The 115,343-nt window shown below is 48.5% G+C and carries 114 protein-coding genes, 1 tRNA gene, 1 other RNA gene and 1 pseudogene (2 of these 117 running past the window's edge); 57 read left to right on the top strand and 60 right to left on the bottom strand.

Going from position 1 to position 115,343, the window contains the following annotated elements:
• On the bottom strand, positions 1-648 hold the 5' portion of the coding sequence (gene lgt, locus WJT86_RS09285; RefSeq protein ID WP_346337288.1) for a prolipoprotein diacylglyceryl transferase. 228 nt of this gene lie to the left of the window's left edge; the window shows 648 of its 876 coding nt (coding positions 1-648); it begins with the start codon at positions 646-648; its stop codon lies beyond the left edge, outside the window.
• A gap of 169 nt (positions 649-817) precedes the next feature.
• On the opposite strand from lgt, the gene WJT86_RS09280 reads away from it, so the two are divergent.
• From WJT86_RS09280 to WJT86_RS09265, 4 genes are all read left to right on the top strand, one after another.
• Complete coding sequence (locus tag WJT86_RS09280; protein WP_346337287.1) at positions 818-1,096, top strand: accessory factor UbiK family protein; 279 nt, start codon at positions 818-820, stop codon at positions 1,094-1,096.
• Between the two features lie 360 nt (positions 1,097-1,456).
• The gene (locus WJT86_RS09275) at positions 1,457-1,957 is read left to right on the top strand and encodes a type III secretion system chaperone family protein (protein ID WP_407066937.1); all 501 of its coding nucleotides are present in this window, start codon (positions 1,457-1,459) and stop codon (positions 1,955-1,957) included.
• A gap of 153 nt (positions 1,958-2,110) precedes the next feature.
• Positions 2,111-2,938: a pyrroline-5-carboxylate reductase gene (proC, locus tag WJT86_RS09270; protein WP_346337285.1), complete on the top strand. Its 828-nt coding sequence runs from the start codon at positions 2,111-2,113 to the stop codon at positions 2,936-2,938.
• Between the two features lie 4 nt (positions 2,939-2,942).
• On the top strand, positions 2,943-3,311 hold the full coding sequence (locus WJT86_RS09265; protein WP_346337284.1) for a tRNA-binding protein: 369 nt from the start codon (positions 2,943-2,945) through the stop codon (positions 3,309-3,311).
• Here WJT86_RS09265 and WJT86_RS09260 read toward each other — a convergent pair.
• The 7 genes from WJT86_RS09260 to pgsA form a co-directional block, all read right to left on the bottom strand.
• Entirely contained in the window at positions 3,305-4,153 is an 849-nt protein-coding gene (locus WJT86_RS09260) for a 23S rRNA (adenine(2030)-N(6))-methyltransferase RlmJ (RefSeq protein WP_346337283.1), read from the bottom strand. The two genes, WJT86_RS09265 and WJT86_RS09260, sit on opposite strands and share 7 nt — an antisense overlap.
• 33 nt (positions 4,154-4,186) lie before the next feature.
• Positions 4,187-4,870, bottom strand: coding sequence for a ribonuclease T2 (locus tag WJT86_RS09255; RefSeq protein WP_346337282.1), 684 nt, complete (start codon positions 4,868-4,870; stop codon positions 4,187-4,189).
• Positions 4,867-5,304, bottom strand: a complete 438-nt coding sequence (locus WJT86_RS09250) for a hypothetical protein (protein ID WP_346337281.1) — start codon at positions 5,302-5,304, stop codon at positions 4,867-4,869. Before WJT86_RS09250 ends, WJT86_RS09255 begins: the two co-directional genes overlap by 4 nt.
• A gap of 231 nt (positions 5,305-5,535) precedes the next feature.
• Positions 5,536-6,372, bottom strand: coding sequence for an extensin-like domain-containing protein (locus WJT86_RS09245; RefSeq protein ID WP_346337280.1), 837 nt, complete (start codon positions 6,370-6,372; stop codon positions 5,536-5,538).
• A 56-nt stretch (positions 6,373-6,428) separates the two neighbouring features.
• The gene (locus WJT86_RS09240) at positions 6,429-6,917 is read right to left on the bottom strand and encodes a molybdenum cofactor biosynthesis protein MoaE (protein ID WP_346337279.1); all 489 of its coding nucleotides are present in this window, start codon (positions 6,915-6,917) and stop codon (positions 6,429-6,431) included.
• Between the two features lie 3 nt (positions 6,918-6,920).
• Positions 6,921-7,172 carry a molybdopterin converting factor subunit 1 gene (gene moaD, locus WJT86_RS09235; RefSeq protein WP_346337278.1) on the bottom strand — a complete coding sequence of 84 codons (252 nt, stop codon included), beginning with the start codon at positions 7,170-7,172 and terminating at the stop codon, positions 6,921-6,923.
• On the bottom strand, positions 7,172-7,759 hold the full coding sequence (gene pgsA / locus WJT86_RS09230) for a CDP-diacylglycerol--glycerol-3-phosphate 3-phosphatidyltransferase (protein WP_346337277.1): 588 nt from the start codon (positions 7,757-7,759) through the stop codon (positions 7,172-7,174). Before pgsA ends, moaD begins: the two co-directional genes overlap by 1 nt.
• A gap of 208 nt (positions 7,760-7,967) precedes the next feature.
• Here pgsA and modA point away from each other — a divergent pair, with 208 nt between their 5' ends.
• The 3 genes from modA to WJT86_RS09215 are packed head-to-tail and all read left to right on the top strand — an operon-like array spanning position 7,968 to position 10,232.
• On the top strand, positions 7,968-8,846 hold the full coding sequence (gene modA, locus WJT86_RS09225; RefSeq protein WP_346337276.1) for a molybdate ABC transporter substrate-binding protein: 879 nt from the start codon (positions 7,968-7,970) through the stop codon (positions 8,844-8,846).
• A gap of 10 nt (positions 8,847-8,856) precedes the next feature.
• Positions 8,857-9,558: a molybdate ABC transporter permease subunit gene (modB, locus tag WJT86_RS09220; RefSeq protein WP_346337275.1), complete on the top strand. Its 702-nt coding sequence runs from the start codon at positions 8,857-8,859 to the stop codon at positions 9,556-9,558.
• A complete protein-coding gene (locus WJT86_RS09215; RefSeq protein ID WP_346337274.1) occupies positions 9,555-10,232 on the top strand; it encodes a molybdenum ABC transporter ATP-binding protein in 678 nt (225 codons plus the stop codon). The genes modB and WJT86_RS09215 overlap by 4 nt, the downstream gene beginning before the upstream one ends.
• On the opposite strand, the gene uvrC is transcribed toward WJT86_RS09215, so the two are convergent.
• Positions 10,204-12,252, bottom strand: a complete 2,049-nt coding sequence (uvrC, locus tag WJT86_RS09210; RefSeq protein WP_346337273.1) for an excinuclease ABC subunit UvrC — start codon at positions 12,250-12,252, stop codon at positions 10,204-10,206. The two genes, WJT86_RS09215 and uvrC, sit on opposite strands and share 29 nt — an antisense overlap.
• Before the next feature lie 280 nt (positions 12,253-12,532).
• Between uvrC and WJT86_RS09205 the strand changes: the two genes are divergently transcribed.
• The 5 genes from WJT86_RS09205 (at position 12,533) to nfi (ending at position 16,749) form a co-directional block, all read left to right on the top strand.
• Complete coding sequence (locus tag WJT86_RS09205; RefSeq protein WP_346337272.1) at positions 12,533-13,465, top strand: ribose-phosphate pyrophosphokinase; 933 nt, start codon at positions 12,533-12,535, stop codon at positions 13,463-13,465.
• Positions 13,466-13,613: 148 nt separating this feature from the next.
• On the top strand, positions 13,614-14,234 hold the full coding sequence (locus WJT86_RS09200) for a 50S ribosomal protein L25/general stress protein Ctc (protein WP_346337271.1): 621 nt from the start codon (positions 13,614-13,616) through the stop codon (positions 14,232-14,234).
• 106 nt (positions 14,235-14,340) lie between these two features.
• On the top strand, positions 14,341-14,970 hold the full coding sequence (gene pth, locus WJT86_RS09195) for an aminoacyl-tRNA hydrolase (RefSeq protein WP_346337270.1): 630 nt from the start codon (positions 14,341-14,343) through the stop codon (positions 14,968-14,970).
• Between the two features lie 3 nt (positions 14,971-14,973).
• The gene (gene ychF / locus WJT86_RS09190) at positions 14,974-16,071 is read left to right on the top strand and encodes a redox-regulated ATPase YchF (RefSeq protein WP_346337269.1); all 1,098 of its coding nucleotides are present in this window, start codon (positions 14,974-14,976) and stop codon (positions 16,069-16,071) included.
• A 12-nt stretch (positions 16,072-16,083) separates the two neighbouring features.
• Entirely contained in the window at positions 16,084-16,749 is a 666-nt protein-coding gene (nfi, locus tag WJT86_RS09185; protein WP_346337268.1) for a deoxyribonuclease V, read from the top strand.
• A gap of 24 nt (positions 16,750-16,773) precedes the next feature.
• Here the strand turns inward: nfi and WJT86_RS09180 are convergent, their stop codons facing one another.
• Positions 16,774-17,169 (bottom strand): c-type cytochrome, encoded by a 396-nt coding sequence (locus WJT86_RS09180; protein ID WP_346337267.1) that lies wholly within the window; start codon positions 17,167-17,169, stop codon positions 16,774-16,776.
• Positions 17,170-17,457: 288 nt separating this feature from the next.
• Here WJT86_RS09180 and WJT86_RS09175 point away from each other — a divergent pair, with 288 nt between their 5' ends.
• Complete coding sequence (locus WJT86_RS09175; protein WP_346337266.1) at positions 17,458-18,078, top strand: glutathione S-transferase family protein; 621 nt, start codon at positions 17,458-17,460, stop codon at positions 18,076-18,078.
• 201 nt (positions 18,079-18,279) lie between these two features.
• Positions 18,280-19,173 (top strand): RNA polymerase sigma factor RpoH, encoded by an 894-nt coding sequence (gene rpoH / locus WJT86_RS09170; RefSeq protein WP_346337265.1) that lies wholly within the window; start codon positions 18,280-18,282, stop codon positions 19,171-19,173.
• Between the two features lie 54 nt (positions 19,174-19,227).
• Here rpoH and WJT86_RS09165 read toward each other — a convergent pair whose 3' ends face one another.
• Together WJT86_RS09165 and WJT86_RS09160 are read right to left on the bottom strand one after the other, a co-directional pair.
• Positions 19,228-20,511, bottom strand: a complete 1,284-nt coding sequence (locus WJT86_RS09165; protein WP_346337264.1) for a hypothetical protein — start codon at positions 20,509-20,511, stop codon at positions 19,228-19,230.
• 128 nt (positions 20,512-20,639) lie between these two features.
• The gene (locus WJT86_RS09160; RefSeq protein WP_346337263.1) at positions 20,640-21,935 is read right to left on the bottom strand and encodes an adenylosuccinate synthase; all 1,296 of its coding nucleotides are present in this window, start codon (positions 21,933-21,935) and stop codon (positions 20,640-20,642) included.
• Between the two features lie 277 nt (positions 21,936-22,212).
• Between WJT86_RS09160 and WJT86_RS09155 the strand changes: the two genes are divergently transcribed.
• Positions 22,213-23,208, top strand: a complete 996-nt coding sequence (locus tag WJT86_RS09155) for a KpsF/GutQ family sugar-phosphate isomerase (protein WP_346337262.1) — start codon at positions 22,213-22,215, stop codon at positions 23,206-23,208.
• Positions 23,209-23,238: 30 nt separating this feature from the next.
• Here WJT86_RS09155 and WJT86_RS09150 read toward each other — a convergent pair whose 3' ends face one another.
• From WJT86_RS09150 to WJT86_RS09115, 8 genes are all read right to left on the bottom strand, one after another.
• The gene (locus WJT86_RS09150) at positions 23,239-24,384 is read right to left on the bottom strand and encodes a glycerate kinase (protein ID WP_346337261.1); all 1,146 of its coding nucleotides are present in this window, start codon (positions 24,382-24,384) and stop codon (positions 23,239-23,241) included.
• 118 nt (positions 24,385-24,502) lie between these two features.
• Positions 24,503-25,843, bottom strand: coding sequence for a GntT/GntP/DsdX family permease (locus WJT86_RS09145; RefSeq protein WP_346337260.1), 1,341 nt, complete (start codon positions 25,841-25,843; stop codon positions 24,503-24,505).
• A gap of 70 nt (positions 25,844-25,913) precedes the next feature.
• Positions 25,914-27,425, bottom strand: coding sequence for an FGGY-family carbohydrate kinase (locus WJT86_RS09140; RefSeq protein WP_346337259.1), 1,512 nt, complete (start codon positions 27,423-27,425; stop codon positions 25,914-25,916).
• Positions 27,426-27,541: 116 nt separating this feature from the next.
• Positions 27,542-28,378 carry a class II fructose-bisphosphate aldolase gene (locus WJT86_RS09135; protein WP_346337258.1) on the bottom strand — a complete coding sequence of 279 codons (837 nt, stop codon included), beginning with the start codon at positions 28,376-28,378 and terminating at the stop codon, positions 27,542-27,544.
• A complete protein-coding gene (locus WJT86_RS09130; protein ID WP_346337257.1) occupies positions 28,378-29,469 on the bottom strand; it encodes a 2-hydroxyacid dehydrogenase in 1,092 nt (363 codons plus the stop codon). The genes WJT86_RS09135 and WJT86_RS09130 overlap by 1 nt, the downstream gene beginning before the upstream one ends.
• A gap of 74 nt (positions 29,470-29,543) precedes the next feature.
• Positions 29,544-30,554, bottom strand: a complete 1,011-nt coding sequence (gene pdxA, locus WJT86_RS09125) for a 4-hydroxythreonine-4-phosphate dehydrogenase PdxA (protein ID WP_346337256.1) — start codon at positions 30,552-30,554, stop codon at positions 29,544-29,546.
• The gene (locus tag WJT86_RS09120; protein WP_346337255.1) at positions 30,554-31,909 is read right to left on the bottom strand and encodes a four-carbon acid sugar kinase family protein; all 1,356 of its coding nucleotides are present in this window, start codon (positions 31,907-31,909) and stop codon (positions 30,554-30,556) included. The genes pdxA and WJT86_RS09120 overlap by 1 nt, the downstream gene beginning before the upstream one ends.
• 33 nt (positions 31,910-31,942) lie before the next feature.
• Positions 31,943-32,704, bottom strand: a complete 762-nt coding sequence (locus WJT86_RS09115; protein WP_346337254.1) for a DeoR/GlpR family DNA-binding transcription regulator — start codon at positions 32,702-32,704, stop codon at positions 31,943-31,945.
• Between the two features lie 264 nt (positions 32,705-32,968).
• Between WJT86_RS09115 and WJT86_RS09110 the strand changes: the two genes are divergently transcribed.
• Together WJT86_RS09110 and WJT86_RS09105 are read left to right on the top strand one after the other, a co-directional pair.
• Positions 32,969-33,874, top strand: coding sequence for a DMT family transporter (locus tag WJT86_RS09110; RefSeq protein WP_346337253.1), 906 nt, complete (start codon positions 32,969-32,971; stop codon positions 33,872-33,874).
• Between the two features lie 95 nt (positions 33,875-33,969).
• Positions 33,970-34,893: a DMT family transporter gene (locus WJT86_RS09105; RefSeq protein WP_346337252.1), complete on the top strand. Its 924-nt coding sequence runs from the start codon at positions 33,970-33,972 to the stop codon at positions 34,891-34,893.
• Here WJT86_RS09105 and ruvA read toward each other — a convergent pair.
• Genes ruvA through WJT86_RS09080 form a run of 5 tightly spaced genes read right to left on the bottom strand, consistent with a single transcriptional unit; the run spans position 34,890 to position 38,002 of the window.
• Positions 34,890-35,507 carry a Holliday junction branch migration protein RuvA gene (gene ruvA / locus WJT86_RS09100; RefSeq protein ID WP_346337251.1) on the bottom strand — a complete coding sequence of 206 codons (618 nt, stop codon included), beginning with the start codon at positions 35,505-35,507 and terminating at the stop codon, positions 34,890-34,892. The two genes, WJT86_RS09105 and ruvA, sit on opposite strands and share 4 nt — an antisense overlap.
• A gap of 48 nt (positions 35,508-35,555) precedes the next feature.
• Positions 35,556-36,293, bottom strand: coding sequence for a class I SAM-dependent DNA methyltransferase (locus tag WJT86_RS09095; protein ID WP_346337250.1), 738 nt, complete (start codon positions 36,291-36,293; stop codon positions 35,556-35,558).
• Between the two features lie 38 nt (positions 36,294-36,331).
• Complete coding sequence (locus tag WJT86_RS09090) at positions 36,332-36,733, bottom strand: DUF1801 domain-containing protein (RefSeq protein ID WP_346337249.1); 402 nt, start codon at positions 36,731-36,733, stop codon at positions 36,332-36,334.
• Between the two features lie 3 nt (positions 36,734-36,736).
• Positions 36,737-37,243, bottom strand: coding sequence for a crossover junction endodeoxyribonuclease RuvC (ruvC, locus tag WJT86_RS09085; protein WP_346337248.1), 507 nt, complete (start codon positions 37,241-37,243; stop codon positions 36,737-36,739).
• A gap of 12 nt (positions 37,244-37,255) precedes the next feature.
• Positions 37,256-38,002 (bottom strand): YebC/PmpR family DNA-binding transcriptional regulator, encoded by a 747-nt coding sequence (locus WJT86_RS09080; protein ID WP_346337247.1) that lies wholly within the window; start codon positions 38,000-38,002, stop codon positions 37,256-37,258.
• 273 nt (positions 38,003-38,275) lie between these two features.
• Between WJT86_RS09080 and WJT86_RS09075 the strand changes: the two genes are divergently transcribed.
• On the top strand, positions 38,276-39,031 hold the full coding sequence (locus WJT86_RS09075) for a phosphodiester glycosidase family protein (protein WP_346337246.1): 756 nt from the start codon (positions 38,276-38,278) through the stop codon (positions 39,029-39,031).
• Here the strand turns inward: WJT86_RS09075 and WJT86_RS09070 are convergent.
• From WJT86_RS09070 to WJT86_RS09050, 5 genes are all read right to left on the bottom strand, one after another.
• On the bottom strand, positions 39,028-39,849 hold the full coding sequence (locus tag WJT86_RS09070) for a TIGR00282 family metallophosphoesterase (protein WP_346337245.1): 822 nt from the start codon (positions 39,847-39,849) through the stop codon (positions 39,028-39,030). The genes WJT86_RS09075 and WJT86_RS09070 overlap by 4 nt on opposite strands.
• Before the next feature lie 5 nt (positions 39,850-39,854).
• Positions 39,855-40,442 carry a 5-formyltetrahydrofolate cyclo-ligase gene (locus tag WJT86_RS09065; protein ID WP_346337244.1) on the bottom strand — a complete coding sequence of 196 codons (588 nt, stop codon included), beginning with the start codon at positions 40,440-40,442 and terminating at the stop codon, positions 39,855-39,857.
• Between the two features lie 12 nt (positions 40,443-40,454).
• Positions 40,455-40,607: non-coding RNA, 6S RNA (gene ssrS, locus WJT86_RS09060), on the bottom strand.
• Positions 40,608-40,674: 67 nt separating this feature from the next.
• Positions 40,675-41,049, bottom strand: a complete 375-nt coding sequence (locus tag WJT86_RS09055) for a cell division protein ZapA (RefSeq protein ID WP_346337243.1) — start codon at positions 41,047-41,049, stop codon at positions 40,675-40,677.
• Between the two features lie 30 nt (positions 41,050-41,079).
• Positions 41,080-41,355 carry a DUF4164 family protein gene (locus WJT86_RS09050; RefSeq protein ID WP_346337242.1) on the bottom strand — a complete coding sequence of 92 codons (276 nt, stop codon included), beginning with the start codon at positions 41,353-41,355 and terminating at the stop codon, positions 41,080-41,082.
• A 391-nt stretch (positions 41,356-41,746) separates the two neighbouring features.
• Here WJT86_RS09050 and tkt point away from each other — a divergent pair, with 391 nt between their 5' ends.
• The 7 genes from tkt (at position 41,747) to WJT86_RS09015 (ending at position 50,092) form a co-directional block, all read left to right on the top strand.
• Positions 41,747-43,753 carry a transketolase gene (gene tkt, locus WJT86_RS09045; protein ID WP_346337241.1) on the top strand — a complete coding sequence of 669 codons (2,007 nt, stop codon included), beginning with the start codon at positions 41,747-41,749 and terminating at the stop codon, positions 43,751-43,753.
• A gap of 169 nt (positions 43,754-43,922) precedes the next feature.
• Positions 43,923-44,930, top strand: a complete 1,008-nt coding sequence (gene gap, locus WJT86_RS09040; RefSeq protein ID WP_346337240.1) for a type I glyceraldehyde-3-phosphate dehydrogenase — start codon at positions 43,923-43,925, stop codon at positions 44,928-44,930.
• Between the two features lie 67 nt (positions 44,931-44,997).
• Positions 44,998-46,197: a phosphoglycerate kinase gene (locus tag WJT86_RS09035; protein WP_346337239.1), complete on the top strand. Its 1,200-nt coding sequence runs from the start codon at positions 44,998-45,000 to the stop codon at positions 46,195-46,197.
• 145 nt (positions 46,198-46,342) lie between these two features.
• Complete coding sequence (gene fba / locus WJT86_RS09030) at positions 46,343-47,410, top strand: class II fructose-bisphosphate aldolase (protein WP_346337238.1); 1,068 nt, start codon at positions 46,343-46,345, stop codon at positions 47,408-47,410.
• 182 nt (positions 47,411-47,592) lie between these two features.
• Complete coding sequence (locus WJT86_RS09025; RefSeq protein WP_346337237.1) at positions 47,593-48,258, top strand: thiamine phosphate synthase; 666 nt, start codon at positions 47,593-47,595, stop codon at positions 48,256-48,258.
• A 2-nt stretch (positions 48,259-48,260) separates the two neighbouring features.
• Positions 48,261-49,193 (top strand): SEL1-like repeat protein, encoded by a 933-nt coding sequence (locus tag WJT86_RS09020; RefSeq protein WP_346337236.1) that lies wholly within the window; start codon positions 48,261-48,263, stop codon positions 49,191-49,193.
• Between the two features lie 113 nt (positions 49,194-49,306).
• Positions 49,307-50,092: an inositol monophosphatase family protein gene (locus WJT86_RS09015; protein ID WP_346337235.1), complete on the top strand. Its 786-nt coding sequence runs from the start codon at positions 49,307-49,309 to the stop codon at positions 50,090-50,092.
• Positions 50,093-50,138: 46 nt separating this feature from the next.
• On the opposite strand, the gene WJT86_RS09010 is transcribed toward WJT86_RS09015, so the two are convergent.
• Both WJT86_RS09010 and WJT86_RS09005 read right to left on the bottom strand, forming a co-directional pair.
• A complete protein-coding gene (locus tag WJT86_RS09010; protein WP_346337234.1) occupies positions 50,139-51,494 on the bottom strand; it encodes a glycosyltransferase family protein in 1,356 nt (451 codons plus the stop codon).
• 95 nt (positions 51,495-51,589) lie between these two features.
• Positions 51,590-53,401, bottom strand: a complete 1,812-nt coding sequence (locus tag WJT86_RS09005) for an ABC transporter transmembrane domain-containing protein (protein WP_346337233.1) — start codon at positions 53,399-53,401, stop codon at positions 51,590-51,592.
• 334 nt (positions 53,402-53,735) lie between these two features.
• On the opposite strand from WJT86_RS09005, the gene rpmE reads away from it, so the two are divergent.
• Positions 53,736-53,975, top strand: a complete 240-nt coding sequence (gene rpmE, locus WJT86_RS09000) for a 50S ribosomal protein L31 (RefSeq protein ID WP_346337232.1) — start codon at positions 53,736-53,738, stop codon at positions 53,973-53,975.
• Positions 53,976-54,046: 71 nt separating this feature from the next.
• On the opposite strand, the gene WJT86_RS08995 is transcribed toward rpmE, so the two are convergent.
• The 3 genes from WJT86_RS08995 to WJT86_RS08985 form a co-directional block, all read right to left on the bottom strand.
• Entirely contained in the window at positions 54,047-54,514 is a 468-nt protein-coding gene (locus WJT86_RS08995) for a DUF1465 family protein (RefSeq protein ID WP_346337231.1), read from the bottom strand.
• Between the two features lie 240 nt (positions 54,515-54,754).
• Positions 54,755-57,826 (bottom strand): autotransporter outer membrane beta-barrel domain-containing protein, encoded by a 3,072-nt coding sequence (locus tag WJT86_RS08990; protein ID WP_346337230.1) that lies wholly within the window; start codon positions 57,824-57,826, stop codon positions 54,755-54,757.
• 220 nt (positions 57,827-58,046) lie between these two features.
• On the bottom strand, positions 58,047-58,244 hold the full coding sequence (locus tag WJT86_RS08985; RefSeq protein ID WP_346337229.1) for a DUF1192 domain-containing protein: 198 nt from the start codon (positions 58,242-58,244) through the stop codon (positions 58,047-58,049).
• Positions 58,245-58,481: 237 nt separating this feature from the next.
• On the opposite strand from WJT86_RS08985, the gene WJT86_RS08980 reads away from it, so the two are divergent.
• A complete protein-coding gene (locus WJT86_RS08980; RefSeq protein WP_346337228.1) occupies positions 58,482-59,195 on the top strand; it encodes a DUF1013 domain-containing protein in 714 nt (237 codons plus the stop codon).
• A 101-nt stretch (positions 59,196-59,296) separates the two neighbouring features.
• Here the strand turns inward: WJT86_RS08980 and WJT86_RS08975 are convergent, their stop codons facing one another.
• Positions 59,297-59,476, bottom strand: a complete 180-nt coding sequence (locus WJT86_RS08975; RefSeq protein ID WP_346337227.1) for a YdcH family protein — start codon at positions 59,474-59,476, stop codon at positions 59,297-59,299.
• A gap of 303 nt (positions 59,477-59,779) precedes the next feature.
• Between WJT86_RS08975 and WJT86_RS08970 the strand changes: the two genes are divergently transcribed.
• The 5 genes from WJT86_RS08970 to WJT86_RS08950 all read left to right on the top strand — a co-directional run bounded on the left by WJT86_RS08970 (position 59,780) and on the right by WJT86_RS08950 (position 63,099).
• Positions 59,780-59,992 (top strand): YdcH family protein, encoded by a 213-nt coding sequence (locus tag WJT86_RS08970; RefSeq protein WP_346337226.1) that lies wholly within the window; start codon positions 59,780-59,782, stop codon positions 59,990-59,992.
• A 96-nt stretch (positions 59,993-60,088) separates the two neighbouring features.
• Positions 60,089-60,583, top strand: coding sequence for a 5-(carboxyamino)imidazole ribonucleotide mutase (gene purE, locus WJT86_RS08965; RefSeq protein ID WP_346337225.1), 495 nt, complete (start codon positions 60,089-60,091; stop codon positions 60,581-60,583).
• A 4-nt stretch (positions 60,584-60,587) separates the two neighbouring features.
• Positions 60,588-61,694 carry a 5-(carboxyamino)imidazole ribonucleotide synthase gene (locus tag WJT86_RS08960; protein WP_346337224.1) on the top strand — a complete coding sequence of 369 codons (1,107 nt, stop codon included), beginning with the start codon at positions 60,588-60,590 and terminating at the stop codon, positions 61,692-61,694.
• A 163-nt stretch (positions 61,695-61,857) separates the two neighbouring features.
• Entirely contained in the window at positions 61,858-62,085 is a 228-nt protein-coding gene (gene rpsU, locus WJT86_RS08955; protein ID WP_346337223.1) for a 30S ribosomal protein S21, read from the top strand.
• Positions 62,086-62,298: 213 nt separating this feature from the next.
• Entirely contained in the window at positions 62,299-63,099 is an 801-nt protein-coding gene (locus WJT86_RS08950; protein ID WP_346337222.1) for a tetratricopeptide repeat protein, read from the top strand.
• A 34-nt stretch (positions 63,100-63,133) separates the two neighbouring features.
• Here WJT86_RS08950 and WJT86_RS08945 read toward each other — a convergent pair whose 3' ends face one another.
• The 6 genes from WJT86_RS08945 to WJT86_RS08920 all read right to left on the bottom strand — a co-directional run bounded on the left by WJT86_RS08945 (position 63,134) and on the right by WJT86_RS08920 (position 69,041).
• The gene (locus WJT86_RS08945) at positions 63,134-63,439 is read right to left on the bottom strand and encodes a GIY-YIG nuclease family protein (RefSeq protein WP_346337221.1); all 306 of its coding nucleotides are present in this window, start codon (positions 63,437-63,439) and stop codon (positions 63,134-63,136) included.
• A gap of 76 nt (positions 63,440-63,515) precedes the next feature.
• Positions 63,516-64,916, bottom strand: coding sequence for an NAD(P)(+) transhydrogenase (Re/Si-specific) subunit beta (locus tag WJT86_RS08940; protein ID WP_346337220.1), 1,401 nt, complete (start codon positions 64,914-64,916; stop codon positions 63,516-63,518).
• Between the two features lie 4 nt (positions 64,917-64,920).
• A complete protein-coding gene (locus tag WJT86_RS08935; protein WP_346337219.1) occupies positions 64,921-65,358 on the bottom strand; it encodes a proton-translocating transhydrogenase family protein in 438 nt (145 codons plus the stop codon).
• Positions 65,359-65,369: 11 nt separating this feature from the next.
• A complete protein-coding gene (locus tag WJT86_RS08930; protein ID WP_346337218.1) occupies positions 65,370-66,512 on the bottom strand; it encodes a Re/Si-specific NAD(P)(+) transhydrogenase subunit alpha in 1,143 nt (380 codons plus the stop codon).
• A 72-nt stretch (positions 66,513-66,584) separates the two neighbouring features.
• Entirely contained in the window at positions 66,585-66,878 is a 294-nt protein-coding gene (locus WJT86_RS08925) for an aa3-type cytochrome c oxidase subunit IV (RefSeq protein ID WP_346337217.1), read from the bottom strand.
• Positions 66,879-67,172: 294 nt separating this feature from the next.
• Positions 67,173-69,041 carry a M3 family oligoendopeptidase gene (locus tag WJT86_RS08920; protein WP_346337216.1) on the bottom strand — a complete coding sequence of 623 codons (1,869 nt, stop codon included), beginning with the start codon at positions 69,039-69,041 and terminating at the stop codon, positions 67,173-67,175.
• Between the two features lie 228 nt (positions 69,042-69,269).
• Here WJT86_RS08920 and WJT86_RS08915 point away from each other — a divergent pair, with 228 nt between their 5' ends.
• Both WJT86_RS08915 and WJT86_RS08910 read left to right on the top strand, forming a co-directional pair.
• On the top strand, positions 69,270-71,141 hold the full coding sequence (locus tag WJT86_RS08915; RefSeq protein WP_346337215.1) for a L,D-transpeptidase family protein: 1,872 nt from the start codon (positions 69,270-69,272) through the stop codon (positions 71,139-71,141).
• Between the two features lie 164 nt (positions 71,142-71,305).
• Positions 71,306-72,859 (top strand): DUF882 domain-containing protein, encoded by a 1,554-nt coding sequence (locus tag WJT86_RS08910; protein WP_346337214.1) that lies wholly within the window; start codon positions 71,306-71,308, stop codon positions 72,857-72,859.
• A gap of 70 nt (positions 72,860-72,929) precedes the next feature.
• Here the strand turns inward: WJT86_RS08910 and WJT86_RS08905 are convergent, their stop codons facing one another.
• Both WJT86_RS08905 and WJT86_RS08900 read right to left on the bottom strand, forming a co-directional pair.
• On the bottom strand, positions 72,930-73,181 hold the full coding sequence (locus WJT86_RS08905; RefSeq protein WP_346337213.1) for a DUF2312 domain-containing protein: 252 nt from the start codon (positions 73,179-73,181) through the stop codon (positions 72,930-72,932).
• A 140-nt stretch (positions 73,182-73,321) separates the two neighbouring features.
• Positions 73,322-74,146 (bottom strand): N-formylglutamate amidohydrolase, encoded by an 825-nt coding sequence (locus WJT86_RS08900; protein ID WP_346337212.1) that lies wholly within the window; start codon positions 74,144-74,146, stop codon positions 73,322-73,324.
• A 335-nt stretch (positions 74,147-74,481) separates the two neighbouring features.
• On the opposite strand from WJT86_RS08900, the gene WJT86_RS08895 reads away from it, so the two are divergent.
• Both WJT86_RS08895 and pyk read left to right on the top strand, forming a co-directional pair.
• Entirely contained in the window at positions 74,482-74,868 is a 387-nt protein-coding gene (locus tag WJT86_RS08895) for a DUF1036 domain-containing protein (RefSeq protein ID WP_346337562.1), read from the top strand.
• Positions 74,869-74,879: 11 nt separating this feature from the next.
• Positions 74,880-76,316: a pyruvate kinase gene (gene pyk / locus WJT86_RS08890; RefSeq protein ID WP_346337211.1), complete on the top strand. Its 1,437-nt coding sequence runs from the start codon at positions 74,880-74,882 to the stop codon at positions 76,314-76,316.
• A 71-nt stretch (positions 76,317-76,387) separates the two neighbouring features.
• On the opposite strand, the gene WJT86_RS08885 is transcribed toward pyk, so the two are convergent.
• Entirely contained in the window at positions 76,388-76,858 is a 471-nt protein-coding gene (locus tag WJT86_RS08885; RefSeq protein WP_346337210.1) for an Hsp20 family protein, read from the bottom strand.
• A gap of 217 nt (positions 76,859-77,075) precedes the next feature.
• On the opposite strand from WJT86_RS08885, the gene WJT86_RS08880 reads away from it, so the two are divergent.
• Positions 77,076-78,062 carry an alpha/beta hydrolase gene (locus WJT86_RS08880; RefSeq protein ID WP_346337208.1) on the top strand — a complete coding sequence of 329 codons (987 nt, stop codon included), beginning with the start codon at positions 77,076-77,078 and terminating at the stop codon, positions 78,060-78,062.
• On the opposite strand, the gene WJT86_RS08875 is transcribed toward WJT86_RS08880, so the two are convergent.
• The 4 genes from WJT86_RS08875 to WJT86_RS08860 form a co-directional block, all read right to left on the bottom strand.
• The gene (locus WJT86_RS08875; protein WP_346337207.1) at positions 78,022-79,092 is read right to left on the bottom strand and encodes a linear amide C-N hydrolase; all 1,071 of its coding nucleotides are present in this window, start codon (positions 79,090-79,092) and stop codon (positions 78,022-78,024) included. The genes WJT86_RS08880 and WJT86_RS08875 overlap by 41 nt on opposite strands.
• A gap of 52 nt (positions 79,093-79,144) precedes the next feature.
• Positions 79,145-79,957, bottom strand: a complete 813-nt coding sequence (locus tag WJT86_RS08870) for a hypothetical protein (RefSeq protein ID WP_346337206.1) — start codon at positions 79,955-79,957, stop codon at positions 79,145-79,147.
• 194 nt (positions 79,958-80,151) lie between these two features.
• A complete protein-coding gene (gene hisN / locus WJT86_RS08865) occupies positions 80,152-80,931 on the bottom strand; it encodes a histidinol-phosphatase (protein ID WP_346337205.1) in 780 nt (259 codons plus the stop codon).
• Between the two features lie 174 nt (positions 80,932-81,105).
• A complete protein-coding gene (locus WJT86_RS08860) occupies positions 81,106-81,996 on the bottom strand; it encodes an N-formylglutamate amidohydrolase (protein WP_346337204.1) in 891 nt (296 codons plus the stop codon).
• A 251-nt stretch (positions 81,997-82,247) separates the two neighbouring features.
• On the opposite strand from WJT86_RS08860, the gene cpdR reads away from it, so the two are divergent.
• The 3 genes from cpdR (at position 82,248) to ykgO (ending at position 82,953) form a co-directional block, all read left to right on the top strand.
• Positions 82,248-82,610 (top strand): cell cycle two-component system response regulator CpdR, encoded by a 363-nt coding sequence (gene cpdR, locus WJT86_RS08855; protein WP_346337561.1) that lies wholly within the window; start codon positions 82,248-82,250, stop codon positions 82,608-82,610.
• 88 nt (positions 82,611-82,698) lie between these two features.
• Positions 82,699-82,773: transfer RNA gene (locus tag WJT86_RS08850), tRNA-Val, on the top strand.
• A 54-nt stretch (positions 82,774-82,827) separates the two neighbouring features.
• On the top strand, positions 82,828-82,953 hold the full coding sequence (gene ykgO, locus WJT86_RS08845) for a type B 50S ribosomal protein L36 (RefSeq protein ID WP_346337203.1): 126 nt from the start codon (positions 82,828-82,830) through the stop codon (positions 82,951-82,953).
• Positions 82,954-83,033: 80 nt separating this feature from the next.
• On the opposite strand, the gene WJT86_RS08840 is transcribed toward ykgO, so the two are convergent.
• From WJT86_RS08840 to WJT86_RS08825, 4 genes and pseudogenes are all read right to left on the bottom strand, one after another.
• Positions 83,034-83,564 (bottom strand): STM3941 family protein, encoded by a 531-nt coding sequence (locus tag WJT86_RS08840; protein ID WP_346337202.1) that lies wholly within the window; start codon positions 83,562-83,564, stop codon positions 83,034-83,036.
• A gap of 112 nt (positions 83,565-83,676) precedes the next feature.
• Positions 83,677-84,297 (bottom strand): annotated as a pseudogene (gene grpE, locus WJT86_RS08835) (nucleotide exchange factor GrpE); the annotation flags it as partial.
• A 132-nt stretch (positions 84,298-84,429) separates the two neighbouring features.
• Entirely contained in the window at positions 84,430-87,171 is a 2,742-nt protein-coding gene (locus WJT86_RS08830; protein ID WP_346337560.1) for a [protein-PII] uridylyltransferase, read from the bottom strand.
• A gap of 64 nt (positions 87,172-87,235) precedes the next feature.
• The gene (locus WJT86_RS08825; protein ID WP_346337201.1) at positions 87,236-88,294 is read right to left on the bottom strand and encodes a threonine aldolase family protein; all 1,059 of its coding nucleotides are present in this window, start codon (positions 88,292-88,294) and stop codon (positions 87,236-87,238) included.
• A 649-nt stretch (positions 88,295-88,943) separates the two neighbouring features.
• On the opposite strand from WJT86_RS08825, the gene gltB reads away from it, so the two are divergent.
• The 3 genes from gltB to WJT86_RS08810 all read left to right on the top strand — a co-directional run bounded on the left by gltB (position 88,944) and on the right by WJT86_RS08810 (position 96,613).
• Positions 88,944-93,605 (top strand): glutamate synthase large subunit, encoded by a 4,662-nt coding sequence (gltB, locus tag WJT86_RS08820; protein ID WP_346337199.1) that lies wholly within the window; start codon positions 88,944-88,946, stop codon positions 93,603-93,605.
• Between the two features lie 24 nt (positions 93,606-93,629).
• A complete protein-coding gene (locus tag WJT86_RS08815) occupies positions 93,630-95,051 on the top strand; it encodes a glutamate synthase subunit beta (RefSeq protein WP_346337198.1) in 1,422 nt (473 codons plus the stop codon).
• A gap of 239 nt (positions 95,052-95,290) precedes the next feature.
• A complete protein-coding gene (locus WJT86_RS08810) occupies positions 95,291-96,613 on the top strand; it encodes a hemolysin family protein (protein ID WP_346337197.1) in 1,323 nt (440 codons plus the stop codon).
• A 9-nt stretch (positions 96,614-96,622) separates the two neighbouring features.
• On the opposite strand, the gene WJT86_RS08805 is transcribed toward WJT86_RS08810, so the two are convergent.
• From WJT86_RS08805 to galE, 3 genes are all read right to left on the bottom strand, one after another.
• Positions 96,623-97,813 (bottom strand): SGNH/GDSL hydrolase family protein, encoded by a 1,191-nt coding sequence (locus WJT86_RS08805; protein WP_346337196.1) that lies wholly within the window; start codon positions 97,811-97,813, stop codon positions 96,623-96,625.
• Between the two features lie 81 nt (positions 97,814-97,894).
• Positions 97,895-99,106 (bottom strand): lytic murein transglycosylase, encoded by a 1,212-nt coding sequence (locus tag WJT86_RS08800; protein WP_346337195.1) that lies wholly within the window; start codon positions 99,104-99,106, stop codon positions 97,895-97,897.
• Positions 99,107-99,223: 117 nt separating this feature from the next.
• Positions 99,224-100,210 carry a UDP-glucose 4-epimerase GalE gene (galE, locus tag WJT86_RS08795; protein ID WP_346337194.1) on the bottom strand — a complete coding sequence of 329 codons (987 nt, stop codon included), beginning with the start codon at positions 100,208-100,210 and terminating at the stop codon, positions 99,224-99,226.
• Between the two features lie 132 nt (positions 100,211-100,342).
• On the opposite strand from galE, the gene WJT86_RS08790 reads away from it, so the two are divergent.
• Positions 100,343-101,212, top strand: coding sequence for a UTP--glucose-1-phosphate uridylyltransferase (locus WJT86_RS08790; protein WP_346337193.1), 870 nt, complete (start codon positions 100,343-100,345; stop codon positions 101,210-101,212).
• Between the two features lie 89 nt (positions 101,213-101,301).
• On the top strand, positions 101,302-101,625 hold the full coding sequence (locus WJT86_RS08785) for a YnfA family protein (protein ID WP_346337192.1): 324 nt from the start codon (positions 101,302-101,304) through the stop codon (positions 101,623-101,625).
• A gap of 34 nt (positions 101,626-101,659) precedes the next feature.
• Here the strand turns inward: WJT86_RS08785 and WJT86_RS08780 are convergent, their stop codons facing one another.
• The 3 genes from WJT86_RS08780 to hemH all read right to left on the bottom strand — a co-directional run bounded on the left by WJT86_RS08780 (position 101,660) and on the right by hemH (position 104,264).
• The gene (locus tag WJT86_RS08780) at positions 101,660-102,109 is read right to left on the bottom strand and encodes an NfeD family protein (protein WP_346337191.1); all 450 of its coding nucleotides are present in this window, start codon (positions 102,107-102,109) and stop codon (positions 101,660-101,662) included.
• A 10-nt stretch (positions 102,110-102,119) separates the two neighbouring features.
• Positions 102,120-103,109: an SPFH domain-containing protein gene (locus WJT86_RS08775; RefSeq protein WP_346337190.1), complete on the bottom strand. Its 990-nt coding sequence runs from the start codon at positions 103,107-103,109 to the stop codon at positions 102,120-102,122.
• 111 nt (positions 103,110-103,220) lie between these two features.
• Positions 103,221-104,264, bottom strand: a complete 1,044-nt coding sequence (gene hemH, locus WJT86_RS08770; protein ID WP_346337189.1) for a ferrochelatase — start codon at positions 104,262-104,264, stop codon at positions 103,221-103,223.
• Positions 104,265-104,356: 92 nt separating this feature from the next.
• Between hemH and ung the strand changes: the two genes are divergently transcribed.
• Entirely contained in the window at positions 104,357-105,064 is a 708-nt protein-coding gene (gene ung, locus WJT86_RS08765; protein WP_407066951.1) for a uracil-DNA glycosylase, read from the top strand.
• Between the two features lie 28 nt (positions 105,065-105,092).
• Here ung and WJT86_RS08760 read toward each other — a convergent pair whose 3' ends face one another.
• Positions 105,093-105,488, bottom strand: a complete 396-nt coding sequence (locus WJT86_RS08760; protein WP_346337187.1) for a VOC family protein — start codon at positions 105,486-105,488, stop codon at positions 105,093-105,095.
• A 205-nt stretch (positions 105,489-105,693) separates the two neighbouring features.
• Between WJT86_RS08760 and WJT86_RS08755 the strand changes: the two genes are divergently transcribed.
• The 11 genes from WJT86_RS08755 to aztA all read left to right on the top strand — a co-directional run.
• Positions 105,694-106,728, top strand: coding sequence for a YeiH family protein (locus WJT86_RS08755; protein ID WP_346337186.1), 1,035 nt, complete (start codon positions 105,694-105,696; stop codon positions 106,726-106,728).
• Between the two features lie 89 nt (positions 106,729-106,817).
• Positions 106,818-107,438 carry a DUF1007 family protein gene (locus WJT86_RS08750; RefSeq protein ID WP_346337185.1) on the top strand — a complete coding sequence of 207 codons (621 nt, stop codon included), beginning with the start codon at positions 106,818-106,820 and terminating at the stop codon, positions 107,436-107,438.
• Complete coding sequence (locus WJT86_RS08745) at positions 107,435-108,466, top strand: nickel/cobalt transporter (RefSeq protein ID WP_346337184.1); 1,032 nt, start codon at positions 107,435-107,437, stop codon at positions 108,464-108,466. Before WJT86_RS08750 ends, WJT86_RS08745 begins: the two co-directional genes overlap by 4 nt.
• A 120-nt stretch (positions 108,467-108,586) precedes the next feature.
• Positions 108,587-108,832, top strand: a complete 246-nt coding sequence (locus WJT86_RS08740) for a hypothetical protein (protein WP_346337183.1) — start codon at positions 108,587-108,589, stop codon at positions 108,830-108,832.
• A gap of 131 nt (positions 108,833-108,963) precedes the next feature.
• Positions 108,964-110,535, top strand: a complete 1,572-nt coding sequence (locus WJT86_RS08735) for a glucan biosynthesis protein (RefSeq protein WP_346337182.1) — start codon at positions 108,964-108,966, stop codon at positions 110,533-110,535.
• Between the two features lie 231 nt (positions 110,536-110,766).
• Positions 110,767-111,546: an ABC transporter permease gene (locus WJT86_RS08730; RefSeq protein WP_346337181.1), complete on the top strand. Its 780-nt coding sequence runs from the start codon at positions 110,767-110,769 to the stop codon at positions 111,544-111,546.
• Complete coding sequence (locus WJT86_RS08725; protein WP_346337180.1) at positions 111,539-112,300, top strand: ABC transporter ATP-binding protein; 762 nt, start codon at positions 111,539-111,541, stop codon at positions 112,298-112,300. Before WJT86_RS08730 ends, WJT86_RS08725 begins: the two co-directional genes overlap by 8 nt.
• An 11-nt stretch (positions 112,301-112,311) precedes the next feature.
• Positions 112,312-113,271, top strand: a complete 960-nt coding sequence (locus WJT86_RS08720; protein WP_346337179.1) for an ABC transporter substrate-binding protein — start codon at positions 112,312-112,314, stop codon at positions 113,269-113,271.
• Between the two features lie 6 nt (positions 113,272-113,277).
• A complete protein-coding gene (locus tag WJT86_RS08715; RefSeq protein ID WP_346337178.1) occupies positions 113,278-113,814 on the top strand; it encodes a hypothetical protein in 537 nt (178 codons plus the stop codon).
• On the top strand, positions 113,811-114,335 hold the full coding sequence (locus WJT86_RS08710; RefSeq protein ID WP_346337177.1) for a hypothetical protein: 525 nt from the start codon (positions 113,811-113,813) through the stop codon (positions 114,333-114,335). The genes WJT86_RS08715 and WJT86_RS08710 overlap by 4 nt, the downstream gene beginning before the upstream one ends.
• 309 nt (positions 114,336-114,644) lie before the next feature.
• Positions 114,645-115,343, top strand: the 5' portion of a protein-coding gene (gene aztA, locus WJT86_RS08705; RefSeq protein WP_346337176.1) for a zinc ABC transporter ATP-binding protein AztA. Its footprint extends 51 nt past the window's final position; 699 of the gene's 750 nt are visible here — the first part of the coding sequence; it begins with the start codon at positions 114,645-114,647; its stop codon lies beyond the right edge, outside the window.

Below are 115,343 nucleotides of genomic sequence, written 5' to 3'. Positions count from 1 at the left end.
AGGACGGCGAAATCCAAAGCAACGCACTACAATGGCCATGATGACAAAAAGAACCAGCCCCTCTGCGAAAGCTTCATATAACTGGCTTGGGTAGCGCGGCAGGCCATCTTCGGCACGCGGGAAGATCATTGCATAAGGGAAATTCGGGTAATTTGGCACGCCATCAGCAACCCGCCCCCAAAGTTCACCATTAATGAAATTGGCTATCCGGCCAAAGAAAAGACCGATGGGCACAACAGTGCAACATAAATCAAAGATGGCAAAAACATTCAGTTTTCGAAAGTAAGAAAACAGGCTGACCGCTACCAGAGAACCAAGAAGACCGCCATGGAATGCCATACCGCCTTTCCATATCTTCAATATCTCGACAGGCTGGCTGAAATAATAATCCCGTTCGTAAATCAGAACCTGCCCAAGACGTCCGCCTAAAACAACGCCGATCGCAACATAAACAAGCAGATCATCAAGCTGAGGCAACGTTGGCGGATTCTGCGGCTGCCACAGACCTCTATGAGACGCGAGCTTTCGTGCATAATACCAACCGCCGAGCAGGCCAACGATATACGCCAGAGCATACCAACGAACCGCCAAAGGCCCTAGAGACAGAGCAATAGGGTCGAAGACAGGCGCGGTCCAGAAAGTTTCCATGTAGTCCTCTAGAAGAATCATCCAACGTGCAGAGGTATACACGTTTCGTATTAAAAAAGGCATTGTTTGGGAAAACTTGCACTAAATCACATTTATACCATTGCACTTATCGTCGGGAAATCTCACATACTCATAATAGACAGGAATAGCCTTTAGGGAGACAGGCATCATGGACCCGAATAAAAATCGCATTTTTGATGAATTTGCAAAGCTGACAACAGATGCCATTGGCGCTGCTCAAGGCCTGAAACGTGAAGCCGAAACGATCGTGAAAAATCAGGCTGAGAAAATGATGCGTAATATGGATTTCGCTTCCAATGAAGAGGTCTCCGTCCTACGTGAAATGATCTCAAATTTGAAACAGGAAAACGCTGCTCTTTTAAAACGCGTTGAAAAACTCGAAGCAAAGCAGAGTAAACCCGCACCAAAGACAAAAGCGACAAAGTAAATCTTATCAAGATCTTATAAGATTTATATCTTGATATTATACTTAAGGATAAAGAAAAGCTGTTTTGATAAACTATTTAGACGATCGTCTAAATCCGAAATCACTATAAAATATTAGAAAAATGATATTTTCTATTTTTGTTTTGTGGATAGGCCGCCTGATTGAATTGAGAAAAAACTACGAATCTATCAAGTTCTGGGCGTTCATTCATGGAGTAAATACTATGAATGATGATTTACAATGTAAATCTCGACTTTGATAGGTTGATATTCATGTATATGAGAGCACTAAAATCCTCATGAGTATCTTACCATTTTAGAACTCTTCTCTGGGGGCAGGTGAAGAGTATTGCAGGTAAGTATGGATTTTATGTTTCAAGAATACGCACGATCTGAGCACCCGCTAGATATTATTGAAAGACTAGCAGCATTTCAGGATTGGACGTTCAGCCGCGCTGAAACGGATGAAATGTCGATATCGGTGTCCGGTCGCTGGGCAGATTACGATATTGCCTTGACATGGATTGAAGATGTCGAAGCTCTGCATATCGCCTGTGCATTCCATTTGAAAGTTCCACAACTTCGCCGTGCAGAAGTGCTCAATCTGATCGCCCGCATCAATGAACAGCTCTGGGTTGGACATTTTGATCTCTGGAACAATGAGAATGCCGTCATCCATCGGCAGGCTCTTGTCCTTGCCGGCGGCGCAAAACCAACGCAGTCACAGTGTGAAACAATGGTGAATGTCGCTATTGAGACCTGCGAACGCCATTTTCAAGCTTTCCAGTTCGTTGTCTGGGCTGGTCAAACCGCACGTGAAGCACTGGATGGCGTCCTGTTTTCAACTGAAGGCATGGCCTGATCTCCAGTGTGAATATCTGCTTCTGAAAAGCCAAACAGAGTATTGAAAGAATATACTCTGTTTAAACTGCTAAGTATAAATCTTCTTACCTATCGCCCAGCCAGCCATTCCAGAGTAAAGTCCTGCAACTTCGATTACTTAAAGGTTTGCACGATGGCTCCAGTGGCTTCTGATTTTCCATCCAGTCTTATGCTTGTTGGCGCAGGTAAAATGGGTGGTTCCCTCCTCGAAGGCTGGATTAAGGCCGGCTTTCCCGGTGACAGGGTTATTGTATCAGACCCTTATCCTTCTGAAGAGATGGCAGTCTATTGCGTTCAGCACGGCATTACGCTTAATCCCGCATCTGCGCCTTTTGAGCCTGAAGCCCTTGTACTGGCAATCAAACCTCAGATGCTGGAAAGCAGCGCTGCTGCCATCAATAACTTCATTGGAAAATCAACCGTTATTATTTCAATTCTGGCCGGAAAAACAATTTCGAACCTGCAAAGCTATCTGACAAATGCAACGGCAATTGTCAGAACCATGCCGAATTTACCCGCCAGCATTGGTCATGGTGCAACGGGCGCCTATGCCAATGAACGAACATCAGGACGGCAAAAATCACAGGTTGATGCCCTGCTGAAAACAAGTGGTACAACAGAATGGTTATCCCGCGAAGAACAGATAGATGCTGTAACCGCAATTTCTGGTTCCGGCCCTGCCTATATCTTTTATCTGACAGAATGTCTGGCAGAAGCTGGCATTCAGCTGGGCCTCCCCAGAGAACTGTCTGAGCGCCTTGCCCGCGCAACCGTCACAGGCTCAGCCGCCTTAATGTCTGAGAGTAGTCTTGCGCCATCTAAATTACGAGAGAATGTAACATCTCCAGGCGGGACAACAGCTGCAGCCCTGAATAATCTGATGGCTCCTGATGGCCTTCAGCCTCTCATGAATAAAGCAACAGCCTCCGCAAAAAAGCGTGCTGGTGAGTTGGCAGGCTGAGGATATGGACATGCAGAACGATCATTCGGCCCTGGCACCTCTTACCAGCTTTGATCAATTTCTAGCCATTGATATCAGGGTTGGGAAAATTCTAACGGCAGAGCCCTTCCCTGAGGCGCGTAAGCCTGCTTATCGTTTGACTATCGATTTTGGCAATGAGATCGGCACAAAGAAGTCATCTGCACAGATTACCAAACACTACTCACTGGAAGAGCTGCCGGGAAAGCTGGTTCTTGCGGTCACCAACTTCCCTCCACGCCAAATCGGAAAATTCATGTCAGAGGTTCTGACACTTGGTGTACCTGATAGTGAGGGTGAAGTTGTGTTAATTGAGCCAGAGCAGGATGTACCAATAGGTGGCCGCCTCTACTGAGCAGGCCCAAGCTCTTCAATCACACAGGAAGCCTTTTTATTCAGCCCCAGCCTTTCGACCAGAGCCGGCAAAAGCACTTCAGCCTCAGCCTTCAGTGTCCATGGTGGGTTGATAACAATCAGACCACAACCATTCAGCCGTGTAATGTCCACGCCGGAATCGATCATCAGCTCCAGTCGCAGAGCCGGGCGCACAAGCTGCTGACCCAGATCATCAGCCCAGCGGGTTATCTGGCGTTGGTCCTTGATCGGATACCAAATGGCATACACGCCATTACTCCATTTATGGACGGCTTTAACAACTTCCCTTGTAATCCGCTGGAACTCATCAGTCTTTTCGAATGGCGGATCAATCAGCACCAGCCCTCTGTTTTCCTTAGGTGGAATGAGGGATTGTAAAGCTGTCCAGCCATCAAGATGCATAACCTTGATGTTGGAGACACTATTATATCTGGCTTTAAGCTCTTCTGCATCAACCGGGTGCAGTTCAACCAGAATTGCGCGATCCTGACGGCGAAGCATCTCGCGTGTAATTGCAGGAGACCCCGGATATATTGTTTCACCATAGCGGGCTTTAACATCTGCAAGGATACGACGGTAATCAACCAGAAGCTCTTCAACGGCAGGTGGAAAAGGCTGCTCCAGTTTCGCGACACCTTCCAGCCATTCACCGGTCCGTGATGCTTCATCACCATCAAGCGCATAAAGACCAACACCTGAATGCGTATCAATGACCCGAAAAGGCTTATCCTTTTTTGCCAGATACGAAAGTAAACGTGTCAGCAGCGCATGCTTCATAACATCCGCGAAATTTCCGGCATGGAATGCGTGTCTGTAATTCATAAAAACCGCCTTACACGGGGTGAACCCTCTAACTTAGCGGGCTGGATTAATCTGGACACCAGTAAAGCCACAATCACTTCGCTGTAGTCTGCCACAACTCATAAATCCACGAACGTCTTTGTCAAAGCAAATCCGGACTTCCTGAAGCTGACCACGACGACACATAACCCGCATCATTTCAGGGCGAAGGCCGGGGTTACTGCGCGCAAAGGCACGCTCAATATCAGCCTGCTGCATAGAGACAGGTCTCGTGATGTTGCGTAACGTATCTGGAATACGAACCTTATTGAAAGCACGACGGGTATCATTGAAATAACGAACCGGACTAGACCCTGAACAGGCCCCATGCTTGCGCCATTGATAGCGCAGCAGCCCCTCATCTGGGAAAAGATCGCGATTGCTGCTGACAATATCACTTGCAATAAAACGGCTACCCTGATTGCAGTTGCTTGGATAGCCATTGGTAAACTGCGGCCATAAGCCATGGACGGTAAACCCAAGGCGCCTGCTAGTACTGCATTGTGCTGAACCCTGCTGGTTCCCCTTCTCGGCACAGAAAGAAGGAGACCAGGAAAGTGCCAGAACATAATAGTCAAAACTACCCGCACCATCACTCCAGAAACGTCTTTCCTGTGACTGGATCTGAGCCTGCGCACTTCCAGCTGCGCAGACAGCAAGAGTGAGCCTCAGAAGAAGTGCTGATAATTTCGTGATCACGGCTGGGCCAGCTTACAGGAAGGGGAATATGTATGTGAACGGTCATAACCGCGGACACACCAGTCTACGCTTGAAGTACCAAGGCCGACGAAGCCCAGACCACTGCGGATGGAGTAATCAACTTCATGATACTGACCATCGGACAGAAGCGCTGTCGCAGTGCAGAAACGACGCGGAATTGTATCCAGCCCCCAAGGACGATCTGCAACTTTGCGAACATTCTCAAAGTGCTGAATACGAACTGAAGAGCCCCAGAAATGCGATTCTTTAGTGGCAAAATAATTAGCAATGTGGCCAAGAACAGCCCCATCTTCACAACTTGCCAAATCTGCAGAGAATGAATGATCCCGCTCTTCAGCAGGGCGCATATCACGCGCCATAACCGGGCTGCTGGAAATCAGAAGGGTTGTCAGTACTGCCGCCATTACGCGCATGGAGTTCTCCATTCAATTACATCTCAGGCCAAATTGCCATGTAACCTTATCTCATCTAGCCAATAACGAGCAGGCTTGAAAGCCCCGCTCTCTCAGCATTGAGTCTGAACATGAAAGCGATAGCTACTAAAATCAAGCTTTCTTAGTAATGTTTTGTGCTTAAATAGCAATTTCCGACATATAAAAAGCCGCCCGAAGGCGGCTTTCCAGACATCTGATACCATTCAGTATTTAAAGATCACCCTCATATGGCAGATCAGCATTATTTTCAGGTGCAGGTCCATTCATGGAAGAGTAAGCCGTTCCCGGTTGAGCGGGTGTCTGCTGCTGGCGGGCAAACTGATTGCTCTGCGCTTTAAGAGATTCAACAAGCATCGGATCGAGCTTCTTCTCAAACTTCAGAATTGGCTTACAGAAACGACGCACACCTCGCGGATCATGTCGGGCCAGATCAAGATGCAGGTGATCAGAATGATAACGGTCAGAGCCCGGGCCAAGAACCGTATTGAAACGCTCACAGGCACCCGTAAAGACTTCACGCAAGAAGTCCCGCTCTACCGGGTTACCATTCCAGCCACCTTTTACGGTAATGACCCGACCATCTGCCAGAATGAAGGACATCACATCAAGTGCATTACCAAATGAATGTTCAGAGAGCTTTGCACCACTGCGATTGTTACGGCCACGGCAGGAATAGCTGCCGGCATTGAGATCAACAACCGGAACACCAAAATAGAGAAGCGCAGCTGGCTTTACGACATCATCCAGCCAGCCATCAATAGTCGGGATAATTGGGCATGCCAAAGTGAGCTTTTGTTTCAGGCCAACAGAACCCTCTGCCAAAGCAGAAACCCGAAACGGGCTTTGCATACCGCATGCACCCGGGCCATCAATCGATTTGCCTGTCAGGGACATATAGGCTGTCTGCTGAACCTGATGCTGTTGCAGACACATCTGCTCAACCTGATCTCGCCATGCCTCTCTCCGCTCAAAACGGAAGAGCCCACAACCTGCAAGACTCACGCCAACAAGAGTAAGAACACCAAACGCAAAAATACGAGTACGCATGACACAACACACCATTAAACCTGCTCTTATTTTGAGCGCAAAGGGTTAATGTTGCGTCAACAGGAAGCGAAGGGCTGAATATTTTCCCACTGCTGCAATGCGCCCTGATCACTTGTTTTTGCAGAAACCCACTCGCCAACCTGTCCGTCTGAGAGATGCTCCCGTTTCCAGAATGGGGCTTGTGTCTTAAGGTAATCCATCAGGAAGCTTGCTGCTTCGAACGCTTCTTTTCGATGTTTTGCTGCCGTGATGACCAACACAATATCATCACCCGCAGCAATCAAACCAAAGCGGTGAATGATCGTAACCCCGATCAGCTCCCAGCGTTCAGTAACTTTGGCGACAATGCTACGGATCGCTTTTTCAGCCATTCCCGGATAATGCTCTATTTCAAGGGCAGATAAGCGCCCTCCTTCACTCCGGCACTTTCCCGTAAATGTAATGATAGCACCAATATCCGGCTGGTCAGACATCAAAATACCGGTCTCATCGGCAGTATTAAATGGTTCTTTCTGGACGCTCACGCGGCAAACCATTTGAGTCATACCTCAACCACCTGTCATCGGAGGGAAGAAGGCGATCTCATGCGCATCTTCAAGGCTTGCATCATGAGTGACATGTTCCTGATTTATAGCAGCCTCAATGACATCTATATTCTCAAAAGCATAGGCATATTCTTCACCCTGCCCTTTAAGCCATTCAAGGAGTTGAGAAACTGTTTTGACTTCACCCGGGATGCAAATATCTTCTTCGGGCTTTCCGAGCCGCTCACGCACCCATGCGAAGTATACCAGCTTCATCAGTTCTTACCCTCTTGATCAATGACATGAACGATACCGGCTTTAAAATAATCCCATCCTGTAAACAGGGTAAGAAGTGCAGATACCCAGAGAAGAACAGTTCCTATAAGTTTTGTGCCCGGTAAGATTGTCTCCCCGGCATCACCTGCTATCAGAAAACCAACAGCAAGAATCTGAGCTGTTGTCTTCCACTTCGCAACTTTACTGACTGGAACGCTGACCTTCAGCTCAGCCAGAAACTCACGAAGCCCGGAGACAAGAATTTCACGGCAAAGAATAATAACAGCCGCCCAAATTGCCAGACCAGCAATTGTCCCGTCAGCAACGAGTATTAAAAGACACGCAGCAATCAGAAGTTTATCTGCAATTGGGTCGAGCATCCGGCCCAGAGCTGATTGCTGGGAATAAGCCCGGGCAAAATAGCCATCAAAGTAATCAGTGATTCCGGCCAGAGCAAAAACACCAAAGGCCCACCAGCGTTGCTCCCCCTGCCCATACCAAAATAACAGACCAAAAACCAATGGAACGGCAACCAACCGACCATAAGTCAGAATATTAGGCAGATTAAAGGTTGAAGACTGACGCATACTGATGGCTCAAATACCTTATCGGAGACTTTATTGTGCTACCCTGTCCTTGCGATCTGTTCAAGGAACATGCAGCACAAAATGACCTATTCCATAGAAATAAATCAGAAAATTCTTTTCACCATCCAATATATAAGAATGATTTTCTGGAATTCATTATAGCCAACTCATATAAAGCAGATATCTATCCATTCGGGGAAAGCAGATTATGCGGCAGAAATATCGTGTTTTATCTCTGGCTCTTGGCATTGCGCTGGCGGCATATTTCCAGCCCGCCTTCAGTCTGGATATCTCCCCCAAAGAAGAAAAGATTGTTGTTTTTGCCGCAGCCAGCATGAAAAATGCATTGGATAGTGCCAATAGTTTATGGAAACAGCGCGAAGGCTCAGACGTAACGGTATCCTATGCCGCATCCTCAACGCTTGCCAGACAGATTGAGAGCGGTGCCCCGGCTGATGTCTTTATTTCGGCAGATATTGACTGGATGGATTACCTGCTGAAAAGTAACAAGATCAAGCCACAAAGTGTAACCCAGCTGCTCGGTAACAGACTTGTCCTGATTGCCCCCCAGGCTGCCAATCTGCAACCCACTGAGCTCAAATCCAGCCTCGATATTTTCAGACTACTTCTGACTTCACACAAAGCATCCAACATGCCAGCCGTTACGCCCAAACCCGGCTTTGATATATCCAGGCTGCTAGATGGCAAACGAATAGCGATGGCTTCCCCGGACAGTGTTCCTGCAGGAAAATATGGTAAAGCAGCCTTTGAGAAATTGGGTTTATGGAAAGATGTTGCGCCACGTGTGGCACCGGCTGATAATGTCAGGGCTGCTCTGCTTCTTGTTGCACGCGGGGAGGCCGTCCTTGGAGTCGTCTATCAAACAGACGCAACTGCTGAGAAGAATGTTTCAATTGTCAGTACATTCCCGGAAGACAGTCATCCTGCCATTATTTATCAAGCTGGAATCATTGCCTCCAGCCAGCATAGCGCAGCCCAGAAATATATTGAATTTCTGAAATCTGAGGATGTCCGTTCACGCTTTGAGGCAGAAGGCTTCAAGGTTTTACCGGCAAAGGTCCCATAGGTTTTCTTGCATGGAATGGTTTAATCTCACTCCAGATGAATGGTTGGCGGTCAGGCTCAGCCTGAAAGTTGCAACTGTCGCTATGCTGACAAGCTTGCCGCTTGCCATTGCTATTGCACTGCTTCTGAGCAGAGGGAGATTCTGGGGAAGAATGCTTCTGAGTTGTCTCGTTCATCTACCTCTTGTCCTCCCTCCTGTCGTCACAGGTTTCGCACTGCTTCTGCTGTTCGGAAAACAGGGAGCCCTGGGACATTTCTTTGAAACCTATCTTGGCATCGTCTTTTCGTTTCGCTGGACGGGAGCTGCTCTTGCCTCTGCAATTATGGGCTTCCCACTCATGGTTCGGGCAATAAGGCTATCCATCGACGCAACAGATAAAAAGATAGAGCAGGCTGCCAAGACACTAGGCGCTAACCCAATCTGGGTTTTCATCACAATAACGCTGCCCCTGATTATGCCAGGCATACTGGCTGGTATGGTATTATCCTTTGCCAAAGCAATGGGTGAATTTGGGGCAACCATCACATTCGTGTCTAATATTCCCGGTGAAACCCAAACCCTGCCATCTGCCATCTACAGTTATACGCAAGTGCCCGGTGGTGATTTCAACGCCCTGCGCCTTACGCTGATTTCTGTTATCATATCCATGCTGGCCCTTCTTTTGTCAGAACTATTAGCCTGGTGGATGAAGCATCGGGGAAGTCTGGTATGAGCCTGAAAGTCAGTTTCAGACATAAAATTGGCGAGTTCACTCTTGATGCTTCTTTTGAAGTCAGCAGTGGCTTTACCGTACTCACTGGAATGTCGGGCAGCGGCAAGACGACGACCCTCAATATCATCAGCGGACTGATCACACCTGAATACGGGAAAATCGCGATCAGCGACCATATTGTTTTTGATAGTGAAAGACGCATTAACCAGCTAAGCCACAAGCGAAATATTGGCTACGTATTTCAGGAAAACCGCCTCTTTCCCCACCTGTCAGTTGCCCGTAATCTGACATATGGCAGATGGTTCCGACGCCCCTCTTCCAAAGAGAGAACGTTACAAGAAGTTACAGAGCTTCTCGATATCTCTCATCTGTTGAAACGCAAACCAGATACACTCTCAGGTGGAGAAAAGCAGAGGGTCGCTATTGGCAGAGCTTTACTATCAGCTCCACAACTCCTGCTCATGGATGAGCCTTTGTCTGCCATTGATCAAAAACGCCGCCAGGAGATCATTCCCTTCATAGAAGCGATTTATAAAGAAACAGGGATTCCGGTTCTCTACACAACCCACAACATTGCTGAAGTCGCCCATCTCATGACCGATCATATTCAGCTGGAATACAGTTCAGATCGAAATGGGGTTCGCTTCATGTCTCGTGGAAATGGTCAAAAATGATTTCTGCTGTTGCAGCATTAATGCCCGGCACACGTTGTAAATCTTCCAAAGACGCCTGTTGAATTGCCTTAACCGTTCCAAAGTGATGCAGGAGTGCACGTTTACGCACAGGTCCAATTCCGGAAATCTCATCCAACGGATTCTGGCGAATAGCCCGTGTTCTCTTGGCCCGGTGCGTACCAATGGCAAACCGGTGGGCCTCATCACGTAAACGCTGAACAAAATAAAGTGTCGGATCTCGTGGAGGCAGCTTGAATGGGGCCTTTCCTTCCATAAAGAAGGTTTCACGCCCCGCATCGCGATCACGCCCCTTGGCAATGCCAACGACAGCGACATCTTCTGGAATAACCCCAACGCTCTCCAATGCCTGTACGGCAGCATCAAGCTGTCCCTTACCACCATCTATGAGAATAAGGTCAGGCCAAGCCGGAAAAGCTTTATCTGCAATGTCATGTACCTCTGAAGAGGCTTCAGCTTCCGGTGTCCCTGTTAACCTGCTGGGCGGAAACTCCTTCATCAGACGCGCAAATCTACGCTGCAACACTTCCCGCATCATTCCATAGTCATCACCGGGGGTGAGTTCTTCGGATTTGATGTTAAAGGTCCGGTAATGAGGTTTCATAAAACCATTGCGGCCAGCCACGATCATCGCCCCAACTGCATTAGTCCCCATGATATGCGAGTTGTCATAGACTTCTACGCGTTCAATAGGTTTGGTCAGCCCAAAAGCCTCGCCCAAAGCTGTCAGTAGTTTCTGCTGAGAAGCACGCTCAGACAACCGACGTCCTAAAGCCTCATGAGCATTTCTGCGGGCGTACTCCACGACCTGTTTACGCTCACCACGTTTTGGAACAAGCACCTCAACCTTTGCGCCTGCCCGTTCAGAAAGAGCTGCGGAAAGAACGTCCAGCTCCTCAACATCATGCGAAAGAAGCACCTGACGCGGGGCAGGCTTATCATCATAGAACTGCGCAACAAAGGAAGCTAAAATCTCAGCGACACTCGTTGAAACCCCAGCCTTTGGAAAATAGGAGCGATTGCCCCAGTTCTGCCAGTTACGGAAAAAGAAAACTTCAACACAGAACTGGCCAGCCTGCTCATCCAGAGCAAAGACATCGGCCTCTTCCAGAGTATGCGTATTAATACCCTGTGTACCCTGAATAGCAGACAGGGCAGCAAGACGATCCCGGAAATAAGCGGCACGTTCAAACTCAAGCTGCTCAGAAGCGTTTTGCATCATTCCAGCAATACGCTCCTTGATGGCATTGGACTTCCCGGACAGGAACCCCCGCGCCTCATTAACCAGCTCCTGATAATCACTCAGCGAGATTTCGCGGGTGCATGGCCCGGCACAGCGTTTGATTTGATAAAGCAGACACGGACGAGATCTGTTCTCATAATAGCTGTCAGCACATGTCCGCAGCAGAAATGCCCGCTGAAGGGCTGCAACGGTTCGATTAACAGCCCCTGCATTGGCAAAGGGGCCATAATAATGCCCTGCCCGTTTACGGGATCCACGGTGTTTGACCAGCTGGGGAGCCTCGTGATCTGCCGTCAGCATAATATACGGAAGGGACTTATCATCCCGTAACAGTACATTGTATCGCGGCTTCAGCTGTTTAATCAGATTGGCTTCAAGAAGAAGTGCTTCTGTTTCCGTTGCCGTCGTTACAAACTGCATTGCCGTTGTTTCAGCAATCATCCGGACGATACGGTTGGAATGACCGACACCACGTGCATAAGTTGCAACGCGCTTTTTTAGGTTTTTGGCTTTACCGACATAGAGAACATTCCCCGCTTCATCGAACATACGATAAACACCGGGGGAGTTGGGAAGCGTTTCCCAGAAATTCCGGATAACATCCTTACCACGACGGACAGAACGCAGGTTATCCTCTGACGAAAGATCGAAGTTATCTCCGCTCTCCCCTTCGTCATTCTGGATAAGTGTATCCTCCGCTTCGGCTTCATCCACAAATGGTGTATCCGGCGGCCTGTCTTGTCCTCTGTTATGGTTCATAAACTCGCTGTCTTAGTTTTCATCTGTAATTTAAAGTCGTTAATTCGATACCGGACTATAGGTTGGCATGCCCTGAACATACAAACAGCTATGTCCTCTTTCCCACACTTAAGCATCCGAAATATGAAAAGAAAGACCTTCGCATGGGGAAAGAGTTTCATATTGGCTAACTGGCCTATTGTGAGCAGACGATTCCGCTGCTAATAGCCTTCTTATGAAGCCTGCGCCCAGCAACGCCTTGGACGCTTCCATTTCCATTCTTTAATACAAGTTATCAAACATGAAACTCGTAGCCGGAAACTCCAATCGTCCACTGGCAGAGGCCATCTCGGCCTACCTTGAAGTGCCCCTTGCCCGTTGCATGGTAAAGCGCTTTGCTGACATGGAAATCTTTGTTGAAATCGGAGAAAATGTTCGTGGTGAGGACGTGTTCGTCATCCAGTCAACATCCTTCCCGACCAACGATCACCTGATGGAACTGCTGATCATCACCGATGCTCTGCGTCGTTCCTCAGCCCGCCGCATCACAGCCGTTGTGCCATACTTCGGCTATGCCCGTCAGGACCGCAAGCCCGGGCCGCGCACACCAATCTCGGCAAAGCTGGTTGCCAATCTGATGACCAATGCCGGTGCTGACCGTGTTCTGACCCTTGATCTTCATGCAGGCCAGATTCAGGGCTTCTTCGATATTCCAACGGACAATCTCTTTGCGGCCCCTGTCATGGTTCGCGATATTAAGGAACGTCTTGATATCTCAAATACCGCAGTCGTCTCTCCAGACGTTGGCGGCGTCGTTCGTGCCCGCGCGCTGGCAAAACGCATTGACGCCCCACTGGCCATTGTCGACAAACGCCGCGAACGCCCTGGTGAATCTGAAGTCATGAACATCATTGGTGATGTTTCCGGTCGTTCATGCATTCTGATCGATGATATCATCGACTCTGGCGGCACACTCTGCAATGCAGCAGAAGCCCTGCTTGCTAAAGGCGCCAGTGAAGTTTACGCCTATTGCACCCATGCCGTTCTTTCCGGTGGCGCAGTCAGCCGTATTGCCTCTTCCAAACTGAAAGAACTGGTCGTCACGGACTCGATCATGCCGACAGAAGCCGTCAAGGTTGCCCCCAACATTCGGACAATTTCCATTGCTCCGCTGATCGGTGAAGCAATCCGTCGCACAGCCAGTGAATCATCTGTTTCCAGCTTGTTCGACTGATTTTATCAACGAAACAGTTTGCAAAATGCATGCTGTTTCGTTATAGAAGTCCTCGCATCCTCCGACACCCTTGGAGGCAGGGATGCAAACCTTTTGAGGCCGCCTGCTGGCGGCCTTGGTTTTTATTCTATTTCAAAGGACCACGACCATGAGCGCAAATAAGCAGTTGCAGGCCGTGGCACGTGAACGAGTCGGCAAGGGGGCCGCTCGTGAAGCACGTCGCCAGGGTTTGGTACCAGCAGTTATCTACGGTGGTAACAAGGCACCAACAGCAATCTCTATCGATTTCAAGCTTGCAAAGAAGCTGATTTTTTCCGGTCACTTCCTGACCACCGTTTTTGACATTGAAGTCGACGGTAAGAAAGAACAGGTTATTCCACGCGATTACCAGCTTGATGTCGTCCGCGACTTCCCGATTCACATTGACTTCCTGCGCCTTGCAGCTGGTCAGGAAATCAGCGTTGAAGTTCCGCTCCACGTCGTTGATCAGGAAACAGCTCCTGGCCTCAAGCAGGGTGGGACACTCCAGCTCGTTGCACACACAATCGAACTGACTGTTCCATCAAATGCTATCCCGGATTCAGTAGAAGTCTCTATTGCTTCTCTTGAAATCGGTGGCGTTATTCACCTTAAGGACGTCAAGCTTCCAAAAGGTGCCAAGGCTTCCCTTCCTGAAGATGCAACATTGCTCAGCATCGTACCGCCAGTCGGTGCAGAAGAAGAGCCAGCAGCTGCCACTGAAGGCGAAGCAGAAGCTGCAAAAGAATAATTGGTTTCTGCCAACCGGCAGTTACTGTAAGTTCATACGCTCCGACCGCAAGGCCGGAGCGTTGTCTTATTACCCGATTGAAATTACTGGTTTGATTTAGCTTACGATGCACCTGATTGTTGGCCTTGGAAATCCCGGTTCTCGATATGCCAAAAACCGTCATAATATCGGTTTCATGGCCATAGACGAGATTGCACGCGGATTACGCGCGTCCCCTTGGCGCAAGCGTTTTCAGGGGCAGATCAGCGAAGCAACGGTTGAAGGTCATAAGGTCCTACTGCTCAAACCAGAGACCTATATGAATGAATCCGGTCGTTCTGTTGCTGAAGCCATGCGCTTTTTCAAACTTAGCCTGAATGATGTCACTGTTTTTTATGATGACCTTGATCTTGCTCCAGCAAAAATCAGGGTTAAAACGGGTGGTGGAAATGCAGGCCATAACGGCTTAAGGTCAATCACAGCCCATTGTGGTAACGAATACAGACGTGTCCGTCTCGGGATCGGACATCCCGGCGATAAGTCTCTTGTCCAGCCTTATGTTCTTGGCGATTTCTTCAAAGCTGAAGAGCCTTGGGTTGAAGACCTGCTCAGTACCTGCGCACAGAATATAAGGCTTCTGGTACAGGATCAGGACTCGTCATTTTTAAATAAAGTCCACCTGACAATGGAAGCACGGGGTTGGACAGATGTTAAGCGCCCAGCAGAAAATGCGGGCAAAGCAAATAAGAAGGAGTGAGTCATGGGTTTCAAATGCGGCATTGTTGGTCTGCCGAACGTTGGCAAATCAACCCTGTTTAACGCCCTGACCCAGACAGCAGCGGCACAGGCAGCAAACTATCCGTTCTGTACAATTGAACCAAACGTCGGTGATGTTGCTGTCCCGGATAATCGCCTTGATGAGCTCGTAACCATATCGAACTCAGCTCAGATCATACCTACCCGCCTGACCTTCGTTGATATTGCAGGTCTGGTCCGTGGTGCTTCAAAAGGCGAAGGCCTTGGCAACCAGTTCCTTGCAAACATTCGCGAAGTTGATGCTGTTGCCCATGTCGTACGCTGTTTTGAAGACAGCGATATTACACACGTTGAAGGCAAGATTGATCCGATCACTGATATTGAAATCATTGAAACAGAATTAATGCTTGCTGATCTCGAAAGCCTTGAAAAGCGCGTTGTCGCATTAGAAAAGCGCATTCGTGGCAACGATAAGGAAGCCAAGGAAACTCTTGATCTTGTTAATCGGTCACTTGCACTTCTGCGCGATGGCAAACCAGCTCGTCTTATCGAGCGTAAGCCTGAAGAGGAAAAGCTGTTTCAGACATTGGGGCTGCTGACATCAAAGCCTGTTCTCTATGTCTGCAACGTTGAGGAAGCCTCAGCAGATAAAGGCAATGCCTTCTCTCAAAAGGTCATCGATCACGCCAAAAAAGAAGGCGCTGTTGCTGTTATTGTTTCAGCAAAGATTGAAAGTGAGATCGCTGTTCTACCTGAAGATGAGCAGAAAGAGTATCTGGAAGCTATTGAACTGGAAGAGCCAGGCCTGAACCGCGTAATCCGTGCAGGTTATGATCTCCTCGGTCTGATCACCTATTTCACGGTGGGCCCGAAAGAAGCTCGTGCATGGACAATTACAAAAGGTACCAAAGCCCCACAGGCTGCCGGTGTGATCCATACGGATTTTGAAAAGGGCTTCATTCGTGCTGAGACAATCGGTTACAATGATTATATTTCTCTGAAAGGTGAAGCCGGTGCACGAGATGCCGGCAAGCTTCGTCTCGAAGGAAAAGAATACGTTGTTCAGGATGGCGATGTCCTGCACTTCCGCTTCAATAACTAAGCGGTAAACTCAATGAAACTGCATAGCCTCCATTCATGGGACCTTCCCCCGAAAGAGGCTATTGCCCTGCAAAAAAAACTGGCCGGTCAGGTCATCATTGACCGGCCTCTCGATCTCTCAAAAGTCAAACTGGTCGCTGGCGTTGATGTCAGCGTAAAAGACGGATGGTCTCAGGCTGCTGTTGTCATCATCCACTTGCCTGACTTCCATATCATTGAAACCGTTCTTGCAAAACAGCAAACGGCTTACCCTTATATTCCCGGCCTTCTGAGTTTTAGGGAAGGCCCTGTACTGGTTGAAGCATTCGAGAAGCTGCAGAATATCCCGGATTTATTCCTGTTTGATGGCTTCGGGTACGCGCATCCCCGTCGTATCGGCATTGCCAGTCACATGGGATTATGGCTTGATAAGCCAACGATTGGCTGCGGGAAAACCCGCCTGTGCGGCAAGTATGATACGCCTTCCCCTCAAAAGGGAGAATCTGCTGAGCTTGTTGATAAGGGAGAAACAATCGGAGCTGCTCTCACCACAAGAGATCATTGCAATCCGATGTTTATTTCAGCTGGTCATCTTTGTGATCTGGATAGCGCCATTGCCGCAACCATGCTCTGTACTGGCCGCTATCGGTTGCCTGAGCCAACCAGACTTGCCCATAAGGCAGCATCCCTCGCCCGCTAACTAAACGGGCGAGGATTTACTATTTTACTTCTTATTGCCGTCCTTATCGAACTGCTTCATATAGGCAATCAGATCACTGATTTTCTTTTCGTCTTTAACACCAACGAAAATCATTTTGGTCTTTGGAATTTTCTTCCGTGGATCCTTGATATACTCGCGGAAAACTTCTTCATCCCAGACAATACCTGAATTTTTATTGGCTTCAGAATAGTTAAATCCCGGGATTGAGCCTGAATGGCGACCAAACAGACCATTCATGACAGGGCCTGTCATATTCTTTGCTGTTGGTCCAATTTGATGGCAGGCACGGCACTGGATAAAGACCTTTTCGCCCGCAGCTGGATCACCAGCTTCCTGAGCATGAGCGCTTAAACCGAGTAGCGGTAAGGCGATAGCTGAAACAAGAACCGGTAAACGCATTTATGCACTCCTCCATGTATTGAACAAACTCTAGCCAAAAGGCGAATTTTTATTGATGACATAAATCAAATTTCTACACCAGACAGCGAGCAAATCTCTATATTTTCAGTTGTTATTCCATTCATATGAAAATCGTTGAATAATCGCTAAAGATACCTATTTAAGGTAGAGAATAAGAGACAAGAGCATTAGCTTTCAAAGCCATTCAGGGCCACATTCAAAGTGGTATCTCAGTAAACCAGCTTGTCATAGAGATATTTTTGCAAGCTCTAAGAAGGATTTAGTCATATGCTAAAAATCTGGGGCCGTAAGAATTCAAGCAATGTTAAAAAGGTACTCTGGTGCGCTGAAGAACTGAACATCCCCTATCAGCAAGTTGATGCAGGCGGATCATTTGGCAAATTAAATGATCCTGAGTACCGGGCTTTAAACCCAAATGGCCTCGTCCCAACCATTCAGGATGGCGACTTTGTTCTTTGGGAATCGAACTCAATTCTACGCTATCTCGCTTCTCAGTACGGCAACGCATCTCTTTACCCGGCAGATAATCGCAAGCGTGCCAAGGTTGAGCAATGGATGGACTGGACTGCTGGTTCTTTCGCTATTCCCTTCCGTGATCTCATCTTTAATCTTATTCGCAGAACTGAAGATGAGCGCGATCATGCAGCTCTTGAAGCTGGTAAGGAACGCTGCAAAGAGCTTTTCACGTTAGCAGACAAGGCATTATCCCAAACACCGTATCTGGCAGGCGAAACCTTCTCTCTTGCTGATATTGCATTTGGACCATTCGCTTATGTTTGGTTAGAGCTGCCAATCGAGCGCCCGGCTCTGCCCTATCTGACAGCATGGTATGAGCGCATGAAACAGCGTCCTGCCTTTAATCAGATTGTCAGAATTCCAATTACATAATCATTGGTTTGGCACGCGCTGAATGCTAAGGTGTCAAGGAACACCGACCTAAAAATTAATTTATTCCAGTCTAAATGAAATTTTTTCGGACCTGCCCCTGTTTTGCCACGCTTGTAGTAATTATATATACTATTCTGTATCTGCCTTAACGGGGAACATCGGGCCTGCCTAAGATATTGGGGGCCTCAGGAGGAATGATTAATGGCATCAGCGCTTCCAGTGCTTGCTCAAGATAGTGGTCTTTCCCGCTATTTGGATGAAATTCGTAAGTTCCCAATGCTGGAACCTAACGAAGAATATATGCTTGCCAAACGTTGGCGTTCGCATGGCGACAGTGACGCTGCCCATAGACTCGTAACATCACACCTGCGTCTCGTTGCAAAAATTGCAATGGGTTACCGCGGCTATGGCTTACCTATTTCCGAAGTCGTCTCAGAGGGCAACGTCGGCCTTATGCAGGCTATCAAACGTTTCGACCCTGATAAGGGCTTCCGTCTTGCCACCTATGCCATGTGGTGGATTAAGGCTGCCATTCAGGAATATATCCTGCGCTCATGGTCTCTCGTGAAAATGGGAACGACCGCAAGTCAGAAAAAACTGTTCTTCAATCTGCGTAAGGCAAAGGGTAAGATTTCTGCCTTCGAAGAAGGCGATATGCGCCCTGATCAGGTTGCACAAATTGCAACAAAGCTGGGCGTGCCGGAACAGGACGTTATTGAGATGAACCGTCGTCTTGGTGGCGATATGTCTCTCAACACGCCTCTCCGCGCTGAAAGTGAAGGCGAATGGCAGGACTGGCTGGTTGATGATAGTGACACGCAGGAATCCCTTCTGGTCGAAGAGCAGGAAGGCAAGAACAGACATCTGGCCTTACGAGATGCTCTGGATATTCTGAACCCGCGTGAACGCCGTATCTTTGAGGCACGTCGCCTCGTTGATGATCCCATCACCCTTGAAGAACTCTCAACAGAGTTTGGTGTATCTCGCGAGCGTGTTCGTCAGATTGAGGTCCGTGCTTTTGAAAAGGTACAGGAAGCCGTACGTAATAATCTGGCAGTCAGAGAAACGCCCCTTCTGGAGGCTCCCTCGCCATAAGCGGGATATTCTTCCATGCAATTACGAAAAAAGCGCCCTAGGGCGCTTTTTCTTTTACCAACGGCGGAAAGCCTCATTGATTATCTGAAAACCGGTTGGGCCTTTCTCAATGCTGATAAGCCCTCGCCTTCCATTCGGGAATACGACGTTAACGTCAACCCAGTTCTTTTCCTGAAGCAACTGCTGGTTACGTTCAATATCTGCCGGAATATCTGACAGACCAACAACGAACACATTATTCGTGACAGGCAGAACCATACCACTCAGCAGAATGCCACGCGGCTCTTCCTTATTATCCTTCAGCTGAACCATTGCCGCATTCAGCACCTGATAATCTGTTTTATCATCGGGTTGTGAGAAGGTCAGCTCAATCACATGAGAGAATGCCCCGCCTTCTGTATTCTTGCGAAGAGTGAGTTGCAGTTTCAGACCTGTCTGAGGGAAGCTGACATCTGCAATCGCGACAGTTTCCATCGGACGGCCGTCACCACCATCCCTGTCTTCAAGACGCCACTGGGTAATACCTGCAGATGCGATAATCTTCTGCTGGCTCATTGGGAGCTGTGCAGTCTGCGGATCCGTTTCAAACAGAATAGCTTCCTGAACAGCCACGGCAGGCTGCTGGTTCTGTGCAGCTGAAGTACCTTGCGAACCCGTTCCCAGATTATTTGGGGGAATGACTTCACCACCCAAACGCTCTGTAAACTTACCCGTATCTGCCGGTGCACTGTTATCAGCTGTTTCAGTTGGCTGATCAACAGCTGCAGCTTCCTCTCGCGCCTGCTGACGCTCGTGGTTATAAAGCTTCCAGCCAGCAATACTGACAATAACGGCTAAAATGCTGGCAACCAGTATGATGGCACGAATGCGGTTTGCCTGCCCGGAAGAACGGTGTTTGGAACCAATTCGTGGCCGCTCAACAACAACTTCAGGCGGCGTAATAGCCTCTGCTTCTGGCTCAAGCTCTTCCTGCGAGAGAGCAACATTCTCATCTACAGGTTCAGCCTCTTCTGGCACAACATCAGGCTGTACAGGAATTTCCGGCTGGGAGACAACTTCACTGATTGGCTCGAGGAGCTGTTGTGCCGGTTCCTGAGGGATGTGCGTTTCAGCCTCTTGGGGCGTTGGCTGCACATAGAGCGCCTCGACAGCAACAATAGCCTGATCGAGAGCAACACGTTCCCGTTCTAGATCGGAAACCGAGACTGGCGGCTCAAGCGTCTTTAATTGCGAGATCAACGCATTGCGTGCTCGTTCATAAACAGCTTTACGAACAGCTGGCGACTTATCCGTCAGCCCTTCGATAGCCCTCGCGATAAGTGGATAGTAATCCGCCATCGCCCAAGCCCTCTCTCATCAGGTTAAGCCCAATCAGGCATTTAACCATTTGCTTGCCAAATGCGTACGGCACAAGAGCTACTTTGCGCCGTACTTGTATAACCTGTTTCAGAAATTGGTATTACCTGTCAACCTTCAAACGGATTCTTCATTAATATCGTGTCATCGCGTTCAGGTGACGTGGAAAGAACCGCAACCGGTGTTCCGATCAGTTCTTCAATCCGTCGGACATATTTAACCGCCTGAGCAGGCAGATCAGCCCAAGAACGGGCACCAGCTGTTGTGCCTTCCCAACCTTCGAATTCTTCATAGATTGGTTCCACACGAGCCTGTGCTCCCTGACTGGCCGGGAAGTAATCAATTTCCTTACCATCAAGTTTGTAGCCAACACCGATCTTGATAGTCTCGAAACCATCCAGAACATCGAGCTTTGTCAGGGCAATGCCATTGATGCCGGATGTACAGACCGTCTGGCGTACCAATGTGGCATCAAACCAGCCACAACGACGCTTACGACCAGTAACAACACCAAATTCCTTACCACGTACGCCAAGGCGCTCTCCAACATCATCAAAGAGCTCTGTCGGGAATGGGCCTTCACCCACACGAGTTGTGTAGGCTTTGGTAATGCCAAGCACGTAGTCCACAGCTCCCGGGCCAAGGCCCGAACCAGCAGATGCCTGCCCGGCAACAGTGTTGGAGGATGTCACGAATGGGTATGTGCCATGATCAACGTCAAGCAATGCACCCTGCGCGCCTTCAAACAGGATGCGCTTGCCTGCACGACGTTCCTGATCCAGCAGACGCCAGACAACATCCATGTAAGGAAGAACTTTATCGGCGACAGAAGCCAGTTCGTCGAAAATCTCTTTTGGCTTGAACTCATCAATACCAAGACCACGGCAAAGCGCATTGTGGTGCACCAGCATGCGATCAATCTTGGCAGGCAGAGTTTCAAGATCAGCCAGATCCATCAGGCGGATAGCGCGACGACCAACCTTATCTTCATAAGCCGGACCAATACCGCGCTTTGTTGTACCGATCTTGGTACCAGCAGCAGCAGCATTCTCACGAATAGCGTCGAGTTCACGATGCAGAGAAAGGATCAGCGTAGCATTTTCTGCAATACGCAGGTTATCACGCGTGACCTTCACACCATCAGCAGCAAGACGTTCAATCTCGGCCACAAGTGCATGCGGATCAACCACAACGCCATTACCAATAACAGAGAGCTTGTTCGGACGAACAACACCTGATGGCAACAATGAAAGTTTGTAGGTTACGCCATCGATAACAAGCGTATGGCCTGCGTTATGTCCGCCTTGATAACGAACAACGACATCAGCTGCATCTGACAGCCAGTCAACGATCTTGCCTTTACCCTCGTCACCCCACTGGGCACCGACCACGACAACATTGGCCATGGTAATCCTCCGCTATTCACCAGAGTCTGAACCAAAGGTATCTCATGATACCCTGCAAGACCCTCGACATGAAAACGCCCGACACAAGGGCCGGGCACGAAGGAAACCTTGCAACTTTTCTTGCCGGGTACATTGTGAGGAGTCAATAGCCATTTCCCTAAAATGGGAAATACTGCCCATCATTCATCCGCAATCCCGATTATCATCGCACATAAAAGTAACTGGGAGAGGTTTTCCCTCTTCCTCCCCATCCCCTTCCCGTGGTAGATCGGGCATTATGACAAAAACACTGACTTCACAGGAACGCGACAACGCTGTTTCCTCTGCACTCAAAAGCCTTGAACTTGAACGTGATGGTATTGAAGCCCTGCGTCAATCCATTGCCAATGGCCTTGGCACTGGATTTGCAGATGCCATTGATACTATTGCCAGTGCATCCGGCCGTGTCATTGTGACAGGTATCGGCAAGCCGGGCTACATCGCCCGCAAGCTGACAGCTACAATGGCTTCAACAGGCACCTCTGCCTATTACGTTCACCCGGCAGAAGCCAGCCATGGTGATCTGGGCATGATCCGCCCGGAAGACGTCATTATTGCACTCTCCTGGTCAGGAGAAAGCAAAGAGCTTGCAGATATTGTCGCTTATGCAAAACGCTTTCGCGTGCCGCTGATCAGCATTACTTCCAGTGCGGATTCTTCGCTTGGCCGTCAGTCTGATATCTGCCTGCTGTTACCTAAGGCTCCTGAAGCCTGCCCGAACGGGCTTGCTCCCACAACATCAACAACGATGGAACTGGCACTTTGTGATGCTATTGCCGTTGCACTGCTTGAGTATCGTGGCTTCACAGCTGAAAATTTCAAAGACTTCCACCCTGGTGGCAAGCTTGGTGCCCAGCTGAAACGTGTTTCAGATATCATGCACAAGGAAGACCGTCTGCCAATCGTGACTGTCGGGACACCTATGGCTGATGCAATCCGTCAGATGTCCGACAAGAGCTTTGGCTGTGTCATCATTACTGAGCAGGATGGCCGTCTTGCGGGTGTTATCACCGATGGCGATCTGCGCCGTAATCTGCGCCCTGATCTTGCAACAACTCCGGTTGAAGCAATCATGACACGCAACCCGCGTGGAACCATCTCACCTGATGCTCTACTGGCAACCGCTCTTGAGTTGCAGGAGCGTATAAAGATCACAGCAATCATCGTGGTTGATGAGGGTAAGCCCGTCGGGCTTGTCCACTATCTTGATCTTTTGCGGATCGGCGCAGCATAAAAATAAAGGCGGGTTACCCCGCCTTTTTCTTTACTTTATTTGCATTCCGATTTTCAGGGTCGTTGCGATATCACGCGCGGCAAACCGTACATTGAACGGCCCGTTCGCAAGGGCATCCTGAATATTGCAGCATTCAAACAAAACGCTGAAAACCGCATCAATTCCGTGATCATGCACAATAGCGGCATCCCTGTTCAGGCTGCCAGCAATACCAATCACTGGTTTATTATGGCGCTTTGCAACACGAGCGACACCAATTGGTGTTTTCCCGAAGATTGTCTGCCCATCAATACGCCCTTCACCTGTGACAACGAGATCAGCATCCCGTACCGCAGCATCCAGACCAACTGCATCTGTCACAATCTCACTGCCCGGACGTAAACTGCTGCCTTTCAGAAAGGCCATCATCCCAGCCCCAAGACCACCCGCTGCACCAGCACCTGCAACATCAGCAACATCGGCGCCCAGATCCCGCTGAATAATATCAGCAAACCGACGGAGATTAGCATCAAGGAAACTGACCATTTCAGGTGTTGCACCCTTCTGTGGCCCGAATATTGCAGAAGCCCCACGGGGGCCGCATAAAGGATTATCGACATCACAAGCAACATTGAAGATACAGCCGGAAAGGCGTTCATCTAATCCAGAGATATCAATACGACTAAGCTTCTCCAGTGCCCCACCGCCGGAAGCCAGCTCTTTCCCGTTATCATCAAGAAGCTTTGCACCCAATGCCTGTGCCATACCCGCACCGCCATCATTGGTTGCACTTCCTCCAATCCCGAGAATGAAGTTACGCGCACCTGCATCCAACGCATGTTTGATCAGCTCACCTGTGCCATAGGTCGTAGTAATCAGCGGATTACGTTTTTCCTTTGGCACAAGCATCAAACCACTGGCAGCGGCCATCTCAATAACTGCCGTCTTGCCATCACCGGTCAGGCCATAGAAAGCATCAACAGGAGAACCCAAAGGGCCCATAACCTGTACCTCAATCCGCTTGCCATCCGTTGCTTCGACCATAGCCTGAACGGTACCCTCACCGCCGTCGGCAACAGGAAGCTTCACGTATGTTGCTTCCGGAAAGACTTCCCGGAAACCAGCTTCAATTTCATTGGCAACCTCAAGAGCCGTCAAGCTCTCTTTATATGAATCAGGCGCAATAACGATTTTCATTTCAACCCCGATATTTTCAAGGCCATGCTAGCACAATCTGGCCAGACACCAATATTAAAGAGGCGGCTATGAATACCTCACAGCCGCCTTATCTCTTAATGTGTTGAATACCTTCTGGTTAGACGAACATCGCCAATACAAGCGTACCGAGAAGACCGACAACCGAGGCAATACACGTTGCAACCGTATAAGTTGCATACATCGCTCCCATCGGAATACCGACACTTTCCTTCACGAACCAGAAGCCCGAGTCGGTCACGTGTGAACCACCAATGGCACCTGCGCCAATCGCAATAGCAACAAGAGCCGGATCCAGATCAGGATGCATGCCGAGAACTGGAAGAATAAAACCGGCAGCAGCCATCATGGCAACCGTTGCACTACCAAGTGCAAAGCGCATGATAAGAGCAATCAGCCAAGCCATAATCAGTGGGCTGACTTCAATCTGCTTCATGACAACTTCGAGGGCTGCACCTGTGCCACTATCGATGATGATCTTGTTGAACGAACCAGCGGCACCGATAACCAGAAGAATGGAAGCCATCGGAGCCATAGCAGACTCACTGGCCTTACCAAGCTGATCCCAGCTGAAACCACGGTTCAGACCAAGCAGGACGTAACCAACGGCAGAGGAGATGAACAGGGCGATCATCGGTGTACCAATAAAGTTGACGTAGACCATGTAGTCAGGTGGGTTGGCCTTATCGATCATCAGCTCAAAAATGGTTTTGTTGATCATCAGCAGCAATGGCAGCAGAATGACGAACAATGTCCGGCCAAATGGTGGCAGTTCTGAATCCTGACGTGGCTTTGCATCTGCATAAGCACCGGAAATCTGAACATCAAACTTCTTGGCAATAAACTTACCATAGATCGGGCCAGCCAGCGCAGCAGCCGGAACACCAACGATCAGACCGTAGAAAATGACCTTACCAACGTCTGCATTGAGCGAACCGGCAATAGCCATTGCAGCTGGGTGCGGAGGCACGATGCAGTGAACGGTCAGAAGACCGATAATCATTGGCAATGCAACCTGAATAACTGGCATCTTTGCTTCACGGATAACCGAGAACATCAGAGCAATCAGCAGGATGATACCGACCTGGAAGAATACTGGAATACCGCAGATGTAACCGACAATCAGCATGGCCCAGTGTGCTTTTGACTGCCCAAGGAAATTGATCAGAGTACGGGCAAGGCGTTCTGCGCCACCCGAAATCTCCATCAGCTTACCCAGGATTGCACCCAGCGCCAGAATAGGCGCCAGAAAGCCAAGCGTCCCGCCAAGACCTGTCTCAAATGAAGAAACGATTTTTGGCAAAGACATGCCTTGCGTCAAAGCAAGGAACAAGCAGGCCGTCATCAACGACCAGAAAGCGTGTATCTTGAAATAGATACACATCACAACAACGATACCGATTGCTAGACCCAGCATCGACATAGAGTAACCTACGTCCATTTTCCCCTCCAAGGCTACCAGTGCCGATTACCCGGACTGGCTGAGACGCTCCAAAAAGTATTTTTCTCTGTTAAATTGCAGCAGAGAAAAGATCATAAGTTTCTGATTTATTTAATGCATCGTACAATCTCTTCTTACGATGCATTACGGTTTTGTACTTATTCACCGCCTCAGTCTGCGGTTCAAAAATACGGGGCTCTGAAGTGACAATGCCTTCAAATGCACGCGTATAATCGCTGTAGATACCCATCGACACACAGGCACTCATCAAGGCGCCAAGAGACGATGCCTCGTTATTTTCGTAACGAATGACGCGTTTGTTAAAGACATCGGCCTGTATCTGGTTAAAGGTATCAAGAGTGGTCAGCCCACCTGCAACGCTAACGCGCTCAACAGGAACACCAAGGCTTTGCAGCAACTCAAGGTTATGACCAATCTCAAGCGAAATGCCCTCAATAACCGCACGTGCCATATCCGCACGTCTGGTTGCCATGGTAATGTTGAAGAACATGCCCTTGGCGCGTGGGTTCCAGTAAGGAGCTGCACTACCCTCAAAGTGCGGTGGCATCATTACACCATTGGCACCAATCGGAGAGCTTTCAGCCTCTCTGTTCATGATGTCATAGGCATCTTCTGTATCTGGATAAAAGTTTTCCTTAAACCAGCGATGCACTAATCCAGTTGTAAAAATACCAGCTTCAACAATCCATTTGCCCGGCATAGCAGAGGCACTGCACAAGGTTGTGCAGTCAGGATGGAAGTGTGGCTGTTCAGCATAGGCAATCACGAATGAGCCTGTACCGGTATTTGCTTCAGCTTCACCCGGCCCAAGAATACCTAGTGAAAGCGCAGCACACTGCTGATCACCACCACCCAGATAAACCGGGATACCTGACTTCAGACCAACCTGAGCAGCAAGCTTATCTGTCAGGACATTGACCTGAGACCCCGAAGGAACAAGCTCTGGCAGAAGATCAGTGCTGATGCCGGATGCATCCAGCATGTCCTTATCCCACGCGGATGTTCTGATATTCATCAGCATCGTCCGGCAGGCCTGCGAAACGTCAGTTGCATATTTCCCGGTCAGGAGGAACGCAACATAATCCTGCACACCAATCAGCTTGTGTGCGGAATTAAAAATCTCTGATCTGTTATCCCGTAACCACATCATTTTTGGCACGGAGAAATATGGGTTCACACGTAAGCCGGTACGGTGATACATATCTTGCAGTGTAAAGCGTTCGAGCAACTTCTCGCACTGCTTCAAGGCGCGTTTATCCTGCCACATTACGGCATTATAAAGCGGCTCACCATCACGACTCATCGGAATAACCGAAGCACGCTGTGACGTCACAATAATAGCATCAACAGCAATGCCCTTATCTCCGCAATACTCACCGGCCTTAGTTAGCGTATTGACCAAGGCGCTATTCCAGGTTTGCGGATCCTGCTCGACATCATTCTCATGCCCGAAGATCGAGTCATAGGATTGCCCTGCTCTAAACAGCAGATCACCCTTCTCCGTATAGAGCATCGATTTCAGACTTGATGTTCCGACATCAACAACTAATACATGCTGCATGCCACTCATACCCCATATAACTGCAGCGCTATTATTGGCGCATGCATTATTCGCGGTTGCGGGTTTCCCCACACTGCAGATCATGCCTACCGGTTACCCGGCAGGCATGGCTTTACTTATTTATTCTGGAAGAATTCCATGTACTTCTTGACCACCTGCTTGATGTAGGAAACCTCTTCAAGGCAGAGTTTGGACAAGTGGACTTTATCGTTTGCAGCCAGATATTTTCTGACATTATCAATCGTGTGAACGGAGATTTCCGTATTCACGTTGATCTTGGCAATACCATTGGCAATGCATTCACGAATGATAGCTTCAGGTGTACCTGAGCCACCGTGCAGAACGAGTGGAATATCAACAACAGCTGAAATCATCTTGAGGCGATTGACATCAACCCGCGGCTCACCGGCATACATGCCGTGTACGGTGCCGATTGATACGGCGAGCGCATCAATACCGCTTTCACGAACCATCTCTACGGCTTCATCAGGTGAAGTATAGATTTCAGTTCCGTCTTCCTCGTTGGAGTCTTCGCCCTTGGCGATACCACCAAGCTCAGCTTCAACACCAACGTTTGCAGCATGGGCCATCTTGACGACCTTGGCTGCATTGGCGAGGTTCTCTGCAAAAGGCAGCGCCGAACCATCATACATGACAGAGGTGAATCCGACATCAATTGCCTCTTTAATCACATCAAGAGACTTGCAGTGATCAAGGTGAAGAACAACCGGAATATCAGCATCTTCTGCCATGCTGCGTGTCAGAGCAGCAACGTCCTTCAATCGCATGTTCGGCATATAGCTTGCACCGAAAGCAACGATTGTCGGCAGCTTCATTTCAATGCCTGTTTCAACAACACCACGGATTGTTTCCGAGTTGTAGACATTGAATGAGCCAATGGCGTAGCGGTTACGTCTCGCGTCTGCGAGAGCTTTCTGTAATGGAACGAGCATTATTTTACTCCCGCAAGCCAAGCCTTGAACTCTGGGTTTTCAAGGACTTCACGGTTGATGATAAAGCGAGCCTGTTCACCCTTCAGGAACTTGGCGATATCTTCCATCAGAAGGTCTGGTGAACGTGTCAGGGCTTCGCGGGTTGTGCCAGCAATATGCGTGGTCAGCGTGACATTATCGAGTTTTGGGAACTCACTGTCTGCCTTGAGCGGCTCATCAGAGAACACATCAAGACCAGCACCTGCAATCTTGTTTGCCTTAAGAGCAGCAATCAGAGCAGCTTCATTCACAAGACCAGCACGGGCAGTATTGATCAGGTAAGCTGTTGGCTTCATCAGGCTGAGCTCATGCTCACCAACGATACCCTTCGTTGCTTCGCTCATGCGGGCGTGCAGAGAAACGAAATCTGCTTCACGGAACAGGGTGTCCTTATCAACCAGACGACCACCAAATTCCTTGACAACTGCTTCATCAACGAATGGATCGTAAACAGCCAGCTGAACGCCAAAACCGGATAGCTTCTGGGCGACAAGACGACCAATGTAACCAAAACCGATAAGACCAACGACCTTATCCTTCAGCTCAGGAACCCATTCCGAATTGCTGAACTTCTTACGCCATTCACCATTCATAATGGAGTAATGTGCACGAGCCATGTTGCGGGATTCACAGAGCATCAGGCCAACTGTGAAGTCGGAAACAGCGTGTGCATTACGGCCTTCAATATTGAATACCAGAATGCCGCGCTTTGTGGCTTCTGCAACGTTGACGTTCTCAAGACCAGCTCGGGCTACACCTGCAATGCGCAGATTAGGCATTGCATCCATGACCTTGGATGACACAGGAACGAAGAGGCCAGCCAAAAGCGAAGCATCCTTACCTTCCTTGGCAACGATCTCTGGAACAACTTCAATCTCAGGGCCCTGCTTTTCAACGGCCAAGCGGCGTTCCTGAAGCTTAGGATAGTCTTCTTCCCAGTTGCCCATCTTCACATCAGAGAAGTAGGCACCAAGGTTTTTACGGGCGGCCTGTTCGAAACCATCACCCATGATCATAGCATCACCAACAACAACAGCTTTCAAATTCGACATTATTTTTTCCTTTTCTTTCTCTGGGGTAAGGCCGTTGAAAATTCTGCCCGGCCTTCCCCATATTCGGTGAAATATTATCTGTTCTTTCTGAAGTTACCGGCGTATTCAGAAGCCAGACGGATGGCTTCAATCATTGAAACCGCACTGGCCTTACCCTTTCCGGCAATATCAAAAGCTGTCCCGTGATCAACGGAGGTCCGCAGGAATGGCATTCCAAGGGTCAAGGAAATGGTCCGTTCAAAATCGACCATCTTTGTCGCGATATGACCCTGATCATGGTAGAGCGAGAGAACTGCATCCCATGCCCCTTTCAGGGCAAAGTGGAATACTGAATCTGCAGGATTCGGGCCAGATACGCGGTAGCCTTCAGCTTTAGCCGCTTCAATGGCTGGCTCAATCTCATCGACCTCTTCACGGCCAAACAGGCCATGTTCGCCAGAATGCGGGTTAAGACCAGCAACAACCATTGAAGGGTTTTCAAGACCAAGCTGCTTGAGAGACGCCGTGCAACGACGGATATAGTCGAGTACACGTTCTTTCTTGACCGCCTTACAGGCATCAATCAACGACAGGTGACGTGTCAGGAAGAAGACACGCAGAGAATGAACCTGGAACATGGTCAGCGGGTCTTTTGTGCCTGTCAGTGAACCAAGGATTTCAGTATGTCCAATGAAGGGAACTTTGGCAGCTTTCAACGACTCTTTATTGATCGCCGTTGTTGCCATTGCGTCAACGACACCGGCATTGCTGAGCTCAACAGCTTTCTCAATATATTCGAATGAAGCCTGACCACATTTGGCACTAATGACGCCATACTCGAGCGTGTTAATATCAATATTATCAATATTGACCAGGTTCAGAGCATTCTCTTTCACCTCATCACGCAGTTTGGCTGCATCGCCACTCAGGATGTTGAAAGCAGGAGAAACCTTCATCAATTCTGCAGCGCGGCGCAATACGCCTTCATTACCAACAACGACAACAATCGCATTCTTTTCAACGGATGCGTCGTTAATTGATGCTGCAACAATCTCTGGGCCAATGCCTGCCGGATCGCCCATAGGTACACAGATAATCGGTTTCATTATTTGGTCTCGCCTTCCAATGGTCTCGTCTGAGTTGAAATTTTTGCAAATAAATAATTGACGCAGTGCACAATGCTTTCACTGTCGCCAACAAAGCCGCCCTTGGTCACCATTGGCATATTGGGATACTTCCCACCAATCAGGCGGCCATATACGGCAAGCGGCAGAACTTCGTCACGGACAGAGAACCCACTTGCTTCCAGCTGGCGCGTAACCGACATGGTTACCTCACCACCAGAACTGTAGATTCCGCCGAGGCGTAAGGATTTTTCTTTCAAAAGGAGTTCTGCGATTAATGAGAGGCCTTTATTGATACGCTCTGAAGCCTCTTTCAGAGAGATGCCGTTCTCACGAGCCATATCCTCAATTGAGTGGACATCATCAGGCTGTTCAACAGTGCAGACACCATAGACTTCTGCCTTACCAGCCTCAGCAACAACCTTTTGAACAGCCTCGCGAATTGTGTCATCGCGCTTATAAAGATTGACGAGCAGACGGCCATCAACTTTGACGATTGCGCATTTGCGAGCCAGACGAAGTTCATCCATCTGACGGCGAATGAGGTCTGTTGTGCTTCCAACAATAACCAGAGCATTGTCTTCGAGCTCATGACGTGCACGAACAGGTACGCGTGCATCAGCCATGGCTGCTGTAAACGGACCCGGATCAACTGCAAGAACCGGGTAAGAAACGGACTTTACAGCCTGAGCAATAACCGTAATTTCTTCATCAAGAACCGCATCACAAGCAACAATGCGGACACCTTCACGTCTCTGCCGTTCAATCTCCTCAGTGACCATAGCTGGACCCTGAGCAATTGTATCAAGAGAGATGTAACCAATTAGCAGATCCGTCTGCTCAGCAATAATTGCGACATAACGGGATGTGGTTATCGGGCGGATTGGATCTTTCGCAATTGGGGATTTCTCAAGCGGAATACCATTGACGATGAGGTAACCACCAACTGCAACACGACGCGAAGACGGGAATGCCGGTACAACAACAGCAACAGACGGCTCTTCGTAGCGCCCGCTCTCATCCATAACCTTGAGAGCTTCTTCAATTTCACTACCGACATTACCACGCATCGTACTGTCGATACGCTTGGAAACAACGGCTGGGTTATCACATGTTAAAAGAAACTTGAGCCCTTCAGAAACACGTTTAACAGCCTGCTCGACAGGTACAAGGCGGCTATCCGTATTCACACAGACAGCGTCATAATTATTGAAGTCCTCTTTCGTCCACTTGCTCATGTCCAGACATGTGACAGCTGAAAAACCCTTTGCTGCCAAAAGAGAGCCATTGGCATTCGCCCCTGTCAGATCATCCGCTATGATTACAATCTTACTCACAACTGACCCCTTTTCTGCCTTGTTCTGGCACCCTCAATTAACAATCAGCAGATTACCTTCGGCACCTGCAATGTCTTTGCGGGCCTTTGCTGACAGCCCGTCATCTGTGATAATTCCGTCAAAGTCTGAAAGCGGTGCAACACTCCATGGATTGCACGTGCCGTATTTTGTTGAATCCACAAGCAGATATGTTTCACTCGCTTGCTGCATAATTGTTCTTTTGATTTCCTGCTTGGCAATACTGCTGCTGGAGACACCCTTGCTGGCATCCCATGTTGCAATACCAACAAATGAAATGGCTGCATTTGTTTCACGCAGGACATGAGCCGCTTTTGAATCGAGCAGGCTGCGTGTTTCAAGATCAACCTCTCCACCCGGAATGAATACTTTCACGCTTGGCGATTGGGCCAGAAGTAACGCAATTTGTAAGTCAGGGGTAACAACCGACAGCTTTCGCGACATCAACAGTCTGGCAAGCTCAAGCGTTGTAGTGCCAGCATCCAGAATAACAATGCTATTATCCGGAACAAGTTCGGCGGCTCGTTTAGCAATCAACTTTTTAAGCGGAACATTGACATCAACCTTCTGCGCATAAGCCAGTTCACCATACATGAACCCGGCAGGGACAGCGCCCCCATGCGTGGGAGAAAGGATATTCTGTTCAGCCAATATTTTACGATCACGACGAACCGTTATTGCAGACACACCAAAGCGCTCCGCAAGCGTCTGAACATCAGCGCCATCATTTTCTTCAATAAAGCGAGCCATCGCGGCTCTGCGCTGAATTCCGTCCATCGACCCCTCGATTACCGGATTGCAGAAAATTGTTCATCATTGATCATTTTTGATCAAAATTGATTATTTGATGATAAAACTGCCCCGTCAAGGACAAAAAGACTCAAAATCGATCTCTTGCTGTCATCTTTAGTATTATGACTTTATGAAACTCAAAAGATTCAGGGTATTTTTCATAGTTTTCTTATTACGAGCTTGACGGTGGATTATTTCCGGCAACTATAAGCGCCTTAGCAAAAAGCAAACAATTCTAGCAGGAACTTTATGTCCAAACCGGCAACATCCGTGACATCCCTCTGGGACAGCCCATACGCAATTCTTGTTGCAGCAGCAGCAATGTGGGGTGCAAACACGTTATTCAGCCGGTTGGCTGTCAATGAAGTTTCTCCGATGCTACTGACCTTATTTCGCTGGCTTGCCGTTTGTGCCGTCATGTGGCCGATCTCAGCCAGAGAGCTCCCGAAATACTGGCCCTTACTGAAACCGCAGATCATCAAGATCAGCATCATGGGGATACTCGGTTTCACAGGCTTCAATGCCTGCATTTATGCAGCTGCCTACCACACGACAGCCGTAAACATATCGATCATTCAGGGATCATTACCGATCATGGTCATGCTGGGAGCCGTCATCCTCTATAATGTGCGCATTGGCTGGCAACAGATTATTGGTATCCTCATCACCTTATCAGGCGTCGCCATTATTGCTTTGCGGGGCGACTTACAGACTTTGCTGAATATGGATCTCAATATTGGTGATCTGTACATGCTGCTGGCATCACTGTTTTATGCCATCTTCACACTTGGCCTCAGAGATAAGCCCAAAGTCCCGGGCCTTCTTTTCTTTGCCATTCTCTCAACAGCAGCACTGATTGCCTCTCTGCCGCTGGTTGCTTATGAATATCTGAATGGCACTTTCATCTGGCCATCTCCTAAAGGATGGGCCGTTTCTGCGGCCATCATTATCTTCCCGTCCTGTCTGGCACAGATATTCTTCATTCGTGGCGTCGAGATCATAGGCCCGGCACGTGCCGCCCTATTCATCAATCTCATCCCGGTTTTTGGAACGGCATTTGCGATTGGGTTTTTACGCGAGCCTTTTACGATAATCCAAGGCCTCGGTTTGCTTATGGTTCTAATCGGCATCTGGTTATCTGAGCGCAAATCCTAAGATACGATTTGTGGGTACCAAAACTCATCCTTTTTGGTATCTGCAGAACTGATCTTCAGAAAAACTTTCCGCGGCAAAGCTGTTAAACGCATAGCATGTTTAAACCTTTGAGCCTGCCACTTCATTTCTTGAAAAACCCATATATCATTTTGCTTGTTGCAACTGCGATGTGGGGAACCAGTACGCTGTTCAGCAGAATGGCCGTGGGTGAGATATCACCCATGTGGCTGATATTCATCCGATGGCTCGGAACCTGTCTGATTACATGGCCGCTCATCGCCAAAGACTTACCCACTTATTGGCCAGAACTCCGCCCCCAGTTTTTAAAACTTTGCCTGATGGGAATGCTTGGCTTCACGGCATTTAATGCCTGTATGTATATTGCGGCTCACCATACGACAGCTATCAATATTTCGATCATTGTCGCTGCCCAGCCGATCATCATTCTCATGGGGGCAAGTCTTGTTTTCAGAACCCCTATCAATCTCTATCAGATTTTAGGGATACTCATTACTCTGCTTGGTGTTGCAGCAATCGCCAGTAAAGGTAACCTTGAAACCCTGCAGAAAATGAACTTCAATTTCGGCGATCTGTTCATGCTGCTTGGGCTGGTATTCTACGCTCTATACGCTTTGGGCCTGCGTAACAAGCCTGCCGTTCCGGGGATGGTTCTTTTAGGCGTTTTATCGGCCATGGCCTTGGTGACTTCACTCCCGCTTGTTGTCTATGAGGTTATCGAAGGCAACTTCTTCTGGCCGACGATCAAGGGCTGGAGCGTCGCAGCTGGGATTATTCTCTTCCCATCATTTCTGGCCCATATCTGCTTTATCAGAAGCGTAAGCATGATTGGGCCGGAACGGGCTGCACCATTTTTCAACCTTGTGCCATTCTTCGGCACAGCATTTGCCGTTGTCCTTCTGCGTGAACAACTGAGCCTTATTCAGATATGCGGTCTCGCTCTCATTCTGCCCGGTGTCTGGCTGGCAGAAAGGTTTACCTCATCCAAAAACAGAGATTAGCGGGCCAATTCTCTAAGGCCGAGGCGGATCAATGTCTTGGCCTCAGCCTCCTCACCTGCCTGCTTTAATGCGGCAGCAACAGCCGCAGAAGCTTGAGCACGTGGGTAGCCAAGATTAACAAGGCCAGAGACAGCATCAGCAACGGCATGCGAGGCCGTATTTTCTTCAAGAGAATCTGACAGACGAACAAGCGCCGGATCAACATTCGAGAATGCAGGTGCCTTATCTTTCAGTTCAATGCAGATACGCTGTGCCAGTTTTGGGCCAACACCCGGGGAACGGGCAATGGCATGCTTATCAGCCGTTGCAATGGCTGTTGCTAGTGCACCGGGGTCAAGCACTGACAGGATAGCAAGCGCAACTTTCGCGCCAACACCCTGTACGGACTGCAACAGGCGAAACCATTCACGATCATTATCAGACAGGAAGCCGAACAAACGGATGGCATCTTCCCGCACCTGTGTTTCAATAGAAACAACAGCAGCTTCTCCAACGGGTGGAAGACGCTGCAAGGTCGTAGAGGAACACTGGACGACATAACCAACGCCATGAACGTCAAGAATAATGTAATCCTCACCGTAGCTATCGATAACGCCCTTAAGTTTCCCGATCACGAACTTTTCCTGTCATTGGCTGCCTTGAGGGCAGAATCAGATGTGAAACTAGTATCTATCATGCTTCTGACATGACATCAGAAAAATCATTGGTCGTTCTTTTTCTTCATCAAGAGCTGGAAGGGTTGCAATCTGTTCAGCAGATGGCCCCCATTCGACCAGACGTTTCACCATGAAACCGGCAGAAACCAGCAGATCAATATAAGTGCCTAATGTGCGGTGCTGCTTGATAACACCTTCAGCCATCCAGTTTGAAACCCGTTGACCTTCAAGTTGATAGTCATTAACTGGCCATGATTTTCTACCGGAATTATCAATGGTCCAATCCGGACTTGAAGGCGCCGTAAAAATGGGATGTTCTGCCGAAAATATAAAGTATCCGCCTGATACAAGAGAGGCGAGAATCGTCTTAAGAACACCTTGCAGGTTTTCGAGATAATGAAGCGTTAAAGAGCTGTAGACCAGATCATAGCTATTTTCAGGTAAAAGCAATGTCTCCAGATCCTGACGGCTGTAAGTAATACCATCAGCCCCCATCTGATGCGCTTTTTCAAGCATCTTCTGTGAGACATCCAGACCGAGAATCTGGGAACTCCCCATATCTCTGGCATATCGGCAGAACCAGCCATATCCACATCCAAGATCAGCAACACGTTTACCCTGAAGCTCGGGCAACAATGACAGCATCACAGGCCATTCCGGAGCACCATCATGCCCATACTTTGAGCGAGGCAAATCTGCATAGTTTTTGAAGAAAACCTCATCATCATAGATATTCTGGGTCATGATCTACCTTTCAGAAACGGCCTCTTACATGTCGCTCTTTATTTGCGTTTTAATTTATAAGTCAGAGCCATCTTAATGCAGATTGCCAAAACATCAGCAGGTAACGCCTTTACAGGGTCAAGAACGATAGCGCGGTTCTTTTCGTATTTCAGTTCTGGAAAAAGCTCTCTGAATGTCTCAACAAGTGTTGTCTGACAATGAAAGAAAACCGCAACGGAACTATCCCCAAAACGATCAAGACGCACGGTTGTGCCAGAACCTGTTTTTTCAGTCAGATAACTTGGCTGTGACCATTTCAAAACCTCGGAAAGCGGCCCAACACCTTCGGTTTCAGCAGCCACCTCAAAAATGATTTCCCTGAGTGCGAGCAAAGCCTTTCGAAACTGTTGCGGGTATGCGTTGAAAACAGCCTCAACAGTTGCATCCTCAAATGCTCTCATCTCTCAAAGTCCCTTCGCAAGTGCCCTCGCCTTGCGATGATGGGCATGGGTAATGGCAATTGCCAGAGCATCAGCAGCATCAGGGCCGTTATAGGTAGCTTTAGGTAGTAATACCTTGATCATTGCCTGTATCTGCTGTTTGTCAGCATGGCCTGAACCGACAACGGTCTTCTTCACCATATTGGCTGAATATTCACCGACAGAAATACCATGAAGTGCAGGAACCAGCAGGGCAATACCACGTGCATGCCCTAGCTTCAGCGTTGCCTGAGCATCTTTATTGACGAAGGTTTCTTCAACAGAAGCCTCATCGGGCGCATATGCTTTGATGATCTCTTCAAGCCCATCATGAAGCTCCCGCAGGCGTTCTGCGAGAGGAGCTTTATCGTTCGAGATAATTGTTCCGCAACCGAGGTAAGATAATCTTGTTCCCTCGGTGACGATAACCCCCCAACCGGTACGGCGTAAGCCAGGGTCTACCCCTAAAATACGGATGGGAGGCTCAGCCATAACTATCTTTGCTTAGCCTGCCATCTTGGCAAGAAGGGCTTCCGACAGATCGAAGTTGACATAGACGTTCTGGACGTCATCGTGATCTTCGAGTGTTTCCATGAGACGAACCAGCTTTTCACCTGTCTCATCATCAACAGCAATGCTGTTCTGTGGCTTCCAGATCAGCTTGGAGGCTTTCGGTTCTCCAAACTTTTCTTCCAGTGCCTTGCTGACTTCGTTCAAGGATGTCTGCTCACAATAGATTTCGTGAACATCATCTGTTGAGGCAACATCATCAGCACCGGCTTCTAGTGCCGCTTCAAACATTGCTTCTGCATCAGCAACAGAGGCATCAAACTCAATGTAACCAACGCGATCGAACATGAAGGAAACAGCACCTGTTTCAGCCATATTGCCGCCGCTCTTTGTGAAGTAAGAGCGAACGTCAGACGCCGTACGGTTACGGTTGTCTGTCATGGCCTCTACGATCAGGGCCGTGCCACCTGGGCCATAGCCTTCATAACGGATTTCTTCGTAGTTATCACTATCACCACCTGTTGCCTTGGAAATCGCGCGCTGGATATTATCCTTCGGCATATTCTCAGCACGTGCCGCCAGCATAGCGGCACGTAGACGTGGGTTCATGGCGGGGTCAGGCGAGCCCAATTTGGCAGCAACCGTGATTTCACGTGCCAGCTTGGAAAACAGTTTTGAACGGGCAGCGTCTGCGCGGCCCTTGCGATGCATGATGTTCTTGAACTGTGAATGCCCTGCCATGGGTAATAGTCTCCGCTCCGGAAAGCGGTTTCGCTACCGGGTCCGCCCCTAATGGGATCGGCTACAAAACCACTCTATATTGATAGATAACGGATTACTTATATGCTCTGAAACGCGTCTCGCCAAGTGGAAGAGACAAAACAGTTGTATTTTTCAGTCAGTTGGCCGTTAAAAAACCCAAAAATCACGAAAAAATAGGGATACAGATTTGCGATAGTGCCTTTTATTTGTAGTAAAGCCAGCATGCTCATTCAAAACAGGGCCATAATTACTGTGATCAGATTTTTACGCATTCCATCATTTATAGCCCTGTTCAGCTTGACGATACCGGGGCACGCACAACAGATATCCCCCTGTGAACGTATCAGTTTTGAATCCGTCCGTTATGTTGTCTGCAAAGCCAATCCAAAAACAGACAACATTCAGCTCTTTTGGAAAGATCGCAACGGCACGGTCTACGGCTCACTTGCAAAGCTCAGAAAAGACGTTGAATCAGCTGGGCAAAGCCTTGTCTTCGCTATGAATGCCGGCATGTACGAAGAGAACCTCTCACCTGTCGGGCTCTACGTTGAAAAGAAAGTTGAGCTTCATAAAATCAACCTGCGCAAGGCCAGCGGCAACTTTCATCTCCAGCCCAATGGCGTCTTTTATATTAATGACGGTAAAGCTGGCATCATGGAAAGCTCGCGCTTTGCAAGCAGTCACCTGAAAGTAGACTACGCCACCCAGTCAGGCCCCATGCTGGTCATCAATAACAAACTGCACCCAAGGTTTCTTAAAGACAGCACATCGCGCAAAACCCGCAACGGTGTCGGGTTGTCACAAGACGGAATGGCCTATTTTATTCTCTCAGAACAGCCCACGACTTTTCATGAATTCGCGCGTTTATTCCGCGACACCTATAAATGTCAGAATGCTCTCTTCCTCGATGGCAGCATCTCAACAGCCTATGCAGCCAGTTTAGGCCAGACCGGTAATATATTCAGAGCAATCGGGCCAATTGTCGGCGTTACCAGAAAAGCCAATTAGCCCCAGAATTTTGGCAGGCTTTCTTCCAGATGTGGGCCAATACGGATCGCTGCCACATGGGTTGCAAGGCCAGTTCTGTCATCCGTCTCTATCGCAATACCAGACAGCGTTCCCTCACCTAAGCCCGGTTCAAGACGGGAGCCCGGTGTCTTCTGGATGAAACGGCGAACCGCTTCTTCTTTCTGCATTCCAAGAATGGAATCGTAATCACCACACATACCGGCATCAGACATATAGGCCGTTCCACCCGGCAGAATACGATGATCGCCTGTTGGAGTATGGGTATGCGTCCCCACAACCAGAGAAACACGGCCATCGAAGTAATGCCCGAAAGCCTGCTTCTCACTTGTCGCTTCAGCATGCACATCAAGAATAATGGCATCGGCAACCTGCCCGAGCGGACACTGGCTCACTTCACGCTCTGCGGCTGCGAACGGATCATCCAGCGCATCCATATAGAGCCGCCCCATCACATTAACGACCAACAGACGTTTGCCTGAATGGGTATCAATCAAGGTTGCCCCACGTCCCGGTGTTCCCGGTGGGTAATTTGCCGGACGAAGAAGACGCTGTTGCCGCTCGATAAAAACAAGAGCCTCACGCTGGTCGAATGAGTGATTGCCAAGCGTGACTGCATCAGCACCTGCATTGAGAAGATCGTTACAGATTGTTTCTGTCAGCCCGAAACCGGCCGCTGCATTTTCACCATTGATAACAACGGCATCAAGTAACCAGCGCTCACGTAAAGCCGGCAAACGGTCAATGATTACCTGACGGCCAGCACGGCCTACCACATCACCAAGAAACAATAACCGCATTGCCTTTACCTTTTTACGCGTCGGATACCAGCTTCAGTCACAATCATATCAAGAGGCTGATCATGTGCCTCTACGGGCAGAGCTGCAACTTCCTGAATAGCGAATGCAATGCCGATTGTCACAATTTTCTGCTTAGAAACCAGCTCTGCAATAGCGCGATCATAGAAACCTTTTCCATAACCAAGTCTGTTCCCTTTTTGGTCAAAAGCAACCAAAGGCACAAGCAGAATATCCGGTATTATCTGTTCACAAGTCTCTGGCAGTTCCATTACGCCAAACTGCTTTTCTTCCATCAGGCAGGTCGCAGACCATTTCCGGAAAACAAGTTTATTATCCGGCTGCATCACGGGTAAACCAACCTGATGCCCACTATCAGACCAGCCATTGAAAAGTGACCGAAGATCAACTTCGCTTCGCATCGGCCAGAAAGCCGCAATAGTGACTGCAGAAGTCACTTCAGGAATATCTTTGAGATGAGCGCAAATACACAGGCTTGCAGCACGACGTAGATCGTCGGGGAGTAAATCCCGTTTTGCCAATATTTCCTGTCGGAGATTTCTTTTCACATCACCGGTTGGAAGCTGGTTCATCATCAACCTGTTAAGTGCGGGCCGCGAAAGCCGTTGGAGTGCTGATCCCGGGTACCTACAAAGTAGGTGGGCGCCGTTTGTCTAGGTCCACGGACCAGGTCAGGGACAGCTCCCTATGGGATCGTAAGGCCCCGGGGAAATGTCTCCTGACGAACCCCGCAGCACCGCATATATAATCTAGTGCTTTCGAGGGCTTAACACCAGCCCCCAAGGACAAAAACAATAACTATTTTTATTAATCGCTCTTATGGCTCACCATATTCAGGCTTTTAGCCAGTCGCTCGATACGTTCAGCTGTCTTTTCAACCTTCTCAGCAAAGCGACCCTCAAGGATTGTTGAGCGTTCATCACCAGCGCTCGCAAGGCTTTTAACGTCATCAAGCTCAGCCTGTGTTTTCTCAAGCTTCTTACGTAACTCCATAACTTCATCAGCAACAGTTAAAGCTGCCATGACATGCAGGCGCATATCACCAATCTCGCCGAAGGCCTCCCGCATTTCATTGATACGGCTATCAAAAAGCTCGGCCAACCCTTCAAGATGAGCCTCCTCACCTTCTCCGCATGCCATGCGGTAAGAGCGTCCGGCAATATTGACCATCACCTGGGGCATGAAATTTCGCCTTCCTCAGCTATCGTGAAATCAATGGTCTTCATCACTCAGCATCTGCTGAATAGCCGATGCTGCACGAGCCACGCGCTCCTGCACGTCTTCGGTAACAGCATCAAGTTTCTTAATACGTTCGCCCGCACCTTCCAGCTCAACGGCCAGACGTGCGCGGTCATCCTGCATAATCTGGAGCTCTGTCTCCAGATCACCACGCTGTTTCTCCGCATCAAGACGACGTGTCACCGATGCTTCCAGCATACCCAGAGCTGTATCAAGCCGCTTTAAAGCGTCATCAAGAGATGAAGCCATGTTTCCTCCTGCAGAATCCTTTACCGTTTTAAAGCTGCAAACGATCAGCTGCAATCATCACTTTAAAATTCGGCAAAGTTCACCGTGCATATGTGTCCGTCTAAGAGATGAATGGCGATTTTAACTTGTGAGTATGCTCTTTTAACGCATCTTATTCCGACAAGCACAAAGATATCCGCTCAAAACCATTCTGAAGCGCTCATCTTAAATTGAAAAATTTTATGGACAGGCCCGGAAAATCAAAACCACCATACAATACTAAATAAATATGTTCGCGAAGGTGTCATTTATTTGCGGTACTGTTTGACTCGCACAAGCTGCATGCTATTGAACTGGTACTGTCTTATTGGGCAGTACTTTCTTGGCAACAGTTAAATCGGGAAGCAGAAACGTGCCTCAAACTTCTCCCGCCGCTCGCGTAACCCATCAGGATCTCGCTAATGCTATTCGCGCCCTTGCAATTGATGGTGTCGAAAAAGCCAAATCCGGTCACCCGGGCCTCCCCCTTGGTACTGCAGATATTGCAACCGTTCTTTTCACAAAGTTTCTGAAGTTTGATGCGGCAGACCCAAAGTGGTTTGACCGCGATCGTTTCATTCTCTCTGCCGGTCACGGCTCCATGCTGCTTTATGCACTCTTGCACCTCACAGGCAACAAGAGCGTCACTGTGGATGAGCTGAAGAATTTCCGCCAGCTTCACTCCATGACACCGGGCCACCCCGAGAATTTTGAAACACCTGGCGTTGAAATGACCACAGGCCCTCTGGGTCAGGGTATCGCCACATCTGTCGGCTTTGCCTTGGCAGAACGTGTGCTCAATGCTGAATATGGCGATGACCTCGTCAATCACTACACTTATGTGCTGGCCTCTGACGGCGACCTTATGGAAGGTATCAGTCAGGAAGCCATTGCTTTAGCTGGTCACCTCAAGCTGAACCGCCTGATCGTCCTGTTTGATGATAACGGCATTTCAATCGATGGCCCGCTGTCACTGGCTGACTCTGTTGATCAGGTCAAAAGATTTGAATCAGCAGGCTGGCGGACAATCCGCGTTGACGGCCACGATCCAAAAGCAATCTCCCGGGCCATTTCCCGGGCCAAGAAATCTGACAAGCCAACAATGATTGCCTGTAAGACAGTTATTGGTTTTGGTTCTCCTAACCGTGCCGGGACATCCAAAGCTCACGGTGAACCACTCGGCCCAGAAGAGGCAGCAGCCACCAAGAAAGCTCTTGGCTGGAACTACGGCCCATTCGAAGTGCCTGAAGAAATTCGTGATGCATGGCTTAAGGCTGGCCGACGCGGCCGTCGTTACCGTCGTGCATGGACACGCCATTTCAAGGAAATGCCGGTTAATGCCCGCGCTGAATTTGAACGCCGCATTAAAGGCAACCGTCCCGCTGCTCTGAAAAAGGCAATTGAAGAGCTGAAAAACCAGCTTGTTGCAGCTCCTCAGAATGTTGCAACACGTAAGGCCAGTGAAATCGCCCTTGAGACGATCACATCAGTTATGCCTGAGCTGATCATCGGTTCGGCTGACCTGACGCCATCCAATAACACACGCACGAAGAATGCCATTGATATTGCCCCCGGCTCATATAACGGACGCTATATCCACTATGGTATTCGTGAGCATGGCATGGCTGCGGCCATGAATGGTATTGCGCTCCATGGTGGGCTTGTCCCTGCCGGCGCAACCTTCATGGTCTTTACTGATTATGCCCGTCCATCCATGCGTATGGCTGCCTTATCAAAGCTGCCTGCAATCTATGTCATGACACATGACTCGATTGGTCTTGGCGAAGATGGCCCAACCCATCAGCCGGTTGAACATCTTGCATCATTACGGGCAATGCCAAACATGCGGGTTTTCCGTCCGGCAGACGTTGTTGAAACAGCAGAATGCTGGCAGCTTGCTATTGAGCGCCGTGATGGCCCGACAATGCTGGCCCTGACCCGTCAGGGTCTGCCACAGGTTCGGACAACCAATGAAGAGAGCAATCTTTGCGCTACAGGTGCTTACGAGCTTTCTCCCGCGAAGAGCAACAAGCCTCAGGTTTCAATCTTTGCTTCCGGTTCGGAAGTTGAGATTGCACTCAACGCACAAAAGCTCCTTGCAGAAAAGCAGATTGATGCGCGCGTTGTTTCTGTCCCATCTCTTGAGCTCTTCCTGCAGCAGTCTGAGCGGACACGCAAAAAAGTCATCGGCTCTGCACCTATCAAGGTTGGTATTGAAGCAGCTGTTCGCTTTGGCTGGGATGCCATCATCGGCAATGACGGCATATTTGTTGGAATGAAAGGCTTTGGTGCCAGTGGTCCTTACAAAGACCTCTATAATTATTTCGGCATTACACCGGAAGCAGTTGTCGAGGAAGTTTCCAAGGCGCTGGCTGGATAAAAGAATGCGAACACAAAAAGCCACAAATCAATTGTAGTACTTTTGTGTTTTAATGATCTTGCAGAAAAAAGCCGATACCTTATTTTCTGCAAGATAAAATATAGAGAGACTGTTAAAGTCAGAAAACCGGAGACATAGATCGTCTCCAGATCGTACAAGGAGCTAGAACATGGCTGTAAAAGTAGCAATTAACGGTTTCGGTCGTATCGGACGTCTCGTACTGCGAGCAATTGTCGAGAGCGGCCGCAAGGACATCGAAGTTGTCGCCATTAATGATCTGGGACCGATCGAAACAAACGCACATCTGCTGCGCTTTGACTCCGTTCACGGACGCTTCCCTGCCGAGGTAAAGGTTGATGGCGAACACATGGTCATCAATGGCCAGAAGATTAAGGTCACAGCTATCCGTAATCCTGCTGAGCTTCCTCACAAGGAACTCGGTGTCGATATCGCTATGGAATGCACCGGCATTTTCACAGCTAAAGATAAGGCTGTTGCTCACCTTGAAGCTGGTGCAAAGCGTGTTCTCGTCTCAGCTCCGTCTGATGGTGCAGACCTGACAGTTGTTTACGGCGTTAATAACGACAAGCTGACGAAAGACCACACGGTTGTTTCCAATGCTTCCTGTACAACAAACTGTCTGGCTCCTGTTGCCAAGGTTCTCAATGACGCTATCGGCATTGAGAAGGGCTTCATGACAACAGTTCACTCTTATACCAATGACCAGCCTTCACTCGATATGATGCACAAGGATCTGTATCGCGCTCGTGCAGCTGCTCTGTCCATGATCCCGACATCAACCGGTGCGGCCAAGGCTGTTGGTCTGGTTCTGCCAGAGCTGGCTGGTAAACTTGATGGTGTTGCCATTCGCGTACCAACCCCGAACGTTTCTGTCGTTGACTTCAAGTTCATTGCCAAGCGTGCAACATCCGTTGAAGAAATCAACAACGCCATTATTTCTGCTGCCGATGGCAAGCTGAAGGGCGTTCTTGGTTATACAAAGCTTCCAAACGTTTCTATCGACTTCAACCATGATCCGCACTCCTCCACATTCCACCTTGACCAGACAAAGGTCATGGACGGAACATTCGTGCGTATTCTGACATGGTACGATAACGAGTGGGGCTTCTCCAACCGTATGGCTGATACGGCCATCGCAATGGCAAAGCTTATCTAATCAAAATCATAAACGGCGGGTTTTACCCGCCGTTTTCTGCTCTTATTAGAATTGGAAAGTTATTTGCATGTCAGCGTTCCGCACTCTTGATGATGTCAATGTAAAGGGCAAACGGGTTCTCCTTCGCGTTGACCTGAATGTTCCTATGGATGACAATGGCGTCGTTACAGATGCCACACGTATTGAACGTGTTCTGCCAACGATCCAAGAAATTGCTGATCATGGTGGCAAGGTTATCATGCTTGCGCACTTTGGCCGCCCAAAAGGAAAGCGCGACCCTAAAGATTCTCTGAAACCGGTTGCAGAAGAAACAGCAAAACTGCTCAAGCGCCCTGTCGCATTTGCCGATGACTGCATCGGTGAATTTGCTGCTAAAGCAGTTGCTGCCATGAAAAACGGCGACATCCTTCTGCTCGAAAATACACGCTATCATGCTGAAGAAGAGAAGAACGATCCGGAGTTCTCAAAAGCTCTTGCAGCAAATGGCGACATCTATGTGAATGATGCCTTCTCGGCAGCTCACCGCGCCCATTCTTCAACCGAAGGGTTAGCCCACATTCTCCCATCCTATGCCGGCCGTACCATGCAGGCAGAGCTTCAGGCCCTGACACGTGGTCTTGAGGCTCCCCAGCGCCCTCTGGTTGCTGTGGTTGGTGGAGCTAAGGTTTCAAGTAAGATTGATCTGCTTGAGAATCTGGTGACCAAAGTTGATGCTCTCGTCATCGGTGGCGGTATGGCCAATACATTCCTGTTTGCAGCAGATTTTGCTATCGGCCGCTCTCTGGCTGAAAAGGATCTGCGTGAAACAGCATTGCGTATTCTTGCCAAGGCCCGCGAAAGTGGTTGCGCCATTATCCTGCCAATTGACGTTGTTGTCTCTCAAGAGTTTGCAGCTAACGCACCGCATCGTACCTACAGTATTGATGCTGTCCCTGCGGATGGTATGATTCTGGACGTTGGCTCCCAGTCTGTTGACCGGATCAATTCAGCTATCAACGATGCTGCCACCCTGGTCTGGAATGGCCCGCTTGGTGCCTTTGAGCTTGCACCATTCGATAAGGGAACAGTAACTGCCGCTAAACATGCAGCTGCAAGAACCAAGGCTGGCAAACTTATTTCTGTTGCAGGAGGTGGCGATACTGTCGCAGCCCTTAACCATGCTGGGGTTGCAGGCGAGTTCTCGTATGTTTCAACAGCAGGTGGCGCCTTCCTTGAATGGCTTGAAGGTAAGGCATTGCCGGGTGTCGAAGCACTCCGTGCAAAATAAACCAGACCACTACCCAAGTTTTAACCGCCAGCGCTATCGCTGGCGGTTTTTTTTGTCTATTAGAAACTTAGCCGGCATTCAGCATGACCAATCCAGTCTCTGAAGCAACGGTATGACGAATGACTTGCATTTGTGAGGAATTGCTATGGCCCGTATTACCCTGAGACAACTTCTGGACCATGCTGCAGAACACTCGTACGGTGTACCTGCATTCAACATCAATAACATGGAACAGGGGCTTGCCATCGCAGCAGCGGCAGATGCCTGTAACGCACCACTCATCATTCAGGCCAGCCGTGGCGCCCGTCAGTATGCCAATGATATCATGCTGGCAAAGATGATTGATGCCCTGGTCGAGATCTATCCGCATATTCCAATTTGTATGCACCTTGATCACGGCAATGGCCCGACAACCTGCCTGACTGCTATTCAATCCGGCTTTACATCTGTCATGATGGATGGCTCACTTGAAGCCGACGGAAAAACACCTGCCTCATATGAATATAACGTTGATGTCACAAAGAGTGTGACAGAGATGGCCCACTTCGGTGGCGTATCTGTTGAGGGTGAGCTTGGCGTTCTTGGTTCACTTGAAACCGGCATGGGGGATCAGGAAGATGGCCATGGCGCAGAAGGCGTCCTGTCTCACGATCAGCTCCTGACAGACCCACAGCAGGCCGTCGATTTTGTTAAAAAGACTAAAGTTGACGCGCTTGCAATTGCCATGGGTACGTCACACGGTGCCTATAAATTCACCCGCAAGCCTGATGGCGATATTCTGGCAATGGGCGTGATTGAAAAAATCCACCAGCTTCTGCCAAACACGCACCTTGTCATGCATGGTTCTTCATCAGTTCCACAGGATCTGCAGGAAATCATCAACCAATACGGTGGTGAGATGCCCCAGACCTGGGGTGTTCCGGTTGAAGAAATTCAGCGCGGTATTAAAAACGGCGTCCGCAAGGTCAATATTGATACAGATAACCGCATGGCCATGACAGGTCAGATCAGACGCGTTCTGTCTGAGAATCGTGGCGAGTTTGATCCGCGCAAATATCTCAAACCCGCTATGGATGCCATGACAAAGCTCTGTAAAGATCGTTTTGAAGCTTTTGGAACAGCAGGATGGGCTGACAAGATTAAGCCTGTCCCGCTTTCAGAAATGGCGAAGCGTTACGCAAACGGCTCACTTGATCCAAAAATCAACGGCTGATGACTAACCATTTTTAGGTTTTCCCAAGCCGGTGCATTTAAAATGTACCGGCTTGTTAGTTTTTTAAGAGACCTGTTTTACACCATGAACAATATTTAATGGTATTTTGGTTGATCACAGGATACCCAGATTCTACTTTATGGTATGGTATTCACACCATGATGGTTCGATAGAAAGCCCCGATGAATAGTATCTCCCGTCTTTATCTGATTACGCCTCTCATTGAAGCCCCCTCACAATTCAGTGAGATACTGGATGCCGCATGCTCTGCAGGAGACATTGCTGCTGTCATGGTACGTCTTGCTGTTGCTGACGAGAGAACGCAGATCAACAGACTGAAGATTCTGGCTCCTATCATCCAGAGGCATGATGCTGCTGTTATGGTTGCCCTCGAAGAAAGTGATACCAGTGACATTGTCACCATTGCGGCCCGTGGTGGCGCCGATGGTATTCATGTCAACTATGATCAGGAAGAATTCAGAAATCTGGTTGACCGCCTGAAAGGCGAGAGAAGTCTTGGTGTCGGCAATCTGCGTAGCCGTGATGATGCCATGTTCGCCGGGGAAATGGGTGCTGATTATATCATGTTTGGCGAACCCAGACCTGACGGCTTCACTCCTCCTTCTGAAGCCATCACAGAACGCGCAACCTGGTGGGCCGAAATTTTTGAAACACCTTGTGTTGTTTTCGCTAGCACGGACGACAGCATTGAACAAATGGCGATGACCGGTGCGGAATTCATAGCATTACCAGATAGCATCTGGGCAAAGTCCAAAGATGATCTTTCCAAGGCAATAAAGTCAGCCTGTAAGACACTTGAACAAGTTGCAGCATCACAGGCAGAATAAATATGGTAATGAAACGGCTTGTTATTGCGACAACACTATTGGCTTTAGGGTGCCTGCCTGCCCTCGCACAGCCCAAACCTGCCGTATCACATGCCTTGAAGCCTGATCTTGCTTATGGTGCGTACCAACGCGGTTTCTTCCTGACAGCGAAGAAAGAAGCAGAGGAACGCCTCAAAAAGCAGCCTAAAGATGCAGCTGCGATGACACTGCTGGGAGAGATATACAGTCAGGGCCTTGGCGTTCCGGCAAACCCTAAGATTGCAGCAGACTGGTATGATAAGGCAGCCCAGCTCAATGACCCGCATGCCATGTCCATCCTTGGCCTGATGATGTACGAGGGAATCGGGGTTCCAAGAGATGCGGCGCGTGGAAAAATTCTGCTCGAAAAATCAGCAGGAAAAGGCAATGCCCTCGCTGCCTATAATCTTGGCCTGATTATGATTTCGTCCGACAGTCCGGTTGAGATTGCCCATGCCGCCATGCTTTTTCAAAAGGCGGCAGAGGCTGACATCCCCGATGCACAGCACGCTTTGGGCTTCCTTTACCTTCAAGGTCGCGGGCTTGAGAAAAACTCTGAAGAAGCCGCAAAATGGTTTTTACGTGCAGCTGACAATGGCAGCATTGCGGGTGAAGTAGAATATGCCATTCTCGCCTATAAGGGCGAGGGAATGCCTGCAAATGCAGAGCTTGCAGCCAAGTATTTCAAGCGTGCGGCCTATAAGGGCAACGCAATTGCACAAAACAGGCTAGCCCGTCTGTATGCTGTTGGACGAGGCGTGCCACAAGATAAAGTTGAAGCTGCAAGCTGGCACATGCTGGCTGCCTCTAAAGGTTTGGCAGACGCGTGGCTTGATGCAGATTTACGCGATCTCTCAAGAGATGATCAGGCCCGTGCCGAGCGGATTATGCGCGAACGTGCGGCTTCAGAGTCATAGCAATATCAAAATTATTTGGACTGCCCTACCATCCAAGGCTTGACGCACAGGTGGTTACAGGCCATCACCTAGATTAATACATCTACTGAATAGAAAAACGAAGGAAGTTCCCGATGATCCGCTCACCACTTATGACTGTCATGACTGATGCAGTGATGAAAGCGGCTCGCTCTTTAAAGCGCGATTTCGGTGAAGTCGAAAACCTGCAGGTCTCCCGCAAAGGCCCGGGTGACTTCGTTTCTGCAGCAGACCGTAAAGCTGAACAAATTCTTCGTGAAGCACTGGAAAAGTCACGTCCTGGTTATGGCTTCATTATGGAAGAACAGGGTGTGATTGAAGGGGCTGACAAGAGCCATTGCTGGCATATTGATCCTCTCGATGGCACAACAAACTTCCTTCATGGCTTACCACATTTTGCCATTTCAGTCGGCCTCGAGCGTGAAGGCCAGATTGTTGCCGGTGTTATATATGACCCGATTAAGGATGAGCTTTTTATCGCAGAAAAGGGCAAGGGCGCATTCGTCAATAACCGTCGCCTGCGCGTTTCAGCACGTAGAGATCTGGTCGACGCCCTGATTATCTGCGGCCTCCCCCACATTAACCGTGGCGATCATCGTCAGTTCTTCCGTGAACTGGCAGCTATCATGCCGCTATGTGGTGGCATGCGCCGCAGCGGCTCAGCAGCCCTTGACATGGCCTATGTTGCCTGCGGTCGCGCGGACGGCTTCTGGGAGCGTAATCTCCACTCATGGGATATGGCAGCTGGTCTCATTCTGCTGCGCGAAGCCGGTGGCTATGTCAGCAATGCAGAAGGCGGCGCAGACATCTTCGGCGCCAAATCCGTCGTATGTGGGAATGAGTATATATACCGTGAGCTTTTAAAGCTTTTAAAGGCCTGATTATCGAGTGAATTAATGGGCAGTAAGATTACTTTTGCTGCCCTTATTACTTGAATAATGCCATCACCTTCCGAAGCGGAGCAGTTAATCTCCATGACGTGCTGGCACGCATTTTAGCAACAGTACTTTCAAGCTGTGATACTGTCTTCATTAAATTGGCAATTTCTTTTTGTATTGTCACTTCATGCCCAATTAATGAACGCTCTTTATTATCCAACGCTAACAATGTCTCAATGACTTTGCCCCTCTCATGCTCAAATTCATTGATCAAAATAGCTTTCTCTTGAAGCTGCCCGTCTTTTTGATGGATAAGGGCTTCAATATGTTGAATAATAAGTCTTAAATCCTGAATATGTCTGCTTTCCTGAGCAATCAGTGCTGCTATATTTCTTTCAGACTCTAAGATAGCGAGCTCTTCCTCTCCAAAAGACTTTAAGATTACATCACGTTCAGTAGCAGCCTTAATTAGGTCATCAACATACGTATCTAAATTATATTTCTGAAGCGTATTATCCCGGATTACGTTGATATCGCTAAAAGCAGTGGCAAAACCAGATATTATTTCAGCCGCAATTTCTTCTGCCGAGATTTTCCTATTTGTACATCGGCCAGAGTAATTCATGTCTCCAGCAAGTTTGTAATTTTCAAGGGTTAGCCAGCCAGGTCCACCAAAATGATCATAACAATAAACTGGTCTGCTTGCAGCAATCGCATATTGAACAGACTTACCTATTGAAATAACCGCATCTACTTCTTCCAGATGCTCAGGTTCAATGCGTACTACCTGATTTTGGCTACCATAAATCTTAAATTCAACTCCATAACGATCTTTACAAATATCAATAGCTTTAAGTAACTCTTCTGGAAGATGATTACTAATAACTGCAATATTATTTAGCTTTTCATTTTTCTGTTTTTCTATATCAAAAAATTTTACAGGCGCCGCATTATAAAAAATTACTATTTTATCATCATCAAGCTTAAATTTTTCAAATGCATTTTTAACTTCAAGACTATTTAAAAAATAACGATCTGCCAGAAGCCTTTCAGAAAAGACCCCGACAACTTCAAAAGGTTGATAAGGAGATAAGTGCGTATATACAAAATAAGGCTTTTTCAAACCATTCTTTATGTTTCCACCTAGTAAAATCGGCAAAACATGATGCTGAGACCAAATAATATCATAATCAAAAGGATTTGGATAAGGCTCGTCAGATAGAAGGCGCACACCGCTCTTAATGGCCTCTTCCTTCATAGGAGAGCCAGTATAATTTGCATATATATCAGCTTTGAAACCTTTAAGAATAAAAGCTTCTGCAATTTCTAGAGCAACGATCTCTGAACCGGCAAAATTTGACATGTGGTTTGTTGTTATAAGTATTCTCTTATCTTTTTTTCCCATGCCGTAATCTTTTCCGATTAAATTATTCTTGGTTAAATGATTATCTAAATAAAAATAACAAGATAATCCCTATAACCATTTGCATTATACAATTCTCAAACCTCATTTGATAGAGAAAGATGTTCTTTTCCATCTCCAAACTGCATTTGAGCTAAATGCGCATATAAACCTTTACGTTTAATAAGCACCTGATGCTCACCCTCTTCAACAATTCTACCCTGCTCAAGTACAAGAATACGATCAACTGATCTTATTGTGGCAAGCCTATGCGCAATTACAAGTGTTGTACGTCCTATCATCAGATGGTTCAGAGCTTTCTGAATCTGTTGCTCACTTTCTGAATCAAGCGCTGACGTCGCCTCATCCAGTAATAGGATTGGGGCATTCTTCAAAAGAGCGCGTGCAATACTGATACGTTGACGCTGCCCGCCGGAGAGGTCAATTCCGCGCTCACCTATCATGGTGTCATAGCCTTCAGGCATCTGCTCAATGAAGTCAGCAGCGGCAGCAAGTTTAGCAGCTTCTTTAATCTCTTCGCGTGATGGAACACGGTCGGTTATGCCATAGGCAATATTATCGGCAATACTAGCTGCAAAAATAACAGGGTCTTGAGCAACCAGAGCAATATGCTTTCTCAAAGCTGCTGGCTCAACATATTTGATAGCAATATCATCAACTTTGATCACACCCTGCTGCGGATCATAGAACCGAAGGAGAAGCTGGAAGATTGTGCTCTTTCCTGCACCTGATCGGCCAACCAGAGCAATACGCTCTCCAGCATTCACTGAGAAATTTATATTTTTGAGAACGTCTGTCCCTGTGCGCCCCGGATAGGCAAAAGTTACATTTTCAAAGGCGAGCGTTCCCACAGCCTTATCTGGCATTGCGCTAGGTTTAACAGGTGCAGTAATCTCTGCCTCTGTTGCCAGTATTTCAGATAATCGCTCTGCCGCACCAGCAGCCTGCGTAATCTCTCCATAAACCTCTGATATCTGGCCAAGCGAAGAGGCGCCAAGAACAGCATAAAAGACGAACTGGGAAAGGTCTCCGGTTGTCATTGCCCCATTCAGAACATCACGGGCACCATACCAAAGCACGCCGACAACACTGCCACAGACAAGAAACATGCCAACAGCAACGAGACGCGACCTGGCACTGATTGATGCTTTAGCTGCATTAAATGCTTCTTGAACAGCATCTGTGAATTTCTGTGATGTTGTATTTTCCATCACAAAGGCCTGCATTGTCCTGACAGATGAAATTGCTTCAGAGGCAAAAGCGGAAGCATCAGCCAGTCGATCCTGTGCATTACGTGATCGGCGACGTACGGCGCGGCCAGAGAATACTAGGGGCAGAACAATGAGGGGAATGGCGATCAGGACAAGTGCCGAAAGCTTTGGGCTCGTCCAGATCATCATGATGACCGTGCCAATGAATAACAAGCCACTGCGCAATGCAATTGATAAACTAACCCCGAATACGCTCTTCACCTGTGTGGTATCGGCAGTCAGTCTGGAAACTATTTCGCCACTTCGTACCGTATCGAAAAAGACGGCATCAAGCCTGACAAGATGCTCAAAAACAGCACTGCGCAGATCTGCAACAACACGTTCCCCCAGTGATGTCACCAGATAGTAACGCACCGCCCCGGCCAATGCCATAACAGTCACAACAGCCATCAGGAAGCAGAACCAGAGATTAATTGTTGCACCATCCGTCTGGGAGAACCCGTGATCAATAACCTGACGGGCGGCAACAGGCAGAACAAGTGTTGCTGCTGTTGCGATAAACAGGGCGACCATTGCCGCCGCAATCTGGCCCTTATAGCGAAAAGCAAAAGGTAATAGTGGCTTAAGCGCTTTGAAAGGCACCCTTCCAGTTCTCTGCTTACCACGCTCCTCAACCATCAATGCATCCTTAAATCACAAATATCATCGCTGTTTTATGCCATCTCCCCCCCCAAACACAAAGTGACTTTAAACAACTTACGAAAGCGAGAAACATAGAGAACTTATAAAAAAAGCCCATAGTATGGTCGTTAGCCCTTGTTCATGAGCTTTAAGTGCGCTATAGCCCCTCAATCTCCAAAGTCAGGATGAACAAGAATGTGGTATTTATACCCATGCCTGACCGGATATCAGGAATTACGGCTCGGCCAGATCGGCTATGGGCCAAACGGCCGGTAAGATGCATTTCTGAACCAGAAAAGCAGATACTAAGGTCTTCAGAAGGAATACAACGATGGCTCGTAAAGAAACCGATCATCCCGACTACCACTTCATCAAGGTTGTGATGACAGATGGCACAGAATACATGACACGCTCTACCTATGGTAAGGAAGGCGACGTCCTGAATCTGGACATCGATCCAAGCACACATCCTGCATGGACAGGCGGTACACAGCAGCTTCTCGACCGCGGTGGTCGCGTTTCTCGCTTCAACTCCCGCTTTGGTAATCTGTCTTTCGGTGCAAAGAAGTAATTTCTTTCCGCTATTACAGAATAAAAAAAGGCTCCGTTTTCGGAGCCTTTTTTATTGCACCAAGAAATCTCTTAGTGGGAATGAGCAAAAGCCTGCGCAATCATCTGATGCTGTTCGGCAACCGGATTACCGATTACCGAGCGCATTCCCTCAGCTTCTGAAATAAGCTGATCTAGCTGACAGACGCGGGAATAGAGGCGTGCCGTTAAACCGCACAACTCACGAAAACCCTGAGGAAGATTATCAAAAACGCTGACAGGTGTTGTTATGACTTCCAATGATTTGGAGACATAATGCCCTAAAATATAAGAGTGCTCTTCTGTACCCGTCCCATAAGCTAAGGCGCGCTGGGCAAGAAGCCATTTTGTGATCTCAACCAAACGATCCGTCAGCTGTACGCTTTCATTGGCATAGGCCATAGATAGTTCATGAGAAAGAGCAGAGGCTTCAATTTTACCCTTACCATCAAGGTAATTGGCGGCCTCCTCGACAAGCTCCATCCCCTCTTCAAAAAGAAAAGAAAAAGCTTCGGACTTCACGAACTCCGTCCCAAAAGAATCTGATATCTGTTGCCGTAAACTATGACCCGCCTTACCCACGCGCTGATACTCCTGACACTGCGGCGATAATGGCAAACAATACTCAGCTTTTCGGCAAAAAGCTTCCTTAACTCTTTATTAGGGTTAAAATCCGGACTCCAGGTGGATAACGTTCTTAGAAAGTAATAAAAAACACCAGCGCTCAGCTGTAAGCGCTGGTGTTGTATCACCTGAATTCCCTTACCATCTGATGGTCGCGCCAAGCCTTCCATCCCAGGCTTCCCGGCCTTTGTTATCCAGAGACCTGTTATAGGAAGCTGTTCCAAACAGGCCTATATTCTCTGTGATCTGACCGGAAATACCCGCACCAATTTCTCCCCATGTTCCGCCAAGTGATGACGGAATAGCGGCAGAATAAATGTAATTCGAGTTATAAGCTGTCGTTGTAGAATCCCCCATAAACTCATGCCAGATATTGGCTCTCAGCCATGTCATGATTTTGCGCGGGTTTTCCTTATCTTCCAATGCCCAGCTTCTCGCAAGACGTACACCCAGACGCCCGCGTAAGCTCTCGGTATCCGAGATACTGAAACGGCCATAGGCATCTACCATCTTGTCAAAGGAGATATTCTGATAAGCAATCTGGGCCTGTGGTTCAATTACCCAGCCATTAGACAGTTTATAGGAATAACCACCTTCCAGAGAGGCCAGAATACCGAAGCCGTCAGGTTTGATCTTCTGCCCGTATACTGATCTGGCATCCGTTGAATACCATGTTCCCTGAACCACGGCGTCCGTATACCACCCTTGCGGCGAGAAATGGGTCCAGTAACCACCAACCGTATAGGCATCCATATCAACTTTACCGGCTTTACCACCGGTCTGGCCTTTCACATTGGATGTAATCTGACCATAGGCAACATAGATCCCTGTCTTATCGAGCGTTCCGTCTGACTGCTCACGGGCATAAACATCAATGCCAACCTGTAGAGCAGCAAATGTATAGTCAAAATTCGGACCACGACGCATAAAATTATCAGGCTGATGAAGACCACGGTTACCGATCAAGCGTGCCCACGCTCCTCCAAACCAGGCCTCAGTATTATCCTCTATCTGTGGCATAACCTTCACAGACTGACGTCTGCCAAGCTGGTCGGTAATGTAATAGTCCTTCGTGACAGATTTGAGAGGTCGCTGGTATGTTTCACCAATACGCTCATGAAGGGTATCAAGCAGCGCATAACCGTATTCCAATGCCAGGGGCGCAAACGATGCAACCATAGCAACTTCAGGACGGTAATTAGGTACCTCAATAACAGTTGCAGTTGTGCTTCCGGAATCGGTAACTAAGGGCCTCCCATCAGTATCAACGACCTGTATCGTGCTGCGCAGATACCAGTTCTGATCATTGGAGTTGCCACCAGCTGCAATATTCCCACCCTGATACAGACTATACTCAAAAGCACCTGCCGCTACACGGCCACTAAGACTGAAGGCATTAGCAGCTGTGGTCGCCCCATTTATGGCTTCAATAATCATAATACCATCAGCGACAGTCTGTGCTCCCAGACCACCGGCATTAATGATGGTAACAAAGCTTGATCCATCAGCACGACCACCATTGATAACCAGTTTATCAGACAAAGACTGATCATTACCAAGGATAGTACTCAGTATCAGGGTACTGCCATTACCAGTGTAGTTTTCTGTTTGCAGTATTGTACCGGGTAAATTACCAAAAGAGACGGTACCTGCATTGGAAAGACTGAGAACATCCTGACTGAAATTATTCAGATCAAGAGTACCAGCAGCATTCACCGTATAGTCAGAGCTGGCACTGAACGCATTAACAACACCTGCCTTCAGAGTGCCCCCATGGATTACCGTTGCTCCGGAATAGGTACTCTGGCCGTGAAATTCAGTTATGCCTGCATATGACGCAACCTTCCCTGTACCGGAAACAGCTGGTGCAAAAACATAATTACCTGTCAAGTCAGTATGGTTGAAAACGATATCTCCATTGCCATTTCCGAAGGCAACCGTAGCCGTATCCAGATTACCGGGAGCAACCGCAGCCTGTCCCTCTTCAGCACCGATAATAAGGTGGCCTGTTGCGGTACTATCCCGGGCAATTGTGACCCTACCTGCGCTGATATAACCTCCTTCTGTGGCAATAAGCGTACCAGAGCCTGCAGCACCGATATTCATCGTTCCTGTAATATTCCACTGTGAACCCAGACCTGAAATAACAGCAGTTCCCTGCCCTGTTGTACCCATGCCAATGTTAACATGGCGACCGGTTTCCAGAACGGCACCATCCTCAACCCTGGCTACACCAATACCGAAATATCCGACATAGAGGTCCCCATCAGTCCTAAGAGATGAGTTATTTCCTGTTATATGATACAGTCCCTGACCAGTTGTCAGATAACCGATCACACCATATGATGTCGCTGTTACCTGAGCTCCGTTTTCGACGATAAGTGTGCCGTTACCTTGAGCACCGCTCCAGAGTGAACCATCACTACCATTAACATCCCATCTGGTCCCAGCATCCGTTAACCGGACAGTACCCTTCGCACCTTCATAATATCCTATATAACCGCGCGTACTGCTGACATGACCCCCGTCAGAAACAACCAGATTAGCAGTAGAACCATCACTATAGCCGACGAAAAGCTCAGCCCCGCTATTAAAAGAAGAACCAGAGCCTGTGACATTTACAGTACCACTCGTTCCATCATTGAATCCCAAATAGGAACTAAGTCCGCTTTTAACCACACCACCATTTGTGACATTCAGTGTCCCGGTTCCCATCACACCAACGATAACATGTCCTCCGGACTCCCAAAGGGAGTTCACACCGTCAACATTTGCATACGCCGGGCTGAGTGCTTTCGAGATAAGGTTACCGCCGACATAAACCGATGCATCTGAAGTGACCTGACCACCGTTCAGAATATCCAGTCGTCCTCCCCCTTTCCCACCTATAGTCTGTGTGTCGCTCGTGTGCAGGGATGAGCCATTCCCAGAAACTGTTACAATACCTGACGAGGCAGCTTCTTGTGCAACAATGAGTGCATTTCCGACAGAAACAACTGCACCGTTTTCAATTGTCAGAGTTGCAGAACCAGAATCTCCAACAACAAGTGCACTTGGAATTGTCCATGGAGATGGATAGCTCCCGCTCGGGACAATAACGTCTTCATTTTCAATGATTATTGTTTGGGTATTGGCAGGAATAATACTTATTAAATTGGCAGTAACAAGAACAGTTAAGGCTGTATTCATACGAAATTTTGAAAAAAACATAGAACCCCCTAGCAATACTCATATTGAAAAATAATTTTTTCATTAAATCAAAAAGTAAAAATTCTCAACATAAATATAATATAATATATATACATTATTATTATAATTTTATTATTTAATTACATAAATTAATTAATGAATAAATCCTTAATTCTATACATGAATAAGATATTTTATTCATGTATAGAACTTGAATTTAAGGAATCCCGATAAAAAATCTTTATTTTTTAAAGAAGGAATCAGCAGCTGCTTGGTTCAGTTTTTTCTGTTCGACAGCCAGCTCAAGGCGCAGAATTTCTCTCTTGAGTATCTCCACTCTTTCCTCAAGCTCAAAAACAGAAAGAGATGAAAGATCCTGCCCGATTTCATGGGCAGAGGAGCGGGAAACAGGCGCATCATCAAAAGGATCAAATGACATTCTATCCTCCTAACGGAACTTCAACGGCACAATATGATAGTCTCTTTATACGCATTCACCAACTTTCCACATCACGACAGAATTAAATGAATTGCCTTCTGAGTTTCACGCAATTATATTGCCGGTGTTTCCCTCACATCGTGAGAAGAGATGCTCCGACCTGAAGAAGAGCGGGTCAGAGAACAGGAATTCTTTATTTGTATTGCATTGATGCAGTACAGAACCCAGGAGGTTCAAATGTCCCAAGGACCATTGATGCCAAAGGCAACAGCCGTATGGCTCGTCGAGAATACATCGCTGTCCTTTGATCAGATTGCAGAATTTTGCAAGCTGCATCCGCTGGAAGTCAAGGGCATTGCAGATGGCGAAGTCGCCTCGGGAATTAAGGGGATGGACCCGATCATCACGGGACAGCTGACCCGCGATGAAATTGATCTGGCCCAGAACGACCCAAACCACAAGCTCAAGATGGCAGAGCGGAAGGTCAAGCTTCCAGAAAACCGTCGTGTCAAACGTGGTCCACGTTATACCCCTGTTTCCCGTCGTCAGGATCGCCCAAATGCTATTCTTTGGCTGGTTCGTAACCATCCAGAGCTGAAAGATGCCCAGATTATGCGTCTTGTCGGCACAACCAAGAATACAATTCAGCAGGTTCGTGAACGGACCCACTGGAATACAGCGAATCTGGCACCGATGGACCCGGTCACCCTTGGCCTCTGCTCTCAGATTGATCTTGATTTTGAAGTTCAGCGCTCAGAAAAAGATCGTCCAGCTGTTATGCCTGATGCAGGTGGTGCAACACTGATACCGGCAGAACTGTCAACTTCAGCAGATTACGTCCCAGAAGAGCCTCAGAGCAAATCTGACGATGATGCTATTGACGTTGAGAGCGTCTTCGCAAAACTGAAGACACTCAAACGCGATGACACAGAGGAAGACGAGGACCTATAAGTCTTCCCTGAAGAATATGAGATACCAACGCCTGATTGCCACCAATCAGGCGTTTTTATATAAAAAAGCCGCTACTTAGACAGTAACGGCTTATCATTATCTCAGTTTTGAAGTTCGCTAACTTTCAGCTTCTCTATTTCATCCTTAAGCAAGAGCTTCTTTCGCTTAAGTTCTGCAACATCAAGGTCATCTGTTGATGCGTGTGCCTGAGCCTGTTCGATTTCACGTTCGAGCGCCTGATGTTTCCGTTCCAGCTCTGCCAGGTGATTTTGAAGCGACATATGCTCTCTCCTCCTGAAATAGATAAGTGGCTCTTGATCCTTCAGAATTTCCCCTGAAAACCTTATCCACTTATTGCTGCCAAATCTGCCTATCAGCAGATACAATGTGAGTGTGCCACAACTTTTATCGTCTGTCGAAGATAATTAAACTGCACTCAGTTCATATAATCTTGAGCAGCTATGCATTAAACTCTTACACCATAAAATACTTGTCATCTGACGAATTTGCGACTAGCAGCAAAGGGGAGAGATTTTCTGATTTTCTTTTCAGGATATCTCCACAACAGACGAATAGGTGTCATTGTGTCTCCGAGCCTGGAAGAAATCTCCCAAATCACGCGTGAGTTAAATGGCCTGAAACAGGAACACAATGATCTTGATGTGGCGATTGCCGCATTGATAGATAAAACGGATTCTGATCAGCTACAGCTCCAGAGATTAAAAAAGCGCAAGCTTGCTCTGAAAGACAGGATCAAAAAACTCGAGAACATGCTCACTCCGGATATCATTGCTTGATCAGATAAGGCGCAATCGTCTATCTGCTATATCTTGGGTATGCATATTCCATCAGTTGGAACGAACCCAGTATCTATGAGCCCTAAAGGATACGATATGGCAAAAACGGCACCTGTAGCAATCATCATGGGAAGCCAGTCTGATTGGGAGACAATGCGGCATGCCGCAGATATTCTCGATACACTCGGTGTAGATTATGATGCCCGTATCGTTTCCGCTCATCGAACACCTGGACGTCTTTATGAATTTGCTTCAACTGCCAAGCAGGAAGGTTTTCAGGTTATCATTGCCGGAGCCGGAGGCGCTGCCCATTTACCGGGTATGACAGCGGCCATGACTCCCCTGCCCGTTCTCGGAGTTCCAGTTCAATCAAAGGCCCTGTCCGGCCAGGACAGCCTCCTTTCCATCGTTCAGATGCCAGCAGGTATCCCGGTCGGCACACTGGCGATTGGTAAAGCCGGTGCCGTTAACGCCGCGCTTCTGGCGATATCTATCCTTGCGTTAAACGACGAGGCACTGGCAACACGTCTTGATAATTGGCGCCATCAGCAGACAGCTTCTGTCGCTGAGTTTCCAGTTGATGAGGCATAAGAGAATGGCCGCAGAAACTGAAACAATCCTCCCACCGGGCTCAACTATTGGTATTGTTGGCGGCGGGCAGCTTGCACGAATGCTGGCGATTGCGGCCAGTCAATACGGACTGAAAGTTCATATCTATGCCCCTGAGGCCAATTCTCCTGCATTTGAAGTTTCAGCTGCCCATACATGTGCAAGCTATGAAGACGAAGAGAAGCTTCGGCAGTTTGCAGCAGCTGTAGATGTTATCACTTATGAATTTGAAAATATTCCAGCCGCCGCAGTCAGCCTGCTCAGCAACATGAAACCTCTGCATCCAAATGCAGAAGCACTTTCCACAACACAAGATCGTCTTAGCGAAAAGACATTCATTTCCAGTCTTGGCATTGAGACAGCACCTTTTATTGCGGTTCCCGATTCGGGAGCCCTTGATGATGCCATTACTCAAATTGGCCTTCCTGCTGTCCTGAAAACAACACGCTTTGGCTATGATGGAAAAGGACAGATTATTATTCGCACAGAGGCGGATATTCCTGCTGCACGAAAACTGGCTGATAGTGCCGTCTGTATTCTGGAAGGGTTTGTTCCTTTTCGTGAAGAAGTCTCTGTCATTGCGACCAGAAACCTTTCTGGGGCTTTTTCTTCTTTTGATCTCTGCGTAAATGAACACAAGAATCATATTCTGGATATCACGCGCCTCCCTGCAAATGTAAAAGCAGAAACAGAGATACAGGCCATATCTATCGCTCAACGCCTTGCGAATGCACTTGATTATGTCGGTACACTCGCAGTTGAAATGTTTCTGGTCGAAGATAAGGGCAAAGAAAAGCTTGTCGTAAATGAAATTGCGCCACGTGTTCACAACTCGGGACACTGGACAATTGAAGGTGCTGTAACATCACAATTTGCACAACACATCCGTGCGATCTGTAACTGGCCTCTGGGACAGACACAAAGAACCGGACGCATTAAGATGCGGAATCTCATTGGTCATGACATCAATGACTGGCTTGAAATCGTTACAGATGAACAGGCCCACCTGCATCTTTACGGTAAAGAAGAAGCCCGTGAAGGTCGTAAGATGGGGCATGTAACATGGGTCTTTCCAGATAAAATGGCCCAGTGAGAAATAAAGATTCATAAAAAAGAGTCACTTTCCTTTCTCCACAAAGGGAAAATCCTCTAGACAAGGGAGAAACCATCTGTTAGGAACTCCCTATTGGTGAGACGCGAAACCTTTCGCGTCTTATTTCTTCTTATGGTTTGATTAGCGGAATTACGAGGCTCGCGTGCAGGTTCTTGTCCGGGAAAATAATGTCGATCAGGCGCTCCGCGCTCTGAAAAAGAAGATGCAGCGTGAAGGCATCTTCCGTGAAATGAAGCTCCGTGGCCACTACGAGAAGCCTTCTGTGAAGAAGGCTCGCGAGAAGGCTGAAGCTGTGCGTCGTGCACGCAAGCTGGTTCGTAAGCGCATGCAGCGCGAAGGCCTGCTGCCTTCCAAGCCACGTTCTCGTTAATAAGATAGCCGGCGCTAAACATTCTTTAAGTTTAGTGGCGTAAATAGCTATCCAATGCCAGCGCCTTGCTGAAAAGCATAGGCGCTGTTTCTGTTTATTATCCAGATCATTTCTGGGCAGAATTGGAAGTTATAAATGCACCGGACTGACTTGAGGAGATACACGGTGAGCCTGTTAAATACCCGACGCCTGCTATCTTTGGGCACTCTCTTAATGACAGCATCACTCGCAGCGTGTGGTGGTGGCGGTAGTTTTAACAGCGGACCGCAGTATGCTGTTGTTGATAATGACAGCTCAGGTGCCAGCAGCGTTAACATCTCCTCGCTAACCGATGTTATCAACCGTAATCCAAACGATCCCGGCGCTTATAATACCCGTGGTGCGGCTTATGCCCGTAGCGGGAATTATTCGAATGCAATCAATGACTTCAATCGTGCTATTCAGCTCGACCCACAAAATGCGCCAGCTTATACCAATCGGGCCCTCGCCTATCGTCAAAGCGGACGCAATGATGCGGCAATGAATGATTTCACGCAGGCAATTCAGGCCAACGCCAATTATGCACCAGCTTACATTGGCCGCGCCAATGTCTATCGCGCTCAGGGAAATCTCCAACCGGCCCTTGCCGATCTGTCAGCCGCTATCCGTCTGACACCAGAATCGGCTGAAGCCTATCATTCACGTGGACTTGTCTATCAGCGCATGGGTCAGCACCAGCAGGCTGTCTATGACTTTGATTCTGCTATCGACCGTAATCCATTCGTTGCCCAGCCATATCTGGCACGCGGCCAGAGCCTTGTGCAGCTCCAGCGTTATGACAAGGCTATTGAAGATTTCAATGCCGCTTTAAACACCAACCAGAATCTGGCGGATGCATGGGCATGGCGTGGTGTCGCCTTTGAAAAACAGGGTAACAAAGCTGAAGCTCAGAAAAGTTACTCCCGGGCTCTTGCAATTGACAGCGGCAACGCTGTTGCCCGAAAAGGCTCAGGTGGTATCGGATCCCTCTTCTGATCCTGAAACAAAAAGCCCGGTTTACCGGGCTTTTTTATTGATCTCTCAACTCATCTTCCAGTTCAGCGGGAATAGAGACCTTCCCTTCGGAAAGATTAATCTTTTCCTGTCGGCTCAGGCGTTTAATCCAAGCTTCAATACGTTGCGCCGCACTTCGAGAGATTGTCTCATAACGCCATTGAACTTTATCCACGCCTCCATGAGCGCGCACATACCGCGAACCCTTGGCCGTTGCATGATCAGCCATACGACGCTCAACATCGCGGGCAATACCGCAATAAAGTGTCCCGTCACCACATAAGACCAGATAAATCCACCAGCTCTTGTTTTTGTTTTCCATGGCACTCAATGCAACTGAAATGGCCTAATAAAAAAGGCCGGTATCACTACCGGCCTTTTAATGAATAGATCAATGATTACTCAAGACCTTTAATGATCGAGTCGACCATTTTCTTGGCATCACCGAACAGCATCATGGTGTTGTCTCTGAAGAACAGTTCGTTCTCAACGCCAGCATAGCCAGAGCCCATGCCGCGCTTAATGAACAGAACAGTCTTTGCCTTCTCAACATCAAGAATTGGCATACCATAGATGGCAGACTGAGGATCAGTCTTTGCAGCAGGATTCGTAACGTCATTCGCACCAATAACGAAGGCAACGTCTGCCTGAGCAAATTCACCGTTGATGTCTTCAAGCTCGAAGACCTCATCATAAGGAACAGAAGCTTCTGCAAGAAGAACGTTCATATGACCTGGCATACGACCAGCAACCGGATGGATGGCATACTTGACTTCAACACCCTCTTTCTTGAGGAGGTCAGCCATTTCACGCAGAGAGTGCTGGGCCTGAGCAACCGCCATACCATAACCCGGTACGATGATAACCTTGGCAGCATTCTTCATGATGAAGGCAGCATCATCGGCAGAGCCCTGCTTGACTGGACGTGTCTCGACTTCACCGCCACCAGCAGCAGCCGTGTCACCACCGAAACCACCAAGGATAACCGAGAAGAACGAACGGTTCATCGCCTTACACATAATGTAAGACAGAATCGCACCGGACGAACCCACAAGCGCACCCGTGATGATCAGCGCCATATTAGCCAGCGTGAAACCAATACCGGCAGCAGCCCAACCCGAATAGGAGTTCAGCATAGACACGACAACCGGCATATCTGCGCCACCAATCGGGATAATCAGCAGAACGCCGAGCAGCAGGCTGACAGCAATGAGAGCCCAGAAGAAGAAGTGGCTTTCAGTTGTGATGAACAGAACCAGCAGAACAACCAGCAGGATACCCAGACCAATATTGATCAGGTGACGCTGTGGCAGCATGATTGGCTTGCCGGACATACGGCCATCAAGCTTCAGGAACGCAATAACCGAACCTGTGAATGTGATCGCGCCAATGGCAACACCAAGGCCCATTTCAAACAATGAACCACCGTGGATTGTACCAACGGTACCAATGCCGAAAGCCTGAGGTGCATAAAGCGCACCAGCGGCAACCAGCACGGCAGCCAGACCAATCAGCGAGTGGAAAGCAGCAACCAGCTGTGGCATCGATGTCATCGAAACGCGCTTGGCAATGATCGCACCGATACCACCACCAATGGCAATACCGAGAATAACCAGTGCCCAACCGGAAAGTCCGGAAGGTGGCGCAACGAATAATGTTGTCACCATGGCAATCGCCATACCAATCATACCAAACAGGTTACCCTGACGGGATGTTGTTGGGTGAGAAAGGCCACGCAGCGCCAGAATGAACAGAACGCCGGAGATAAGATAAAGAACGGAAGAAAGGTTAGCAGACATCAACTCAACCCTTCTTCTTGTACATGGCAAGCATGCGCTGGGTTACCAGAAAGCCGCCGAAGATATTGATTGATGCAAGCACAAGGCCGATAAAGCCAAATGTCCGGGCCCCACCTGTGCCTTCAACAACATCACCACCCATCTTCACGCCAACAGCCAGCATAGCGCCAACCACGATAACGGAAGAAATAGCATTGGTGACCGACATCAGCGGTGTATGCAGAGCTGGCGTTACCGACCAGACAACATAATAACCGACGCAGATAGCCAGTACGAAGATGGCAAGACGGAAGACTGTCGGGTCAACCGCACCGCCTGTTGCGCCAGATGCGACTGAAGCAATCGTATCGGCATATGTATTAAGCGCATCAGCCGCCTGACGGGCGGTTTCTGCGGCAGCCTGTGCCCGGTCAAGGGCCTGTTCAGGTGTCAAAGCAGTCATGATAACCTCCGTTAAGCCTTAGCTTTTGGCTGGAACGCGGAGTGAACAATTGCACCATCGCGTGTGAGGCATGTAGCCTGTACCAGCTCGTCTTCCCAATTGACGGCGAGCGCCTTGGTTTCTTTGTCGACGAGTGTTTCCACGAAGGCGAGAAGATTCTTCGCATAAAGAGCAGATGCAGATGCTGCAAGGCGGCCCGGCATATTGAGGTAGCCAACAATTTTGACCCCCTTATGCTCAGAGACACCACCGGCCTTACCGGCCTCAACGTTACCACCACGCTCAACGGCAAGATCGACGATAACCGAACCCGGCTTCATTGACTCAACCATCTTTTTGCTGACCAGCTTCGGAGCCGGACGGCCCGGAATAAGGGCTGTGGTAATAACGATATCCTGCTTGGCAATGTGCGCAGCCACAAGCTCAGCCTGCTTGGCCTGATATTCCTTGGACATTTCCTTGGCATATCCACCAGCTGTCTCAGCCTGCTTAAATTCTTCATCCTCAACAGCAATGAACTTGGCACCGAGAGATTCGACCTGTTCTTTTGCAGCGGGACGAACGTCTGTTGCTGTTACAACAGCACCAAGACGTTTAGCTGTTGCAATAGCCTGAAGACCAGCAACACCGGCACCCATAATAAAGACGCGGGCAGCAGGGACTGTTCCTGCCGCGGTCATCATCATTGGCATAGCACGGCCATATTCAGCAGCACCGTCAATAACAGCACGATAACCGGCAAGGTTCGCCTGACTGGACAGAATATCCATAACCTGTGCACGGGTAATGCGTGGCATCAGCTCCATGGCAAAAGCAGCAACCTTGGCGTCAGCCAGAGCTTTGACGGCCTCATCCTGTCCATAAGGATCCATAATTGCAATAACGACAGATTTTGCCTTGAGCAATTTTGTTTCTTCTGCAGACGGACGACGCACTTTCAGGATGATATCCGCATCCTTGAAAACATCTTTTGCAGTCTTGGCAATTTTCGCACCAGCAGCTTCATAGTCAGCATCCGGGATACCAGATGCCGTACCAGCACCAGCCTGCACCACAACATCCGCGCCAAGAGAAATATACTTCTTGACGGTTTCTGGCGTTGCAGCAACGCGTGTTTCTATTTTGTCCGTTTCGGACGGAACTCCAATTAGCATTGAGCTCCCCTTCGAGAGTGGCAAATTAAGCACCCAGATTAAGATGAAAGATTAAGGGCGCAATCGGTCGTATTAGTAAAACAGCAATAACAGCACAAGAGCAAATGCGATAATTGTTGGGGCTCTTACACCGATTGATGGCCTGATTGCACCAACTGCTCCTGCAATGGCCGAAACCAGAACACCAAAAACAGCTGTCAGCCAAGCTTCCTTAAGACCGCCTATTGCCAACGACAAAACCCAGCAAATAACAACAATTGAGCTTATTTCAACGAATTTCACAAACCCGCTATACGTCTTTTCATGGGAGAGAATATCGGTCTCAGTCCGCAGAGTTTCTGAAGCTGACAGTTTGGGTGCGCTCATCTTTACGTTTACCTATTTTATCATGGGGCTTTTTGTCGCACTAACGATATGTACACTTCAAAGGAAAGAGCAAGTGCTTTTATCGAACAAATTGACATAACATCTGTTTAATGCACATGCGCATCATGTAATGATATTTTTTACGGTTCTAAGCGCATTATTCATTCCAAATAATTGTACAGAAACTTCTAAAATTAACTTCGAAATCCCATACAATTATCTTTCAAATCATTAATTAAAAAAGGGAGTACGCAAAACGTACTCCCTCTGGCTTTTAGCCGACGTTAAGACTGTTTATTCTTTCTCAAGCGCCTCAATCTCATCAATCAGGCTTTCAATCATCGACAGGCCGATGCTCCAGAATGATGGGTCACGAGCATCCAGTCCAAATGGAACCAGAAGCTCTGAGTGGTGCTTTGTGCCCCCGGCAGACAGGAGCGCAAAATAACGATCGGCAAAACCGTCATGAGACTTCTCATAAACACCATAGAGTGAGTTCACCAGACAATCGCCAAATGCATAGGCATAGACATAGAATGGTGAATGTATGAAGTGCGGAATGTAGCACCAGAAGGTTTCATAGCCTTCATGCAGGGCGATTGATGGTCCTAGGCTCTCTTTCTGCACATCCATCCAGAATTCATTAATCTGCTCAAGAGGCAGTTCACCGGCACGACGCTGCTCGTGTACCTTGCGTTCAAAGGTATAGAAGGCAATCTGTCTGACCACCGTGTTGAGCATATCCTCAACCTTCTGTGCCAGCATTGCCTTGCGCTGTACCTTATCAGTTGTTGCCCCAAGGAGGCGACGGAAGGTCAGCATCTCAGCAAAGACACTGGCGGTTTCAGCAAGCGTTAAAGGCGTAGGAGCCATCAAGGCACCATTTGGCGCTGCCAGAACCTGATGCACACCATGGCCCAGCTCATGGGCAAGCGTCATGACATCCCGCGCCTTGCCCTGATAGTTCAACAGAACATAGGGGTGTGCAGATGGGACGGTTGGATGGGCAAATGCCCCCGGTGCCTTACCTGGACGGGTCGGAGCATCAATCCAGTTTCCATCAAAGAACTGCTTTGCAATATCGGACATCTTTGGCGAAAAATCATGATAGGCAGACAGCACGGTTTCACGTGCTTCAGTCCACGGAATGTTTTTCTGCTCAACCTTAGGCAATGGCGCATTACGATCCCAATGGTTGAGTTTATCCATCCCAAACCAGCCGGCTTTCAACTTGTAATAACGATGGGACAGTTTCGGGTAAGCTGCACGAACAGCAGCAACCAGCGCATCAACAACATCACGTTCGACACGATTGGCCAAATGACGGGAATCCGCGACATCAGTAAACCCACGCCAGCGGTCTGAGATTTCCTTATCCTTGGCCAATACGTTGGTAATCTGCCCAAATGTCCGCAAATTATCCTTAAAGGTTTTTGCCAGAGCACTGGCAGCGTCTTTACGGACGTTGCCGTCCGTATCAAGCATCTTATTAAGCGTTGGCTCAATTGGCAGTGTCTCGCCACGAACATCAAAACGCAGCGCCGCAATTGTTTCATCAAACAATCTGTTCCAGGCTGCATAGGTTGTGACAGATTTATCCAGGAAAAGCTCTTCAAGCTTATCATCCAGCTGATAAGGCTTGTCTTTGCGCAAATCCTCAATCCAGGGACGATAATAAGACAGTGGCTCATGCTGAAGAGCCTTATCAATCAATCCATCATCAATCCGGTTCAGTTCCAGTGTGAAGAACAGAAGATTGGTAGAAGCCTTCGTCATCTTCTCCTGCATGTCACCATAGAATTTGGCACGCTTTGCGTCTGTCGTATCACCCGCATAAACAAGACTTGCGAATGACATAATCCGACCCATCAGGTCATCAATCGCCTCATAACGTTTGATGATTGAATAAAGATTCTTTGCAGCGTCGTTTCCCTGAACAATACTGCTCAAAGTCCCTTTAACGTCTTTTGCGAAAAGCTCGCACTCACTGGCAATACGTTCAACATCAGCTGTCAATTCCGCACTATCCATTCCGGGATAGAGGTCTGTCAGATTCCATTCCGGCAGCTCACCAAGCCCCTGCCCACCAGCCTGTGCCTCGGGAGAGTAACTGATGCTGTTAGTGTGAAACTGGAAACGATGGGGAAGCATTATCGTACGCATTATTCCTGAACCAATCCTGTTTTATTCTGAAAACGAAGCGGCATGTGCAAAGCACTATGGATAAAAAGACCGCCAATTGAGGAAAATAGCAATCCATTAATAACAGATTTACTGCTTTAGGCGCAGAATAAAATCTATCTGACGAACTTCTTGCCCGCATGCTGCAATGAGAAGGTTGTCGTCAAAGTATTCGTATCTGGTCAATTTAAGGTAAAGGAAAACGGATTCATGGGTTCCCAGAGAGCACATCGCATCCTTCTTAGGCTTTGCGCCACAACAGCACTGATGACATCAGTCTGCGCATTCGCTCAAGATTATCCAATCCAGAACCTTGCCATATTACAGCACCCGGAAGTGCGTGTTCGTATTGATGAGATCGCCCCTCCAGGCAATGGAGGTGCAGCTGCCAAGATTGAGCAGGATAAGAAAGATACTCCTGCTCCTGTCAAGCAAGCTGCTGGAGCAACAATACAGATTCAGCCTCAGGATATTGAAAGCGAACTCCGCGCGCTCATAAGCAGTACAGACAATTTCCTGAAGTACACATATAAAGCTGCACAGGATCAGCTTGTGAATGCGGCAATCCAGTTGCCACCAGAGCTCTCTCAGACCGCCCTGTTTACCCCCAGCGACCAGTTAGCAAATGCTCTTGCAGTCCATATTGCAGACCATGGTAACGGAAAAGGCTTACGCCTGAATCCACGTCTGGCAAAAGATGTCAGACATAAGCTCGCTTCCTATTATGAAGAACATGCCTATAAGCCTGTCTGGATTAAAAATGGCGATTGGACAGCCTCTGCCCTCTCCATTCGTGATCAGCTTGCAAAGGCTGCAAGTGACGCTCTTGAGCCGGCAGATTACCCGATGCCAACGATTATCAATAAGAATGATCCAGAGGCTTTGGCACAGGCAGAACTTGCATTGAGTGCAGCGGCTATTCTCTACGCACGGGATGCCAGAGGCGGACGACTTCAGCCTAAGCTGCTGTCAAAACATATAACACCTGAGCTTTCACTGCCAGAAGCGGGAGAGGTTCTTGATACGCTTGCCAACAGCAAGGATGCCGGACTGGCACTTGAGAATTACAATCCGCAACACGCTGGATATCAGGCTCTGAAAAAGAAACTTGCAGAAATCCGTCTGACTTTCCCAATACATAATTCTCAGGCAATTCCCCGTGGACCCACACTCACCGTCGGGATGAAAGACGACAGGGTACCTCTTATCCGTGCCCGCTTAGGCCTTGATATCTCAGCTACAGAAGTTGAAACTTATGATGCACAGGTTGCAGAAGCTGTCGCAAACTTTCAGAAAAATCAGGGTATCAAGGTTTCCGGAAATCTGAATAGCCAGACAATAGCTGCCCTTGCCCAGGCTGAAAACAATCCACGTCAGACAGAAGCCGATATTATTGCCAATATGGAACGGTGGCGGTGGCTGCCTGCTGATCTTGGTAATGATTATATTGATGTCGATATTCCGAGATATGAGGTCCGTATTGTCAGAGATGGCAAGGTTGTCAGCACCCGCCGTGCGATTGTTGGAAAGGCCCAGAGTCCAACCCCTGTCTTCTCTGGAAACATGCAGTATGTCGTTGTGAATCCGTCATGGACCATTCCGCCTTCAATTATGAAGAATGAGGTTCTGCCAGGTCTGGCAAGAGATCCGGACTACGCAACAAAACGTGGTTATCAGGTGACCCGGACTAAAAGCGGACAGATCATTGTTCGCCAGCCACCCGGAGAACGAAATGCTCTGGGTCGCATCAAGTTTATGTTCCCAAATCAGCATGCCGTCTATTTACACGACACACCAAACAGGGGCCTGTTCTCAACCAAAAAGCGGGCTCTTAGCCATGGATGTGTCAGGGTTGATCAGCCATTCAACTTTGCTGAAGAAGTGATGGGAGCTAACTGGCCAGCCCAGAAAGTTCAGAAACTCATTGGAGCAAGCGAGCGGCATATTTCCCTGAGCCAATCCATTCCTGTGCACCTCAACTACTTTACGCTCACGGTTGATGAGAACGGTGAGTTAAAGCGCTTCGATGACATTTATGGTTTCAACAAACTGGTTGAACGCGCTCTTGGCCTTAAAAGCTAGAATACTTTTTCACTGGCTATCGTTTTTCAAAACTTTAGCCAGTCCATATAAATAAAAATGCATAAAAACCTCATTTAAAGCGTCATTTTTTCATTCCTTTAACCAGACAGTAACCGACTTCGGTAAATGTTCATTCACTACAGTGACATTCTCAGGCGCCATAAATGTGTGGTTGCAGTCAGGTTACTATCGTGAAGTGTGAAGAGTACATCCATCAGCCGGTGCGTTTTCGTTTCTGGCACAAAGCCGTGCATTATATTGCAATTTTTGCAGTCCTTGCAGGCCTTATCCCTGCAGGGATACAACCTGCCAATGCTATGTTCGGCAACAAAACGCTGACCTTCATCCATATGCATACGGGTGAGTCTGCGACGATCACATTTGCACGTGGCGGTCGTTATGATCAGCAGGCGCTGGATAAGCTCAACTGGCTCTTGCGTGATTGGCGCACAAACGAACCAATCAAGATGGATCCACGCCTTTTCGACCTGCTTTATGATGTCTATGAGCAGACAGGCTCCCGTGAACCAATTCGCGTTCTGTCATCCTATCGCTCGCCCAAAACAAACTCTATGTTGCGTCGCCGTTCCAAGGCTGTTGCGGAGCATTCCCAGCACATGCTGGGAAAAGCCATGGACTTCTATCTGCCAGATGTTTCATCTGCAAAGATTCGTGCCATTGCCATGCAGATGCAGGGTGGCGGTGTGGGCTATTACCCGAATTCAAATTCCAAGTTTATCCATCTGGATGTTGGCAGCGTCCGTGCGTGGCCACGTATGACACGCAGCCAGCTTTCCAACTTATTCCCTGATGGAAAAACGGTTCACATTCCAGCTGATGGCCGCCCTCTTCCCGGCTATGACGCAGCCCGCCAAATGATCTTGGCCAGAGGTGGGAAAGTCGCTGGAACAAGCTATGCCAGCGCAGATGAACCAAAACGCAAATCCTTCTGGGCAACATTATTTGGCAGCCGCGACGAGGATGAGGATGAGGAAGAAGTCCAGCCACGTCGTTATATGTTGGCATCTTCATCACGTAACGCCCGCCAGCAGGCTGTTAAAGATGATGACGATACACCGGCAACATCAACACAGCCACGTATTGCCAGCAATGCCCCAACACCACCGGTTCGTGTCGCTGCGGCCGACCCTGAACCAGCTGTAAAGGCTAACAGTGAACCAGTGCCCCTACCTCCTGCACGTCAGGTTGCCGTTGTCACTCAGACACCTAAGGGCCCTCAACTTGTCTGGCAGTCTGGTGCTCAGGGCCATGGCCCGAAAGGCGACCCGTTCAGCGCAGCGGCCGGCTCGCAGATCGCACTGTCTCCTAATGGCTCAGGCAAACCGGGAGACGAGAGCCTCGGCTCCGGTGTCATGACTTACGCTCCTCTGCCGCCAATGCGTCCGGGAACAGCCGTTGCTTCTGCGAAAGATATGTCAGAAGACAATATAACAACGGCATCAATTTCCGCAGTACCGTTACCGCCTGTGCGTCCTAACATTACAAAGCCAACAGCAGTTGCAGCTCTGGCACCACAACAGCCGGCAAAAGTTGCGCACACAAAGAAGGAAGAGGCTAAAGCGCAGAAATCCAAGGCCAAGCCACAAGATAAGTCTACGGCTTTCTCACAGAATAGTGGTTTTACCCGTTCTGTTTATGCCGACCTCTCCACGAACCAGTTTACGGGTTCAACGCTCAAGAAGAAACCGAAGAAGTGATCAATCGGGACCACAAAAAAAGCGGAGGCAAAACCTCCGCTTTTTTATTAGCTAAGCATCTATGCGCCGCTTACATACCAAGGGCCTGCATATACAGCTCAAGAATAGCTTCTTCTTCCTGACGCTCTGCACGGTCTTTCTTGCGGAGGGAAATAATGCGGCGCATAACTTTGACATCAAAGCCATTACCTTTGGCTTCAGCAAAGATTTCGCGAATATCACCAGCAATACCAGCTTTTTCTTCTTCCAGGCGCTCAATACGCTCAATGAATGCTTTTAACTGGTCTGCTGCAACAGATTCTGTCTGAACTTGATCGGACATAATGCCATCATCCTTTAATAACTGAGAGGCGGGACTACGCCATCCTTACATTCAGGAAGGCCATCTCCGCAAAAATTCGGTTGTTCTCTTTAAACGGCATTATCAGTTTTTAAAAGTCCGTTTTCGAGAAGAGAACAACTTCATGGGATATGTCGGATTTCGTGCATAACTTTTTGACCTGAGGCCTCCACCAGTAAAGGAGCCAGTCGCTCAGCCCACGAGCGGGCCCCCGCCTCATCCGCAATTAAATCCTGTCTCAGTTCAATCAGCGTATTGGCAAAGCCGTGTTTTGTCGCATGACGATCAATTGTATCTCCGGGCAAACCACCAGCATAAGGTTCATTATCGCCAATCGTCAGATGAGCCATCTTCTGCATCTGCGTAATCAGAAAATCTGTCAGACGTTTATCTTCATGCCAGAGGAAACCAATCTGCCATGGACGCGGCACACCTCTCCAGACAGGCGTGAAACTATGTATGGAGATGATGAGAGGATTAATACCGCGTATCTGAAACTGCGCGATAAAATCCCTGATCACCCGATCATAAGGCTCATAAAACCGCGTAATTCTTGCGTGAATATCCGTACTGTTCACATAAGCATTTCCGGGAACCACAGCCCCATCCGACAGCCGCATAACAAGGGTTGGGTCATCCCTGCCCCGGTTGGGGTCTATCACCAGACGCGAAAACTGCGTCAAAGCGGCCGGTGCTTTCAAATAACCGGCAAGCAGCCGCGTAACCTGTGCGGCACCAATATCATAGCCGATATGCCGTTCAAACTGCGCGTCAGGCAGCCCCAGCTGCTTTAGATCATCTGGAACATGATTGGAGGCATGATCACAAAGCAGAAGAATTCCGCTCTTAAAATTTCCTTGAATGACTTCTACAGGGTGGGGACTAAAATCTTCCAATACCTCTACATTCTTCTGCGAATGAGTTGAGAGCGCTGCCGACAAAGTCATCTTCTGCGAATTCCTTAATAAAATCGATGCCCTGCTTCCTATTATTAGATAGCCATAATCCTACATTAACAAGCCTGCAATATAATGAGTTGCAGACCGGGAGCATAATTTACTAATTTTTCAAAGGCCTGCGGCAATATATCTTGTTGTGATATATTAAGTATTATCTGGGAGTCTGTTAGTCTTTCTCCATAGAAAGTCTTGATTTTGTCATGGAGAAAGACCAACGTCTAATCAACTGAATCGGCCTTTTTTCTAACGTCTAAAAGGAAGTTATGAGCGCAACCAGAAAGAACATGTCACTTTATCGTTTCCTGTCCCTAGCCTGTCTGGTTATGGCTGGTTCTTTTATTATGGTTACGCCATCCAAAGCTGATCTGCGCGCCTGTAACCTGACCCAACACCCTGTGACAATAGCTCTTGGCTATCGCGATGCCCAAGGCTGGGTAACTGAGGGCTGGTGGAACCTTAATCCAGCAGGGTGTGAAACCCTTCTGAATGGCGCATTAGCAAGTCGTTTTTACTATATACATGCAGTTGATGCTGTTGATGGCAAACCATGGCCAGGCAGATCATTGATGTGTACACGTAAACCTGAGTTTACGATCAGAGGTGTCGAAGATTGTCTCGCTCGCGGTTTTGACCGCAGTGCCTTTTTCGAGGTTGACACCGGGGAGCAAAAAAACTGGACCATCCAGTTAACCGACCAAAACCGTCCGTAGAGGAACTGAAAATGAAGCGTTCACGCCGTACAAAAATCCTAGCAACCCTCGGGCCGGCATCTGATACACCGGAGATGATCGAAAAGCTCTTTTTGGCAGGTGCTGACGTTTTCCGTCTCAATATGAGCCACCTCCCCCGTGAACGCCTGAAAGAAAAAGTCGCGGCTATCCGTTCCATCGAAGATAAATATAAGCGCCCAATTGCTATTCTCGCGGATCTTCAGGGCCCTAAACTTCGGGTTGGTACTTTCAAGAACGACAGTGCGATGCTGAAACCCGGCCAGACATTCGTCCTCGATGGTAACGATGCTCCAGGTGACGAAACCCGCGTTTACCTTCCTCATCCAGAAATTCTGTCATCTGTTGAACCCGGCCACAGCCTGCTGATTGATGATGGTAAGCTGCGCCTGCTGGTCACAGATGTTAAGAAGGGCAAAGTTACAACAGAAGTTATTGTTGCCGGTAAAATATCAAACCGCAAAGGCGTCAGCCTTCCGGATACAACAATCCCTGTTGCAGCTCTGACAGAGAAAGATCGTGGCGATCTTGAAGCTGCAATTGATGCCAAGGTTGACTGGGTTGCCCTTTCCTTCGTTCAGCGTCCAGAAGATATCGCCGAAGTTCGCAAGATTGCCCGCGGCAAAGCATCGGTCATGTCGAAGCTTGAGAAGCCACAGGCCATCGCTCGTCTTGAAGAAATCGTTGAAGCCTCTGATGCTATCATGGTCGCCCGTGGTGATCTTGGCGTTGAAATGCCTCTTGAGAAGGTTCCCGGTATTCAGAAGCGTATTACACGCATCGCACGCCGCCTGGGTAAACCGGTTGTCGTCGCAACCCAGATGCTGGAATCGATGATTACATCTCCGGTTCCGACCCGTGCAGAAGTCTCGGACGTTGCAACGGCTGTCTTTGACGGTGCAGATGCTGTCATGCTTTCAGCAGAAAGTGCATCAGGCCAGTATCCGATTGATGCCGTGGCAACCATGAACCGCATTGCCGAAGAAATTGAGACAGACTCAGCCTACTGGCAGATTGTTTCTGCGCAGGGCACACGCCCTGAAGCCACAGGCTCTGATGCCATTGCGGCTGCGGCTCACCAGATCAGTGATACACTCAACATGCAGGCAATCATGGCCTGGACGTCCTCAGGTTCAACAGCCACCCGCATTGCACGTGAACGCCCGAATACAACTATTCTGGCTCTGACACCAAGCCCGGAAACGGCCCGGAAACTCAGCCTTATCTGGGGTGTCCACCCAATCGTGACTAAAGATGCCAGCGATGTTGATGATATGGCTTTCCGAGCGTGTAAGTTTGCCTGCCGTGAAGGCTATGCCAAACTTGGCGAACGCGTCATCGTTATTGCCGGTGTTCCATTCGGTACACCGGGAGCAACCAACATGGTCCGCATCGCTTTCGTGACAAAAGACCATGTTGAAAAGGCCTGAAGAGCCAGCAGATAAATGCAATAAGCCCCGGCCAGAAATGACCGGGGCTTATTTTTCAATTCAAGAAATTATTATGCAGCCTTGCTTTCGCCAGCAATCACTTTCTTGGATGCACCATCAGTTGCAATCTGAATTGTGCGAGGCTTCTTTGCCTCCGGAATTTCACGGATCAGGTCGACATGCAGCAAACCATTCTGCATGCTGGCACCTTTAACCAGAACACCATCTGCCAACTGGAAACGGCGCTCAAAACTACGAGCAGCAATTCCCTGATACAGAACTTCTGGCTTTGCATCTTCCGCTATTGGCTGTTTTTCACCACGGATGGAAAGAGCATTTTCCTTCACTTCAATTGACAGGTCTTCTTCTGTGAAACCTGCAACTGCAACAGTTATCCGATAGGCATTCTCATCTGTTCGCTCAATATTATAGGGTGGATAGGTGGGAGCAGTCTCAACACCTCCAACAACCTGATCAAGCATAGAAAACAGGCGGTCAAAACCAACAGTATTACGAAGAAGCGGGGTAATATCATAACGCATAGCATATTCTCCTAAAGCAACATGCAAAGTGACAGTTCTCCCAATGGGCAGAACCTTTTAACCGCACCCCCCTTATGGGCTGGTGCATAACAATCAGGTAAGAACTGTCCTGTAGGGTTTCAAGACCCATTATGGTAATTCTTCGTGCAGATTATATTTATAAAGGCAAACCGCCATTATTGTTTCGGGGCCCCCAATCTCATCAGGAAGGTACATTTTGATCACCAAAGACCTCCTTCACACCGAAGAGAACCCAATACCTCCAGATGCCTATTCAACGTTTATTGAGACATCTGATGGTGTACAATTGAGAACTGCCTCCTGGGATTCTCGGCAAGAGCCCCCTCAGGGAACTGTTCTTATTCTGCAGGGGCGTGCTGAGTTTATCGAAAAACATTTCGAAGTTATTCGAGAACTTCAGGATAGAGGCTTTGCTGTTGTTGCTTTTGACTGGCGCGGCCAAGGTGGCTCTCAACGACTGGTGGGGAATCCCAGAAAAGGCCATATCAGGGATTTCTCAGCTTTTCATCTGGATGTTGAGGCCATAACCAGTAACATTCTCAAGCCCTATATGCCCCCACCCTACTACGGCCTGGCCTATTCCATGGGAGGGGCAATTGCTCTTGATATGGCTTCCAGACAAACTCTTCCCGTTGAGAGATTAATCGCAATTTCCCCAATGCTGGGGATCAATCTCATCAAGAAACCAGCCCTTGCCTCATTCACAGCAAACCTCTGCTGCGCCTTTGGATTAGGTAAAGCATTTATTCCTTTTGGCGGGTCAACATCCATTTCAACACGTCCGTTCAACCGAAACAGATTATCATCTGACCCTACACGCTATGCGCGTATTTCTGATGTCGCAAATACACTGGGAGAAGCTGCAATTGGTGCACCAACAATTGCATGGACGAAAGCCGCCTTCCGTCTGATGAAGAAATTAAATCGCATAGAAACACTCAACCGGATCATCATCCCATCACTGATTATTGCAGGTGGGAATGACACGGTTTGTGACCCGGGTATGATGGAGAGAGCTTCAACGCACATGAGGAACGCGGCCAGCGTCTTCATTCCCCATGCACGTCATGAAATATACCTTGAACAGGATAGCTACCGAGAAGCCTTCTGGGCAGCTTTTGATGCCTTCATCCCCGGTAAGCTTACTTCACCCCAAGAAATTCAAAAGGCTTCGAAGGCTTAAAATCCTTGGTAGCGTTACCGGAATAGGTGTGATCCTGGCTTTTTCCAAGATCAAGCTTCATAACCTTTCCCTTATCGGCCGAGAAATCTATACTTTTCAGGTCAATCCAGAAGGTATTGGGCGTCACAGCTGATTCAAAGAAATACAGTTTCCGCTTATGATCAAAAACAGTCCGCCACCGGGTGGATGACAGATTAGGTTCTTCATCGGTTGCAATGCCATAAGGCACGGATACATTTCGCAGAACACTAAAAACACTGGCTAGAGCCCGGTTTGTATTTTCTTCTTTCGGAATAGCATTCACGTAGAAAGATGCACGGGCAAACCGGTCAGCCGCGCGATTGGTTCCCGGCATGAATACTGTACCACCAATCTGTTTCCAGTATTCATTCAAAGCCAGCTGCTCGTTAAAAGTGGGCGAATTCGTCATAACCTGATACTGGCGGCCATGATGAATAACCTGCTTACCATCAATGTATTCAATAATCGCACTGTCACCTGTCGCATCAGATAATGACAGATGCAGCGTTGTCATACGTTTTTCACCGGGAACATTATCCGTCACGATTGTAAAAGGCTCTTTTTCAAGATCGGCAACGGCCTCGGCAACAGTCGCATAATTATCAAGCGCATATTGAGCCCAGGCTGCAATTGTCAGTCCGGGTTTTTTATTATCCAGTTTTGGATATTGAGATTCTACCAGCCAGAGAACATTGGCCATAAGGCCCGCCTCATTGACACCATCTGTCGTTGAAACGTCATAGCCACTGGCAACGACACTGCCATATTTTGATGTCCATTTGATGGAGTTTGGTCCAACCTCACCATTACGTTCCATACCACGCGGGAAGACCCATAGATTGGTATCAATCTCATACTTCCAGTCCATGGAACGCGCCGTAATAATATTATCATTGGGGCCAAGATAGACAAGGCGCGTGCAGGCATAACTCTGGATGGCGGATGTTGATAAAAGTACCGCACAAAGCCCTGTTACCAATGTCTTCTTCACGGAAAGGAACGTCTTCATTCAAACCTCCTGTAGCCATAATGGACTGTTACCCGTCCAGGCATTGAATTAATTAGAAACGCATAGAGAACCCTATAGCAGGGCCATGTTGGTTTATTTTCCAGCGAAACTTGTTGCCGGTAAAATCGTCAGATTCATAATCCTGATAAAGCCAGCGATATCCCATACGCAAAATAGTCGGCTGGCCAAAAATAAATGTTCGGTATCCTAAATAGGCCTGCACATCATAGCTGATGTCTGAACCCGCACCGAACCCACCAACATTTCCTGAAACAAACAGATTCCATCTGTCTGTCAGGTCTGCGCTGATACGCAGGCCCACAAAGGGGTCAAACCAGTCGGCCCTTTTAACAGTCTGCAGGCCAATCGCTTTTGCATGTACGTTCAGTTTGGTCCAGCGCACACCAGCTGTTGGCTCAATGGCAATACGGCGTGGTCGGCCAAAAACCGTATCTCCACCCAATGGCTGCTCAAAGATACGGTAGTAGGCACCAAAAGCAATATTCGTTGTGGTTACACGTAAACCAAGCGTCTGCTGATAAACTTTCTCTTTCTGGCTGGTCTGAACATGCTGAAAATCACCATACACGCCCCACTGGCTGTTCGTCAGCTCAACATTCCCCATAAGAGCATAGTCAAGATGGTGGATTACATCAGAAAAAGGAATATCGACGTGTGAGTAGCGGCCAGCCAAGGCTGCATTACCATTAAGAGAAGCTGCCCATACATAGGGGCTAATGATCAAGTTCCATGTTTGGGTATTCTCTGTTTTGACCGGCTCAGCATCATTTGCAAAAGATTCTGTACCTCCTGCTGCCAGCATCATAAGTGTCGCAAGCAAGAGAGAAATTTTATTCTTCATCATTCAACGCAACCTAGCCCGTATTGTTGATGGCATTCCCAGAGATCATTCAATGCTTCTCTGGCAATCTTACGCTGAATAGGAAAATATTCCAAAATCACCATAATTGCACCCTTGCAACTCATATGGTGGAATTAGGACAGATTACGCATCTGACAAGAGAAAGTTTTCTCTATAAATTTTTCAGACCGGTTTAATCAGGCAAATAATTTCAATGCTTCCTCATGGATACGCTTGTCACCTGCAGCAATAATATTCCCGCCTTCTGTTGCAGGCCCACCTGTCCAGGACGAGATAATCCCCCCCGCCCCTTCAATAATTGGAATGAGGGCAACAATGTCATGCGGCTTCAGTTCTGTTTCAATTACCAGATCGGCAAAGCCACCTGCGACCATACAATAAGCATAACAATCAGCACTGAAGCGCGCCAATTGCACTTGGTTCTCAATACTCAAATAGGCTTCACGCTCACGCCCTTTGAACATACGCGGATCAGTCGTAAAAAGCGTTGCATGCCCTAAAGAAGTGCATTCCCGGGTTTTTAAGGGCTTTGTTCCGTAGTTATTTTTAGAAAAGGCAGAGTGCCCATCCCCATAAAATCGCTCACCCGTAAATGCCTGTGCCATCATACCGGCAACAGGCTTCCCCTTATGAAGCAGACCGACCAATGTCCCCCATGTGGGTACACCTGCAATAAATGAACGTGTTCCGTCAATCGGATCAAGCACCCAGATATAATCAGAATCTGGATTACTGATACCAAATTCTTCACCAATAATGCCATGCTCAGGGTATGCTTTGGTGATCATATCACGCATGACAACTTCACCAGCCCGATCCCCCTCTGTTACGGGATCAAAAGCATTGCCAGAAGCCTTATTCTCCGCCTGAACATGATTCCGGAAAAACGGTAAAATCTCTTCTCCGGAAGCAGAGGCAAGTTTATGAATAAAGGGTAGGAAATCTGGTTGTGGCATGAAATGAACTTCAGTTGATATCAAAGATGCTATCTTAGCGATACAACCTGAAGGAGCAAGCTGGCATCCAAAATTTATTGCCTGGCTCAATGCGCAATACGGCGCAGAACGTCGTATTACCTTCTTGTTATTCCCTAAACTTCAGGCCAGAGAGCAAAACTCTTTTAGCACTGATCATTCTGCGGCAACGTATGTTTCGTCATTACGTTCACCTATTATTTCGACAATCTGGCTGAATATCTGCCAGACATCGCCCGCAATATTAGAAAACTCTGCTAGAGGCTCAATTAGTCCTTCGTTCATATAGAGCGTCCTATTTAGTTCAATCTGCAAGGCATGACAGCCAGAGGCAGGGTCACCGTAAAACTCGGTTATAAAGCCGCCCGCATAAGGTTTATTACGTGCGACCTGATACCCCTGCTCTGCAAAAAGAACCTCAACAATATCTATAAGATGGCCGGAGCAGCTTGTCCCGAAACGATCTCCAAGCACCACGTCAGGTTTCATACCATTCGTCATTGGCAAACTGGCGGATGGCATAGAGTGACAATCAATCAGAATGGCAAACCCAAAGGAAGAAATCGTTCTGTCCAGCAATGCCCGCAATGTTGCATGATATGGTCTGTACAGTGTCTCGATTCGGTGCAGACCTTCCTCAATTGAGAGCTTTCCGCGATAGATTTCATATCCATCAGCAACAATACGGGGAATTGTTCCAAGTCCGGCAAGCACACGGGTAGAGCGTGTATTAGCGTACGTTGGCAGTTTACCCTCAAACAGGCGTGGCTCCAGTTCAAATGGCTCGCGGTTCACGTCAATATAGGCGCGAGGAAAATGAGCAGACAAAACAGGAGCCCCCAGGGCGGTCATTGGACGGTAAAGGTGATCCAGAAAGGCATCTTCAGAACGTCGTAATGAAACGTTATTCAGGCGCGAGTTGGCAACAAAATCTTCTGGATAGACAGACCCTGAATGCGGAACATTAAAAACTAATGGCGTTGTCAGCTGCGACGGTTCATAGACCGTAAAGGGCGGAGAGAATCGGGAATTATTTGTATTAAACAAACCGTTTCCTCCCTGAGCTGTGTCACCAAATTTCATATCTATATAACGCGAAAATGCCTTAACCCAAGCAAGTGTTCCACAGCTGGCAGCAATTTATAAGCAATTATGACCAAAAACATCAAAATTTGTCCTGACCTTCACCGCTTGTTTACCGACTGCAGGCATTAAGGAGGAGAACAAGAGTTTCAGTATCGTGCTAATGTGATTCCCGAGAGGGTTTGCAACGGCACAGCCGGAAAGTAATACGAAGTATCATCATGAAGATTCTCCTTGCTGAAGACGATAACGATATGCGTCGGTTCCTGGTCAAAGCCCTGCAGAATGCCGGCTATGACGTTGCTGATTTTGATAATGGCCTTTCAGCCTATAACCGTCTTCGTGAAGAACCTTTTGAACTGCTGTTGACAGATATCGTCATGCCGGAAATGGATGGTATTGAGTTGGCGCGCCGCGCAACAGAGCTCGATCCTGACATAAAAGTCATGTTTATCACCGGTTTTGCAGCAGTTGCCCTTAATCCGGATGCCCGTGCACCAAAAGATGCCAAGGTCCTTTCCAAGCCATTTCACCTCAGAGAACTTGTCAATGAGGTAGAAAAGTTGATGGCAGCATAAAAAATTACGCCGAACGGCTTGCGTATTCGCGCACAAGCGGCTATATCGGCCTCCACACATAAGGAAAGGCGTTAAGTCTTTGACCTTAGGGCGCGTAGCTCAGCGGGAGAGCACTACGTTGACATCGTAGGGGTCGCTGGTTCAATCCCAGCCGTGCCCACCATTTGTTTTCATTTCCGGTCGGTCTCCCGAGACCCCGGTGGTAGGAGATCGGACGATGAAGATCCGTAATTCACTTAAGGCGATTGTCGCCCGTCACCGTGACAACCAGATGGTTCGTCGCAAGGGCCGCATTTACGTCATCAACAAGACACAGAAGCGCTTCAAGGCTCGTCAGGGCTAAGCCTTTCTGAAATAAGGTTTAAAAAACCCGGTTTTAACCGGGTTTTTTATTTGCCATTCTCAGGTTGAACGCCCGCAACATCATCGCCTGTCCTTCCTGTAAGCCACGATAAGACCAAACAGCTCATCATAACTAGTCTTCAAACCTGCCGCTGTTATGCATAGGCCATCAGCTCCCAGCCTTGCATTGGCAGTACGTGTCATACGGGCCATTCGCGTCAAGGAAAGCTTCTGTTCAAAGAGCGGATCAACAGTAAGAACGATGATCTTCTGCCTTTGATATTCCCAAGTCGAGATATTCAGAATTGCCTGCCAAGGAATAATACTTGCCGCTATACGCGTATCAATAATACCGGCAGGAGAAATTGTGATGACATCTTTTCCATTGCTGGTCAGTAACCTCCGCATAATCAGCAACGAAAAGAGAAAGAACAACGCAGCGCCAATATAACCAATTAGGAAATCTGGGCTTTCGCTTAAACCTAAAGAAGGCTCAAACACGTTCAGCCCCATCAAGATACCAAGCAGGATAAATACATCACACCCGATCATCGCGAGGATCAGCTGCTTTGGAGAGCTTTTAAATGTAAGAGTCTTTGAAGTATCAATCATTTCATGCCCATCTAGATAATAAATTATTTTTTATTTTCATATCTTTATGCATACAAAAAAGCCCAGTCTATCAGAAACAGACTGGGCTTAAATTTATACAAATTAATATTTATCAGCTGGCAGAATGATCTGTACTGTTTTCCTCGTTTGCTGCAGCTTTAGGCCCACCCTTAGCAACACCAACCATAGCCGGGCGCAGGACACGATCACCAATTGCATAACCAGTCTGAACGACCTGAAGTACCGTGCCTGACGGAACCGTTGCATCAGGAATTTCAAACATTGCCTGATGGAAGTTCGGGTCAAACTTCTGGTTCATTGGATCAAGCTTTTTAACGCCATGGCGGTCAAGCGTATTAAGCAGATCACGCTCTGTCAGCTCAACACCCTCAACAAGGCCCTTTACGGCAGCATCAGCAGCTTCAAGGGCCTCCTTGGGCATAGCATCAAGTGCACGGCGGATATTATCGGCAACCGTCAGCATGTCTTTAGCAAAATTGGTTGTGCTGTAGACGCGCGCATCCGATATCTCCTTTGCCGTACGGCGACGGAGATTCTCCATATCAGCCAACGTACGCAGGAGCTTGTCTTTCAGATCATTCCTCTCTGCCTCAAGAGCAGTAATGAGTTCAACCGCCTGTTCAGGCGTCGTAACGCCTTCGGCTTTGGCCTCTTCCTGTGCTGGAGGGATGTTCTGTTCGTTTTCCGGATTATGGTTCTGTTCGCTCATATTCTCGTCATGCTGATTAAATTGGACTGTTCTTCATATTGAGGTTCCGAGCCGACAAATCAAGATTGAAGATCGCGATTCATGCTCACAGCGGGATATTTTTTGCCATGCTTGTGAAATAAGCCCGGAAAGCCACTATTTCTTATAATGCTCATCCGCGAAAACCTCCATCAAGGCTTTACGGATCGTATTCTGGCGGCTTGGGTGAACAATCTTGGTGCCAAGCAAATCCGTCACATAAAAGGCATCCACCGCCTTCTCACCATAAGTGGCAATATGAGCTGAAGCGATATTGAGATTAAGCCGCCCAATCGTTGATGTCAGATCATAAAGCAGTCCGGGACGGTCAAGCCCTGAAACCTCCAAAACGGTCTGTCGGCTGGCAAGCGCATTATCAATGACAACTTCAGCCCCTAACCGGAAAGTCTTGGCAGCCTGTGCGGCCTTATGGGATGAGGGTTTTCTGCTCTTCACAAAATCAGCAATCCGGACCTGCCCCTTCAGCCCCTTTTCAATTGTCTGGGCGATACGCTGTCCGCGCCGCATTTCATCTTCATCCCGATCAAACGCGCGGGAAATAACAATCGTATCAAGCGCCGTTCCGTCATTGGTGGTGAAGATTTTGGCATCAACAATATTGGCCCCGGCAGCGGTACAGGCTCCGGTGATAATCGTCAAAAGCCTTGGATGGTCAGGAGAAATAACAAAAAGCTCTGTCACTCCACGGAAGTGATCTGTCTCAACCGTTGTCAAAACGGTATCACCACGCTCTTCCATTGCAGACATCATCAGCGCATGTTTGACCTGACGAGCAGGCTCCACCGTTGTCCAGTAAGCCTTACTGTGTCTGTCTGCATAAATCTTGAAGTTGTCTTCGCTCCACTCTGGCAAAGCGTCACGCAATGTCCGTCTGGCCGCATCAATACGCTGACCAATTTTCATGGTCTCCCCACCACCAAGTGCAATCTCGGTTTCATAATAGAGAGAGCGTAACAGCTCACCTTTCCAACCCGTCCAGACACCATGACCAACAGCCTTAATATCCGCAACAGTCAAAATCAAAAGCAGACGTAACCGTTCCATTGTCTGAACAACAGAAGCAAAATTTTTGATAGTCATAGGGTCTGAGAGATCACGTCTTTGTGCCGTGTCAGACATCAATAAGTGATAGCGCACAAGCCAGACAACCGTGTCTGTCTCAGATGGTGACAACCCAAATCTTGGGCATAGTTTTTGCGCAATACGCGCCCCGCCCTCGGAGTGATCTTCTGGCCGACCTTTGGCGATATCATGCAGAAAAGCTGCAACATAAAGTGCTCTACGATGATGCAATGTCTTGAAAATACTATGAGCAACCGGATGCTCATGCCCAAGCTTGCCATGTTCAATTTCCGATATCACACCAATACAGCGCAGGAGGTGCTCATCAACCGTGTAGTGATGATACATATTAAACTGCATCATCGCGACAACACGGGAAAACTCAGGAACAAACCGCCCGAGTACGCCTGCTTCATTCATGGCACGCAGTACAACTTCGGGAAAGTTCTTGGATGTCAGAATGTCCAGAAACAGCCTGTTGGCTTCCTTGCTTCTGCGTAGTGCCGGACCGATCTCCTTGGCATGCACGGAGGCCTGACGTTTGGCATCGGGATGGATTGGCAGATTATGCCGGCTCGACAACCAGAACAGCTTGATCAGATTCATCTGATCGCGGGAGAAAGCACCAGAGATAACGTTGATCCGGTCATTGTCGACAACGAAATCCAGATCATCCTCACCCAGTATGTTTTTCTTCCGCCGCTTCAGCGGAGCAACAATACGGTTTAGCAGCGGCTTCTTTTTTGTCTGCTGTGATTCAAGTATCGCACAGAGTGCCGCTGTCAGATCACCAACATCTTTAGCAATAAGGAAGTAGGCTTTCATGAAGCGCTCAACGCTTGAAAGACCACTACGACCCTTATACCCCATTCGCTTGGCGATAATCGGCTGCAGATCAAAGGTCAGACGTTCTTCCGCACGTCCAACCGCAAAATGCATGTGGCACCTCACACGCCAGAGAAACTCGGTACATCTTTCAGCAATCCGGGCTTCCTCTTCCATCATTCCGAGCTTTATCAGCTCTTCCATATCCGCTGTGCCATAGACATATTTGACGATCCAGAACAGCGTATGGAGATCGCGCAATCCCCCTTTCCCGTCCTTAACGTTTGGCTCAACCAGATATCGGGAAGCACCAACCCGAACAATACGTTCATCTCGCTCTTTGAGTTTGGCTTCAACAAATTCAGCAGCTGTTGAGCGAACAATGTCAGCCTGAAAACGGCTTTCCATTTCCTCGAACAGCTCTTTGTTTCCAAAGAGAAAGCGGGCTTCCAGTAAGGAGGTTCTGATCGTGATGTCACCCTTTGCCTCATTGATACAGTCATCGACTGATCGGGTGGCATGTCCAACCTTAAGCTTTAAATCCCATAGAAGATAAAGCATTGTCTCAATGATGCCCTCACTCCAGTCCGTCTGCTTGTAGGGCAGCAAAAACAGCAGATCGACATCAGACCCGGGCGCTAATGTGTCCCGGCCGTAGCCGCCTGTCGCAACAATAGCAAGACGTTCAGAACTTGAAGGATTGGCTCGTTTATAAAGACGCTCAACAATTGCGACGTAAGCAATATGGATGATCTGATCCATCTGTGCAGATAAGCGCTGGGCACAGGCAATGCCATTTTTTTTACGGATGAGAAAACGCTCTGCTTCGGCATGTCCGCTTTGCAGCATGTCTTTCAGCTTTGGGGCCAAAGCCTTACGGAGCGAATTAGCATCCATAAATGCCTCTTCACCCAGCGTATCCAGAAATTCATCTATCTGAAAAACAGACATCCGTTTTGTCGGACCTTCCCTAGCACTCACCTGAACATCATACAGAAGACAGAAATAGTTTCCATTAATTTGATGTTTTGAGAATACCGATGAACCGTTCAACATCTTCCGGTTTGGTTGCAAAAGATGTCACCAATCGAACCATCACTTCATCGGCACCGACTTTTTCACCCTCTGGCAGACTAGCACTATGCCAGTCAAAACACGTGGCACCAGCCTCTCCTAATACAGCGAAGGCCTTTTTACTGATTATCGGGAAGAGCTGATTACCCTGCACAGCCCAAGGAAGCCTGACACCAGAAATACTGTCCAGTCCCTGTTTCATCAATGATGCCATCGCATTGGCGTGAATCGCATTTTTCAGCCAAAGGTCATCAGCAAAATACCCTTCAAACTGGGCAGCCAAGAAACGCCCCTTTGAAAGCGTCTGGCCCGCGCGCTTACGAAGGTAATCCATATCTGGCGCCAGATCTTTCTTGAAAACAACAATCGCTTCTGCCGCAAAGCATCCGTTTTTGCTACCGCCAAAAGATAGAATATCTACACCACTCTTCCAGGTCATCTCAGCAGCTGTGCAGCCAAGTGATACAAGTGCATTGGCAAACCTTGCTCCATCCATATGGAGAGGCAGATCACGCTTACGACAAACTGCAGAAATCGCTTTGATTTCCTCAAGGCTGTAAAGTGTTCCTGCTTCCGTTAGCTGAGAAATGGAAACCGCCTTAGCAGGCATCTGATAAACACCATCAGACAGGCCACTGACAAAACTCTCAATTGCACTGGCAGACATCTTGCCCGCAACGCCGGGAATAGTTGCCAGCTTCGCACCATGGGTAAAGAATTCCGGTGCTCCACATTCATCGGTATTAATATGAGCTTCACTATGACATACCGTCATCCCCCAGGGCGGTACACAACCAGCGAGTGACAGAGCATTCGCAGCTGTCCCGGTTGCAACGAGAAACACACGAACATCATGCTCAAAAATTTCAGAAAACTTCTGTTCCACCCGTTTGGTAACGACATCACTTCCATAAGGAGAAGCCGAGCGTTCATTTGCAGCGGCCAAGGCAGCGAGAACCTGATCACTCGCACCCCAAAAGTTATCGGAACCGAAATCCATCACATCACCCTGAAACATTAAACTGACCGATCATCCTCATTACCACCAATCGTAATCCCTTACGTGATCTATGAACTAATGGATGAGAGAAAAAGTGTCATAACATGGCAATTGCTTTAAAACCCTTAATTTTACAGTTTTTCAGCAATTCATAAGCATTCTCGAATTACACAAACAACCAAATATAATGCCATTTATTTCTAACAGCGTCATAAAATCGCAATCTTCTTTCTTTTTATGACTAAATACCACTTGTGCCTAATTTAGAAATCTGCCAATGTGGCCTAGTTAGGACAGCATTGCTGTCCCTTTTAGCCAATACCCGTTGGCACATTGGTCCTACCCGAGGTTTTCGATGTTTCGTCCTGTCATACTTACTCTGACGACAACAAAACGAATTACCGAACCAGCTACCCGAAAAACACGGGTAGCGCGGGATGATCGCGGCTGAAACTGCCACGAAAACCCCGCCTGGAGTGGGTGAAATACCCGCCCCAAACAAACCGGCGGGTAAAAGGTTCTTCTGCCCCGAAGCTCCACTCCCCGCTGAAAATGTGAGCACCTTTATGATTTTTATGTGAGGTCGAGGATGAACAAAGACATGTCGAGAGATGACCAGTCTCTTCAAAGTCTCCCGGAGAACACTGTAATGGATGCAGATATGGCAACCATTAAAGCACGTGGCCCCGGCCTCCCTCGAAAACAGGGCTTGTATAACCCGGCCCGTGAAAAAGACGCCTGTGGCATGGGCTTTGTTGCAAACATGCACAACAAGAAAAGCCACAGGATTGTCGAACAGGGTCTTGAGGTACTCAAAAATCTTGATCACCGTGGCGCTGTCGGCGCTGATCCCAAGATGGGCGACGGCTGCGGTATCATGGTTCAGATTCCGCATAAATTCTTCGTTGCAGAATGTGCCAAACTCGGCGTCTGGTTACCTGAACCCGGTGACTATGGTGTCGGACAATTATTCATGCCAAGAGATGCCGATGCCCGTGCTCTGATTGAAGACTTATTCGCGAAAGTTATCACTGCCGAAGGCCTGACCTTACTTGGCTGGCGCGATGTCCCTGTCGATAATTCCGATCTGGGCGAAGCGGTTCTTGCCAGTGAACCGGTTCACCGTCAGGTCTTTATCGGTAAGGCGAAAGAGAACGAAGACCGTGCTGCCTTTGAACGCAGATTATTCCTTCTGCGCAAAGTGGTTTCCAACGCTGTCTATGATCTCAAAGATGCGCGCATGCATCAGTACTATCCTGTCAGCCTCTCGTCACAAACGGTTGTCTACAAGGGGATGGTTCTTGCGACCCAGCTTGGGGCTTATTACAAAGATCTTCAGGATCCGCGCTTTGAAAGCGCACTGGCCATGGTGCACCAGCGCTTTGCCACCAACACATTCCCGACATGGCAGCTTGCTCACCCCTATCGCATGGTTACCCATAACGGTGAGATCAATACATTACGGGGCAATGTTAACTGGATGGCAGCCCGCCAGGCATCAGTCGACAGTGAGTTGTTTGGAAACGATATCTCAAAGCTGTGGCCGATTTCTTATGAAGGGCAGTCCGATACGGCATGTTTCGATAATGCCCTCGAGTTTCTGGTTCAGGGGGGCTACTCCCTCGCCCACGGCATGATGATGCTTATTCCTGAGGCATGGGCTGGTAATCCTCTTATGGATGAAGAGCGCCGTGCTTTCTATGAATACCATGCAGCTTTGATGGAGCCATGGGATGGCCCGTCCGCCATCGCCTTTACTGATGGTCGCCAGATCGGTGCAACACTTGACCGTAATGGCCTGCGCCCAGCCCGCTATATCGTCACAAAAGATGGTCTTGTCGTTCTTGCTTCCGAGATGGGTGTTCTGCCAATTCCGGAAGAAGACATCATTGAGAAGTGGCGTCTTCAGCCCGGCAAGATGCTTCTGATTGACCTTGAAAAGGGTAAAATCATTGCCGATGAGGATATCAAGAAAGACCTTGCAACGGCTCACCCTTATAAGGACTGGCTGAAGAAGACGCAGATATTCCTTGAAGAGCTGAATCCTGTTCAGGCGCGCTCTGCCCGCTCAGACGTATCTTTGCTCAATCGTCAGCAGGCCTTCGGTTACACGCAGGAAGATTTAAAGCTGATCATGCAGCCAATGGCTGTCACAGGTCAGGAAGCTGTTGGTTCAATGGGCACGGATACACCAATCTCAGCCCTGTCGAATAAATCAAAGCTGCTTTACACCTACTTCAAGCAGAACTTTGCGCAGGTCACCAATCCACCGATTGACCCGATCCGTGAAGAGCTTGTGATGAGCCTTGTCTCATTCATCGGCCCTCGCCCGAATATCTTTGATCTTGAAGGCACGTCACGCCGCAAGCGTCTTGAAGTCCGCCAGCCAATCCTAACGAACGATGATCTCGAGAAAATCCGCTGTATCGGCCACTTCGAAGATCGTTTTGATACCAAGACCATTGATATCACCTACCCGTCAGAGCAGGGCATTGATGGTATGGAAGATACGGTTGATCGCCTCTGCGACCGGGCTGAAGCTGCGGTTCATGGCGGCTACAACATCATCATCCTGTCTGACCGTATGGTTGGCCCGGACCGGATTGCAATCCCTGCCCTTCTCGCAACAGCTGCCGTTCATAACCACCTTATCCGTAAAGGTCTGAGAACCTCCGTTGGGCTTGTGGTTGAAACCGCAGAACCGCGTGAAGTTCATCACTTTGCCTGTCTGGCTGGTTATGGTGCAGAAGCCATCAATCCTTATCTGGCATTTGATACGCTCCTTGCCATGAAAGAGGATCTGCCCGAAGAGGTTGATGAAGAGGAAATCATCAAGCGTTATATCAAGTCGATTGATAAGGGCCTCCTCAAGGTGATGTCCAAGATGGGCATATCCACTTTCCAGTCCTACTGTGGAGCCCAGATCTTTGATGCTGTTGGCCTGGATACTCACCTCGTTGACAAACACTTTTTCGGCACAGCCTCAACAATCAGCGGCATCGGCATTAAAGAGATTGCCCGCGAAACTGTTGCACGTCATGAAGAAGCTTTCGGTAAATCACTCCTGCACCGCGATGCCCTGAGTGTCGGTGGTGAATATGCCTTCCGTCAGCGTGGTGAAGCACACGTCTGGAGCCCGGATGCCATTGCCAAACTTCAGCACTCTGTCCGTATCAACTCGCGGGCAACATATGATGAATATGTACGTCTGGTCTCAGATCAGGATAAACACCTGAAAACAATCCGTGGCCTGTTCCGCATTCGCACAGCAGAAGAGATTGGCCGTAAAGCCATCCCGGTTGAAGAAGTGGAAGCAGCTCAGGAAATCGTCAAGCGCTTCTCATCAGGCGCCATGTCCTTTGGCTCCCTGTCTCGTGAAGCCCATGAGACAATGGCAATTGCCATGAACACCATGGGTGCAAAGTCAAACACAGGCGAAGGCGGTGAAGAGCCTGTTCGTTTCAAGCCAATGCCTGATGGGCGTTCCAAGCGGTCTGCAATCAAGCAGGTGGCCTCTGGCCGCTTTGGTGTTACGACAGAGTATCTGGTCAACGGTGATGTCATCCAGATCAAGATGGCACAGGGTGCCAAGCCTGGTGAAGGTGGGCAGCTCCCCGGTCATAAGGTTGATGCCAAGATCGCCAAGGTCCGTCACTCCACACCGGGTGTCGGCCTGATCTCTCCACCACCACACCATGACATCTACTCAATCGAAGATCTGGCTCAGCTGATCTTTGATCTGAAGAATGTTAATCCGGCCGCAGATATCTCGGTCAAGCTGGTATCAGAAGTCGGTGTTGGTACGGTTGCCGCCGGTGTTGCCAAAGCCCGTGCTGATCACATCACAATCTCCGGGTTTGATGGTGGTACGGGTGCCTCGCCTCTCACTTCCATCAAGCATGCCGGTTCTCCTTGGGAAATCGGCCTTGCGGAAACCCAGCAGACGCTGGTGCTGAACCGCCTACGTGGACGTATTCGTCTTCAGGCAGATGGTGGTTTGAGAACTGGACGCGATGTCATCATTGCATCACTTCTCGGCGCTGATGAATTTGGCTTCTCAACCGCACCGTTGATCGCTTCCGGTTGTATCATGATGCGCAAGTGTCACCTGAACACCTGCCCGGTTGGCGTTGCGACGCAAGACCCTGTTTTACGTAAGCGCTTCAAGGGATTGCCTGAACATATCGTCAATTACTTCTTCTTCGTTGCTGAAGAAGTCCGTGAATTGATGGCTCAGCTTGGGTTTAGAACCCTTGATGAAATGACGGGTAAGGTTGAAGCGCTCGACCGTAACCACGCAATCAAGCACTGGAAGGCTAATGGTCTCGACTTTACGGATATCTTCCATCAGCCAGAAGTTTCTGCTGATGTTGCCATCCGAAATATTGAAAACCAGCAGCATCCGATTGAGAAAATCCTTGATCGCAAGCTGATCAAAGAGGCACAGGTTGCAATTGAAACCGGGAAACCGGTGACAATTGAAACAACCATTGTGAACTCTGACCGCTCAGCTGGCGCCATGCTTTCCGGTATTGTTGCTCAGCAATACGGGCACGAGGGTCTTCCAGAAGACACGATCAATGTGTCCCTGAAGGGCACAGCTGGTCAAAGCTTCGGTGCATGGCTCGCAGCAGGTGTTACCTTTAATCTTGAAGGCAATGGCAATGACTATGTCGGCAAGGGTCTCTCTGGTGGCAAGCTGATTGTCAAACCTGACCCAAACTGCAAAGCTTCACCTGAAAAATCCATTATCGTTGGCAATACCGTTCTCTATGGTGCCATTGCTGGTGAAGCTTACTTCAGGGGTGTTGCAGGCGAACGTTTCGCCGTCCGCAACTCCGGGGCAGTTGCCGTTGTCGAAGGCACAGGTGATCATGGCTGTGAATATATGACAGGCGGTGTTGTTGTCGTTATCGGCCAGACCGGTCGTAACTTTGCAGCAGGTATGTCAGGTGGCATTGCCTATGTTCTGGATGAGGACAATTCATTCAGCGCACGCTGTAACCTGTCAATGGTTGATCTTGAACCTGTCGAGGAAGAGGAAGACTTAAACCGTCGCCTTCTCCATCATGGCGGTGATCTTGAAACCAAAGGGCGTATCGACATTCTGGCCAATATGTCAGGTCACGATGAAGAGCGTCTGATGCAACTTATCTCAAACCATTTCACCTATACGGGATCGACCCGCGCACGCCAGATTCTTGATAACTGGGAAGAGTATCGCTCCAAGTTCGTCAAGGTCATGCCAGTCGAATATCGTCGCGCATTGCGTGAAATGGAACGCGCCCGCTCAATGCAGGCCGCAGAATAATTTAAGAAACGGAGCAACACTGCCATGGGCAAGGTCACCGGTTTTCTAGAATATGATCGTCTTGAGCAGAAGTATCAGCTTGCAGGCGAACGCATCCGCCACTTCAACGAGTTCACGCTTGCACTGGATGAGCCTGATCTCAAAAAGCAGGCCGCCCGCTGTATGGATTGTGGCGTCCCTTATTGCCACGGCCCGACAGGCTGTCCGGTCAACAACCAGATTCCTGACTGGAATGATCTGGTCTACCACAACAAGTGGGAACAGGCCGCTCAGGACCTGCACTCCACCAACAACTTCCCTGAATTTACGGGCCGTGCCTGCCCGGCTCCCTGTGAAGAAGCCTGCACACTCAATCTTGAGAATGCACCTGTCACCATTAAGACAATTGAGCAGGCTATTGCCGATAAGGCCTGGGAAATGGGCTGGATTAAGCCTGCCCCCTCTCCAACGCAGACAGGTAAGCGTGTTGCCATTGTTGGTTCTGGCCCTGCCGGTTTAGCTGCCGCACAGCAGCTTGCACGCGTTGGTCATGACGTACATGTTTTTGAGCGTGAGGCACGCCCGGGTGGCCTGCTGCGTTATGGTATTCCCGATTTCAAACTTGAGAAATACCATATTGACCGCCGCATCAATCAGCTTGAAGCAGAAGGCGTTACCTTCAACTGCGGCGTGAATGTTGGCGTCACCCGTACGCTTGAATCTCTGCGGGTTGAGTTTGATGCCGTCCTTCTGGCAGGTGGAGCAGAAAACCCGCGTGATCCCGAGATTTCCGGACAGGAAATCAAAGGCGTTCACTATGCCATGCCTTATCTGACACAACAGAATAAGCGCCTGATGGAAGAAGCATTTGAGGATGAGGATATTCATGCAGCCGGCAAACACGTCGTCGTCATCGGCGGTGGCGATACGGCCTCCGACTGCGTGGGTACAGCTTTCCGTCAAGGTGCCTTATCCGTTACACAACTTGATATCCGCCCCAAGCCACCAGAGCAGGAAGATAAGCTGACAGTCTGGCCTTACTGGCCAACCAAGATGCGCGTCTCCTCAAGCCAGGCAGAAGGTGCTGAGCGTGAATTTCAGGCTGCAACTCTTGGCATGGTTGAGAAGAAAGGTGTTCTCTCTGGCGTCCGTTGTGCCCGTGTCGATGAAAAGCGTGTTCCGATTGAAGGAACTGAATTCATCATTCAGGCTGATCTCGCTTTCCTTGCCATTGGTTTTGCCGGCTCCCCACTGGAAGGTCTTCTGTCAGAACAAGGCTTGGAGATCAGTAAGCGCCAGACTGTTGTCGCCAATGAGCGGGACTACCGCACCTCACTCGACAATGTCTTTGCAGCCGGTGATATGCGCCGCGGACAATCCCTGATTGTCTGGGCAATCCGTGAAGGGCGGCAGGCTGCCAGAGCCATTGATGAGGCCCTGATGGGCACAACCAACCTACCACGCTAAATTTTGAAGACAGCACTTTCCAATAACGCCGCCTCAGTTATAGAGGCGGCGTTATTATTTTAGCTTAGGGAGCCAGCACTAACTTTATAAGAGTATACTTGCTTTAATTTGCCTCTATATTGTAAAATGAAAAATCAGGCTCATTATAAACGGGCCTTGAAAATCAAGCGCTGGAGGCCAACTGGCGCTTTTCTTGCATTACTGGCCAGTCTTGCGCAATGCGCAGAGCGAAGGAGATCATGTTTACCGTCGACGATACGACTCTTAGTATTTTGAAGATTCTTTCTGTTTTCATTCTCGTTTTCGCCAACGGATTTTTCGTAGCCGCAGAGTTTTCACTCGTAGCCGTACGACGCAGCCGTGTCGCAGAGCTTGTCGCACAAAAGCGTACAAATGCTGCTGCCCTTCATAAAACACTTGATAATCTGGATGCCAATCTCGCTGCAACCCAGCTCGGCATTACCATTTCATCGCTGGCTCTTGGCTGGATTGGTGAACCCGCACTCGCTCATCTGATTGAACCGCTTCTCCAGATCTTACCGGGAACTTGGGCTTTAACCGGCTCTCACGTTATTGCAATCATCATCTCGTTCGCCATCATCACAACCCTGCACATTGTGCTGGGAGAGCTTGCACCAAAGAGCCTTGCACTTCAGCGTAGTGAGCTGACAGCTCTCTGGGTTGTCCGCCCTCTCAATGTCTTCCTGTTTCTCCTGAAGCCAGCTATTGTTTTCCTCAATGGTCTTGGCAACTGGCTATTACGTCGGGTTGGACTGAATGGCGAAAGCGGTGAAGGGTCACTGCATTCAGCAGAAGAATTGAAACTTCTCGTTGCCGCAAGTGGGGAAGCAGGACTTCTGCATGAAGCACAGCAGGAAGTTGCCAACCGTATCTTCAATCTCGGTGATCGTAGCATCAGTGACTGCATGACACCGCGCCCAGAAATCATCTGGATTGATGCCGATGATACGGAAGAAGATATTCTGGAATCCATCCGTGAGTGTCGTCATGAGCAGCTGGTGGTCAGTCGTGGCAGCGTCGACAATGTGATCGGTGTTGTTGGCAAGCGTGATATGCTTGACCAGATTCTCGACAAGAAGAAACTGGATCCATTAGCACTCGTTCAGGAAGTTCCATTCATTCATGAATCCTTGCCTGTACTCAAGGTCTTTGAACGTTTCAAGGAACGCCCAACCAGAATGGCCGTCGTGGTCAATGAATATGGCACCATTGAAGGTATCGTCACTCAGGCTGACCTGCTCGAAGCCATTGCTGGTGATATTGCGATTGAAGATGAGGAGCCAGAAGTCACAGTACGTGAAGACGGTTCCCTGCTCATGGACGGCATGATGCCTGTTGATGAGGCTTTTGATGTTCTTCAGCTTGGTGAAAAACCAGAAGATGGAGACTTTCATACACTGGCAGGCTTCGCTCTCTACAAGCTCGGCCGCATTCCTGCTGCAGGTGACTATTTCGACTGGAATGGCTGGCGTTTTGAAATCATCGATATGGATGGCATGCGTATCGACAAACTACTCTTGAAGCAGTTTCAGAAAAACTGATTTTAATGCTCAGTTCGCCGGAAGCGTATAATTATCTATACGCCCCGGCGTAGCGGCAGCAGGCTCCCCTGTCCGATAGGCCTTTCGTGCGACACTGGCCGCATTCAGGTCTGTCCTTCCTTTCAACAGAATGCCATTGGGCGATACATCTGTTCTGGTCAGAGGTAAAACGGGTCCAATCTCTTGGTTCGTTAATGTACTTTCAGGAATGATAGTCTTATCTATTTCGAGAAACGGGCCGTTATTCTGGCTGTTGTCAGGCAATACCGTTGGGACATCCCTATTCGTAAGATTTCCCCCCAGTAGCCGCTTTATTTCAGCAGAAACATAATAAGCAATTTTATTCGCCCCTTTCCGGGTAAAATAGATGCCATCAGTTAAACGAAGTTTGGTAGGCTCACCATTGGCGTCAGGTCCATCAAACGTAAACTTACCATCATCATCAACAAACCCGGCCCAGATATCTATAAATGATCCACCGGAGGCTTTCACCCGATCCTGAACAAGAGCGTTGATTGCAGCATATTGTTCAGAGGCCAGATTATCACTGACCGGCGGGAGCCCTACCCAGACGACAGGAACACCCTTATTGGCGAACTCCCGTAATATGGCACTGACGCGCTCAGAATACAGGCGCTTCCACGGGTCAGTCAGAGCAGGATGCTTCTCACCGTTCTCCACTATTGGCACTAAGTCAGACACCCCCATCATCAGTACGGCAATCGTAACTTTTGGTTTCCCTGCCAGATAGTCTGACACCAGTTTTAACCAGCCGCCTCTGTTATCACTGCTCAGGCCTTGATTAGGGTAAGTTCTGCGATCAATCGCAATTGTTGGAATATCCGCAAATGTTTCATCCAGACCTTGTGACAGGTTATCAGCCAACCAATCACCAAAAACCATTATTCTGTTCTGGGCCTGCGGTTTTTCTCGCTGCTTACGTACAACTGGCGCTTTTGGTTTTGGTCTGCTGACAGGAGCAGTTGAGGGCCGTGACGGCTGGGGTTCATCCTCAATGCCAAACAGACGACGTAAACTGAACCCTTCCGCCTTTGGCGGCTGGCGTTCAAATATATTGGAAAATCCGCGACTTGGAGTTGATGCATCCTGTTGTGAATCTCGGGGTTGTGCTGATGCTGTATTGAAAACCAGCACAATACCCAAGATCAGAACAATCTGCCTTAAAGAAAATATCTGCACCGCTATAACCAATCCGAACAGTCATCTTACGATTCAGATTTAGGGCATATCCGCATCAGGAGAATGCTCTTTTATGATGCGTCACCTTACCTTACGCATATAGGCAAGCAACTGGTGGTCAGCATAACCATCGACTGGCAAGTTATATTTAATCTGGAAAGCACGAATAGCCTCCCGGGTTTTGGCTCCGTGGTTCCCATCTGTTTCACCGGCATAGAACCCCTTACGCCGAAGGAGCTGCTGTACTTCTTTCCGTTCCGCAGCACTTAAACGTGGCGCATTCCGAGGCCATGGTGTCCTGAGACGTCCACCACCATAAATCGTATCTCCCAAGAGGCTGACCCCAAGAGCATAAGCATCGGATGAGTTATAGGCCCGGATAACCTCAAAATTATCAGTCACCAGAAATAAGGGGCCATTCATCCCGGTCAGCACCAGAAGCTGCGCTTCACCGGAACGGGGCATCTTTCCACCATCAGCCCGACGAACACCCAGCTTCTGCCAGGTTGCAAAATCGTGCCGATGACTGCGCAGATATGTACCTTCTGGAATAACCACTTCAAAGCCCCAGGGCAGTCGCGGGTCCCAGCCGTGCATATGGAGGTAATTAGCCGTTGATGCGAGGGCATCGGGCACAGATGTCCAGATATTGCGAATACCATCCCCATTACCATCTACCGCATATTTCTCGAAGCTTGAGGGCATAAACTGAGTCTGCCCCATGGCACCAGCCCAAGAACCAAGCATCATATCACGGGAGATATGATCTTCCTGCAGAATACGTAATGCTGAAATCAGTTCTTTACGGAAGAAATCACCTCGGTAACCGACATAAGCAAGACTTGCCAAAGCCTGTATGACATAGGTCTTGCCAGTATAGCTGCCAAAGTTGCTCTCCATACCCCAGACCCCCAGAATAACGGTTCGGGGAACGCCATAGTTCTTTTCAACACGCGCAATGGTCTGTGCCCATTTACCTGCCATATCGACTCCACGGTTGACCCTTGCCTTGCCAACAGCACCATCAATATATTCCCATATGGGACGAACGAACTCTGACTGCTTTTTCGTATGAGCAATTATTTTATCGCTTGGCCCAACACCCGCAAAAGCCATTTCAAAGGTTTTGCGGGATATTCCCTGAGTACGTGCCTCATTCCAGAGACTGGCAAGAAACCGATCAAAACCACTCTGGTTAGCCAGTGCAGACAAAGGAGTTGCTGCTGCAGCAGCTCCTGATGCAAGAAGAGCTGCAACAAATGCGCGTCTCGACTGGCTGTCTCGTGTGGTCATAGGTTTCTCCAACTTTCATACAGTTGAACCTAACCGACAACATTATGCTTAATGAAAGGTTAAAACCTAAACATTATATGAGATAATGCTGGTGACACAGCTATAAAATTTTCGTGACTACAGCCCACGCGCGACCAGCTTCTTCTCCCATGCCAATGCGTGATTCGCCATTGCCTCGAGATCATCATATTGAGGTTCCCAGCCCAAAAGGGTCTGGATTTTACTCCCATCTGCAACAAGCGCTGCCGGGTCTCCGGGGCGGCGCTCTTCATGTTTTACCGGGAAGTCATTTCCAGAAATACGCTTCACAATTTCAATGACTTCAAGCACCGAAAATCCGTGACCATAACCACAGTTCAATGTCAGGTTTTCGCCACCCGTGCGCAAGTGATTAAGAGCGGCGACATGAGCTGCTGCCAGATCACTGACATGAACATAATCACGCACGCATGAACCATCAGGCGTCGCATAATCAGTACCGAAGACAGAAAGGCCATCACGCTTACCAAGAGCAGCGCGAGCAGCCAGTTTCACAAGATGGGTTGCCGGAAGCGTTGTCTCACCACTCCGCCCGGCCGGATCAGCACCTGCGACGTTAAAATAACGTAGAACAACTGTACCTAGCCCGCTAACCTTAGCCGCATCAGCCAGCATCCACTCAACCATCAGTTTTGATCGGCCATATGGATTAATGGGTGAAAGATAAACATCTTCGCGAATAGGTGTTTTTTCAGGCTCGCCATACACGGCTGCCGTTGATGAGAAGATAAAGTGCTTCACATCACAGCGGGTTACAGTTTCAATCAGATTACGGCTCTTGGATGTATTCGTCTCATAATACTCAAGAGGCTGGCTGACGGATTCTGAGACAACAATCTTTGAAGCAAAATGGATGACGGCTGTAATACCGTACTGCTTAATGATTGTCTCAACACAATCCTGATCACCAATATCCCCTTTAACAAAGGTGGCCTGTTCAGGAATCATGAAATCAAAGCCCGTGGACAGATCATCCAGAACAACAACTTTTTCTCCAGCATCCAGCAAAGCCAGTGCTGTATGACTGCCAATATATCCCGCACCGCCAGTGACAAGAACCGTCATGTTTATTAACCCTTCCTTGACCCCAATGGTTGTAGGAGCGTAGCTTCATGTCTCGTTCATTTTTAAAGTGTATCACTAGCCTAATTACGGGCAAGAAAACGCTCGTGCAACTCCTATGGTGGTTTTACCCAGATGAAACAACGTATTCGTAAAGCTGTTCTCCCTGTTGCCGGTCTCGGAACTCGTTTTCTACCCGCAACGAAAGCTATGCCAAAAGAGATGTTGACTGTTGTCGACCGCCCTGTGGTTCAACACGTTGTCGACGAAGCAAGAGCTGCTGGTATTGAGCATTTCATTTTCGTCACGGGTCGAAACAAGGCCGTTATTGAAGATCATTTTGATATTTCTTATGAGCTTCAGCATACATTACGTGAGCGCGGCAAAATCAAAGAGTATGAAGCTTTGATGCGGGACTTGCCAAATGCCGGGTCAACCAGTTTTACGCGCCAGCAGGAACCTCTTGGCCTTGGCCATGCGATCTGGTGCGCCCGTGAATGGATTGGCAATGAACCTTTTGCCGTTCTCCTGCCGGATATGCTGAGCAAAGATTCCATGACACAAATGCTTGAAGCCTATGACAAGCACGGTGGCAACATCATTGCGGTTGAAGAAGTCGCCCCTGATCACACCTCACAGTATGGTGTTGTCGCTGTCGGTGCAGAGCACGGTAAAACGTTTGAAATCACAGGCATGGTTGAAAAACCAGCTCCAGGAACAGCTCCGTCAAACTACATCATTTCAGGTCGTTATATCCTTCAGCCAGAAATCCTTGACATCCTTTCCCGTCAGGAAAAGGGAGCCGGTGGGGAAATCCAGCTGACAGATGCCATGAAAAAGCTCTGCGAACAGCAGGAATTCTACGGAATGATTTATGATGGCATTACTTATGACACCGGTTCCAAACTTGGATACCTTCTGGCGAACATCGCTTACGGTCTTGAGCGCGAAGATATTGGCCCGGATCTGAGAAAAGATTTGCAGGCCTTGCTCAACAAAAAATAAGTAGCCGTTTTTGATGATTATTCATAGAGGCGCAGTTCCATCCTGCGCCTTTATTTATTCTCAAGACGAGTATGTGCTAAAGACTGCCAATGTTTAAAATTACAGGCTTATTTATAGTAACAGCTCTATGCGAGATTATCGGCTGCTTTCTGCCCTATCTCTGGCTGCGAAAAGGTGCCCCTGTCTGGCTTCTCATACCGGCAGCAGCCAGCTTAATGTTATTTGCATGGTTTCTTACACTTCACCCGGAAGCAAGCGGGCGGGTGTACGCAGCCTATGGCGGCATATACATCGCAACAGCCCTCATCTGGCTTCGCTTTATTGAGGGTATCAAGCTGTCTCAATATGATTGGCTTGGCGCTATCATTATCCTGATTGGTGTTCTGGTTATACTGATTGGCTGGAAAAACTAACAAACAAAAAGGCCGGAAAATCCGGCCTTCTCTCTTATGCTTCTTCGACGAATAGTCTTGAACCATCTGTTCGGATAACCCGAACCTTACTCCCTGAGGGAAGGTCAGGTCCGGATATAAGCCAGGATGAATCCCCAACCTTAACCCGGCCTGTACCATTAATGATGGGTTCGTCAAGAATATATGTATTGCCAATCAACTGACGGGCACGATGGTTTAACAGTCCGACGTCACTGTCTTTAGGCTCATTCCTCTGGAAAACGATACGCCCAAGAACGACAAAAACTGCAGAAAGCACACAGAATACCAGAGCTGAAAATTGCCAGGACATATCCAGAGCGAAATCCAGCACACCTGTCGCAACAGCTGCTAAACCAAGCCAGACCATAAAGACGCCCGGTATCATGAGCTCAAGTAATATCAGCAGAACACCACCGACAACCCAGCTCCATGGTCCAAGACTTTCAAGAAGATTAGCAATCATTTAGCGAACCTCAGGATTTGCTGATTGGTGGAACACGAGAGCCCTTAGAATTGGTCCCAGACGCATCCGAACCGAAAACACTCTTTGAAATTTCGGCAATACCACCAAGTGCACCTGCAAGGCCCGCAGCTTCAATCGGCACAATGATGACCTTCTGATTTGGAGCGGATACCATACCCTGCAGAGCCCCAATGTACTTTTCTGCAACAAGGAAGTTGGCAGCTGCCATATTGCCTTCAGAAATAGCGTTGGAGACCATCGAAGTCGCAGCTGCTTCAGCCTGAGCCTGACGTTCACGACCTTCAGCATCACGAAATGCGGCTTCACGACGACCTTCTGCGGCAAGGATCTGGGCCTGTTTTTCACCTTCTGCCTCAAGGATAGCAGCCTGACGCAAACCTTCTGCTTCAAGAATGGCAGCACGCTTCTCTCGTTCAGCTTTCATCTGTCGTGCCATAGCACCGGCAAGATCGGCAGGCGGAATAATATCCTTAATCTCGACACGGGTAACTTTAACGCCCCAGGGTTCTGCTGCAGAATCAACAACCTTGAGCAGGCGATCATTAATTTCATCACGGTGAGAGAGAAGCTGATCCAGATCCATTGAACCAACAACAGTACGAATATTGGTCATGGAGAGCACAAGGAGTGCCTGATAAAGGTTTGAAACCTCATAGACCGCACGTGCAGGCTGGAGAATCTGGAAAAACGCGGCAGCATCAATCGTGACACCAGCGTTATCCTTCGTAAAAGCTTCCTGACTTGGAACGTCGAGCACCTGCTCCATGACGTTCACACGCTGGCCAATCTTTTCAATGTAGGGAACGATCAGACCAAGGCCCGGACCAAGTGTGCGAGAATAACGGCCAAAACGCTCAACCGTATAAGCATAGCCCTGAGGAACCGAACGGACACCCCATGCAAGCGTTAAAATAATAAACAGAACGACAACGATAACGAAGATATCAAAGCCGCTCAAATTAAAATCAGATAGGTACATTTCTTCCAACCCTTAAACTGATAAATTTACAATTCAGTACGTTGTGTGAGTTGTTAAACTGGCAACTCAGTATTCTCTTTGCTCTTTAGCAGGCGAAGCTTAATCAGCCTGTCAAAGCCATCCCTGCAGCTCACGCATGACAACCGTCTCAATAACATTCATGCCTTCGTCCCTGTCATTCAGACATGGAAGAAAAGCGTAATTCTCGCCACCACCTTCTTCAAAGTAGTGTCTGTTCTCGCCATCGAGCTCTTCCAGAGTTTCCAGGCAATCTGCTGTAAAGCCGGGTGCAACAATAGCCATGCTCTTTACGCCACTGGCAGCAAAACCTTTAATCGTCTCATCCGTATAAGGCTTAACCCATTCCTCGGTGCCAAAACGGGATTGGAAACTCATCATGAAACGATCTTCCGGCCACCCCATTTTCTCGCGCATCATCTGCCATGTCACACGGCATTGCTCGTAGTATGGATCGCCTTTGACGATATAGGATTCAGGAACACCATGGAATGACACCAGAATCTTTTCTGGTTCAAAGGTTAGCTTAGCCAAATCCTTTTTCATCGCACTGACAAGCGCGTCAATATAAACGGGATCATTGTAATAGGGATGAGCAACACGAACAGTTGGTTGCCAGCGCATTTTCATCAAAGCCCGGAAAGCATGATCACAGACTGTTGCCGATGTCGCGGCAGAATATTGCGGGTAAAGCGGGACAAGCAGTACCCGATCACATCCTTGATCCAGCAATGCCTGAATACGTTCTTCAATTGGCGGCTTGCCATAACGCATAGCCCAATCAACTACGACACTCTGGGCTTTCTCCCCAAGTGACTTTTTAAGCATATCTGCCAGCTTCTCAGACTGGGAACGCGTAATTGTTTTCAAAGGCCCTTCGTTTTTCTCTTTATTCCAGACGATATCGTAATCTTTACCCTTACGTCCGGGCCGAACAGTCAGAATAATAAGGTTCAGAATCGGCCACCATAACCACCTTGGTGTTTCAATCACCCGACGGTCAGAGAGAAACTCATGCAGGTAACGACGCATTGACCAGTAGTCTGTTGCCTCTGGTGTACCCAGATTGACAAGAAGAACTCCAACTTTACCTGATTTAGCGAGAAGATTTTGTGACTGAATAATTTCGCTGCTCATACCAGACCTTCGCTTGTTTCCTGTCCCCGTTTCCTTATAAACAAATTATAACAATATCCAAATCATTGCAGCAGGGCATGAACCAAAAGCCAATGTCGATTTTACATAACCTCCAGAACTTTCTTGAAAATCCCGTTACCGGAGAGTGGAAAAAACTTCCCTTTTTTCAAGATGGCTCAGCCCAACGCATCTGTGAAGAACTGGATCGACGCGCTGCAGCAGGAGCCGAAATCCTTCCTCCCCCTGCCTGCATTTTCAATGCTTTTACACTGACCCCATTCTCGGAAGTTAAGGTTGTGATTCTGGGGCAGGACCCCTATCCAACACCGGGAGATGCACACGGGTTAGCTTTTTCCTATATCGGCTCACGCCGCATCCCGGCATCCCTGAAAACAATCTTGGATGAGGTTGGCAGCGATTTTCGTGGCGAGGAAAAACCGGAACGTCCAAGTACCGGAGATCTGACACCATGGGCAAAACAAGGCGTTCTGCTGCTAAACAGCGCCCTGACTGTTGAAGCCAAAGCCGCAGGTGCACATTTGAAACTTGGCTGGGCCGCATTAACAGATCAGGTTATCGAAAAACTTTCATCAGAGCGTGAGGCAATTGTATTTCTTCTCTGGGGCGGCCCGGCTCGTGCCAAAGCCTCTTTGATTGATACCAGAAAACACCTTGTCGTTGAGAGCGGACACCCCTCCCCGTTAAATCGTCTCAGAGATTTCCGGAAAAGCCGCCCGTTCACGAAGACCAATAACTGGCTTCAGAAACATGGTCTGACACCAATCAACTGGACCATATAAAAAGCGCGGAAACCCGCGCTTCATATACTCAGAGGTAACGACCGCCTCTTTGCAAGACTTCAATCTTATATCCGTCAGGATCCTGAACAAAAAAGAAACTGGCCAGGGGCTTGCCATTATATGTCAGGCTCTTAACAGCAGTTGGTGCAAAGCCTTCCGTCTCCATCCGTGCATGGTCGGCATTGATATCATCTACACTGAAGGCAAGATGACCATAACCATTACCCAGATTATAAGGCTCAGTCTGGCCGTGATTAACTGTCAGCTCAAGCTCAAAACCGCTTTCTTTGTTTGACATATAAATGAGCGTAAATCCGTCAAACTCAAAACGTTCAGCAACAGCAAGGCCAAAAGCCCGCATGTAAAAATCAACAGAGCGCGCCTCATCAAGAACACGTATCATTGAATGAATGATCTTTGCCATTAGGCCCTCATTTCAGTCTGTTCAGCGGCAATGAAGCCTGCTGCCTAAAATTAAATTCAGATGAGGTATACCCGATTCCTTTATGGAATGAAGGACAACATGCTTGTACTTGAAAATGAGTTCCGTTAGCCTCTCGGCACGATAGAAGACAAAGCGGCACAGGCATAGCTATCCGCAAACTTATCAAATCATCGAGAGTGTACCCTTGTCCGCGCAGCTTAAACGCTTAACCGACCTCATCCCCGGCACATTGCTATGTATTGCAATATCTGGTGTTGCCGTCCTCGCACAAATGGCAGAAGAACATTGGACTGGCCGACCATGGATAGAGGCGCTGGTTATCGCAATTCTGATTGGCGCGGTTGTACGGACATTATTCCAGCCAGGTAAGGCATATCTCCCCGGAATGTCCTTCTGCGCAAAGACTGTTCTTGAAATCGCGGTGGCCCTTCTCGGTGCCTCCATCAGCCTTCAAACACTGGCAACAGCGGGCCTGCCACTCATCATCAGCATTGCTCTGGCCGTTATCCTTGCAATTATTGCGAGCTATATGATTGGGCGTGCATTAAAGCTACCACAACGCATGGCTATTCTCGTGGCATGCGGCAACTCAATCTGTGGCAACTCAGCGATTGCTGCTGTTGCCCCTGTTATTAAAGCAGATTCCGAAGATGTCGCGTCATCCATTGCGTTTACCGCAATTCTTGGCGTCATTGTTGTTCTCTGCCTACCACTTCTTATTCCTGTTTTGAGCTATACAGAAAGCCAATACGGGGTTCTGGCAGGCTTAACCGTTTATGCTGTTCCGCAGGTTCTCGCTGCAACCATGCCCGTTGGAATTATTGCAACCCAGATTGGAACGCTGGTTAAACTGGTACGCGTTCTAATGCTTGGGCCTGTTGTTGTAACCATGTCCTTGCTCGCTCCCAGATTTGAAGGCAGTAGCAACGATACGCGGGCTGTATCACTTCCTTTCCACAAGATGGTGCCATGGTTTATCATTGGCTTTTTAGCAATGATGATCTTGCGGTCTTTAGGGCTGATACCAGAATTTTTCCTGCATTATAGTTCCTACATAACGGTTGCCTTTACGATCATTTCTATGGCAGCTCTTGGTCTTGGCGTTGACTTGAGAACCCTCTCTAAAGTTGGGGGACGGGTAACGACAGCCGTTATTCTTTCCCTTGGCATGCTGCTCATTATCAGCATTGCCCTCATACATTTTATAGGTTTGGCCTAAGCTAACCACATTGTTCAATGAGCAGATTTTGAATGAAACAATATAAGAATATCTCTTGTTCTCTTCTGTCTTTAATACGCAGACTAACATTGGCTTTAATCATCAGCCTGTCATTCGTGTTACCTGCGCATGATGCCATCGCACACCCACACGTCTGGGTGACAGCCCGATCAATATTGCTGTTTGATAACGAAGGTAACCTGACTGAAGTCCATCATTACTGGACATTCGATAAAGCCTATTCAGCTTACATAACGACAGGCCTTGATACCAACCGTGATGGTATTTTGTCAGAAGAGGAGCTGGCCCCTCTTGCAGAAGAGAACACCGTCTCTCTGGTTGATTTTGGATATTTCACCAAGCTGAAAATCAAAGGTAAGGATCAGAAGTTTAACCCACCCAAAAACTATAAAATGATGATGCAGGATGGTCAGCTCGTTCAGTATTTTGAGCTACCCTTGGCTGTCCCGGCTCCTGCTCCTAAAATCATCGGGTTTGAGGCTTATGATGAGTCTTTTTTCGTATCGTTCTCGCTGGAGAATACCGATAAAGCTGTCACTCTCACCGGACCAATCAAAGGATGTACCATTACAATCAGCCGCCCCAAACAGGAAGACATCGACGCACTCAGCAAATATTCCGAAGACTATTTTGCCAATGCAGGCATGGGTGCCCAGTTTTCTAACAAAGCCGTTATTGCGTGCCCATGAACCAGTCTGCTTCCTCTACAGATATGACAATAACCACAGGCCGCTATAGCCTGTACCGTACCGGGTTAATGCTCTGTGCCATTATCGTGATTGGTGTAGTCGGTGCTTTACTAACATGGCTCATCTGGCCAGAAGCCCCCAAGGTTCCGGCAAAAGTTCCGTTTGGCCTCGCACGTGAGGCTGCGCCCGTTACATCTGGTATTGGTGCTTATATTTTAGCATTGCAGGGAAAGTTCTACAAAACCCTGACAGACGCTGTTCTCTCCCTCAAGGAACATGGGCAAACGATCTGGCCCCTACTCAGTGTCGGGTTTCTTTATGGGGTGTTTCATGCTGCAGGCCCCGGACATGGCAAAGGTGTTATCTCAGCCTATATCATGGCCAGTGAACGCTCTTTGAAAAAAGGGCTCGCAGTCTGCCTTGCGGCAGCCCTGCTGCAAGCTATTATTGCCATTGCAATTATCGTCACGGCAGCCATTATTCTTAACGCAACCGCCCGTCAGATTACACAATGGTCTGACCTGATTGAAATCGGTAGTTTTGCATTAATTGCCATTCTTGGTTTGCTCATGTGCTGGCGAAAGGCAGGGAAACTCCTTGCTCTATTGGCAATGAGACATGGTCTCGAAATCAACCTCTCGGCATTAAAATGCGATCATGTTCATCTCCCCCCACCTGAAGCAATTGATAAAATTCATTCATGGCGTGAAATGGCCGGCGTCATTCTGGCCGCTGGCTTGAGACCCTGCTCAGGCGCCTTGATCATCCTGGTGTTTGCTCTCTCTCAGGGCGTCTTCGTGGCGGGTATTGCGGCAACATTCATGATGGCTGTTGGCACGGCAATCACAACCGGCGTTATTGCTGCAATTGCTGTTTTTGCCAAAGCGTTTGCTCTTCAGTTGGCTGGTGGCAAAAGCAGCATCGGCCCCATCGCAATAGCCATACTTGAACTGGCTGCGGCTGCCTTTGTTGCTGTTTTGGGTTTTTCTCTTATGGCCGGTTTATGGGTTGCAACGGGGCTCAGTTAAGCGCAAAAACGTAAGATATCTATAGATAACCCTGATCATAGAATTGCCACAGCGATCGTTTTACTTGCCAGACAGAGGTCAAATGGGTTATTTGGCCTCAGTACTCAACGGAGATGTAAATTGGCTAAAAAGCCTGAAGGCCGCTTCAACTCACTCAACTTCTTCACCATCGTCTGCGTGATGATTCTTATTGGCACGGAGATTTTTGGTATTGCCTTTGCTGGTGCATGGGCGATTGCAGGACTGTTTGAGCTTGGTCTTATGGTCGAATATGTCCTGACCGGAATATTCTGCCTGCTCGGCTTATGGCTGATGTACAAACTCTGGAAAAGCTCTGTTGCGGTTGAACCGCTCTACACTAAGTAAGTCAGTATCTTCACTACAACTAACAGGTCGCTCCTTCCTATGGCGACCTGATGGAAAACGCTCAACTTGTATGCTTTCAGCGTATAGGACAGGTGCGCTGGAACCATCGTAATGAAAGGTCGCGTCCCAACATGGATCGTCGCGTTTTTCTGACTTCGGCTGCCGCAACGGCAGCTCTGGCAGCTCTTGGTTTCCCACAAAGTTCATTTGCCCAACAGGGCTTAAAGATGGGCTCTGCCGCAGGCTTCAGCTTTGATCTTCTTAAGAAGAAAGCAGCTGACATGGCAAAAGTCGCTTATGTAACGCCCTCTGATGCGAACAAGCCTATCCTTGATGCCATTGATTACGATGCCCATGGCAAGATCAAGTTTAAAACGGATCTCGCACTCTGGGCAGATGGCCCGAGCGACTACCCGGTAACGTTCTTTCATCTGGGGCGCTTCTTCCAGAAGCCCGTCCATATGCACGTTATAGATAAGGGACAGGCCCGCGAAATTCTGTATAGCGACAGCTATTTTGATATGCCGGCAGATTCTCCGGCAAAGAAGCTGTCTTCTAATAGTGGTTTTGCAGGCTTTCGTCTGCAAGAGGCCAGAAATGGTAAGCTGGACTGGCGCAAAAATGACTGGGTGGCATTCCTTGGTGCATCCTACTTCCGTGCCATTGGTGAATTGTACCAATATGGCCTGTCCGCACGTGGTATTGCTCTAAATACCGCCGTCTTTGAGACACCGGAGGAATTCCCGGATTTCACCAATATCTATTTTGAGACGCCGGCTCAGGGTTCGGACACTGTCACACTTTATGCTTTGCTGGATGGCCCAAGCATCACGGGTGCCTATAAGTTTGTCATGAAGCGCGGCAAAGATGTCATCCTGGATATCGAGAAGTCTCTCTTCCTGCGCAAAGATATTGCCCGTTTCGGTGTAGCTCCCTTAACATCCATGTACTGGTTCTCGGAGACAGCCAAACAGACAGCTATTGACTGGCGCCCCGAAGTTCATGATTCCGATGGGCTTGCTATGCTGACAGGCTCGGGTGAACGTATCTGGCGTCCGCTGAATGCACCTCCCCGTGCAACAGCCTCAGCCTTTTCTGATAAGAATCCGAAAGGCTTTGGTCTTTGTCAGCGTGATAGACTGTTCGACCATTACCTTGATGGCGTTTATTATGACCGCCGCCCATCCTTATGGATTGAACCAAAAGGTAATTGGGGCGAAGGCGCCATACAGTTGATTGAGCTGCCAACTGACGATGAAATACATGACAACATCGTGGCGATGTGGGTTCCAAAAGAGCCAGCCAAGGCAGGACAGTCTTACGAGTTCAAGTACCGTACTCTATGGGTTGCGAATGAGCCTTTTGGAACTGACCTTGCCCGTTGTGTTGCAACACGTATGGGCAATGGCGGACAGGAAGGAACTGTTCGGCCTAAAGGGGTTCGGAAGTTTGTTGTCGAGTTCTTTGGGGCAAGCCTGACACATATTCCGTCAGGCGTAAAACCTGAGGTTATCCTGTCATCATCCCGTGGCAGTTTTTCCAATATCAGTGCACGCGCTGTACCTGATGATATACCCGGTCATTGGCGGGCTGAGTTTGACCTCACCGTATCAGGTACAGAACCTGTCGAGATGCGTGCCTACCTCAAACAGGGCAATGACGTACTGACCGAAACATGGATGTATCAGTACCATCCATTCTGAACCATTATGCATACCCAGCCCCCGGCCCTGACCGGGGGCTTCTTGCAACTAAACAATTCCATAATGAGATAGAAAATCAGAAAAATACAAATATTATAAACAACAATACATACATTAGAATAATAAAAAACTACGAATCCAGTTTAGAAAATAACTAAACTATAGTATTTGACGGATATTTCAAATATAGATAAATATACGATCCCAACACAAACAAACTTCTGGGGTCACGTGCGGTCTATTGCATTAAAAATATCAATTCCGCTCATTGTTATTGTTGCAACAATAGCTCTCTGGGCAGGAAGCCTTACTCTATTGGATATTCCAAGCATTCTGCTGCCTTCGCCTGCTATGGCTTTCAGTGCGGCAGTAGAGCTTGTATGTGACGGCGTATTGTTTGAGCATATTGTTGTCAGCATCAAAAGACTGACATCTGGTTATATACTTGCTGTAGCTCTTTCATTACCTGCCGCTTTTATGCTGTCACAGTCTGTATGGGCCAAGCGTATTCTTAATCCTACCCTTGAATTTTTGCGGCAAATCCCCCCTCTTGCCATGATGCCTTTGCTGATACTGTGGCTTGGCATTGGAGAGGCGCAGAAGGTTGGAATTATCATACTGGCATGTTTCTTCCCGATATTTCTTGGGGCACTGGGAGGGATTGCTCAATGTGACCCCAAGCTCAAGGAAGTCGGGCGCATATCAGGATTAAATAATCCGCAGATACTCTGGCGGATTGTTTTGCCCTCAGCCCTTCCGGCAATTGTCATTGGATTACGCATTGCACTTGGCCAGGGTTGGCGAGCTTTAGTTGGCGCCGAGCTGGTCGCCTCTGCGGCAGGCCTCGGATATATGATCGTGGATGCCGAAAATCTTGCGAGAACCGATATTATTGTCGTCGGAATTATTGTTATTGGCATCCTTGGCCTGACCAGCGACTGGGTTGCAAGATGGCTTATTGTCCGTTTTGCCCCATGGGTAAAGATTGATGAGGGGCCAGCCAATGCTTGAATGTAAGAGCCTTGGAAAAATCTATCATGTTGATGGCAATGATGTGCATGCGCTTTCGGATATCAATATCACATTACCAACAGGCAGTTTCACTGTTCTCGTTGGCCCATCAGGCTGTGGCAAGACAACCCTGCTAAGAGCCTTTGCGGGATTAATTGAACCAACAACCGGCAGCATTCATCGAGATATTCCACCATGCAGTGTCATCAGCCCATCTCTCCAAATTGGATATGTTTTTCAGGAGCCTCGCCTGATGCCTTGGTTGACTGTCAGCCAGAACATCGGCTTTGGCCTTAAAAACAAAACCTCAAAGCAAGATCTAAACCGACGAGTTGCGGATGTTCTGTCTATGATGGGGCTTGAGAGGTTTGCGCAAGCCCGTCCTGATCAGTTATCCGGGGGGATGGCAAGCCGTGTGGGTCTGGCCAGAGCCTTGGTAGGAAACCCAGATCTTCTTTTACTGGATGAACCCTTCGCTGCCCTTGACGCCATGACCCGCCGACGTTTGCAAGGCGAGCTGACAACAATCTGGATGGCACGCAAACCAACTGTTGTATTTGTCACCCATGACGTAGAAGAAGCCGTCCTTCTAGGTGATGTCGTGTATCGGATGCATGCCGGCCTTATTACCGAACGCTACGATATCAACATACCCCGCCCACGAGATCCAACAACAGAAAAAATTACAGCCATGCGCAGACTTATCCTGCAGGGCTTTGAGAACGAAGAGCAGCCCTCCTTGATCAATAAATAGGAAAGTAAAAAATGAAAAAGCTATCTACTATTCTGGTAGCGTTGACAGCAATCATTGCGTCAACCATGCCTTTATCAGCAGCCGAAAAGCTCAATAAAATTGGCATTACATATGTCTCCTCACCCTTTAATGTTCCATCCATCGTCATGCGCGCCAAAGGCTTCCTTGATGATGAGTTCAAAGCTTTGAACATCAAAGTGGAATCTCCAGAAATTACATCTGGTGCCAAACAGATTCAGGCACTTGCAGCAGGTGAAATTCAGATTGCCAGTGTCCTTGGAGGAGCTTCTGCAATCCTCGGTAGTGCAAATGGTGTCGATGTTAAGATTATTGCTGTCTATAGCCGCAGCCCAAAAGCCTTTTTCATTATGACGGGTAAAGACGGTTCTACAGATATAAAATCCCTAAAAGGCAAATCCGTTGCGGGCCCCAAAGGTACAACTCTGCATCAGCTCTTAGCCTCTGCCCTTGCAAAAAATGGTATGAAGCTCTCTGATATTAATCACGTCAATATGGATTTACCAGCTGCACGTGCTGCCCTACTTGCAGGCAAGGTTGATGCCGCAACGCTCGCGGGCAACAATGCCCTTGCAGTTGAAGAAGCCGGTGGAAAAATTCTGGTTAGTGGTGAGGATTATATCCAGCCGACAACCGTCATCGCAGTTCGTGGCGACCTGATCAAGAACCACCCAGAAGTTGTCAAAGCTTATCTCTCAGCCCACAAAAAGGCTCTCACTTTCATGAAAGAGCATTCTGACGAGGCTCTGAAGCTGGCTGCGGATGAACAGAAGATCTCTTTCGCAGATGCCAAGCGCATGCTGGAATGGTATGACTTTTCCATCCGCATGAATGATGCAGATGTTGCAAATCTGGAAGCAGATCAAGATTTCATGCTTGAATCCGATATGCTGAAAAAGAAGATCGATATCCGTGCTCAGCTGATTGATCCATCAGCCTTCACAATTGAGTAAACAATCATGACAGTCCCTATTCAATTTATCACAGTACGTGATCAGGATGGCGTAATTGCCATAGGCCGCGATGATCTGGTTCGCTATACTGGCCCAGATCAGATCGTCGCTTCCGCGCTCTGTCTGCGGCTCTTTGCCCGAGCCTTCTCTGACCTGAGCCCTGAAGCTCCACCCCATCGCAATGATATCCGGGTGCTGGTTGCCTTTCCCGGTGACGGCATCCTTGATTGTGTTGAGATGATCACACGCGCCAGAACAAGAAACCGTCTGGTAATTGATACAGAAGCTGGCCCTCCTGAGGCACCACTCTCCGTTGCCGGACGTTTCTACTTTGAAATCGCAATCGGAAAAAAAGCCATGGGTTACTGGCTGGCAAAGGGTTTCTTCACCGATAGCTTCATTGAGCAGATCAAACGCCATCAGGATGGAACAGGGAGCACGCAGGAGCTTGCTGATTACCAGATAGCCAAACACGCTCTGATCGGTAGACTCCTTGGTGCACCGGATGAGCAGCTATTCCATGCAAGAGAGGTAACCATATGAGCAGTCAAGATAATATCACTGTTATTGATCATGGTGACGAAATCACAATCAACTTTGATGATTGTATGAAATACCATGGAAAAGACAGTATCGGTGGTCTGGCTCTTGGCTTCCGCCTGATGCAACTCGCGTTCTCTGAGCTAACATCAGGCAAGGCACCGGACCGGACCAGTATCTCTTTCCGTACTACCTTTGCCGGACCTGGTTTACGCGACAGTGTTGAACTAATTTCACGGGCATTCACACGTGGTGTTTATAAACTGGAGGAAGCTTCTGTAGCATCATCCAACGCACCTGAATCCCCTGCTGGCCCGCTTTGGTTTGAAGTAACAATTGATGGTAAGTCAGCCGCTTATGAAGTTATTCAGGCTGCCGTTAATCCTGAATTTGTTCGCCTTGGTAAATTGTCAAGAAGTGGTAAAATCACAGATGCTGAAAAGCCTTTGTGGACAGAGCAAAAACAAAAACTTGCTGCTGCGGTTCTAGCCGCACCACCCAGCACTTACCTCCGTCGCATTTAAAATCTCTGGATATGTATTCAACATAGAAGAGGGGCAAGCCCCTCTTTTTTTTAATTACGCCAGATGATTTCCTGAAAAACGATTAATCCCTCTTTTCATTCAAAATATAATGTTATAATGTTACATTATGAACCATTCACATGATCACCACGCAACGCCCCACCACCATCATGGGAGCCCAACCTCACTCATAGCCGCAGAGGCTACGTTCTCATTATTGAGGGTATCAGTTGCATCACGAATGGCTTTCTCACTCGGAATATCAGCCATCTTATGGTTCACAGTAGCAACCTTACTTGGGTGGTTTTAATGCCAGAAAGACAATCAGCAATCCGCTGCCAGGATTTGACGCTGGGCTACAATCGTCACCCAGCCGTTCATCACCTTTCCGGCAACTTTGCCCATGGCAGCCTCACAGCTATCGTCGGCCCGAATGGTGCCGGGAAATCAACCCTTCTTAAAGGCATTAGCGGAAGCCTGAAGCCCATTGGCGGCCATATTGAACTCGCCTCTCATAAGCGGCACAACATCGCTTATCTGCCTCAGGCAGCGGATATTGACCGCTCATTCCCGATAACGGTCTATGATCTTGTATCCATGGGACTATGGAACACAATTGGTTTCTTTCGGGGGATATCTGCCAGCGGCAAGAATAAAATTGCAGACGCGCTTCATGCTGTCGGCCTGACCGGGTTTGAAAACAGAACAATCGGTACCCTGTCAGGGGGGCAGATGCAGCGCTGCCTGTTTGCACGCCTGATATTACAAGATGCCCCCATCATTTTGCTTGATGAGCCTTTCAATGCAATTGACGCCAAGACTGCGCATGACCTGATGCATATCATTCATCACTGGCACCATGAGAAGCGTACAATCGTTGCTGTCTTGCATGATACCGAGCTTGTTAAACGTGCATTCCCTGAAACGCTGCTCATCGCACGTGAGCCTATCGCCTGGGGAGAGACCAGCGCAGTACTCTGCTCTGAGAACATGGAACGCTCCCGCTCC

Source organism: Hohaiivirga grylli, assembly GCF_039655745.1.
GTDB lineage: Bacteria > Pseudomonadota > Alphaproteobacteria > Rhizobiales > Beijerinckiaceae > Hohaiivirga > Hohaiivirga grylli.
This window is presented reverse-complemented; position numbering and strand designations above follow the sequence as displayed.

Coding starts and splice junctions, on each gene's coding strand:
- WJT86_RS08840 (WP_346337202.1), bottom strand. CDS start 83,564: ATGATTGATACTTCAAAGACTCTTACATTTAAAAGCTCTCCAAAGCAG.
- gltB (WP_346337199.1), top strand. CDS start 88,944: ATGGATGCAGATATGGCAACCATTAAAGCACGTGGCCCCGGCCTCCCT.
- WJT86_RS08825 (WP_346337201.1), bottom strand. CDS start 88,294: ATGGATTTCGGTTCCGATAACTTTTGGGGTGCGAGTGATCAGGTTCTC.
- WJT86_RS08725 (WP_346337180.1), top strand. CDS start 111,539: ATGCTTGAATGTAAGAGCCTTGGAAAAATCTATCATGTTGATGGCAAT.
- WJT86_RS08985 (WP_346337229.1), bottom strand. CDS start 58,244: ATGTCATTTGATCCTTTTGATGATGCGCCTGTTTCCCGCTCCTCTGCC.
- WJT86_RS09080 (WP_346337247.1), bottom strand. CDS start 38,002: ATGGCAGGGCATTCACAGTTCAAGAACATCATGCATCGCAAGGGCCGC.
- WJT86_RS08720 (WP_346337179.1), top strand. CDS start 112,312: ATGAAAAAGCTATCTACTATTCTGGTAGCGTTGACAGCAATCATTGCG.
- WJT86_RS08830 (WP_346337560.1), bottom strand. CDS start 87,171: ATGTCTGTTTTTCAGATAGATGAATTTCTGGATACGCTGGGTGAAGAG.
- WJT86_RS09215 (WP_346337274.1), top strand. CDS start 9,555: ATGAGCCTGAAAGTCAGTTTCAGACATAAAATTGGCGAGTTCACTCTT.
- WJT86_RS08925 (WP_346337217.1), bottom strand. CDS start 66,878: ATGAGCGCACCCAAACTGTCAGCTTCAGAAACTCTGCGGACTGAGACC.
- WJT86_RS09145 (WP_346337260.1), bottom strand. CDS start 25,843: ATGGACGTAGGTTACTCTATGTCGATGCTGGGTCTAGCAATCGGTATC.
- hemH (WP_346337189.1), bottom strand. CDS start 104,264: ATGAGCAGCGAAATTATTCAGTCACAAAATCTTCTCGCTAAATCAGGT.
- WJT86_RS09155 (WP_346337262.1), top strand. CDS start 22,213: ATGACAAAAACACTGACTTCACAGGAACGCGACAACGCTGTTTCCTCT.
- nfi (WP_346337268.1), top strand. CDS start 16,084: ATGAAACTGCATAGCCTCCATTCATGGGACCTTCCCCCGAAAGAGGCT.
- WJT86_RS09265 (WP_346337284.1), top strand. CDS start 2,943: ATGGACATGCAGAACGATCATTCGGCCCTGGCACCTCTTACCAGCTTT.
- WJT86_RS09020 (WP_346337236.1), top strand. CDS start 48,261: ATGGTAATGAAACGGCTTGTTATTGCGACAACACTATTGGCTTTAGGG.
- WJT86_RS09065 (WP_346337244.1), bottom strand. CDS start 40,442: ATGATGAACCAGCTTCCAACCGGTGATGTGAAAAGAAATCTCCGACAG.
- purE (WP_346337225.1), top strand. CDS start 60,089: ATGGCAAAAACGGCACCTGTAGCAATCATCATGGGAAGCCAGTCTGAT.
- WJT86_RS08885 (WP_346337210.1), bottom strand. CDS start 76,858: ATGCGTTATGATATTACCCCGCTTCTTCGTAATACTGTTGGTTTTGAC.
- WJT86_RS09055 (WP_346337243.1), bottom strand. CDS start 41,049: ATGCCCCAGGTGATGGTCAATATTGCCGGACGCTCTTACCGCATGGCA.
- pgsA (WP_346337277.1), bottom strand. CDS start 7,759: ATGCGTCAGTCTTCAACCTTTAATCTGCCTAATATTCTGACTTATGGT.
- WJT86_RS09175 (WP_346337266.1), top strand. CDS start 17,458: ATGCTAAAAATCTGGGGCCGTAAGAATTCAAGCAATGTTAAAAAGGTA.
- WJT86_RS08800 (WP_346337195.1), bottom strand. CDS start 99,106: ATGACCACACGAGACAGCCAGTCGAGACGCGCATTTGTTGCAGCTCTT.
- WJT86_RS08875 (WP_346337207.1), bottom strand. CDS start 79,092: ATGAAGACGTTCCTTTCCGTGAAGAAGACATTGGTAACAGGGCTTTGT.
- WJT86_RS08775 (WP_346337190.1), bottom strand. CDS start 103,109: ATGTACCTATCTGATTTTAATTTGAGCGGCTTTGATATCTTCGTTATC.
- uvrC (WP_346337273.1), bottom strand. CDS start 12,252: ATGAACCATAACAGAGGACAAGACAGGCCGCCGGATACACCATTTGTG.
- WJT86_RS08905 (WP_346337213.1), bottom strand. CDS start 73,181: ATGTCCGATCAAGTTCAGACAGAATCTGTTGCAGCAGACCAGTTAAAA.
- WJT86_RS08870 (WP_346337206.1), bottom strand. CDS start 79,957: ATGATGAAGAATAAAATTTCTCTCTTGCTTGCGACACTTATGATGCTG.
- WJT86_RS09160 (WP_346337263.1), bottom strand. CDS start 21,935: ATGGCCAATGTTGTCGTGGTCGGTGCCCAGTGGGGTGACGAGGGTAAA.
- WJT86_RS09105 (WP_346337252.1), top strand. CDS start 33,970: ATGTTTAAACCTTTGAGCCTGCCACTTCATTTCTTGAAAAACCCATAT.
- modB (WP_346337275.1), top strand. CDS start 8,857: ATGGAATGGTTTAATCTCACTCCAGATGAATGGTTGGCGGTCAGGCTC.
- WJT86_RS09015 (WP_346337235.1), top strand. CDS start 49,307: ATGATCCGCTCACCACTTATGACTGTCATGACTGATGCAGTGATGAAA.
- WJT86_RS09180 (WP_346337267.1), bottom strand. CDS start 17,169: ATGCGTTTACCGGTTCTTGTTTCAGCTATCGCCTTACCGCTACTCGGT.
- ykgO (WP_346337203.1), top strand. CDS start 82,828: ATGAAGATCCGTAATTCACTTAAGGCGATTGTCGCCCGTCACCGTGAC.
- WJT86_RS09165 (WP_346337264.1), bottom strand. CDS start 20,511: ATGGCGGATTACTATCCACTTATCGCGAGGGCTATCGAAGGGCTGACG.
- rpoH (WP_346337265.1), top strand. CDS start 18,280: ATGGCATCAGCGCTTCCAGTGCTTGCTCAAGATAGTGGTCTTTCCCGC.
- WJT86_RS09010 (WP_346337234.1), bottom strand. CDS start 51,494: ATGGGAAAAAAAGATAAGAGAATACTTATAACAACAAACCACATGTCA.
- WJT86_RS08980 (WP_346337228.1), top strand. CDS start 58,482: ATGTCCCAAGGACCATTGATGCCAAAGGCAACAGCCGTATGGCTCGTC.
- WJT86_RS09280 (WP_346337287.1), top strand. CDS start 818: ATGGACCCGAATAAAAATCGCATTTTTGATGAATTTGCAAAGCTGACA.
- ychF (WP_346337269.1), top strand. CDS start 14,974: ATGGGTTTCAAATGCGGCATTGTTGGTCTGCCGAACGTTGGCAAATCA.
- WJT86_RS08975 (WP_346337227.1), bottom strand. CDS start 59,476: ATGTCGCTTCAAAATCACCTGGCAGAGCTGGAACGGAAACATCAGGCG.
- WJT86_RS08760 (WP_346337187.1), bottom strand. CDS start 105,488: ATGGCAAAGATCATTCATTCAATGATACGTGTTCTTGATGAGGCGCGC.
- WJT86_RS08915 (WP_346337215.1), top strand. CDS start 69,270: ATGGGTTCCCAGAGAGCACATCGCATCCTTCTTAGGCTTTGCGCCACA.
- WJT86_RS08780 (WP_346337191.1), bottom strand. CDS start 102,109: ATGATTGCTAATCTTCTTGAAAGTCTTGGACCATGGAGCTGGGTTGTC.
- WJT86_RS09050 (WP_346337242.1), bottom strand. CDS start 41,355: ATGGCTTCATCTCTTGATGACGCTTTAAAGCGGCTTGATACAGCTCTG.
- moaD (WP_346337278.1), bottom strand. CDS start 7,172: ATGAAGCTGGTATACTTCGCATGGGTGCGTGAGCGGCTCGGAAAGCCC.
- WJT86_RS08710 (WP_346337177.1), top strand. CDS start 113,811: ATGAGCAGTCAAGATAATATCACTGTTATTGATCATGGTGACGAAATC.
- WJT86_RS08815 (WP_346337198.1), top strand. CDS start 93,630: ATGGGCAAGGTCACCGGTTTTCTAGAATATGATCGTCTTGAGCAGAAG.
- WJT86_RS08950 (WP_346337222.1), top strand. CDS start 62,299: ATGACAGCATCACTCGCAGCGTGTGGTGGTGGCGGTAGTTTTAACAGC.
- ruvC (WP_346337248.1), bottom strand. CDS start 37,243: ATGGCTGAGCCTCCCATCCGTATTTTAGGGGTAGACCCTGGCTTACGC.
- WJT86_RS08895 (WP_346337562.1), top strand. CDS start 74,482: ATGGCTGGTTCTTTTATTATGGTTACGCCATCCAAAGCTGATCTGCGC.
- WJT86_RS09005 (WP_346337233.1), bottom strand. CDS start 53,401: ATGGTTGAGGAGCGTGGTAAGCAGAGAACTGGAAGGGTGCCTTTCAAA.
- WJT86_RS09200 (WP_346337271.1), top strand. CDS start 13,614: ATGAGCGCAAATAAGCAGTTGCAGGCCGTGGCACGTGAACGAGTCGGC.
- WJT86_RS09140 (WP_346337259.1), bottom strand. CDS start 27,425: ATGCAGCATGTATTAGTTGTTGATGTCGGAACATCAAGTCTGAAATCG.
- fba (WP_346337238.1), top strand. CDS start 46,343: ATGGCCCGTATTACCCTGAGACAACTTCTGGACCATGCTGCAGAACAC.
- WJT86_RS09135 (WP_346337258.1), bottom strand. CDS start 28,378: ATGCTCGTTCCATTACAGAAAGCTCTCGCAGACGCGAGACGTAACCGC.
- WJT86_RS08735 (WP_346337182.1), top strand. CDS start 108,964: ATGGATCGTCGCGTTTTTCTGACTTCGGCTGCCGCAACGGCAGCTCTG.
- WJT86_RS09275 (WP_407066937.1), top strand. CDS start 1,457: ATGGATTTTATGTTTCAAGAATACGCACGATCTGAGCACCCGCTAGAT.
- WJT86_RS09150 (WP_346337261.1), bottom strand. CDS start 24,384: ATGAAAATCGTTATTGCGCCTGATTCATATAAAGAGAGCTTGACGGCT.
- WJT86_RS09240 (WP_346337279.1), bottom strand. CDS start 6,917: ATGACTCAAATGGTTTGCCGCGTGAGCGTCCAGAAAGAACCATTTAAT.
- proC (WP_346337285.1), top strand. CDS start 2,111: ATGGCTCCAGTGGCTTCTGATTTTCCATCCAGTCTTATGCTTGTTGGC.
- WJT86_RS09130 (WP_346337257.1), bottom strand. CDS start 29,469: ATGTCGAATTTGAAAGCTGTTGTTGTTGGTGATGCTATGATCATGGGT.
- rpmE (WP_346337232.1), top strand. CDS start 53,736: ATGGCTCGTAAAGAAACCGATCATCCCGACTACCACTTCATCAAGGTT.
- WJT86_RS09115 (WP_346337254.1), bottom strand. CDS start 32,704: ATGGACGGAATTCAGCGCAGAGCCGCGATGGCTCGCTTTATTGAAGAA.
- WJT86_RS09095 (WP_346337250.1), bottom strand. CDS start 36,293: ATGACCCAGAATATCTATGATGATGAGGTTTTCTTCAAAAACTATGCA.
- WJT86_RS09070 (WP_346337245.1), bottom strand. CDS start 39,849: ATGCGGTTATTGTTTCTTGGTGATGTGGTAGGCCGTGCTGGCCGTCAG.
- WJT86_RS08810 (WP_346337197.1), top strand. CDS start 95,291: ATGTTTACCGTCGACGATACGACTCTTAGTATTTTGAAGATTCTTTCT.
- WJT86_RS08990 (WP_346337230.1), bottom strand. CDS start 57,826: ATGTTTTTTTCAAAATTTCGTATGAATACAGCCTTAACTGTTCTTGTT.
- WJT86_RS09245 (WP_346337280.1), bottom strand. CDS start 6,372: ATGCGTACTCGTATTTTTGCGTTTGGTGTTCTTACTCTTGTTGGCGTG.
- galE (WP_346337194.1), bottom strand. CDS start 100,210: ATGACGGTTCTTGTCACTGGCGGTGCGGGATATATTGGCAGTCATACA.
- WJT86_RS09090 (WP_346337249.1), bottom strand. CDS start 36,733: ATGAGAGCATTTGAGGATGCAACTGTTGAGGCTGTTTTCAACGCATAC.
- WJT86_RS08745 (WP_346337184.1), top strand. CDS start 107,435: ATGAACCAGTCTGCTTCCTCTACAGATATGACAATAACCACAGGCCGC.
- WJT86_RS08790 (WP_346337193.1), top strand. CDS start 100,343: ATGAAACAACGTATTCGTAAAGCTGTTCTCCCTGTTGCCGGTCTCGGA.
- pyk (WP_346337211.1), top strand. CDS start 74,880: ATGAAGCGTTCACGCCGTACAAAAATCCTAGCAACCCTCGGGCCGGCA.
- pth (WP_346337270.1), top strand. CDS start 14,341: ATGCACCTGATTGTTGGCCTTGGAAATCCCGGTTCTCGATATGCCAAA.
- modA (WP_346337276.1), top strand. CDS start 7,968: ATGCGGCAGAAATATCGTGTTTTATCTCTGGCTCTTGGCATTGCGCTG.
- WJT86_RS09205 (WP_346337272.1), top strand. CDS start 12,533: ATGAAACTCGTAGCCGGAAACTCCAATCGTCCACTGGCAGAGGCCATC.
- ung (WP_407066951.1), top strand. CDS start 104,357: ATGTCGATTTTACATAACCTCCAGAACTTTCTTGAAAATCCCGTTACC.
- hisN (WP_346337205.1), bottom strand. CDS start 80,931: ATGCCACAACCAGATTTCCTACCCTTTATTCATAAACTTGCCTCTGCT.
- WJT86_RS08910 (WP_346337214.1), top strand. CDS start 71,306: ATGTGTGGTTGCAGTCAGGTTACTATCGTGAAGTGTGAAGAGTACATC.
- WJT86_RS08715 (WP_346337178.1), top strand. CDS start 113,278: ATGACAGTCCCTATTCAATTTATCACAGTACGTGATCAGGATGGCGTA.
- gap (WP_346337240.1), top strand. CDS start 43,923: ATGGCTGTAAAAGTAGCAATTAACGGTTTCGGTCGTATCGGACGTCTC.
- pdxA (WP_346337256.1), bottom strand. CDS start 30,554: ATGAAACCGATTATCTGTGTACCTATGGGCGATCCGGCAGGCATTGGC.
- WJT86_RS08935 (WP_346337219.1), bottom strand. CDS start 65,358: ATGACTGCTTTGACACCTGAACAGGCCCTTGACCGGGCACAGGCTGCC.
- WJT86_RS08930 (WP_346337218.1), bottom strand. CDS start 66,512: ATGCTAATTGGAGTTCCGTCCGAAACGGACAAAATAGAAACACGCGTT.
- WJT86_RS08940 (WP_346337220.1), bottom strand. CDS start 64,916: ATGTCTGCTAACCTTTCTTCCGTTCTTTATCTTATCTCCGGCGTTCTG.
- WJT86_RS09260 (WP_346337283.1), bottom strand. CDS start 4,153: ATGAATTACAGACACGCATTCCATGCCGGAAATTTCGCGGATGTTATG.
- WJT86_RS09035 (WP_346337239.1), top strand. CDS start 44,998: ATGTCAGCGTTCCGCACTCTTGATGATGTCAATGTAAAGGGCAAACGG.
- WJT86_RS09025 (WP_346337237.1), top strand. CDS start 47,593: ATGAATAGTATCTCCCGTCTTTATCTGATTACGCCTCTCATTGAAGCC.
- WJT86_RS08945 (WP_346337221.1), bottom strand. CDS start 63,439: ATGGAAAACAAAAACAAGAGCTGGTGGATTTATCTGGTCTTATGTGGT.
- WJT86_RS09110 (WP_346337253.1), top strand. CDS start 32,969: ATGTCCAAACCGGCAACATCCGTGACATCCCTCTGGGACAGCCCATAC.
- WJT86_RS08920 (WP_346337216.1), bottom strand. CDS start 69,041: ATGCGTACGATAATGCTTCCCCATCGTTTCCAGTTTCACACTAACAGC.
- WJT86_RS08785 (WP_346337192.1), top strand. CDS start 101,302: ATGTTTAAAATTACAGGCTTATTTATAGTAACAGCTCTATGCGAGATT.
- WJT86_RS08900 (WP_346337212.1), bottom strand. CDS start 74,146: ATGACTTTGTCGGCAGCGCTCTCAACTCATTCGCAGAAGAATGTAGAG.
- WJT86_RS09250 (WP_346337281.1), bottom strand. CDS start 5,304: ATGCGCGTAATGGCGGCAGTACTGACAACCCTTCTGATTTCCAGCAGC.
- WJT86_RS08960 (WP_346337224.1), top strand. CDS start 60,588: ATGGCCGCAGAAACTGAAACAATCCTCCCACCGGGCTCAACTATTGGT.